114 protein-coding genes and 1 tRNA gene (1 of these 115 running past the window's edge) are annotated in these 115,343 nt (G+C 47.8%); 50 read left to right on the plus strand and 65 right to left on the minus strand.

Annotated elements, in window-relative coordinates; genetic code table 11:
- Nucleotides 1–378: 378 nt before the first annotated feature.
- The 8 genes from Q7J08_RS03275 to Q7J08_RS03310 all read right to left on the minus strand — a co-directional run bounded on the left by Q7J08_RS03275 (nucleotide 379) and on the right by Q7J08_RS03310 (nucleotide 6,673).
- Nucleotides 379–951, minus strand: a complete 573-nt coding sequence (locus Q7J08_RS03275; protein ID WP_370651231.1) for an RPA family protein — start codon at nucleotides 949–951, stop codon at nucleotides 379–381.
- A 29-nt stretch (nucleotides 952–980) separates the two neighbouring features.
- Entirely contained in the window at nucleotides 981–2,582 is a 1,602-nt protein-coding gene (locus tag Q7J08_RS03280) for a hypothetical protein (RefSeq protein WP_304910263.1), read from the minus strand.
- 143 nt (nucleotides 2,583–2,725) lie between these two features.
- Nucleotides 2,726–3,196, minus strand: a complete 471-nt coding sequence (locus tag Q7J08_RS03285; protein ID WP_304910264.1) for a GNAT family N-acetyltransferase — start codon at nucleotides 3,194–3,196, stop codon at nucleotides 2,726–2,728.
- 102 nt (nucleotides 3,197–3,298) lie between these two features.
- Entirely contained in the window at nucleotides 3,299–4,126 is an 828-nt protein-coding gene (gene nadC, locus Q7J08_RS03290; protein ID WP_304910265.1) for a carboxylating nicotinate-nucleotide diphosphorylase, read from the minus strand.
- Nucleotides 4,127–5,029: a quinolinate synthase NadA gene (gene nadA / locus Q7J08_RS03295; protein ID WP_304910266.1), complete on the minus strand. Its 903-nt coding sequence runs from the start codon at nucleotides 5,027–5,029 to the stop codon at nucleotides 4,127–4,129.
- Nucleotides 5,026–5,784 carry an aspartate dehydrogenase gene (nadX, locus tag Q7J08_RS03300; RefSeq protein WP_304910267.1) on the minus strand — a complete coding sequence of 253 codons (759 nt, stop codon included), beginning with the start codon at nucleotides 5,782–5,784 and terminating at the stop codon, nucleotides 5,026–5,028. Before nadX ends, nadA begins: the two co-directional genes overlap by 4 nt.
- 74 nt (nucleotides 5,785–5,858) lie before the next feature.
- A complete protein-coding gene (locus Q7J08_RS03305; protein WP_304910268.1) occupies nucleotides 5,859–6,062 on the minus strand; it encodes a helix-turn-helix transcriptional regulator in 204 nt (67 codons plus the stop codon).
- A gap of 2 nt (nucleotides 6,063–6,064) precedes the next feature.
- A complete protein-coding gene (locus tag Q7J08_RS03310; RefSeq protein WP_304910269.1) occupies nucleotides 6,065–6,673 on the minus strand; it encodes a DUF2975 domain-containing protein in 609 nt (202 codons plus the stop codon).
- A gap of 98 nt (nucleotides 6,674–6,771) precedes the next feature.
- On the opposite strand from Q7J08_RS03310, the gene Q7J08_RS03315 reads away from it, so the two are divergent.
- The 4 genes from Q7J08_RS03315 to Q7J08_RS03330 all read left to right on the plus strand — a co-directional run bounded on the left by Q7J08_RS03315 (nucleotide 6,772) and on the right by Q7J08_RS03330 (nucleotide 11,275).
- Nucleotides 6,772–7,716, plus strand: a complete 945-nt coding sequence (locus Q7J08_RS03315; RefSeq protein WP_304910270.1) for an ROK family protein — start codon at nucleotides 6,772–6,774, stop codon at nucleotides 7,714–7,716.
- A 103-nt stretch (nucleotides 7,717–7,819) separates the two neighbouring features.
- A complete protein-coding gene (locus Q7J08_RS03320; RefSeq protein ID WP_304910271.1) occupies nucleotides 7,820–9,793 on the plus strand; it encodes an Nramp family divalent metal transporter in 1,974 nt (657 codons plus the stop codon).
- On the plus strand, nucleotides 9,794–11,032 hold the full coding sequence (locus tag Q7J08_RS03325) for an ABC transporter substrate-binding protein (RefSeq protein WP_304910272.1): 1,239 nt from the start codon (nucleotides 9,794–9,796) through the stop codon (nucleotides 11,030–11,032).
- A 57-nt stretch (nucleotides 11,033–11,089) separates the two neighbouring features.
- On the plus strand, nucleotides 11,090–11,275 hold the full coding sequence (locus Q7J08_RS03330; protein ID WP_011834035.1) for a DUF1858 domain-containing protein: 186 nt from the start codon (nucleotides 11,090–11,092) through the stop codon (nucleotides 11,273–11,275).
- Here the strand turns inward: Q7J08_RS03330 and Q7J08_RS03335 are convergent.
- A complete protein-coding gene (locus Q7J08_RS03335; RefSeq protein WP_304910273.1) occupies nucleotides 11,272–12,195 on the minus strand; it encodes a cysteine-rich small domain-containing protein in 924 nt (307 codons plus the stop codon). The genes Q7J08_RS03330 and Q7J08_RS03335 overlap by 4 nt on opposite strands.
- 2 nt (nucleotides 12,196–12,197) lie before the next feature.
- Nucleotides 12,198–13,625, minus strand: a complete 1,428-nt coding sequence (locus tag Q7J08_RS03340) for a dihydropteroate synthase (protein WP_304910274.1) — start codon at nucleotides 13,623–13,625, stop codon at nucleotides 12,198–12,200.
- A 47-nt stretch (nucleotides 13,626–13,672) separates the two neighbouring features.
- Here Q7J08_RS03340 and Q7J08_RS03345 point away from each other — a divergent pair, with 47 nt between their 5' ends.
- Entirely contained in the window at nucleotides 13,673–14,371 is a 699-nt protein-coding gene (locus Q7J08_RS03345; protein WP_304910275.1) for a PHP domain-containing protein, read from the plus strand.
- Entirely contained in the window at nucleotides 14,368–15,219 is an 852-nt protein-coding gene (gene truA / locus Q7J08_RS03350; RefSeq protein ID WP_304910276.1) for a tRNA pseudouridine(38-40) synthase TruA, read from the plus strand. Before Q7J08_RS03345 ends, truA begins: the two co-directional genes overlap by 4 nt.
- A 4-nt stretch (nucleotides 15,220–15,223) precedes the next feature.
- Here truA and Q7J08_RS03355 read toward each other — a convergent pair whose 3' ends face one another.
- Nucleotides 15,224–15,814 (minus strand): flavodoxin family protein, encoded by a 591-nt coding sequence (locus Q7J08_RS03355; protein ID WP_304910277.1) that lies wholly within the window; start codon nucleotides 15,812–15,814, stop codon nucleotides 15,224–15,226.
- Nucleotides 15,811–16,398 carry a flavodoxin family protein gene (locus Q7J08_RS03360; protein WP_304910278.1) on the minus strand — a complete coding sequence of 196 codons (588 nt, stop codon included), beginning with the start codon at nucleotides 16,396–16,398 and terminating at the stop codon, nucleotides 15,811–15,813. The genes Q7J08_RS03355 and Q7J08_RS03360 overlap by 4 nt, the downstream gene beginning before the upstream one ends.
- Before the next feature lie 84 nt (nucleotides 16,399–16,482).
- Here Q7J08_RS03360 and Q7J08_RS03365 point away from each other — a divergent pair, with 84 nt between their 5' ends.
- The gene (locus Q7J08_RS03365; RefSeq protein ID WP_304910279.1) at nucleotides 16,483–17,559 is read left to right on the plus strand and encodes a DMT family transporter; all 1,077 of its coding nucleotides are present in this window, start codon (nucleotides 16,483–16,485) and stop codon (nucleotides 17,557–17,559) included.
- 204 nt (nucleotides 17,560–17,763) lie between these two features.
- Here the strand turns inward: Q7J08_RS03365 and Q7J08_RS03370 are convergent, their stop codons facing one another.
- Nucleotides 17,764–18,255, minus strand: a complete 492-nt coding sequence (locus Q7J08_RS03370) for an NUDIX hydrolase (protein WP_304910280.1) — start codon at nucleotides 18,253–18,255, stop codon at nucleotides 17,764–17,766.
- A 131-nt stretch (nucleotides 18,256–18,386) separates the two neighbouring features.
- Nucleotides 18,387–19,154 carry a rhomboid family intramembrane serine protease gene (locus Q7J08_RS03375; RefSeq protein ID WP_304910281.1) on the minus strand — a complete coding sequence of 256 codons (768 nt, stop codon included), beginning with the start codon at nucleotides 19,152–19,154 and terminating at the stop codon, nucleotides 18,387–18,389.
- A 99-nt stretch (nucleotides 19,155–19,253) separates the two neighbouring features.
- Here Q7J08_RS03375 and Q7J08_RS03380 point away from each other — a divergent pair, with 99 nt between their 5' ends.
- From Q7J08_RS03380 to Q7J08_RS03390, 3 genes are read left to right on the plus strand one after another with little or no spacing between them, the layout of a single operon-like run.
- The gene (locus tag Q7J08_RS03380) at nucleotides 19,254–19,703 is read left to right on the plus strand and encodes a SufBD protein (RefSeq protein ID WP_304910282.1); all 450 of its coding nucleotides are present in this window, start codon (nucleotides 19,254–19,256) and stop codon (nucleotides 19,701–19,703) included.
- A 40-nt stretch (nucleotides 19,704–19,743) separates the two neighbouring features.
- A complete protein-coding gene (locus tag Q7J08_RS03385; protein WP_304910283.1) occupies nucleotides 19,744–20,292 on the plus strand; it encodes a hypothetical protein in 549 nt (182 codons plus the stop codon).
- 25 nt (nucleotides 20,293–20,317) lie between these two features.
- Complete coding sequence (locus Q7J08_RS03390; RefSeq protein WP_304910284.1) at nucleotides 20,318–20,467, plus strand: hypothetical protein; 150 nt, start codon at nucleotides 20,318–20,320, stop codon at nucleotides 20,465–20,467.
- 226 nt (nucleotides 20,468–20,693) lie between these two features.
- Here the strand turns inward: Q7J08_RS03390 and Q7J08_RS03395 are convergent, their stop codons facing one another.
- A complete protein-coding gene (locus tag Q7J08_RS03395; protein WP_304910285.1) occupies nucleotides 20,694–21,875 on the minus strand; it encodes a pentapeptide repeat-containing protein in 1,182 nt (393 codons plus the stop codon).
- Nucleotides 21,876–22,132: 257 nt separating this feature from the next.
- Nucleotides 22,133–23,950 carry a hypothetical protein gene (locus Q7J08_RS03400; RefSeq protein WP_304910286.1) on the minus strand — a complete coding sequence of 606 codons (1,818 nt, stop codon included), beginning with the start codon at nucleotides 23,948–23,950 and terminating at the stop codon, nucleotides 22,133–22,135.
- Between the two features lie 120 nt (nucleotides 23,951–24,070).
- Between Q7J08_RS03400 and Q7J08_RS03405 the strand changes: the two genes are divergently transcribed.
- From Q7J08_RS03405 to Q7J08_RS03425, 5 genes are all read left to right on the plus strand, one after another.
- A complete protein-coding gene (locus tag Q7J08_RS03405; RefSeq protein ID WP_304910287.1) occupies nucleotides 24,071–24,460 on the plus strand; it encodes a zinc ribbon domain-containing protein in 390 nt (129 codons plus the stop codon).
- Between the two features lie 82 nt (nucleotides 24,461–24,542).
- Nucleotides 24,543–25,157 carry a hypothetical protein gene (locus tag Q7J08_RS03410; protein ID WP_304910288.1) on the plus strand — a complete coding sequence of 205 codons (615 nt, stop codon included), beginning with the start codon at nucleotides 24,543–24,545 and terminating at the stop codon, nucleotides 25,155–25,157.
- 301 nt (nucleotides 25,158–25,458) lie between these two features.
- Nucleotides 25,459–25,540, plus strand: a tRNA-Leu gene (locus Q7J08_RS03415).
- Nucleotides 25,541–25,753: 213 nt separating this feature from the next.
- Nucleotides 25,754–26,188: a MarR family winged helix-turn-helix transcriptional regulator gene (locus tag Q7J08_RS03420; protein ID WP_304910289.1), complete on the plus strand. Its 435-nt coding sequence runs from the start codon at nucleotides 25,754–25,756 to the stop codon at nucleotides 26,186–26,188.
- Nucleotides 26,189–26,199: 11 nt separating this feature from the next.
- Complete coding sequence (locus tag Q7J08_RS03425; protein ID WP_304910290.1) at nucleotides 26,200–27,399, plus strand: MFS transporter; 1,200 nt, start codon at nucleotides 26,200–26,202, stop codon at nucleotides 27,397–27,399.
- Between the two features lie 118 nt (nucleotides 27,400–27,517).
- Here Q7J08_RS03425 and Q7J08_RS03430 read toward each other — a convergent pair whose 3' ends face one another.
- Nucleotides 27,518–28,036 carry a heme-binding protein gene (locus Q7J08_RS03430; protein WP_304910291.1) on the minus strand — a complete coding sequence of 173 codons (519 nt, stop codon included), beginning with the start codon at nucleotides 28,034–28,036 and terminating at the stop codon, nucleotides 27,518–27,520.
- 215 nt (nucleotides 28,037–28,251) lie between these two features.
- Between Q7J08_RS03430 and Q7J08_RS03435 the strand changes: the two genes are divergently transcribed.
- Both Q7J08_RS03435 and Q7J08_RS03440 read left to right on the plus strand, forming a co-directional pair.
- Nucleotides 28,252–29,277 carry a hypothetical protein gene (locus tag Q7J08_RS03435; protein WP_304910292.1) on the plus strand — a complete coding sequence of 342 codons (1,026 nt, stop codon included), beginning with the start codon at nucleotides 28,252–28,254 and terminating at the stop codon, nucleotides 29,275–29,277.
- Between the two features lie 168 nt (nucleotides 29,278–29,445).
- Nucleotides 29,446–30,216 carry a class I SAM-dependent methyltransferase gene (locus Q7J08_RS03440; protein ID WP_304910293.1) on the plus strand — a complete coding sequence of 257 codons (771 nt, stop codon included), beginning with the start codon at nucleotides 29,446–29,448 and terminating at the stop codon, nucleotides 30,214–30,216.
- Nucleotides 30,217–30,370: 154 nt separating this feature from the next.
- Here Q7J08_RS03440 and Q7J08_RS03445 read toward each other — a convergent pair whose 3' ends face one another.
- The 3 genes from Q7J08_RS03445 to Q7J08_RS03455 all read right to left on the minus strand — a co-directional run bounded on the left by Q7J08_RS03445 (nucleotide 30,371) and on the right by Q7J08_RS03455 (nucleotide 33,099).
- Nucleotides 30,371–30,727 (minus strand): cupin domain-containing protein, encoded by a 357-nt coding sequence (locus Q7J08_RS03445; protein WP_304910294.1) that lies wholly within the window; start codon nucleotides 30,725–30,727, stop codon nucleotides 30,371–30,373.
- Between the two features lie 63 nt (nucleotides 30,728–30,790).
- Complete coding sequence (locus Q7J08_RS03450) at nucleotides 30,791–31,501, minus strand: isoprenylcysteine carboxylmethyltransferase family protein (protein WP_304910295.1); 711 nt, start codon at nucleotides 31,499–31,501, stop codon at nucleotides 30,791–30,793.
- A complete protein-coding gene (locus tag Q7J08_RS03455) occupies nucleotides 31,498–33,099 on the minus strand; it encodes an amidohydrolase (protein WP_304910296.1) in 1,602 nt (533 codons plus the stop codon). Before Q7J08_RS03455 ends, Q7J08_RS03450 begins: the two co-directional genes overlap by 4 nt.
- A gap of 213 nt (nucleotides 33,100–33,312) precedes the next feature.
- Here Q7J08_RS03455 and Q7J08_RS03460 point away from each other — a divergent pair, with 213 nt between their 5' ends.
- On the plus strand, nucleotides 33,313–33,942 hold the full coding sequence (locus tag Q7J08_RS03460) for a TetR/AcrR family transcriptional regulator (RefSeq protein ID WP_304910297.1): 630 nt from the start codon (nucleotides 33,313–33,315) through the stop codon (nucleotides 33,940–33,942).
- A 34-nt stretch (nucleotides 33,943–33,976) separates the two neighbouring features.
- Here Q7J08_RS03460 and Q7J08_RS03465 read toward each other — a convergent pair whose 3' ends face one another.
- Nucleotides 33,977–34,927, minus strand: a complete 951-nt coding sequence (locus tag Q7J08_RS03465) for a class I SAM-dependent methyltransferase (protein ID WP_304910298.1) — start codon at nucleotides 34,925–34,927, stop codon at nucleotides 33,977–33,979.
- A gap of 64 nt (nucleotides 34,928–34,991) precedes the next feature.
- Between Q7J08_RS03465 and Q7J08_RS03470 the strand changes: the two genes are divergently transcribed.
- Nucleotides 34,992–35,198, plus strand: coding sequence for a hypothetical protein (locus Q7J08_RS03470; RefSeq protein WP_304910299.1), 207 nt, complete (start codon nucleotides 34,992–34,994; stop codon nucleotides 35,196–35,198).
- A gap of 136 nt (nucleotides 35,199–35,334) precedes the next feature.
- On the opposite strand, the gene Q7J08_RS03475 is transcribed toward Q7J08_RS03470, so the two are convergent.
- From Q7J08_RS03475 to Q7J08_RS03530, 12 genes are all read right to left on the minus strand, one after another.
- Nucleotides 35,335–36,270 (minus strand): adenylate/guanylate cyclase domain-containing protein, encoded by a 936-nt coding sequence (locus Q7J08_RS03475; RefSeq protein ID WP_304910300.1) that lies wholly within the window; start codon nucleotides 36,268–36,270, stop codon nucleotides 35,335–35,337.
- A 561-nt stretch (nucleotides 36,271–36,831) separates the two neighbouring features.
- Nucleotides 36,832–40,257: a DNA polymerase II large subunit gene (locus Q7J08_RS03480; protein WP_304910301.1), complete on the minus strand. Its 3,426-nt coding sequence runs from the start codon at nucleotides 40,255–40,257 to the stop codon at nucleotides 36,832–36,834.
- A gap of 3 nt (nucleotides 40,258–40,260) precedes the next feature.
- Complete coding sequence (locus Q7J08_RS03485; protein ID WP_304910302.1) at nucleotides 40,261–40,737, minus strand: HEAT repeat domain-containing protein; 477 nt, start codon at nucleotides 40,735–40,737, stop codon at nucleotides 40,261–40,263.
- Nucleotides 40,738–41,670 carry a mechanosensitive ion channel family protein gene (locus Q7J08_RS03490; protein ID WP_304910303.1) on the minus strand — a complete coding sequence of 311 codons (933 nt, stop codon included), beginning with the start codon at nucleotides 41,668–41,670 and terminating at the stop codon, nucleotides 40,738–40,740.
- 1 nt (nucleotide 41,671) lies between these two features.
- Complete coding sequence (locus tag Q7J08_RS03495; protein ID WP_304910304.1) at nucleotides 41,672–42,499, minus strand: DUF432 domain-containing protein; 828 nt, start codon at nucleotides 42,497–42,499, stop codon at nucleotides 41,672–41,674.
- A 122-nt stretch (nucleotides 42,500–42,621) separates the two neighbouring features.
- Nucleotides 42,622–43,659: an SPFH domain-containing protein gene (locus Q7J08_RS03500; RefSeq protein WP_304910305.1), complete on the minus strand. Its 1,038-nt coding sequence runs from the start codon at nucleotides 43,657–43,659 to the stop codon at nucleotides 42,622–42,624.
- Between the two features lie 3 nt (nucleotides 43,660–43,662).
- On the minus strand, nucleotides 43,663–44,127 hold the full coding sequence (locus Q7J08_RS03505) for an NfeD family protein (protein WP_304910306.1): 465 nt from the start codon (nucleotides 44,125–44,127) through the stop codon (nucleotides 43,663–43,665).
- A 131-nt stretch (nucleotides 44,128–44,258) separates the two neighbouring features.
- The gene (locus Q7J08_RS03510; protein ID WP_304910307.1) at nucleotides 44,259–45,170 is read right to left on the minus strand and encodes a DUF3089 domain-containing protein; all 912 of its coding nucleotides are present in this window, start codon (nucleotides 45,168–45,170) and stop codon (nucleotides 44,259–44,261) included.
- 117 nt (nucleotides 45,171–45,287) lie between these two features.
- Nucleotides 45,288–46,235, minus strand: coding sequence for a DUF3089 domain-containing protein (locus Q7J08_RS03515; RefSeq protein WP_304910308.1), 948 nt, complete (start codon nucleotides 46,233–46,235; stop codon nucleotides 45,288–45,290).
- A 101-nt stretch (nucleotides 46,236–46,336) separates the two neighbouring features.
- Complete coding sequence (locus Q7J08_RS03520; RefSeq protein ID WP_304910309.1) at nucleotides 46,337–47,371, minus strand: DUF3089 domain-containing protein; 1,035 nt, start codon at nucleotides 47,369–47,371, stop codon at nucleotides 46,337–46,339.
- Between the two features lie 98 nt (nucleotides 47,372–47,469).
- Nucleotides 47,470–48,984: a hypothetical protein gene (locus Q7J08_RS03525; RefSeq protein WP_304910310.1), complete on the minus strand. Its 1,515-nt coding sequence runs from the start codon at nucleotides 48,982–48,984 to the stop codon at nucleotides 47,470–47,472.
- Nucleotide 48,985: 1 nt separating this feature from the next.
- Nucleotides 48,986–51,052 (minus strand): RND family transporter, encoded by a 2,067-nt coding sequence (locus Q7J08_RS03530; RefSeq protein WP_304910311.1) that lies wholly within the window; start codon nucleotides 51,050–51,052, stop codon nucleotides 48,986–48,988.
- A gap of 167 nt (nucleotides 51,053–51,219) precedes the next feature.
- Between Q7J08_RS03530 and Q7J08_RS03535 the strand changes: the two genes are divergently transcribed.
- On the plus strand, nucleotides 51,220–51,915 hold the full coding sequence (locus tag Q7J08_RS03535) for a TetR/AcrR family transcriptional regulator C-terminal domain-containing protein (RefSeq protein WP_304910312.1): 696 nt from the start codon (nucleotides 51,220–51,222) through the stop codon (nucleotides 51,913–51,915).
- A 123-nt stretch (nucleotides 51,916–52,038) separates the two neighbouring features.
- Here Q7J08_RS03535 and thiC read toward each other — a convergent pair whose 3' ends face one another.
- Nucleotides 52,039–53,322, minus strand: coding sequence for a phosphomethylpyrimidine synthase ThiC (gene thiC, locus Q7J08_RS03540; RefSeq protein ID WP_304910313.1), 1,284 nt, complete (start codon nucleotides 53,320–53,322; stop codon nucleotides 52,039–52,041).
- A gap of 256 nt (nucleotides 53,323–53,578) precedes the next feature.
- Entirely contained in the window at nucleotides 53,579–54,544 is a 966-nt protein-coding gene (locus Q7J08_RS03545) for a DMT family transporter (protein ID WP_304910314.1), read from the minus strand.
- 114 nt (nucleotides 54,545–54,658) lie between these two features.
- On the opposite strand from Q7J08_RS03545, the gene Q7J08_RS03550 reads away from it, so the two are divergent.
- Nucleotides 54,659–55,366 (plus strand): cyclopropane-fatty-acyl-phospholipid synthase family protein, encoded by a 708-nt coding sequence (locus Q7J08_RS03550; protein ID WP_304910315.1) that lies wholly within the window; start codon nucleotides 54,659–54,661, stop codon nucleotides 55,364–55,366.
- Here Q7J08_RS03550 and Q7J08_RS03555 read toward each other — a convergent pair.
- Together Q7J08_RS03555 and Q7J08_RS03560 are read right to left on the minus strand one after the other, a co-directional pair.
- Nucleotides 55,363–56,307: a magnesium transporter CorA family protein gene (locus Q7J08_RS03555; protein ID WP_304910316.1), complete on the minus strand. Its 945-nt coding sequence runs from the start codon at nucleotides 56,305–56,307 to the stop codon at nucleotides 55,363–55,365. The genes Q7J08_RS03550 and Q7J08_RS03555 overlap by 4 nt on opposite strands.
- Before the next feature lie 277 nt (nucleotides 56,308–56,584).
- A complete protein-coding gene (locus Q7J08_RS03560; protein WP_304910317.1) occupies nucleotides 56,585–56,779 on the minus strand; it encodes a DnaJ domain-containing protein in 195 nt (64 codons plus the stop codon).
- A gap of 121 nt (nucleotides 56,780–56,900) precedes the next feature.
- Here Q7J08_RS03560 and putP point away from each other — a divergent pair, with 121 nt between their 5' ends.
- The 4 genes from putP to Q7J08_RS03580 all read left to right on the plus strand — a co-directional run bounded on the left by putP (nucleotide 56,901) and on the right by Q7J08_RS03580 (nucleotide 61,156).
- Nucleotides 56,901–58,397, plus strand: a complete 1,497-nt coding sequence (gene putP, locus Q7J08_RS03565; protein WP_304910318.1) for a sodium/proline symporter PutP — start codon at nucleotides 56,901–56,903, stop codon at nucleotides 58,395–58,397.
- A gap of 95 nt (nucleotides 58,398–58,492) precedes the next feature.
- On the plus strand, nucleotides 58,493–59,521 hold the full coding sequence (locus tag Q7J08_RS03570; protein WP_304910614.1) for a type II glyceraldehyde-3-phosphate dehydrogenase: 1,029 nt from the start codon (nucleotides 58,493–58,495) through the stop codon (nucleotides 59,519–59,521).
- Nucleotides 59,522–59,528: 7 nt separating this feature from the next.
- Nucleotides 59,529–60,689 (plus strand): histidine phosphatase family protein, encoded by a 1,161-nt coding sequence (locus Q7J08_RS03575; RefSeq protein WP_304910319.1) that lies wholly within the window; start codon nucleotides 59,529–59,531, stop codon nucleotides 60,687–60,689.
- Nucleotides 60,686–61,156 carry a VOC family protein gene (locus Q7J08_RS03580; RefSeq protein ID WP_304910320.1) on the plus strand — a complete coding sequence of 157 codons (471 nt, stop codon included), beginning with the start codon at nucleotides 60,686–60,688 and terminating at the stop codon, nucleotides 61,154–61,156. The genes Q7J08_RS03575 and Q7J08_RS03580 overlap by 4 nt, the downstream gene beginning before the upstream one ends.
- 53 nt (nucleotides 61,157–61,209) lie before the next feature.
- Here Q7J08_RS03580 and Q7J08_RS03585 read toward each other — a convergent pair whose 3' ends face one another.
- From Q7J08_RS03585 to Q7J08_RS03650, 14 genes are all read right to left on the minus strand, one after another.
- Nucleotides 61,210–61,845: a hypothetical protein gene (locus Q7J08_RS03585; protein ID WP_304910321.1), complete on the minus strand. Its 636-nt coding sequence runs from the start codon at nucleotides 61,843–61,845 to the stop codon at nucleotides 61,210–61,212.
- A gap of 114 nt (nucleotides 61,846–61,959) precedes the next feature.
- Nucleotides 61,960–62,106 carry a hypothetical protein gene (locus Q7J08_RS03590; protein WP_304910322.1) on the minus strand — a complete coding sequence of 49 codons (147 nt, stop codon included), beginning with the start codon at nucleotides 62,104–62,106 and terminating at the stop codon, nucleotides 61,960–61,962.
- Nucleotides 62,107–62,348: 242 nt separating this feature from the next.
- A complete protein-coding gene (locus tag Q7J08_RS03595) occupies nucleotides 62,349–62,813 on the minus strand; it encodes a hypothetical protein (RefSeq protein ID WP_304910323.1) in 465 nt (154 codons plus the stop codon).
- Complete coding sequence (locus Q7J08_RS03600) at nucleotides 62,803–63,450, minus strand: hypothetical protein (RefSeq protein WP_304910324.1); 648 nt, start codon at nucleotides 63,448–63,450, stop codon at nucleotides 62,803–62,805. Before Q7J08_RS03600 ends, Q7J08_RS03595 begins: the two co-directional genes overlap by 11 nt.
- A complete protein-coding gene (locus Q7J08_RS03605; protein ID WP_304910325.1) occupies nucleotides 63,447–64,151 on the minus strand; it encodes a hypothetical protein in 705 nt (234 codons plus the stop codon). Before Q7J08_RS03605 ends, Q7J08_RS03600 begins: the two co-directional genes overlap by 4 nt.
- A 183-nt stretch (nucleotides 64,152–64,334) precedes the next feature.
- Nucleotides 64,335–64,925 carry a hypothetical protein gene (locus tag Q7J08_RS03610; RefSeq protein ID WP_304910326.1) on the minus strand — a complete coding sequence of 197 codons (591 nt, stop codon included), beginning with the start codon at nucleotides 64,923–64,925 and terminating at the stop codon, nucleotides 64,335–64,337.
- A 69-nt stretch (nucleotides 64,926–64,994) separates the two neighbouring features.
- Nucleotides 64,995–65,420 carry a hypothetical protein gene (locus Q7J08_RS03615; RefSeq protein ID WP_304910327.1) on the minus strand — a complete coding sequence of 142 codons (426 nt, stop codon included), beginning with the start codon at nucleotides 65,418–65,420 and terminating at the stop codon, nucleotides 64,995–64,997.
- The gene (locus Q7J08_RS03620; protein ID WP_304910328.1) at nucleotides 65,417–66,121 is read right to left on the minus strand and encodes a hypothetical protein; all 705 of its coding nucleotides are present in this window, start codon (nucleotides 66,119–66,121) and stop codon (nucleotides 65,417–65,419) included. The genes Q7J08_RS03615 and Q7J08_RS03620 overlap by 4 nt, the downstream gene beginning before the upstream one ends.
- Before the next feature lie 392 nt (nucleotides 66,122–66,513).
- Entirely contained in the window at nucleotides 66,514–66,996 is a 483-nt protein-coding gene (locus tag Q7J08_RS03625) for a hypothetical protein (RefSeq protein ID WP_304910329.1), read from the minus strand.
- Between the two features lie 107 nt (nucleotides 66,997–67,103).
- Nucleotides 67,104–67,559, minus strand: a complete 456-nt coding sequence (locus tag Q7J08_RS03630; protein ID WP_304910330.1) for a hypothetical protein — start codon at nucleotides 67,557–67,559, stop codon at nucleotides 67,104–67,106.
- A 267-nt stretch (nucleotides 67,560–67,826) separates the two neighbouring features.
- The gene (locus Q7J08_RS03635; RefSeq protein WP_304910331.1) at nucleotides 67,827–68,225 is read right to left on the minus strand and encodes a hypothetical protein; all 399 of its coding nucleotides are present in this window, start codon (nucleotides 68,223–68,225) and stop codon (nucleotides 67,827–67,829) included.
- 185 nt (nucleotides 68,226–68,410) lie between these two features.
- Entirely contained in the window at nucleotides 68,411–68,986 is a 576-nt protein-coding gene (locus Q7J08_RS03640; protein ID WP_304910332.1) for a hypothetical protein, read from the minus strand.
- A gap of 262 nt (nucleotides 68,987–69,248) precedes the next feature.
- Nucleotides 69,249–69,956: a hypothetical protein gene (locus Q7J08_RS03645; RefSeq protein ID WP_304910333.1), complete on the minus strand. Its 708-nt coding sequence runs from the start codon at nucleotides 69,954–69,956 to the stop codon at nucleotides 69,249–69,251.
- A 15-nt stretch (nucleotides 69,957–69,971) separates the two neighbouring features.
- Nucleotides 69,972–71,312 (minus strand): hypothetical protein, encoded by a 1,341-nt coding sequence (locus Q7J08_RS03650; RefSeq protein WP_304910334.1) that lies wholly within the window; start codon nucleotides 71,310–71,312, stop codon nucleotides 69,972–69,974.
- Between the two features lie 239 nt (nucleotides 71,313–71,551).
- Here Q7J08_RS03650 and Q7J08_RS03655 point away from each other — a divergent pair, with 239 nt between their 5' ends.
- The 16 genes from Q7J08_RS03655 (at nucleotide 71,552) to Q7J08_RS03730 (ending at nucleotide 89,753) form a co-directional block, all read left to right on the plus strand.
- The gene (locus Q7J08_RS03655) at nucleotides 71,552–71,998 is read left to right on the plus strand and encodes a hypothetical protein (RefSeq protein ID WP_304910335.1); all 447 of its coding nucleotides are present in this window, start codon (nucleotides 71,552–71,554) and stop codon (nucleotides 71,996–71,998) included.
- Nucleotides 71,999–72,026: 28 nt separating this feature from the next.
- Nucleotides 72,027–72,848, plus strand: coding sequence for a hypothetical protein (locus Q7J08_RS03660; protein WP_304910336.1), 822 nt, complete (start codon nucleotides 72,027–72,029; stop codon nucleotides 72,846–72,848).
- A gap of 89 nt (nucleotides 72,849–72,937) precedes the next feature.
- On the plus strand, nucleotides 72,938–73,792 hold the full coding sequence (locus Q7J08_RS03665; protein WP_304910337.1) for a hypothetical protein: 855 nt from the start codon (nucleotides 72,938–72,940) through the stop codon (nucleotides 73,790–73,792).
- A gap of 362 nt (nucleotides 73,793–74,154) precedes the next feature.
- Nucleotides 74,155–75,108, plus strand: coding sequence for a tyrosine--tRNA ligase (locus tag Q7J08_RS03670; protein WP_304910338.1), 954 nt, complete (start codon nucleotides 74,155–74,157; stop codon nucleotides 75,106–75,108).
- Between the two features lie 12 nt (nucleotides 75,109–75,120).
- A complete protein-coding gene (locus Q7J08_RS03675) occupies nucleotides 75,121–76,026 on the plus strand; it encodes an aminoglycoside phosphotransferase family protein (protein ID WP_304910339.1) in 906 nt (301 codons plus the stop codon).
- A 37-nt stretch (nucleotides 76,027–76,063) separates the two neighbouring features.
- On the plus strand, nucleotides 76,064–76,762 hold the full coding sequence (locus Q7J08_RS03680; RefSeq protein WP_304910340.1) for a flavodoxin family protein: 699 nt from the start codon (nucleotides 76,064–76,066) through the stop codon (nucleotides 76,760–76,762).
- Nucleotide 76,763: 1 nt separating this feature from the next.
- Nucleotides 76,764–77,567 carry an MBL fold metallo-hydrolase gene (locus Q7J08_RS03685; protein WP_304910341.1) on the plus strand — a complete coding sequence of 268 codons (804 nt, stop codon included), beginning with the start codon at nucleotides 76,764–76,766 and terminating at the stop codon, nucleotides 77,565–77,567.
- A 112-nt stretch (nucleotides 77,568–77,679) separates the two neighbouring features.
- Nucleotides 77,680–78,780: a DNA adenine methylase gene (locus tag Q7J08_RS03690; protein ID WP_304910342.1), complete on the plus strand. Its 1,101-nt coding sequence runs from the start codon at nucleotides 77,680–77,682 to the stop codon at nucleotides 78,778–78,780.
- A 3-nt stretch (nucleotides 78,781–78,783) separates the two neighbouring features.
- Nucleotides 78,784–81,282, plus strand: a complete 2,499-nt coding sequence (locus Q7J08_RS03695) for a hypothetical protein (protein ID WP_304910343.1) — start codon at nucleotides 78,784–78,786, stop codon at nucleotides 81,280–81,282.
- Entirely contained in the window at nucleotides 81,230–82,342 is a 1,113-nt protein-coding gene (locus Q7J08_RS03700; RefSeq protein ID WP_304910344.1) for a hypothetical protein, read from the plus strand. The genes Q7J08_RS03695 and Q7J08_RS03700 overlap by 53 nt, the downstream gene beginning before the upstream one ends.
- A gap of 1,072 nt (nucleotides 82,343–83,414) precedes the next feature.
- Nucleotides 83,415–84,281 (plus strand): serine protein kinase RIO, encoded by an 867-nt coding sequence (locus tag Q7J08_RS03705; protein WP_304910345.1) that lies wholly within the window; start codon nucleotides 83,415–83,417, stop codon nucleotides 84,279–84,281.
- A 3-nt stretch (nucleotides 84,282–84,284) separates the two neighbouring features.
- Nucleotides 84,285–84,827, plus strand: coding sequence for a KH domain-containing protein (locus tag Q7J08_RS03710; protein WP_304910346.1), 543 nt, complete (start codon nucleotides 84,285–84,287; stop codon nucleotides 84,825–84,827).
- A gap of 92 nt (nucleotides 84,828–84,919) precedes the next feature.
- Nucleotides 84,920–87,088: an ATP-dependent DNA helicase gene (locus Q7J08_RS03715; RefSeq protein ID WP_304910347.1), complete on the plus strand. Its 2,169-nt coding sequence runs from the start codon at nucleotides 84,920–84,922 to the stop codon at nucleotides 87,086–87,088.
- Nucleotides 87,089–87,090: 2 nt separating this feature from the next.
- Entirely contained in the window at nucleotides 87,091–87,585 is a 495-nt protein-coding gene (cgi121, locus tag Q7J08_RS03720; RefSeq protein ID WP_304910348.1) for a KEOPS complex subunit Cgi121, read from the plus strand.
- A gap of 51 nt (nucleotides 87,586–87,636) precedes the next feature.
- On the plus strand, nucleotides 87,637–88,689 hold the full coding sequence (locus Q7J08_RS03725; protein WP_304910349.1) for a hypothetical protein: 1,053 nt from the start codon (nucleotides 87,637–87,639) through the stop codon (nucleotides 88,687–88,689).
- Nucleotides 88,690–88,733: 44 nt separating this feature from the next.
- Entirely contained in the window at nucleotides 88,734–89,753 is a 1,020-nt protein-coding gene (locus Q7J08_RS03730) for a hypothetical protein (RefSeq protein ID WP_304910350.1), read from the plus strand.
- On the opposite strand, the gene Q7J08_RS03735 is transcribed toward Q7J08_RS03730, so the two are convergent.
- Together Q7J08_RS03735 and Q7J08_RS03740 are read right to left on the minus strand one after the other, a co-directional pair.
- Complete coding sequence (locus tag Q7J08_RS03735) at nucleotides 89,729–90,244, minus strand: GNAT family N-acetyltransferase (RefSeq protein WP_304910351.1); 516 nt, start codon at nucleotides 90,242–90,244, stop codon at nucleotides 89,729–89,731. The genes Q7J08_RS03730 and Q7J08_RS03735 overlap by 25 nt on opposite strands.
- Entirely contained in the window at nucleotides 90,231–90,719 is a 489-nt protein-coding gene (locus Q7J08_RS03740; protein WP_304910352.1) for a molybdenum cofactor biosynthesis protein B, read from the minus strand. The genes Q7J08_RS03735 and Q7J08_RS03740 overlap by 14 nt, the downstream gene beginning before the upstream one ends.
- Before the next feature lie 622 nt (nucleotides 90,720–91,341).
- Between Q7J08_RS03740 and Q7J08_RS03745 the strand changes: the two genes are divergently transcribed.
- From Q7J08_RS03745 to Q7J08_RS03765, 5 genes are all read left to right on the plus strand, one after another.
- Nucleotides 91,342–92,619: an ORC1-type DNA replication protein gene (locus tag Q7J08_RS03745; protein WP_304910353.1), complete on the plus strand. Its 1,278-nt coding sequence runs from the start codon at nucleotides 91,342–91,344 to the stop codon at nucleotides 92,617–92,619.
- A gap of 2 nt (nucleotides 92,620–92,621) precedes the next feature.
- The gene (locus Q7J08_RS03750; RefSeq protein ID WP_304910354.1) at nucleotides 92,622–93,113 is read left to right on the plus strand and encodes an Lrp/AsnC family transcriptional regulator; all 492 of its coding nucleotides are present in this window, start codon (nucleotides 92,622–92,624) and stop codon (nucleotides 93,111–93,113) included.
- 12 nt (nucleotides 93,114–93,125) lie between these two features.
- The gene (locus Q7J08_RS03755; protein WP_304910355.1) at nucleotides 93,126–94,289 is read left to right on the plus strand and encodes an aminotransferase class I/II-fold pyridoxal phosphate-dependent enzyme; all 1,164 of its coding nucleotides are present in this window, start codon (nucleotides 93,126–93,128) and stop codon (nucleotides 94,287–94,289) included.
- Nucleotides 94,290–94,346: 57 nt separating this feature from the next.
- Nucleotides 94,347–95,762: a DNA-directed DNA polymerase II small subunit gene (locus tag Q7J08_RS03760; RefSeq protein WP_304910356.1), complete on the plus strand. Its 1,416-nt coding sequence runs from the start codon at nucleotides 94,347–94,349 to the stop codon at nucleotides 95,760–95,762.
- Between the two features lie 111 nt (nucleotides 95,763–95,873).
- Nucleotides 95,874–97,958: a sodium-translocating pyrophosphatase gene (locus Q7J08_RS03765; protein ID WP_304910357.1), complete on the plus strand. Its 2,085-nt coding sequence runs from the start codon at nucleotides 95,874–95,876 to the stop codon at nucleotides 97,956–97,958.
- A gap of 539 nt (nucleotides 97,959–98,497) precedes the next feature.
- Here Q7J08_RS03765 and Q7J08_RS03770 read toward each other — a convergent pair.
- On the minus strand, nucleotides 98,498–98,827 hold the full coding sequence (locus Q7J08_RS03770) for a cupin domain-containing protein (protein ID WP_304910358.1): 330 nt from the start codon (nucleotides 98,825–98,827) through the stop codon (nucleotides 98,498–98,500).
- A gap of 188 nt (nucleotides 98,828–99,015) precedes the next feature.
- On the opposite strand from Q7J08_RS03770, the gene Q7J08_RS03775 reads away from it, so the two are divergent.
- Nucleotides 99,016–99,486, plus strand: coding sequence for a DUF3795 domain-containing protein (locus Q7J08_RS03775; RefSeq protein WP_304910359.1), 471 nt, complete (start codon nucleotides 99,016–99,018; stop codon nucleotides 99,484–99,486).
- Between the two features lie 206 nt (nucleotides 99,487–99,692).
- Here Q7J08_RS03775 and rimI read toward each other — a convergent pair whose 3' ends face one another.
- Entirely contained in the window at nucleotides 99,693–100,175 is a 483-nt protein-coding gene (gene rimI, locus Q7J08_RS03780; RefSeq protein ID WP_304910360.1) for a ribosomal protein S18-alanine N-acetyltransferase, read from the minus strand.
- 39 nt (nucleotides 100,176–100,214) lie between these two features.
- Between rimI and Q7J08_RS03785 the strand changes: the two genes are divergently transcribed.
- The 3 genes from Q7J08_RS03785 (at nucleotide 100,215) to Q7J08_RS03795 (ending at nucleotide 104,153) form a co-directional block, all read left to right on the plus strand.
- Nucleotides 100,215–101,468 carry a DUF1015 domain-containing protein gene (locus Q7J08_RS03785; protein WP_304910361.1) on the plus strand — a complete coding sequence of 418 codons (1,254 nt, stop codon included), beginning with the start codon at nucleotides 100,215–100,217 and terminating at the stop codon, nucleotides 101,466–101,468.
- A 228-nt stretch (nucleotides 101,469–101,696) separates the two neighbouring features.
- Nucleotides 101,697–102,881, plus strand: a complete 1,185-nt coding sequence (locus Q7J08_RS03790; protein WP_304910362.1) for an ABC transporter substrate-binding protein — start codon at nucleotides 101,697–101,699, stop codon at nucleotides 102,879–102,881.
- A gap of 102 nt (nucleotides 102,882–102,983) precedes the next feature.
- Nucleotides 102,984–104,153, plus strand: coding sequence for an FAD-dependent oxidoreductase (locus Q7J08_RS03795; RefSeq protein ID WP_304910363.1), 1,170 nt, complete (start codon nucleotides 102,984–102,986; stop codon nucleotides 104,151–104,153).
- 14 nt (nucleotides 104,154–104,167) lie between these two features.
- Here Q7J08_RS03795 and Q7J08_RS03800 read toward each other — a convergent pair whose 3' ends face one another.
- The 10 genes from Q7J08_RS03800 to Q7J08_RS03845 all read right to left on the minus strand — a co-directional run.
- A complete protein-coding gene (locus tag Q7J08_RS03800) occupies nucleotides 104,168–104,977 on the minus strand; it encodes a MerR family transcriptional regulator (RefSeq protein WP_304910364.1) in 810 nt (269 codons plus the stop codon).
- A 112-nt stretch (nucleotides 104,978–105,089) separates the two neighbouring features.
- Nucleotides 105,090–105,899 (minus strand): hypothetical protein, encoded by an 810-nt coding sequence (locus tag Q7J08_RS03805; protein WP_304910365.1) that lies wholly within the window; start codon nucleotides 105,897–105,899, stop codon nucleotides 105,090–105,092.
- Nucleotides 105,900–106,023: 124 nt separating this feature from the next.
- Nucleotides 106,024–106,896 (minus strand): coenzyme F420 hydrogenase subunit beta, encoded by an 873-nt coding sequence (frhB, locus tag Q7J08_RS03810; RefSeq protein ID WP_304910366.1) that lies wholly within the window; start codon nucleotides 106,894–106,896, stop codon nucleotides 106,024–106,026.
- A 19-nt stretch (nucleotides 106,897–106,915) separates the two neighbouring features.
- Entirely contained in the window at nucleotides 106,916–107,680 is a 765-nt protein-coding gene (frhG, locus tag Q7J08_RS03815) for a coenzyme F420 hydrogenase subunit gamma (RefSeq protein ID WP_304910615.1), read from the minus strand.
- 150 nt (nucleotides 107,681–107,830) lie between these two features.
- A complete protein-coding gene (gene frhD / locus Q7J08_RS03820) occupies nucleotides 107,831–108,313 on the minus strand; it encodes a coenzyme F420-reducing hydrogenase, FrhD protein (protein WP_304910367.1) in 483 nt (160 codons plus the stop codon).
- A gap of 9 nt (nucleotides 108,314–108,322) precedes the next feature.
- Entirely contained in the window at nucleotides 108,323–109,690 is a 1,368-nt protein-coding gene (gene frhA, locus Q7J08_RS03825) for a coenzyme F420 hydrogenase subunit alpha (RefSeq protein ID WP_304910368.1), read from the minus strand.
- Between the two features lie 427 nt (nucleotides 109,691–110,117).
- Entirely contained in the window at nucleotides 110,118–111,143 is a 1,026-nt protein-coding gene (locus Q7J08_RS03830; protein WP_304910369.1) for a LarC family nickel insertion protein, read from the minus strand.
- Nucleotides 111,140–112,984, minus strand: a complete 1,845-nt coding sequence (locus Q7J08_RS03835; protein ID WP_304910370.1) for a hypothetical protein — start codon at nucleotides 112,982–112,984, stop codon at nucleotides 111,140–111,142. The genes Q7J08_RS03830 and Q7J08_RS03835 overlap by 4 nt, the downstream gene beginning before the upstream one ends.
- A gap of 156 nt (nucleotides 112,985–113,140) precedes the next feature.
- On the minus strand, nucleotides 113,141–114,076 hold the full coding sequence (gene mptA, locus Q7J08_RS03840; RefSeq protein WP_304910371.1) for a GTP cyclohydrolase MptA: 936 nt from the start codon (nucleotides 114,074–114,076) through the stop codon (nucleotides 113,141–113,143).
- A 475-nt stretch (nucleotides 114,077–114,551) separates the two neighbouring features.
- A protein-coding gene (locus tag Q7J08_RS03845; protein ID WP_304910372.1) for an ATP-dependent DNA helicase RecQ crosses the window boundary here: on the minus strand, nucleotides 114,552–115,343 show its 3' portion. 693 nt of this gene lie beyond the right edge of the window; only the last 792 of its 1,485 coding nucleotides appear in the window; the start codon falls outside the window, past its right edge; the stop codon is at nucleotides 114,552–114,554.

Here is a 115,343-nt window from a genome sequence, read left to right on the forward strand (position 1 = left end):
TCAATGAATGTCCGCATCGCCACAATACCAACGTCAGGACCAACAATCACTCCGGCCTTACCCGGATGATTCGCGTTTTGTCCTCCACTTAAACAGCTCTACTATATCAGCATCAGATGCTTATATAGTCTTCGAACCGAACTCCCGGGAGCCAGGAACAGGGTGCCTAGCCCCTTGGAGATCAAATCCAAGAGCCTTGCGAGGTAACATAGTTACCCCCAATCACTTATAAACCCACCGAAACACAGAGGAAACACACCCAGAGAAAACCAGGAGATTTCCAACGCAGATCGGTTGGCTTGTGAGGTAATAATGTTAGGGATTCCGGCATATAAAGACGCCGGAATGACATCCTGAAAAATAAATTTTTGAATGGGTTTACAGCTGCATGATGCGTGAAAGGGCATCAGAAACCATCTTTTTCCAGTGATCAGGAGATAAATGATAGGTCTCACGCGCGAGCAGGATATCCGCAGACGGAGATTCCGACGAAAGCGCATCCACTCTATCAAGGGTTGAACGCGCTGCATCCTGGATCCAGAGATCGCGGGTCTCCTGATTCACCACAAGAATCGACTCCGCACGCACAGAGATCAGGGTTTTGCCATCAGGTGTCGTGTAGGCATTCGGTTTACCGACAACTACCACGAACGACGGATTCGCCGTATCGATCTTCGCAAGCTGATGCATCGCCTCAGGCTGATAGGAACTTGCGTTGATATAGAATATCCCAGTCGGATCGGAAACCCGCGCACGGTACAGAATATTCTGGTCGCCGACCTTATCCTTCTGCGTTATTGTCCCGGCGATCAGGACCCGGTTACACCGCTCGCCCGTCGGCAGCAGAAGATACACCGGACTCTTTTCATCCTCAGTATCTTTAATGGTCTTTGAAGCTTCGCGCAGTTCAGCAGCAAACACGCGTTTTGCCGGCTCACGTTCATAGGACATAAATTGTCCATTTGGCACAGTATTTATACTCATATTCCGTCACCTCCGGCAGAAGCCCCCGCACGATTCATAAGTTCGGCAGTAACCTTTGGATCAAGACGGATAAACTCCGCAGACTTCACGAGAATCCTGCCGTCGAACTCGTTACCCAAACATTTCACATATCTTCCGCACAGCCGTTCGGTAAGAACTGCCTGGATCTCCTCCAGACCAAGAGGACTGTTCGAAGCCATCTCAATCGCCTGATCCATGGTCATCCCGGAAAGTGCCTCGGTGACCTCACGGTTCATAAGAACATTATATGCCCGCTGACCATTATCCACAACTCCCTTGATCCGAAGATCATAATTGAAGGAGTTCTGGATCTCGTGGACCGGACAGAAATTCTGCCGGGAAAGAACGCGGTTACATCCCTCGACCGGACAGCGCCGAACCAAACCTGACCCTTTTGAGACCTGGACAATGGTCCCAGACACCTCATCCAGACGCTTCCCGACCGCGATATCCGCATCAGGCTCATCCGCGGAATACGTCGCCGGATTCAGACTGATCGAAAGACGGCCGTTGAACTCATCCACTTTCGCGTTCGTGATCTCATAAACACGCCCGAGTTCCAGACGTTCCTTGGAATCATCCTGCCACAAAACGAATTTGATCCTTCCGGTCTCATCGCCGACAAGACCACTCTGCATCATCCGTTCGCTCTTGGACTCCCACTCCTCAACGAATTTGACGCGAAGAGAGGCATAACCTACTTTCAGGTCACGGATCGAAGATACCGGCAGAGGCTCCTTTGGGGCTGAACTGCCCGAAGATACCGAAACTGAAATCTCGGCATCCTCATCCTGGATCCAGACAGCCGAGTTCAGAGTCAGGGAAAGCCGCCCGTTGTATTCATCCACACTCGCGTAAAAAATATTGTATACTGCGCCTGGAACCAGCTTCTCCTTCTCAGGATCCTGCCACAAAACAAACTTTGTCCGCCCGGATTCATCAGCAACAAGGCCGCTCTGCATCATCCGATCACTGCGCAACTCCCACTCTTCGATGAACTTCACGTGAACACAGGAAACGACGCCGGGCTTCAGATCGCTCAGCTTCGTCGGCTCGGACGGGACCAAACACCGATCATCCTTGATCTCGGTGACATGGGACCCTGAGTGAAGTTTCAGATTGGGAACCCCTTTGAACGAATCGACGACCGCCGACTCGATCCGATACCATTTCTCAAGTTCAAGCTTCGGCAGTTCTGATGCCTTGGAAAAAACGACAAATCGTACGGCTCCGGTACTGTCCGCAAAGATCCCGCTCTGTGCGATCGACGGAGAATTAGGCGTCTGAAGGGAAACGACTTTGACCTCGACCGTGACCCAGTCGTTTGGCTGGATATCGGCAATATGTACGAGGTCACCTGTCGAAGAACCTGCCGCGGGCTTTGCCTCTTCAGGGATCTTGTGCTGTTTATACTGATCAGAGAGTACTTTCCGCTCCGCTTCGAACGGAACCACACCAAACTCGTTGATGTAGAGGTTAAGCTTCTCTGAAATGCTTTGCTTGTCCGGCGAAACTCCTTTGGACACTAAGTTCTGGGAGATTCTGTCGGTAATCTGCTGGATCTGCTGTGCGTCCATTTTGATCTCCAAGTAAGAATATGACGCATACCCTATATATGCTTTGACCGCGCGGTGCGACAATGCCTCGGAATTTGGCTAAAACACCGCTCCCATTGAATGAGAGCGGTACAAAAATTGTGCAAAAAACTGAGGATGAGGATCTAGATTATGTCGTTTCGCCGTTCCATGGCGATCGTATTCTGCCAGCTGCCGAATTTGTCTTTCGCAATCCTTTCACGGTAACCAATTTCTCTAAAACCGCACTTGGTATGAAGATTGAGACTTGCAGTATTTATTGAGAAAATGTTCACATACAAACACCAATACCCTTTTTCTTCACTTTCCCGGCAGAGATGATCCAGCAGTTTTGTGCCAAGACCCTGCCCGCGAAATGCTTTATCAAAATAAATGCTGACTTCCACAACACCTTTGTAAGCTTCCCGGGCAGAAGTCGGGCTAACGGCACACCATCCAACGACCGTATCGTCCGCAAGCAGAACATAACGGCAGTCTTTCAGATGTGACGCGTCCCACTCTTCAAAGGTCGGACATACCGTAGCAAATGTCGAGATCCCTTCCAAAAGTCCCTGCGTATAGATCTGGCTGACCCGCGTCCAGTCATCCTCTTTCATATCTCTAATAGTAAAATGCATTTTTACACCTCAGCGACACAAACTGAAACAGAATAGAGCCGGCAAAAAAGAGCAATAGCTACTTTCGTCTCAACCTGCATTTTACATATCTACCTCTAAACTTACATCAGCGCAGCGAACAGAGTGCGTCAGTGCCCCCATACTGATCACATCAATATCAAGACCGGCGTATCGGTCAACGGTCTCGGGCGTGATGCCGCCTGATATCTCCAAGGACACTTCCCCGCGAAGACCTGCAGCCTCAAGCGCGGCGATAGCCTCACGGATAAGTTCCGGGGTCATGTTGTCGAACATGATGATATCGGCGCCGGTCTCTGCCGCAAGAAGAGCGTCTTCCAGAGACTCGACCTCGCACTCCACCTTCTTATCAGAATACGCCTGGCATTTCCGCACCGCCTCATCGACCGGCATAAACGCCCGATGGGTATCCTTGATCAGGAACTGATTAAAAAGCGTGTGTCTGTGGGGCAGAGCACCGCCGGCAATTAATGCTTTTTTATCAAAATAACGGAGTCCGGGGGCGGTCTTCCTCGTTCCGGCGACCCGAACGTGATCATTGACGACCGAGACAAGCCGGGAGGCCTTTGCCGCGGCGGACGCAATGCCGCTCATCCGACCGAGAAGATTCAGACAGGTCCGCTCTAAGGAGAGGATGGCGTGGACCGATCCTCTGAGCGCGATGATCTTCTCACCCGGGTGGGCAGTCGAACCGTCCTTTACCAGAACATCGGCAAGAACACCGGCATTCTTAAACAGCCATTCGCACTCTTCAGCCCCTGACACGACCATCTCTTCCCTTGCTTCGATACGTGCAGAAATGACCTTGTCTTCCAAAAGAGCAAGGGTCGTGATGTCGCCTGCAGAAACATCCTCGGCAACAAATGCAAGAAGCTGATCGGTCGGGAGCATTTATGCCGATGCCTCGATCATCCGCTCGATCGCAAGACGTGCACGCTCTGCGATGTAATCCGGCACCTGGATCGGGACAACGCCGTCCCTAAGCGTAATGTAGAGATCCTCTTCGGTGATCAGCTTCATGTTTGAACAGACTGCCGTGTCGATGCCGTGGAATATGGTATCCGGATACTTTTTCTGGAGAGGGTGGATGATACCCTTCTCTGTAAGGATCACCCACTCCTTCTTTTCGCCGCATCTCCGGATCATATACCCGGTCGAGCCGACAAGATCAGATGCGAGCTGGACCTCGGGGGAACACTCGGGGTGACTGATTATTGTCGCGTTTGGATACTCGCGTCTTGCAGCCTCAACATCCCGGAGGGTAAACTGGTGATGGGTCGGGCAGCCGCCGTTCAATGGAACTGGGATGATCGTTTTTTCCGGGACAAGCCGCTGGGTATATGCTGCAAGATTTGCGTCCGGACCAAACAGGATCGTGTCTTCTTTGAGTGAGCGAACAACATCCGCGGCATTTGCGGACGTGCAGGTGATATCGCACTCTGCTTTCGTCGCCGCGTTCGAGTTCACGTACACAACGAACGGGGAGCCGGGGTGAGCCGCTTTTGCTGCACGGACCGATGACGGAGTGAGCTGATCGGCAAGCGGGCAGCCTCCGTCCGGTCTTGGGATCAGGACGGTCTTTTCCGGGGAGAGGATCTTTGCCGTCTCGGCCATGAAATAGACACCGCAGACAACAAGTGTCGACTCCTTTGCGTCCTTCGCCTTCCTGGCGAGTTCGAGCGAATCACCGGTGATGTCTGCAAGGTCCTGGATCTCAGGCGGCTGATAATTGTGTGCAAGGATCAGGGCGCCTTTTTCAGCGGCAAGTCTCCTGATCTCCTTTTCATAGTTCATGCACCGATCACCAACGGATTGTCAAGATTTTTCAGGAGCGTCAGGATCGAAAGAGCTGCAAGATAACTGGTTGCCGGATTATCCGGGGACGGGACGTTTCTGACTCTGATATATGCCTCGCCAAACTCTCCTTCGAAGAAGATCTCATGCATATTCCGATCCTCTTTTGGATCCATCCATAACTCGACATCCACATCTCTTCCGCAGGCAAGAGAAAGAGACTCGGCAACATTCGTGTTTTTCGGGTACTGATGAACACAGTCGTAGGCTTTTCCAGAGAAGATGCAGGTTTTTTCCTCCGCTTCACGGGACAGGGATTTCGGATTTTTCGTTGTGCGGAGAACGAATTTATCGATACCTGATATCTGACCGACACGGATGTTGTCCAATCCCATGATAGCCCCGGACGGGATGTGGATCTTTTTCTTCATTTCGCGGGCAGTCTGGATGAGTTCTTCACGGAAAGAAATGTCTGCAAGTGCCCCTACGCTCATGATAACAAGATCTTTTCCTGCGAGAAGAATGCTCTGTGCATGGGACGTGGCCGCCGCAACAGATGCCGCCTCGACGACGATATCTGTGGACTCTTTAAGGAATGCCGAAAAATCAGAGTAAGGAGTTGCCCCGAACTCTCTGCCGAATGCCTCTGCACGTTCAAAAACCACATCATATACTGCAGTGATTTTGAAGTTCTCCTGACTCTTTGCGATCACGTGACCGATATTTCCGCACCCTAAAAGCCCGACGGTAATCATAATTGGTACAGAGTTTCGGATTATAGATAGTTAAGGATTGTGCCGTCTGCACGGGATCGGGAAAAAAGAGGGGGTCATTTTTGATATTCCAGGATGTCTCCTGGCTGACAATCGAGGACCCGGCAGATAGCGTCGAGCGTCGAAAACCGGATAGCGGCGATCTTGCCGGTTTTGATTTTGGAAAGATTGACATTGGTGATGCCGACCTTTTCCGCAAGTTCACCAAGAGACATCTTCCGGTCCGCCATCACGCGGTCAAGTCTGAGAATGATCGGCATGATCAGAGGGTTTCATCCGCCTGTTCCTGAAGATTCAGCCCATATTCAAAGATGTGGGCAAGGGAATACACCACAAATGCAAGGACCAGACCTTCGATGCTGAAAGTAAACATATCCAGAGAGAAGCCGAGTATCGCACCCCCGATCAACTCGATAAGAGCAGGAACGACGGAAATAACGGCTATCAAAACCGCAATGGTCTTCAGATGGTTGGTATTCTCTTCGGTAAACGGAAGGAGCGTCTTTCGGATGCCGGAAAATATCTTCCCGGCGACGATAAGGATCGCCATAATAAGTCCCATATACGCAAAGGATACGATCGAAAACAATGCGATGATACCCGGGATCATGCCGACAGTTAAGCCAGTTTCGCCGCCAGCGGTCAATACGGTCACATCTTCGGAAGTAAGCACGTCGGTAAACAACTCCGAACCGGCCAGTCCGTAAATAACTGCGGCGCCTCCAAGAAGAAGAACCATGCAGGCAATAATTATCCATCCAAGGATACGGGCGATCTTCAATACTATATCTGCAACACGTGCACTATGTTCGATTTTTATCTGAGTAGCATTCATCAAGCTTATCACACCCACATATTTGTTGTATTCCATTAATAAATTATCGTTTATCGATAATATTTAATTGAGTGAAAATAACACAGCCGATTAAGGAATACTTGATTTACAAGAAGAGCAAATCTAGCCATAAGATGGATGATCATACGTATGTTGCCGCGGTCGATCTTGGAGCTACACATCTCCGTGCGGGGATCGTTGACAAAGAGGGGGCGATCGAGGCATTTTCCCAAAACGAGGTCAAAGACCTCTCAAGCGCGGCGGATATACGGATCCTGATATCAAAAATGATCCTTGATCTGAGCCGGGGTACCGGGATCACGCCGAAAGCGATCGGGATCAGTACCGCGGGGCCCGTCGATCTGAAGACCGGTTCGGTCGTCTGTTCACCCAATATGAAATGTGAACGGATCTTCCTTTCCGGACCGCTCCAGGAAAAGTTCGGCATTCCGGTCCGTATGATGACCGACTGTAAAGCGGGCGTCCTTGGAGAATATTATTTCGGCGGGGCAAAGGACGCGGCAACGCTCGTGTATCTGACCTTTTCCACCGGGATCGGCGCAGGAGTTCTGGACCGGGGCAGGCTCTTATGCGGTTCGAATGGAAATGCCTCGGAAGCCGGTCACCTTCTCGTGGATACGACCTGGAATCTTCCCTGCGGCTGCGGAGGGGTCGGGCACTGGGAGGCATACGCGAGCGGAACCGGGATCCCGAACTTTTTCCGGGTCTGGAGTGAGGATCGTATCGACTGTGATCCCAAACCTTCGATGAATGCCGGGCAGATCCTGTACGCAGCGGAACATGGAAGTCCGCTCTTCTGTTCCTTTGCAGAAGAGCTCGCAAAAATAAACGGACGGGGACTTTCTTCGGTCGTTGCGGCCTACAATCCTGATTTGATCGTGCTTGACGGCCCCGTTGTCAGAAACTATCCGGCGCTGATAGCCAAAAAAATGACCGAATGTATGGATCACTACCTGACGATGCCGGAGATCCGCATCTCCGCTCTTGAGGGAAAAGCCCCCCTGCTCGGTGCCTCGGTCTCTGCATTCAAAGCTGCCAGAGTTGAGAAAAATCGATAAGATTTTTTGTGAAAAAGAGAAAGACCGGCATTCTTCGTCCGTCTACGTCATCAGTTAACTCCAAGAATATATAAACTCAGACCGGCAAAATTAGATAGAATCAATGAGAGACACCGTATTTACCCGCTTTCGAAGATGGTTTCAAAACAACTTTGTCTTCTTCGGACCAGGTCTTCTTCTCGCAATAACCGCGGCCGGTGAGGCAGGGGTAACTGAGGCAATCGAAATCGGCGCACACTACGGTCCGGCGCTGATCTGGGTAGTTATCATCACCCTCGTCTTCAAATACGCATTCACCAATGGAATCGCCCGATATACTCTCGCGACGAACCAGACGATCTTTGACGCACTCAATCGTCTGCCAGGTCCGAAAAACTGGGGTTCCTATCTGATCATCGGCTCCTATCTCATGGAGATGTTTGCAATCGGCGCGATGCTCGTCTTTTCCGCAACATTTCTGGACTATCTTCTTCCCGGGATCTACTCGGTCTTTCTCATAGCAGTTTTCCTCCTTATATTAACGCTCGCCGTCATTCGGACGAGTTCATACGAGATCCTCGAACCGGTCATGGCAGTGCTGATAAGCATACTTGCAGGCGTTGTTCTCATCTCCCTTTCTCAGTTCCCGCTCTCCTTCAACCTTCTTCTGGACGGACTGGTCCCTTCGATCCCCGCAGGTTCCGAGATGGCGATCCTCGCAATTCTCGGAGTGGTCGGGTCCGGACTGAACCTGATGCTCTATTCGGTCTGGCTTTCACAGAAAACAAAGATCCACTCGGAAAATAAAGAGGAGTGCACACTCCAAAACGAGTCTTTTTTCAGAAAATACATCCGCAGTGTGAATTTTGACGTGCTGACCGGGTTCTTCTTTGTCGCAGTCATCACGATCGGTTTCATGTTCCTCGGGTATGCGGGATATGCCGTATCTTTCATGCCGCACGGGGCGGAGATCACGCTTGATACGCTGATCACCCAGATCCTCTATATTTTCAGCTCGATACCCTACGGACCGTATCTTTTCCTGATGTTCGTCGCGATCATCTTTTTCGGGGCGGTCGTCGTCGGTATGGACGCCCGTGCCCGCGCTCTCGCAAAAGTAGTTCGCCACCTTGGAGAAGACAAGGGGATGAAACTGCCAAGCGAGTATAATCTTTATCAGATCGTTCTCCTCGTATTCACCGGTGTGATCATCCTTGCTATGGTGATCGCGGATCCGATGACAGTCATTCGTCAGATCGCGGCACTTTCAGCGATCCTTTTTGGTATCTTCGGATTCATCGTCATTTATCTGGACAGCAGACTGCCGAAGTATGCAAAAGGATCCAGAATCTGGACTGCCATAATGATGCTCGGGAGCGGGCTTTCGATCTATGTAGCTTTACTGATAGAATCCTCGTTCCTCGTAAACGGCATCCCACTGATCGAACGAATGCTCGTGATCGTAGTGATACTCTTCGTCTTCACAAAGACGGATATGTTTAAGAAACTCGTCAGCGGAACGGCGACTCTTGCAGATAAGGCCTGGACGGTCGCGTTAGGCGGCGGTCTTTCCATTTACGGCGTTTTTAGGGGGATCGATGTCAACGGTCTTATCTTCAACTTCAGCGCGATCGGACCGATCGTCGCCGGACTTCTGGGAGGTCCGGTCGTCGGCGGACTTGCCGGACTTATCGGATGCATCTACCGTCTGGCCCAGGGCGGACCGACAGCTGTTGGATGTTCACTTGCCATTCTCGCGGCCGGACTTATCGCAGGATTTGCCGTCCGCTGGTGGCAGGGAAGGATCACCATCTTCAAAGCAACCGTATTGACCGTCATCATCGAATGGATACACCTGCTCATCATCGTTCCGGGATGCGGACTCCTTTTGGGTACACAGACCGTTGACGAGATCATAGCGATCATTGCGAGCACGTTCCTCCCGATCACGATCGTCAATACCCTTGGCGTGGCATTGTTCGCCTACTTCGCGAAAGACCATATCGTTTTCGCCGCAGGGACAGGCAAACTGTTCGGCAGAAAGAAACCGGAGACCGGGGATGGACCCGAAGAAGAGGAAATAAAGGAGGAGAAGTAAATGTCCGGTCATCATGAAAAACCGCCGCAGACAAAAGCATCGAAGTACATCACCCTCGGGATCATCATCCTGACGATCCTCATGTTTATCCTCGCGTTCCACCCATTTGGGACGATCATCGACAGTGATTTCCCGGAAGATGAAGTGATTGTCGCGGTTTCACTGCCGTTTGAAGGAGAGATGACGGAGTTCGGCGTCGAGTATATGCGGGGGATCGAACTCGCAGTCGAGGATATCAATGATGAGGGCGGTATCCGGGGCGTTCCCGTACGGGCCGTGTATTTTGACAACAAAGGAAACGTCACACTCGCAAAAGCGCAGTTCAAGGAGATCCGGGACCTCGGGATCCCGGTGGTGATCGGCGGAGTCTCGAGCACGGTCACACTTGCCATGGCGCCGTACGCAGAGTCATATGAGATCGTTCTCATCTCTCCCTCCGCAACATCCGCGAGTCTCTCGGCGTACGGCAATTATGTCTATAGAACGGTCTCCTCCGACATTTATCTTGGAGCCGGCATGGCGAAAATCATCGGCGGGAGAAACGAAACGCAGAATGTGATGCTGATCAGCCTCGACACCAGTTACGGAAAGAGTCTCAGATATGCATTCCTCAAGGAGGCAAATGCGTCGTATCCGGATATGCATATCGTCTCCGACATATCGGTCCCCGACTCGGATACGGTGAACATAACGGAGATCATCACCGCAATGAAGGACACACATCCGCAGTCCGTTCTTCTGATCGTGAACCCGAGTCAGGGTGTAGAGATCATGAAAGCGGCGGAAAAGGAGGGCCTCTCCCCTGCATGGTTCGCTTCCGACACGTTGACCAACCGTCAGGTCCCTCTGGAAGTCGGTGCATACGCCGATGGTCTGATCGGATTTTCCCAGGCGAGAAGGATCTCCGATCCCTCATACGAGGAGCATTATATTGAGACATTCGGAGAAGAACTGATGGTCCGTGACTCGATCTACGGGTATGAGACGATGATCGTGGTGTCCCAGGCAATAGAAAACAGCGGATATACGGCAGACGGAATCAGGGAAGGCCTTGACCTGATCCGTCACGTAGGACTCACTGGAACCATCGTCTTCGATGAAAAAGGGGATGCATACCCTTCGTATGATGTGATGCGGCTCGAAAACGGCGAGTGGGTCGATCTTCCATGGAAAGAGGTGCTCACCTTCGAAAAGAAAGCCGCGGCGATCTCATCGGCCCACAGCACCTCCTCCCATTGATCTTTTTTTGATACCTTCTTCGTAAATATCAAGTAGTAATCCCGCCAACATAGTACCATGGCAATCACACTTGATTCAACTATCGCCGACCTTCTCCGCGAGAAACCTGAGTCTGCAGCAACCCTCCAGAGTTTTGGCATGGGCTGTCTCGGCTGCGCGATCGCAAACAATGAGACCATTCGCGAGGCTGCAATGGTCCACGGCATCCCATTAGAAGAGCTCGCAAAAAAGCTTGGACTCTAAATATTTTTCTTTTTTACTGATTTCAGTTCGAGGACGCCTGCCTCCGGATTTGCGAGAAGATGGTTTGCCACCCGCGGTTCGTGTACAAGACGGCAGTCCATGCAGCTCCATATCTCTCCGTGCGGCGTATCGATCATCTGACCGAGATCCGTGTCCATGCAGGGATAGAGCGGGCAGTAGCAAAAACTGCATTGCTGTTCGGCATAATTATGACACGGATAATACGGACAGTCCTCCGGGATCCATTCGTTCCAGTGGTCGCCCCCATATCGGCTGTAAATGAAAAATGACGGCCGGTGCCGTTTCACGATCGCAGGATTCCCCCGCGACCATCCGCGGGTCACGCCCCAGGTAGAGAGAAGATAGTTATCGAACCTGACCAGAGCTTCGGTCAAGGCATGAGATACGGCTTTTGAGATCCGCATCCCGGTCTCGGTAAGGGGTCCCGCAAACGTCTCCGGGATCCCGTCCGTCTTTTCACAAGCCACAACTACGGCGTCCGTGGACAGAGCACTGCCGGGAAGTTTTCTCGCCGCGATCACCTGCATCTTCGCTTCGGTGACCGTCATCATGGCACCGAGAAGTGCGGCATCGGTCAGAGGACGTTCGCAGGTGACGATGATATTGATCGTCCGATTCCGGTCTGAAACGGCGGCGGTCACGAAAACGGTAACGTAGTCATAGCGGGCGATGCAGAGATTCGTGATCGGCAGAGCGGTAAGAAGACCGAAATACGGCTCTAAAAAACCATTCCGCATCGACATGCTGTTTATGTAAAGAGCGGCATCATCCGAAAACTGCCGCGGGACGGAGATGTTCAGGATCGATCTGACATCCGAAAGACCTCCGTCGACACCGTTACTTGCCGCCCTAAAGTCCCCGCGGACGATCAGGGTATCTTTTCTCAGATAATACCGCATGGTCAGAACTTCCCGTCCTGCTCAAAGCTCCTGCCAAACTGCAGGGCAAGCTCCGCTTTATACAGCTCTTTACCCAGATAGCCCGCATGATCCAGAAGCGAGACCCCGTCTTCTGCGAGGATCGCGGAGAACACCTCATACCAGGATGTCCCGCGGATCGCCTTTCCATCTCTGACGGCGACGATGTATCCGTTTTCGATCCCGATCCGGAAGTTTCCTTTCGGATCATAGACGAGGGATTCCGAAGGAACCCCGGCATCCCGGATATCTTCGTACAGCAGAGGAGGTTCCCGACGGAACCGTTTTTCTTTGAGGATCAAAAGATCAAGCCCGACATCTTTTGGATACGGCCGGCCTTTCGACAAGGCCATCATCTCGACCGCACGCCGCATCTCGGCAGTTGCTCCATGCGTTTTGTCCGAGTGTTCGGAGATCAAAAGACACGCAGTCCCCGTTTCGGCCGCGACCGACGCGAGCACAGCACATATCCCCGGACTGTCCGCGTCCATCATCTCCACGACATTCACGCAGCCAAGTACCTTGGGACACATGGTCTTTGGCAAATATGCCGCAAGAGACCGGGTCATCCCCGAAAGCGGCGGCTGAAGAAGCGGGTCCGCAAGGATCCGGAAAAGGCCTGCCTCCATAGCAGCCAGGATCGTTTCTTCGAGCGATGCGTTGTCCCGCGGGATCAAAACCACCGCGGCTCCGGCCTCCAGGATCTTATCTGCGAGCAGAGGGATCGTTTCCTTTGTGAGAGAAAGGATCAGATCCGCACGGAAAAGCGACGCCTCGATCAGTTCGGGATCCAGCGTATCGATCGAGAGAGGGATCTCCAGATCCCCCACACTCGAAAAACACCTGACCACATCATCCTCGGTCGCATCGAACCCGAACCCGAGATCCACGATATCCGCGCCGTTCTCTTTTGCACGGATCACCGCGTCCCGAAGGAAGGGATGCCGGTGAGCATCCATAATCTCATGGATCACCTTGATCCGTGAGGATCCGCCGATCTTTACTCCCCGGATGGTCAAAAACGAGTCGGCCTCCCACTCCATAAGAACCAGATTCTGCCGGGCGGCCGCTGCCTTTTCTGCGAGAAGCATATCATCGGCCGGCATATCAGCGGAAAGCCTGCCGGCGGATATCAGCGGGACGCATATCCCCATGTCCGCCGCGTGGCGCGTTCCTTTACGAACGGGAACGCCCGTCCTCTTTTCTGTATCCTGAAAAGACGCCGTACACATCCCGGAAACGACCACAAGATCTGAGGGATGCGTGTGAATCAGCTTTTCTAACGACCCCGGCGTTAAAAATGACGCGATTTCGCCTGTTTCGACGATCTCACAGGTAAACTCTGTTACCTTGGATAATGCCAGACTGAGGGAGGATGCACTCTGGCGTCCTGTGGGAAAGAGAACATGCATTGTATGTTATCCTTATGTTTTTGTACTTACATAGTAATTACCTTAAGATGGTTCTGATAACGTGCGATCTGCATATCCACTCAAGCGCGTCGGCTGACGGGAAGTGTCCCGTCGCAGAGGTCATAGCGAAAGCGAAGGAACGCGGACTGGATGCGATCTCGATAACAGACCATGACACGACCGAAGGCGCAAAGCAGGCGCTCGCCATAAAAAATCCCGGGATCCTGATCATCCCGGGGATCGAGGTCTCGACCAAACAGGGACATGTCCTCGTTCTCGGCACGACCGAGATGTTCGAGCCGGGAAAAGACGCCCTCGAGACAATCCGGGAGGCAAAAGCACAAGGCTGCCTCACGATCATTCCCCACCCCTATCACAGATGGCGGCACGCGGTTGGTCTCCATTCGCCGAAAGCCCTGCGGGAAGCCGACGCGATCGAAGTGTTCAACAGTAGATACTATCTCGGGCTCGCAAACATCAGGGCGGCCAAATTCGCCAAAAAATACCATATACCGATGACCGCCGGGTCCGACGCCCACACCTGTCAGTTCGTCGGATACGGGATCAATATCATCGACGCAGAAGAACGGACAGTCCCTTCGATCCTTGAGGCGATCAGAAACGGAAAGCTCGAGAGCCGGTGTAAAAAGACCCCGATCAGGACCTACACATCCCAGTCGTTTCATAATGTCGTCCGAAAGGCGAGACGGCAGACCTCCCGGCTCAAACCGCGGCGGATGAGATGAAGCTCGCGTTCCTTGCGGGATACCGGGGACAGAACTTCGCCGGATCCCAGTACCAGCCGGATAAACGGACCGTGGAAGGGGAGTTTGTCGCCGGCGGGATCGAGCTCGGGCTGTTTGCCGATGCGAAGGAAGCGCATTTCCGGACCGCAGGACGGACCGATAAAGGTGTGAGTGCGAGAAAACAGCTGTTCTCGATCACGACCGATAAACCCGAACTCGCGGTCGAGGCACTGAACTTTCATCTGCCGGACGATATCTGGTGTATCGGCGCAGCCGAAGTCGACGACGAATTCTATCCCCGGTATGCCGCAAGGGAGCGGAGCTACCGGTATTATTTTCCCTACCCTGCGGATGTTTCCCGAATGCAGGACGCGGCTTCGCGGCTTGTCGGAACGCACAACTTCAGCGGGTTTGCAAAAATGGAGGCGGGCAGGGATCCGGTCAGGACCGTGACCCGCGCCGAGGTCTTCGAAGGAGCGGACGGCTGCCCGGTCTTCGAAGTTGCCGCGAAGAGTTTTCTCTGGAACATGGTCCGGGGCATGGCAGGCGCTTTGCAGACCGTCGGCCTCGGCCTTGCGGAGCCGGAAATCATCGACGACCTGCTCACCTCCCAAAAGGACCGGGTCCATCCGGCACCCGCCGAAGGACTCATCTTCTGGGATGTCGTCTGCGATCTTTCCTTCACGCCGATGCGGCAGAAACGCGAAGTAAAGCGATCGCTCGCCCGGGAAGCGGTCTGTGCCCGGGCAGATATGCATACCGCCGAAGCTCTTCTTGAGGACGAACCGGACGCGTTCTGGAAGAAAAAAGTGATACGGGGATATTCGACATTAATCAAAAAAACGTGAAGGGTCAGGCATTCATCTTCATCACGATCTCTTTTCCCCGCTTTTTTGCCTCGACCACACTCTCCGGCCAGCCCTGCACCCCGCCGTGCTTATCCATGCCCGGAAACAGCACATTATCCGCATAGGAAAAACCCGAATCATTGAAAAACGCCCTGACCACCGGAAACGCGGAATCAAAAATATACGGAAGATTCTGCCCCGACGTCCCGAGAAACACACCCTTGTGTTTTTTCAGATGGGCGGCGTCAAAGACGAGGGTCTTTCGAATGAACTTCTGCGCCCACAAAAACTGACCGCGGTCGATAAAGGATTTCATCTCGGCCGTCACCGTCATCGAATAGATCGGAGACGCCAGAACCAGAATATCCGACTCCAGCATCTGGTCGAACACCGGCGTTAACGCGTCTTTGATGACGCAGACACCGTTTTTATGGCAGGCATTACATCCTTTGCAGTTTTTGTGTTCGATCTCCACGAGACGGATGGTCGTTACGTCTGCACCGGCTTCTTTTGCCCCTGCGACGAAGGCATTCAGCACCGTCTCGGTGTTCCCCCCCTTCCTCGGGCTTCCGTTGATGACGAGCATGGTCGTCATTCTTTCACCATCAGTGCCGCCATCGCGTCCCCGGCTTCTTTTGCCCGGGCGATCACCTCGGGGTTTTTCCGGAAATCACTGATCTTGTCGAGACCCGGGAGAAGGAGGTACCGGATCCGTGAAACCGGGATTTGGGACACATCGAAGAGGAACTGAGCGACCGGAACGGTGTGGTCGAAGATCCCTTCACGGTTCTGTCCGGAAGCCGAGATGAACATCCCGAACTTTTTTCCTTCGGGTTTTGGAAGGTCGTGGAGGACATACTTTCTCGACCAGAAAACCTGACAGCGGTCGATGAGGATTTTTCCCTGACCACAGACAGACATGGAATAGACGGGGGATGCGAAGATGAGAAGGTCGCAAGCCCGGATCTTTTCGCCGAGTTCAACAAAATCGTCTACATGGATGCATACGCCGGCTTTTTCGCATTTACCGCAGCCTTTGCAGGGATTGATATTGAGGTCGTTTAAGACGACCTTTTCGACAGACATCTCGGAAAACGATTCGAGCACCTTGTCGAGGGCGGATTCAGTATTGCCGTGACGACGCGGTGAAGTTGTGATGGCAAGGACGGATAAGGGCATTTATTCAGTATATTACCCCGAATACAGATAAATCCAGTGATGGGGAAAGGGAAGTATGAAAAACCTCATCACCATCCGGGACCAATGGAAAGTATGCATGTTTCGGCAGGGAGACTGGCGATCGGATTTGCGGTTCTGGCGGCTGTTTTGTACGGGATCAGCTCTCCTGTGGCGAAGATCCTGCTCGAAACGACGTCCCCCGAGCTGATGGCGGCCCTGTTGTATCTGGGGGCGGGTATCGGGATGTTTGCGGTGAATCTCGTGACCCATCGGCGGAACCGGGAGCGAAAGGAGGCGCCGCTTTCGCGAAAAGATCTGCCGTTCGTGATTGGGATGATCGTGCTGGATATTGCGGCGCCGATCCTTTTGATGCTGGGTCTTTCGCTGACGACTGCCGCAAATGCCTCGCTTTTGAATAATTTTGAGATCGTGACGACGGCGCTTGTCGCCCTCTTGATATTTCGGGAGACGATCGACCGGCGTTTGTGGATCGCGATCGTGTTGATCGTGGCGGGGAGTGTTCTTTTAACAGTGAACGATGCGGGCAGTTTTTCGTTTTCGGCGGGGTCGATCCTCGTGATCCTCGCGTGTGTGTGCTGGGGTGTGGAGAACAACTGTACGCGGATGCTTTCGCTGAAGAATCCGATGCAGATCGTTGTTGTCAAAGGGTTCGGGGCAGGGTTCGGGGCTTTGCTGATCGCGTTTCTGGCGTCCGGGATGCAGACGGATCTCCCTAGTGTGGTCGCGGCGCTTGTTCTCGGATTTTTTGCGTACGGTCTTTCGATCTATCTGTATGTGCTTGCCCAGCGGCAGCTTGGAGCGGCGAGGACGAGTGCGTTTTATGCGGTGGCGCCGTTTATCGGGGCAGGTATTTCGTTCGTGGTGTTCCGGACGCCGCTTACCCCGCTGTTTGTTTTAGCGGCGGGGATCATGGTCGTTGGAGCGTATTTTGCGGCGACGGGAGGCCATGTGCATTTCCATATCCATGAGTCGGTGAGGCATGATCACCGGCACGGGCATGATGACGGTCATCATACGCATGTCCATGATCCTCCGGTCGAGGGAGAACATAGTCATGAACATCTGCATGAACGTCTGGAACACGATCATCCGCACGGAGCGGATATGCATCACGTTCACGTGCATGAAGAGAAGAAGTGAGAGAATGGTGATTCTACCATCGCGTCATGTCCCTGCATATTCCTTTTGTTGATGCAAGAAACATCCTCGGATTTCAAAAAAAAATGGTTCGAATTTGAGACGAATTAAATGGACTTTTCGTTTTGATAAATCTCTCGGCTATTCTGTTGAAAAGCCAGTCACTTTAGAAGGCGGGGATATCTGTGCGTCGTGATGCGGAAATAATCATGTTTCCTCCCGATAGACGAAATGCTGTACCCCTCTATCCATTATTCCAAATAACTCTGCTGCATTTGCCGGGTAGATTTTGATACTATTCAGGTTATCTATTGGTATCCAATGAAACTCAATATTGAATGGCCGCTCATTCATTTGCTCTATACCTATAAACATTCGGTCAAGCGGTATTTGCGTAGTATCATCAAGCGTTACAAGATAATAATTGCATATTTGATGACATGGCTTTTCACCCCACGGAAAAAATATTTCTGCAACCCATTTAAGTTCGTTTACTGAAATATTAGCACCAATTTCCTCTTTGAACTCGCGAATTAGTGTCTTAGCGTTGGTTTCTCCAAAAGAAACATGTCCGCCGGGAAATGCAAAACCTGTATCATTGGTTGGCTTTTGCAAAAGCACCTTGCCGTTATGAATTAAAATCCCTGCTACACGGTAACTAAATATCCAGTCATCGGTTTTGAACAATATATCACTCATGAATGTTTTCCTTTACCCAAAAATGCAAATATCAGCATTTCTAACTGCCCCTGTGCATTTATCACGAAACACGTCGAGCCTTCGAAGATAAATATCCTTGTATTCCTTAAAGAGAAAAAAAATTGTTCAGGTTACAGCAGAACCGTTATTCCGAGCAGGATAATTGGGAGGAGAAGTACCGCCAGCAGTGCGCTAAGATAGAGATATACGCGTTTTTTCGAATTGGTCGTCAGGGCGGCGCCGATCAGCCATGTGACGATGACCCCGTAGAGAAAACCTATCCGGTGAGCGGTATCCGGGATGACGGGGGATGCGTTTAGTATTTCTGCAAGAGGGAGGAGGAGATATACTACTGCCGAGAAGAGAAGGATCCCAATAAGGAGTCTGATGCTTTCAAAATTTTTCCAGACGGCAAAGGAGATCATGACGCATATCATCCCGAATACGGCACACACCATTCCAGAAAATCCGACTATTTGTACCAGATGAAGGCCCGGCACCAAAAGTAAGGCTGTTGAGCATGAGAAGGGGAGGATGGTTACAAAGAGGAGACATGCGATGAACGGGCAAAGATAAAACCGTTTGTCCAGTTTCGGAAATATGGCTGTGATGAGCATCAGAAAGATGCCGAGAATGAAGAAGATCAGGAGGTTTGTTAACAAATGCATCGGTATCTCATGGCAAAACGGTGCGAGATAGAGTGCCAGGAGGGTGGTGCCGGAGGAAGAGAGGGAGACGGCGTCTATGGGGAGTATGCCGCAGTACAGGAGCGTCCACATGGCGACGAGGACGATTCCAAGAATGAGCCAGTATATCAGGATGAATAGGCGGAATCTCGAGGGCGGGAGGCTGATGTTCCTGTCGTTCAGGTGCTCGGAGAGGGGAGTGGGCCAGGTCATGGGGATATGCAGTTATTATGATGATGACCTGATAAGTTTGACGCAAGGGATAGTCCGGCAGGATAAGTATTATTGCGTTCCCGGGTGATGGAGAATAGTATGGATGCAAAAGAGCTGGAAGAGGATGTCCGGGGATTGTATTCACCGGATACGAAAGCGGCGTATGCAAGTTTTCTGCGGCTGAAGGCGGAGAGCGAGGCGGGCAATGCGGTGTACCGGTTCTGGGACGATTTTGCCGGGATGATTCATAGCGAGAATTCGTATGTCCGGACCCGGGGCCTTTTGCTGATCGCAGAAAACGCGAAATGGGATGCGGATCATAAGCTGGACGGTGTTCTCCCCCGGTATCTGGAGCATGTGTGTGACGAGAAGCCGATCACGGCCCGTCAGTGTATTCAGGCGCTGAAGAGTATCGTTTCGGCAAGGAGGGATCTGGTCCCGGAGATCAGGGAGGCACTGGAGCATGCCGATACGGGGAGGTATAATGCGAATATGCGGCCGCTGATCGAGCGGGATATCGCGGGTGTGCTGAAGATGATGGAGGGGTGAGGGGGACTATTTTAGATGTTAGAGAGTGAAGTAATACAATATGACTGATGGTAACGAGAGTGATTTTGAACCAACTGATGAGAGTATTCTTTATGCACAAGAATTAGTGTCTGAACATTTGAATCGTCAACTTGGATGGACAACAGAATTGGATCAAAAAGCAGCGTCCGTAATTTCAGTAATTGGAATTGTTCTTGCTTTGGAGGTCCCATTAGTAGTATTTCAACAGAATATCTTAACAAATATCGTATTCATCCCAATAATAATTGTAATCTATTTTTTGTTTTTTCTACAATTAAGCTGCTTTAGTCTCACATTGTTGTTCTCATACAAGGGTCATAAAATAAAACCTATACCTACTCCGGATAAAATTTTACTTGTGAAAGAAATACTTGATGGTCATACATTTAAGGATAAACGTTCAGCAGTAATCCAAAATATTGCGGATATGCTAATGGCGTCAAAAGCAATTCTTGATAGTCTTGATAGGAAAGCAATGGATGTTAGTAGAAGTCAACAGTTTTTCCTCATTGGTGGAATATCACTAGCAATCCTGCTTAGTGGTCTCATCCTTGTAGGTATGATTTAATAGAGAAGACATCTATTTTTATATAATGACGAGAGAAGAAAAGGTTGGGAAAAAATCCTTAGAAGAGAGTTCTTTTAGAAAATCAGAGAGAATTCTCAATACACATCTTGAAATGCCCGAAGGAAGAACACAGCCTGTCAAAAAGGCCGGCAGTCTTACAGGCGACAGAAAATAATTGTTGACGTGTCTGGTGGGAAAAACACCACCATTTTACGTATATGTGTTAAGTATTTTTCATCTATTTTCCGGTGTCATTTCTTTATCATAGCATAAGCTTCCATCAAAAATACATCCCAAAAATGCCCTTTGAACACATCACATGATAAATTTGTGTACGGGATATGTACAGACACATGAGAAATCCCTTTTCTGTATGAATTCCCCGTGAAAAAAAGAATATTCTATGGACTCAGATTCTGGAACATAATGCCGAGACGGGTGATGAGAGCTGCAAGAATGAAGTACCCGAGAACGATATGGATGGTCACACAGAGCAAAGCAGGATAATCCAGCACGATGGCCGCGAGATCAGTGATGCTGAACATCATCAGGTTGGTCTGCAGGAAGGCAATGATAAAATCATGTGCATCCAGCACTGTTGTGACGGCACCTGCCAGGATAGGGTGGGTTTGTAACGGCAGGATATACTGATAGATGAGTGCCCAAATCAAATTCCAGCCGAAAAATACAGCAATGACCCGTTTTGTCGAGCTGCCGTAGTTGGAGATCCACCAGAAGAGCCGGACAAAAGCATTGATGATCCTATCGACCCAAGAATGTTTGGTTTCCCAGTTTTTCTTTTCCGGGAATTTTCCGGATGAGAATTTGGAGATGAGTTTGGTCTTGATTTCTGCCATATCCGGGTAGAATTTCGGCATTTTATACCATTGTTCCCAGCGAAGCTGCCGGATGTTTCGTTCGAGCTGTGTTCTGAGTTCCGGTTCGATGCGGGCTGATGAGAGAGATGTTCCAGTGAAATCGGTTTTATCATCTATGGTGTTGCTGAAAAACAGGGTCTCCCCATCAACTATGGCTAGAATGAATTCTGCCCCCTCAAGATGGGCACTATTGAATCGGGCTCCTTCAAGATGGGTACCTATGAAATTGGCTCTATCAAGATGCGCACCCATGAAATTTGCTTTCTCAAGTTGTGCCCTTCTGAAATTTGCTCCTTCAAGATTGGCAAAATAGAAATTGGCTCCATCAAGATGGGCACTATTGAATCGGGCTCCTTCAAGATGGGCAAAATGGAAATCGGCCCCTTCCAGATGTACGCCTGAGAAATTTGCTTTTTTCCGAATTTCATCGGTAAAATCTTCATCTTGAAAATCAGGTTTTACAAAACCAGAACGATTATCAAATAATTTCCCAATATTTTCCGAATCATATCCCTCACTCGGAAAACGCCTCCCCCATTCAGATCTCAGATATGCCTCATACGCCTGATTCCACTCTTCGATTCCGTCATTCTGAGCACACGTAATTAAAAAATCATGGCTCAGTCTATCATACAGTTCTTTATTCCATCCTTCCGATCTTTCATCCACATCCACCATAATATCATAGAGTAGTCCCTCCCTCATGATTATAATACCTCAAAGATGTTCAGGGTGCACATTTTTCTCAAAACCCTGGGAAAATTTTCTAAAACCTAAATATACCCCTAATTACTACAAAATACAGAGTTTCGGAAAAAATCTGCACCCTCACCAAAAACCTTCAAATAAGCCTATTTTTCAAAAAATAACGCAAATCATACCAAAATAAGGGTGCACGTAGATTTTTGAAACCTGCACCCTCAGCACAAATAAAAAACAAGGGTGCAGGTCCGACGTGCACCCTACTTTTTCAGAACACAGCTGAAAAACCGTGTTCCACGAACCGTTTTCTCCTCAAACCCGTACACCCGCATCCCCTTAAACAGCCCCCTCTTCTCCTTCTCCGACAGACCCTGCCGGAAATTCACCTGAGAATACTCATCATACCCTGGCATCTGGATCTTTGCAAGGCCCACCGGGATATCATGCCGGGCACACCACGCAATATACGCCTCCTCCAGCTCCAGGCGGGACACCTTCCCCGTCTCCGACCTCTCCACGCACTCCTCGATGAATGCCGACACCTCGAAGCCTGCCAGAAGCTCGTTCTGCGTCGCCGCACAAAACGCCGGCACCGGCAAAAGCCCCTCATTGATATACGCAATCAGCTCATCCACCACCATCGAAAAGATCGCATCCCCCTCGGCAAGCAAAGACTCCCGGATATCACGCACCCGCTCATCCCCCGCAAACAGATGCGGGAACGGGATCGTAAAGATCCGGCGCAGAAGGGCAAAATCCAGAACCTTATCGAACCGGGGCAGCTCATTCGTTACCCCGACAGGCGTACAGACGATCTTCTGCGGGCGGGACTTCTCATACATATCCCGGAACCGACTCGTCACCGCGTCCCCAGTAAGAGCTTTCACCGTGTCCGCACTGATCCGCCCGCCCCGGGACTCCTCATCGCTCGCCTCCGAAATCAGCATCGCACGCTTCGAAAGCGACCGGTAAATACCCGACGCCGGACGGTCCTCGAACCCTGCATACAGCTCCCGGACCGACGCCTCCGACATCTCCGACCCGAAAATATCCCGCAGCACATCGATCGTCGTCGACTTCCCGTTACTCCCCTTTCCCCACAGGAAAAGGATGATCTGCTCCGGATTCGCCGGATACAGCAGATAGCCCAGCAGGCGCAGAAAACACCGCCCGAGCTCCATCATCCGAAGCGTCCGCTCATCTTCGGTCAGATCGCTCGTATTGTCCGTGAACACCGCTTTCAGGTGGTCGATGAACGCCTGCGAGCGAAGCCCCGGCGTATAGGTCCGATCGAGATAGATCAGCGGATACTTCTCGCGGATCGAATCGCACGCCCAGATCGGGATGATTTCGCCGGTTTTACAGTCGATTGCGCCGTTCTTAAAGGTGATATACCGGTCGTCGGACGCTTCGGCGAGATTCACCTGCATCGAAGAGCCTTCGATCATCTTCCGGAGAGCGACCTGTTTTGTGTGGTTCTTGCTCAGATTCACGTGATTCTGGAGCTGAGTGACAAGATTCCGCATCTCAGGCGTGTTTTCGATCTCTGCACGGCGCTTCCAGTAGTTTAGCTCCTCTTCGGTGCTTTTCCCAACGAGCCGGAGGACCTGCCCGATCTTTTCTTTGGCAGGTTCCCAGTGGTTGTCGATCCAGGCAAACCATTCACCCCGGGTCGCGTCATATCTGAGATAGCGGGCGGCTTCTTTTTCGAACCGGACGGCGTTTCCTTCGTCGTTGAGCGAGTTGAGCAGAGCTTCGGGCGTCGGGAGCTGCCCGCGGGTCATGGTCTTTCTCTCCCAGGGCGGGGCAAAAGACGGATCAAAGAACCGGAGAAGATACGCTTTTTCGGGTCCTTCGGGTTCGGTGTCGATGATGTGTTCTTTGACGGCGCGACGAAGATCGGCGCTGGTATCACTGGTGGTGAGGATGTCTTTGAGCTGGCCGTTTTTGTAGAGGTTGATCCGGTAGGACTCGACGTCGAGACCGATCGGGGCTCCGCTGGGCGAAAGAGGTTCTGTGATCGTTTCTTTGAGTTCGGCGGTGTAGCCCGCCGGAAGCGGAATGGGTAGTTCGTTCAAGGCCGTTACTTCCCTCCGTTGTTTTTTAGGGGTTGATATATCTTTGATATCATTTTATACAAATAAGTTTGGATAGCAGAGTATTTATAGATATACGTAGAATAGGTATGTAGAGTAATTATGGCTGAAGAAAAGAATGATGATCAGATCCTGATTCGGCTCCCGAAGAACCTGAAGATGCAGCTGGAAACAGCGGCACGCGTGGAAGGGACGACGGTTCAGGATTGGGTGCGAAAAGCGATGGTGAATCGGATCAGTCTGCTGAATGTGTGCCCGGTTTGCGGTACGGTGAATTCCGGGACGGCGAAGTTCTGTAATGAGTGCGGGGCGAGTCTGAAGGATAGTAAGAGGGCGATGTATTTCGAGTGGATGAAGGATCTGCTGAAGGAGGCGTTGGAGGAGGGCAGGGATCTTGACGCGGTTCTGGCGTATCTGGAGGATCCGGCAGGGGAGCAGGCGAAGCTCGAGAAGAAGGGGAAGACGATCGTGCGGACTGAAGTGAAAAAATAATCTTTTTTTTTAAGATATCTTTATCGTAAAAGACGTGAATGATTCATTCATTATCATGTGTAGAGATTCATTAACGCCAAATATGCGAAAAGAGGTCGAAGAGATTGTAGCTGCAAAATTAAAAGAGCGAGAAAATGATAGATCTAATCAATCAACTGATTCTCTGAACGTACTTGCAGACAAGACAAAAGAACAGAAGATTGAGGGGAATGATTCTTCAATTACCGAATTATTACAAGAGATTCTAAACGAAACAAAAAAACAGACTAAATTACTTTCAGAAAATAAATATTCATCAAATATTCTGGAAAAAATAATTTTTGTATTTGCAGGATTGTCACTCATCTCTGCCTTAGCTTCGATAAATATAGCTTCCTTGGAATTAAACGATAGTGGAAATCCAACGGGATTGGGTATTTTTTATTTGACTCTTATCTTTATTTTCATAGGAATTATTATTATTTGGGCAGAAATGATCAAGACTTGTCTCAAAAAAATAGGAGATAAGCATCAAACCCTTAGGAAAATTTTTGAGGCAGTATTAATGATTGGGATCTCTCTTATTTCAGTAATTATTACTATAAATGTTCTAATCATCCTGCCTCTATTAGGGATATTTATGTTAATAATTACTATAATCATGATAGGGATAACTATTTGTCACATTATTAGAGATAATTTTACAACAATAAAGTAAATTTGTGAATTTAACCCTAATTTTTCTATGAAGTTCCAGCTAAAATATATTAATATAGGACTTCTGAGATATGCTCTCGATCAAAAAGCTGACGTACGAGTAAGATTTATTTTGATTTCATGTACGGCATTCGTGTGGATACAAGAAATAAAACAAACCGCGAATCGGCGCGAATCCCGCCCAACACTTCAAAAATCAAATACCATCAAGAAAGAGTGACATCAGTCTTCTCAAGGATGAACAGACTCCCGGAAGACGACAACTTCATTAGAAACCATATCCAATATGTAAAAGTATTTTCGCGAGGGTATCCAAGTGGCCAACGGAGACTGACTCAAGATCTGTTCTTAAGTAGTTCGCGGGTTCGAATCCCTCCCCTCGCATCTGATTTAGGGGTAATAGTTATCTGGAAAATTTTGAATCCCCTACGTGTGATATCACACAGTTCTGAAAAATTACTTGCACAATAACGTACTCTTTTCCAAACACACTTGGTTGTATCAAAAACTTTATGATGATTGCGCCCGCAACTATATTGTTGCGGGCGCAACATTATAGATCCAACAAAGAAAAGCTAAGGATTGGAAATCATTATAATGAGCAATAAGGGATTCATTGGAAAATTCGTTTCATTTCTCTACAGGTATAATCAGATCTACCTTGACAAAGAATTGAAATCTTACAATATTGGACCCGGACAGTTTTACCTTTTAATGCCACTTTTTCAAAAAGATGGAGTAAATCAGGAATCACTTGGTCAGTCCATTAATCTGGATAGAGCGAACGTCACAAGAGCCGTACAAAAACTCGTTAAGGAAGGCTATGTTTATCGACAGAGAGACGAAAAAGACAAACGATCCTATAGAGTGTTTCTAACCGAAAAAGGGAAAGCGATAGAACCCGGTCTCAAAAAGATAGCATTAGAATGGGAGAATATTCTCTTATCTAATTTTGATCCTGATCAAAGACAAACTATTGTGAATTCTTTCGAGGATATGATCAAAAACGTATCCCGGACAATGGAAAAATAGTCGGAGAGATCATGGAATTCAAAAATATTCACATACTCATGCTCTGTCTCGTTGCATTTTTTGCAATGGCTGGAGGGGCTCTTCTGGCACCCGTATTACCGGAGATGGTGGGGCCCTTGGAGACCCCCGCACAGAATATAGCACTGATTATGTCTGTGTTTACGTTCTCAACAGCGGTCTTCACCCTCATCATAGGACATTTTATTGACCGTGTAAATCGTAAGAGGATACTGGTCCCAAGCCTTATACTCTATGGAATAACGGGACTGGTGAGTTTTTTTGTAGCGGATTTCCCGTTACTCCTTATCCTAAGGTTTGTACAGGGGATTGGCGTGGCGGGGATGACATCCATGGCCATGCTGGTCATAGGAGATGTCTACACCGGCCTTGATCGTGTGAGGGCCATGAGTAAGATCAGCATATCATTTGCCTTTGGATCAGTATTTGCCCCAGTGATCGGGGGCGGCCTTGCTATGCTGGGATGGAACTATGCATTCCTGTTTTATACACTTTCCCTGCCATTTGCGATTGTGATAATCACATTACTCCCTGAGACAAAAGTCCAGATAGAAACCGGCGATCAGAAGGGGATACTTGAAGCACTCAAATGTCTTAGGAGTGTGCCAATCATCTACACAATATTCATGGGGTTCTCAATCTTTTTCATGTTGTTTGCCATGATGACGTACGTTCCCTTCATGCTCAAGAGTTCATTCGGCTATGCGTCAGGGGCATCAGGACTTATGCTCGCCATTCCGGGAATCACATGCATGCTGCTTGCATCCCGTGTGGGGCCCCTTGCCGGCAAGTATTCCTTGCTCATGGTGATTGTTGGGGGTTTTGCCTGTGTCGGCCTGTCGATGATATGCATGCCGGTTTTGCATTCCGTTGCCGGAGTGGTTCTTGCATTATTACTGTTCGGAGCAGGTCTTATTCTTGCCCAAACGGCCATTGATGTGCAGATTATTGATATTTCCCCACCCGAATCAAGAGGAGGAGTGATCTCAATTCACAACTGCATGAAATACGTTGGTCAGAGTGCTTCTCCTGTTGTACTTGGTATCCTCCTCGTGTATTTCGGCCTGAACGCAGTTTTTATAGCTGCAGGTGTCTTCGGGTTGCTTATCGCCCTGACAACGTACCTGATGAAAAAACGGTTTGGTGGTTCAAGCAATCCTCAGGTTAAAGATACGAAAGCACAAACTCTATAGATATCTCCAAATTTTTTTGCGATTTTTCGAACATTCGTATCTGAAGATTAAGGACAGAGGTGTTAAGAGTAATCTCCTTCCTGAGTATGGAGGCACAGATTATAGAGCGTGAAAAACTTCACCGCTTAATCTCCACCCCCACCTCGTTATGCCGCAGGAATCCGGGCATCCATGGAGGATTATACCGCATCAAAAACACCTCTCCCGCCGCCTCGATCCCCGCATCCTTGAGCCCTTTTCGGAGCCATGCCTCCTCCTCCCTCACATCCTTCTCATGGGTTTTTCCCTTGAATGTGATAACGGCAACTTCCCGCTCAGGGACCGGAACGATCCGGACCTTCATGTCCAGCGGCTCCGGGATCTCATCCAGGGTTTTTCCCGCAGGCATCACAAACGACATCGTGGTCCCGTCGGAAACGACCGGCGCCGTCATAGGGATCTTTGCCGACGTGATCACCGGAGCAGTCATCGGAATAGTATTTTTCGCGGAATTTTTACCCGTGATATAGGCAAACAGCAGATTGAACCCTGAATCATCCCCTGCACTGTCGACCGTTGCGAGCACAAGTGCGGGATACTTCCGATACTCAATCTCTCCCGCCTTCCCCGTGACCTCATAGGAGATCGTTTCCGTCATGATCCGGGCCCTCCCGGGAAGAGGGAAATCGAAGAGGGGGCATGCGTAATTCCATAGATCGTCATACTATCTTGCTTCGTCACAAAGACGAAATAGGTAACTGATGAGGCAAATCGGCCGCGGATTAAAAAATTCCTTCGAGAAAAAATCCAAAATAATTTTCACCGTTTTTTGTGAAAAAATTTAATTCCTCAAAGAACATTAATGAAAATATTATGAGGAAAGTAGAAGCGGCACTCGCCGTTTTACTCATCATCCTATCACTGACTTCCTGTGCCGCAGCACATGTCCCGCAAATAACCGGAGCAAACGAAGGAATACAAAACGCCGTCCATATCGATGACCCCTACAAATCATGGGCATTCTACGGCACATTCCAAAATGCCGGATCGGTTGCCTACTATCAATTTTCCCTTGAGACCGGAGACCGGCTCTGGTTCTCCGTATTTACCCCGGATATAGGGGCCGCCAATCCCGAGGCGGTCCTCATCGGCCCGGAGATCGAAAACGAGGGAGATATCCCAGCCGGCGTCGTTCTTTTCGATAACGAAGGATACATCGTCATCCCGGGAGAAGCCCCCGACCTTCCCGAGTATGAACCCTTCACCCCTGCCGCAAACTACCAGTGGCTGGAATACGAATACATCGCCGAGTCCTCCGGCACGTATTTTATTGCGATGGTCAACAACGGAACGGGGGCCGGAAATTACGGTCTTGCCCTCGGCTACCGCGAAGAGTTTTCTCTTCCCGAGTGGGTCATGATCCCGATCTCGATCGCGAATATACGCATATGGGAAGGAAACAGTCAGGCATTCGTCATCGGATTCCCTCTCCTGATCGTCGTATTCGGGCTGGTCTATCTCTTTAGAGTAAAAAAAGAGCCGGTGCCCATCAATCCGGAGACGCTCGCCGGATCTGCCGGAGGTCTCCTGTATATCGCCGGATCGGCATTCATGCTTATCCAGGCGATGCTCGCACTCAGTAGAACTGGGTTCGAGGCATCATTCGCCGTAACGGCGGTTTTTATTCTGATCCCGTTCGTTTTGGGATGCCTGGTATTGAGATATTATGTCCGACCCGGGAAAAAGCCGGTGAGATATCGATGGCTGAAACTCCTGATCCTCGGCATTCTCGGACTGGTTGTCTGGGCAGGGTATGTTGTCGGCCCGATCCTCGTGATATGTGCCGGACTAAAAGCCCTGTTCGATGCGAAAAGCAGGGAAAAAAGAAATTCGCGCTGATCCATACCCGACCGTATGGACAGGATCGCCTTTCTCAGAAAATTCTGGTTTTCGGGATCCCTCCCCTCGCATCAGAAAAACAGGGTATAATGCTTATAAAGTCCCGGGTTTAATACAGCTGAACAAGAATTTGATTGACGTTCTAAAGAAATGCAGTAGGGTGATACAATGGACTTGCGTTTAAAGTTTAATGAAGATGAAATGAACTACGATCACGTAAGACCCACATACCCTGATGAATTGTTTGCGGATATAATCAGGTATTCTTCAGTTGATGAGGGAAGTCATTCTTTAGAGATAGGAATTGGCACAGGGCAAGCAACAAAATCTATTCTCCAAACCGGCTGCTTGGTTACTGCGATTGAACTCGGCGATAAATTGAGTGACTTGGTAAAAAAGAAGTTTAGCAAATACGATAATTTCAATGTTATCAATGCCGACTTTATGACGCTGCCTCTTGAATCGGATTCATACGATCTGGTGTATTGTGCAACCGCCTTTCACTGGCTGCCTTTGGAAGAAGGATACGGTAAGGTAAAAGATATTTTAAAACAGGGCGGCACTATAGCATTATTTTGGAATCATCCGTTTCCCAACAGAAAAGACGATATGAGCAATCAAGTAAACAAACGAGTATATGATACATATTGTCCATCCGATAAGGAGATCGTTGAATTTGGTGAAAAAGATTGTGAACGACGCACACGCGAATTAGAACAATTTGGGTTTAAAGATGTCAAAGCAAAATTGTATCATCGGGTCCGCACGCTCACCTCTGATTCTTATATTGCTTTACTAAACACATATTCAGATCATCGAACTTTAGATGTCAAGATAAAAGATGCTTTTGAAGCTGAGATGAAAACGTTAATTGATGAAATCGGGGGTAAAATCAATATATACGATACCATAGACCTATATTTAGCGAGAAAACCATAACTGCACAAAAATGAGCATAAGGAGAAATCGACGGGTTTTGGTCTGTTGCTCTCAAATAGGAATCGTTTATCGCAAAAAATCCCATAATACGTGAAACATTTTCTGAATTATAATTATGATGAACGACGACCGTTATTCAAAAAAAATGGAATGGTCACAGCAGTCTGGTTTTCGTATCCTTCCCTTCACCGGTCGTCAGCTTTTTGATCACCATCACCCGGAACACATCATCACTGTCGTTGATCAGCACATGCGGCACGCATTTCGGGCTTTCGACCAGGAAATTCTCCTCGACCCCCGTCTCTTCGTCGCCGATCACGACGATGCCCTTCCCTTCCAGCACATAAAACAGCACATCCACCGGCGTCATATGCTTTTTCAGCGTCTCGCCCGGCTGCAGGGTAATGACCACCACATCGGTACTTGGTGAGCCGTGGACTTTGCGGACATCCACATTATGCGGGTTCTCCGAGATCGGAGTTTTATCCAGCGTTGTTACGTAGATCGTCATACTATCTTGCTTAGTCAGTGACGGGAAATAGCTTCCTGATGAGGTAGAATTGTTTATCCGAGATCACCAGATCCCCGGGAAAAGCCGATACCGCACTTTCTCTGCATAAGCCTGATACCCGACAAGCTCTCTCTTTAGAGTAGCATCCTCCCGCCTGGTCCGTACGACAAAGAGGATAACCGTGATCACGGCCGGTATAAGTGCCCAGAAAGAGCCAAGCATCAGAGGTTGGGCAAGAACGATCAAAATAAAACCCAGATACCCGGGATGACGAACGAAACGGTAGGGACCGGTGGTCACGGCACGGTGATCCTTCTCATCCTGAATACGGACAACACGGGAAAAAAAGCGGTTTGTCAGCATCGCCCAGGTAAATAGACCGTAGCCGATAAGAAAGAAACAGAGAGCAATCCCTTCCGCGAAGATCGGGACCTGTCCGATCCAGCCGAACCGCAGAGCGAGGCCTGCTATCAGGAGAGGAAGCAGACCAACAAGGTTCATCGCTCTGACCAGACGGGCATCCCAGTCCTTTGCCCCTTTCTGTTTATGCATCCGTTCCAGGATCAGATCCGGGCTGCAAAGGAGGGTAACGAACGCGGTGGCCGCGAACATGACGCCGAGGATGACCCAGGCCATCGGCCAGCTGAACGTACCCGCCGAAACGAACAGGATCACCCCCATGATCAGAACCGGGATCGTTCCGGACAGGATACCCTTCACCCGAAGGATACGCACGGCATTCTTCGAAAGGGGCTCGCTGCCCTGCGGGTTCATACAGTTTTCCCCGTGTTTTCGCGTCTGTACACGATCCGGCCGTCCTTCCATGTCTCATCAACGACCGGGGGATTTTGGGGGTCGAGTTCTCCTGCAAGGATCACGAGATCCGCGACCAATCCGCCTTTCAGCATGCCCCGCTCGTTCTCCTGCCCGCCGGCCCATGCCCCTCCGGCAGTGTACATCCGGAGCCATTCCTCGAACGGAAGGACCTGATCGGGGAAGATGGTTCTGCCGTCACCGGCACTCATGGTCGAACCCATCACCGAACATTTGATCGGATCGCGGGCTTCCATGAATCCTCCGGGATCATCACTGCTCGCCGCAACGACCACGCCCGCACGGGAAAGATCGCCGAACGCGAACCATTTTCCTTCATCGAGAGGAGCACGCTTCATGCCCTCACCCCGGACAAGGAACTGCGGCTGGATCGAGACGCAGGCGTTCATTTTCGCAAGCCGCCCGATCTGGCTGTCGGAAAGGAGGGCCACATGCTCGAATCTGGGCCGAAGCACGAAGCCGGCGGGTGTTTCCTTTGCCGCCTGTTCGTAGGCATCGAGTACGGCGTCGGTCGTGGCGTTCCCGAAAGAATGGACACAGGTCTGGAATCCGTGACGGGCGGCGGCGCATAATGCTTCGGCGAAATCGTCCCGGTATTTTCCGGTTTTGATTATCTGACCGTGCATCTTCATGGCAAATCCAACGGTCTCCGAGGTTGCTCCGTCGGCAAAGAGTTTCACCGGACCGGTCCGGAGTTGCTCATCTCCCGTTCCGGTCACGGGACCGGCGAGACGGGGGCCGAGATCGTTGTCGAGTACGGCGGCGCCGTGCGGCATCATCAGGACAGAGACAGGAAGTCTCCCTTCATCATAGAGCAGACGGTAGGCGGCCTCCGCTGCGGGGGTGACGCCCGGATCGTGGACCGCGGTGATTCCAAACGGCAGAAGTTCGCGGCCCCGTGCCTCAATGAGGTCGGCATGCCGCCGGGTGTCTGCGTTCATGATTTCCCGGAACACCGGGACCTGGGCTTCTTCGATCAGGACACCGGTGGGAACTCCCTCCGGATTACGCTGGATAATCCCGCACCGCGGGTCCGGCGTCGACGAGTCGATGCCGAGGATCTCCAGCGCCCGGCTGTTGACAACGCTTTTGTGAAAGGTCGCCTGAACGAGAACGACCGGACGGTCGGGACAGAACGCATCGAGATCCGCCCGGGTGAATTCCCGGCCCCCGCACTGGGCATCGAACCAGCCGAATCCGACAAGCCAGCCGGTTCCGGGATGCAGTTTTTCGTGTTCGGCGAGGCCTGCAAACAGCGCCTTCTCATCGGTGATGCCGATGAGGTTTGCCCATTCCGGGAAAAAACAGCCGAAGGAGGAGAGGTGGTTATGCGAATCGATGAAGCCCGGCAAAAGGGTCCGACCGTGGAGGTCAATGATTTCGGCACCGGGGTACTGTTGTATGATTTCCGCACTGCCGAGGTCGAGGATCCGGCCGTTTTTGATTACTAATGTCTCTGCATGATCACGGTCGGGATCCATCGTAAGGATCCGACCGCCGGTGAACGCAGTTATTTTTTCGTTCGGTATTGTTGTCATGGTGATCACGGATTGTCTCTCCATTTCAGTTCTTACGGGAATCGACCATGACTATTGATGTGGTCCTCTCCAGCAAACTGCCCGGATATGCTGCACAATCCATTTTACTAATTATACTGTGTACTAATTAAAGTTACTGCACAGTAACTTTAATTCTTGTTGAGTAACGTTATTATAGGACCGGAGCCCATTTTTATGCAAGAGGTAATGGTTATGCCAAAGATGGTGCCGGAGTATCGGGAAGAGGCAAAAAGGAGGATCGTTCAGGCAGGGCTTGAGGCGATGTATGAGAAGGGTTACTGTAAAACCACGATGGATGATATCGCGGGCCGTCTTGATGTGAGTAAACCCGCTCTCTACCGGTATTTTAAAAATAAGGAGGAGCTTGTTATAGAGAGTTCGAAGATCCTTCAGGGACAATACCGCAAAGTCACCAATCAGGATGCACCTGATCGCTGCCCGGTCAGGATGCGGATCGAGACGTTTGATCAGATGATGTCGTCGAATCTGAATGAGCATGCTCTGCTTCTTGAGATCTTCGGGATCACTGTTCGTGAACCGGTTATCCGGGATTTTTCCGTTGAACGGATGAAAAACGGGATCGATGCTCCAGCACGGATGATTGCAGAGCAGCAGAAGGAGGGTCTTGTTTCGTCGGAGATTGATCCGCGTACGCTTGCCATTGCCTGCGTGGCGATGTTCAACGGGATGAGGATAATGATGCTTCTCGGTGTCGAGAGGGAGGAACTTCGTTCCCGGTGGATCGAGATCGTCAGAGCTCTTTTTGGGGTCCAAACAGAGTGCCCCAAGGGTTGTGCCGGATGCGGGATGTGCAGCAGGTAAACAGGCTTAGCAAAAATTATTTTGAAGCCTGTTTTCAAGCAGCGCGATTCTGACCTTCTGGAAAAACCTCTGCAGAGCAGAAGATCAGAAGACCGGTAGCTTTCTTCTCAGGTATTTTTCCGGCGAACAATTTGCTTAGATACGTGCGGTCGATCACTACTTTGACAGCAGAAAATCCAAGATCCGTCAGGAATCGTTCTTCTTCTCCATCCTGAATCCCAAAAAGGAACGGCTCTCCCATATCCGTCACATGCTGCCGGAGACGTCCCGCCACAACCGAGGGGTTGGTGCCGTCGATCATGGACTGTGGAATTGTATCGAAAAGTATGCCGCTGCCCGGAGCCGCATTTTGTCTGATATTTCGCAGTAAGGGTACTACAATTTCCGGAGGCAGGTAGCAGAGGAGGCCTTCCATAATGAACAACGCAGGTTTTGATCCGTCAAACCCGGATTCAATCAGTGATGAAAACATATCTCCTGCAGTAATGTCAAGGGGCAGATACGAAACATGGGACGGAAGTTTGCCGAATATGGTTTGAATAATACGTTTTTTCGTAGTCTGGGTTTCCTCCAGGTCTATTTCAAAGACCTGTGTTTCTTCCATACCCTCAAGTCTGTAGGGACGGGAGTCATACCCGGCACCGATTATGACGAACTGTGAAACGCCGTCGACAATTTTTCCCCTGATGAAATCATCAAAATACCGGACCCTCGTTAAGATGGAATTCCGGTGTCCGGGCAGGATCTGATCGAATTCGGTCCGTTTTTTCTCGAGTTCTTCTGCATTGGAAAGATTATTGAAGTGAGCGATCAGTTCAGGACGGATAAAACGTATTGCCAGGGGATCGTAACATATCCGCTCATCGGCAGGCTTTCCTGCTTCTCCCGCCCTCATGAGAGCTACCCCTTCGGCAGTCATACTTCCCAGACGCCTTTCTTTCATAAGTGAGACATTGTCCTGAATCATCGAATCGTTAACGCTCATCGTAAATCTCCCAAATACTGCATATGATTGCTTATATTTTGCAGATTATCCCATATAGCTACCGATGTGGGCGACGACGGAGGGAGCGGTGAAGCGGGAGCGGGAGAAGGGCAGTATCCAAACGAAAACGGATGCACGAACGCTGGCATATATTATGGTGGCTCTCTATTCGGGTCTGCTGAATTATAAGATGACCGAGATGCCCGAAGAGGAGATCAAAAAGATCTGGCAGGGGGGTGTGCAGCTGATTGTGTCGAAGGGGGGGAAGTAAGGCTTGTTCCCCTTATTTTAAAAAAGTAGCAGTGAATAGTATTGAGAGGAAAATCGGTTTATTGGGGTGGAGAAAGTTTCCCACTAAGGTTATCGAATTCGAATTCCATCCACCTAACTACTTACTATTTTAGATATTATTGGTAACTCAATCGATTTTTATACCTATATACTTGGTATATCCCATCACTATCTTGATCTTTAATGGTCCAATTATCCCCCAAATCAACCTCTTCGCACCCTTCTTGCAATGAGCAGTGAAGGAGCTCAAATATTCTTCTTCCTAATAAGATATCATTGAACCCAGCTTGACCTTGAATTTTAGCCGTCACATTCATTGAACGTCCAATTAAATCGATATTACTCCCGAGATTTTCTTCCCCCATCGTATCAATACGAACAGATCCAATATCCAGACCTATATGGCAACCAATTGTTGGGATGCCTTTTTCTTCAAAAATTGGATTTAGTACTTTTTCTATTACTGCACACATTAATATTGCAGATTGTATTGCATTATCGCATGTTGAAGTAAAATTATCTTCAGCTGGAAAAATACCAATAACACAATCTCCAACATACTTGAACACATATCCCTTACAATTATCAATTGCTCTAGCCATTTGCATTAGGAATATTTTGTTGATTTTGACATTTGTATCAGGATCTACATTGGAACTTAAATTTGTTGAACCTGCCATATCAACATATATTATTACAAAATTTGCATCTTTACCTACAATAGTAGCCAAATATTCCTCAATTGGTTTCATTTTAGGATTGATATTATATTTCTTATCCCATTTGTCCAATAATTCAGATTTAATCTCACGTAAATATTTACATAAATCAGACTCCTTAAGAGGACTATAGTATATCGGAATTTCAGCAGGGAAATTTATCTCATTAAGAGTTGATAAAGGCATTATTATACCAGAAAATTTGTCTTTATATCCATACAAGCTACCACCTTCAAAGACTTCATCATACTTTCTTGGATCTGGCTTCAATACAATCATAATAGTACCATCGGATTGTTTTTCTGAGCCAACCGGATCAATTATCCAATCCATTCGAAATACTTTCCTATCATCTTCTGGTTTTTTGGAGAGAGGAGTCATGTTATTAATGATTTAATGAGCATTTAACAGACTTAATATTACTGACACCAATTATACAAAAACAAAAACATCGTTCGAACCATTAATGAGGCACATCTAAATTTTATAGGACATACGTGGTTTGAGAGAGCTTTACTCCAAATGTGTTAGCTTTGATATGGACACTAGAGATAAATTCCAACCGCGAATCTCCGCTAATCTTCGCGAATCGCATTTTCCTTGCGCCTGCGTGCTCTGCTCCGGCTGATCGCCTACGCAGGAATCGCACGCCGGCTGGAAAAATGCTAAGGAAAAACCGGCGTGCCGGTTTTTCTCTCCGTTAACTTCTCTTTTTGTGTAATCGAAAAACAATGTAACAACAGAAAAACCCGCACGCGGGTTTTTCCTATAGCATTTTTCAAGAGAGGATGCGATTCTGCGCAGGCGATCAGCCGAAGCAGAGCATCCGAACGCAAGGAAAATGCGATTCGCGAAGATTGGCGGAGATTCGCGGTTGTTTTTCTTATAGTACTATCAAAAGAAGTCCGACAGATCCATCTGGGCCTTCTCCTCTTCCCCAAACGTCGAATTGATATTCATCTCCGTCACCTGGATCCGCTGATTCGTATAATCCGACAACACATAATGCTCCGCCATATACTTCGAGATCTCCAGATACTTCGTCACATTCCCCTTATGCATCGTCGCCTTCACCGGCCCCCCGCACTTATTACACTTCCCTGAAACCGGAATACGCCGGTAACTCATCTTACACTTCGGACAACGAAACGACTGCTTCGAAAACGACCGCAGATTACCGATCATATCCGGCATCAAATGACTGTTGATGATTCTTTCTGCAAGATCGTTCGTATCCACCGCCCGGATACGGTCCGCAAGACCCAATTCAGCCTTGATCTTGTCCGCCGTCCCTTTCAGGATCGGATTCGTGTACATCGTATCGATCGGCCCTTCGGAGATATCCGTCGTGTCATGCGTGAAGGAAAAGCCCTCGAACTGACCGGGCGTCTCCACCCGCTTCTCCACGTAATCCACGAACTTTCCAACCTCCTTCGGCGGCCTGTACGTCAGACATGCCGTATATACTTCCAGCGGATACCGGGACATCACATCCACGTTCAGCGTCTCCTTATCCACCTCCTTTGGATTCAGCGTCGTCGTCAAAACGAGCGGGGCATCCATCGTCCCACCGCGGGTGCTCGGCAAAAACGACCGCGAAAAATTCAGCAGACCGTCCATCAGAAGCATCACGCAGTCCTCATCCCCGTCGCAGTTTCGCCTTTTTGCCGCATGATAATACGGATGGGCATATCCCGCCTTCGCCTTCGTGAACCCAACGATCCGGGCGAGAACGCCCGCACTCGTGTGCGGCGCAAGACCCATCACCAGGTGACCCACCAGATCCTCCGGCGTCTCCACATGATAATACGCCTCCTGCCCGTACACCTTCACCAAAAGTTCATCAATATACCGGGCCACCCGGACCAGATACTCCCCGCAGTCCACCGAGACCATGATATCCTGCGGGTGAAGTTCGACAAGCTGGGACGCATCAGCCAGATCGGTGCCGTGCATATCCTTCGTGTAGCCGATCGAACGGAGTTTTTCCACAGAAACCCCGACCTCAGCCGGACGGAAATGCGTCAGCGGCAGATCGATCATATCATACCGGATCGTCCCGTCCCGGAAAACAAACACATTATTCTTCGCTCGAAGCAGACCCTTCTCCAAAGGCTCGACCACCCGTTCACGCGAGATAAGACCGATGACCCCTTTCAGTTCAGGGATCGAAGAGGGCGACATACCAACGTTTGCGAGAGCCGAAGCATACTCCTGCGCCAGACTGATGATACTCTCCCGGGCACAGACAAGATTCGACCCGCACTTCGGGCAGGTTTCCTTTCCCTCTTCCCCGGGCTGATTACAGTGGGGACACCGGTAGACCGCGTCGGTATGCGTGCCGCAGTCCGGACACCGGCTCTTAAACGTGACCGCCCCGCATTTCGGGCACTTCCGCTCCCCGGTCTTGACCTGGATCAGTCCTTCCACCTGACCCGTCGTCACCGAGGTCCCGTGGAAATTTTCATCCGAGTCCGAGTTGCAGATCTTTGCCGCATTGTCGATAGAACGTTTCATGCCGCCCGATTCGCCGATCGGGAAAAGCACATGGACCGGCGGCTTCATTTTTCTGGGAGCCGATTTGCCGGGTCTGCCCATCCTTCCCCCGACACGGGTCCCGGCCTTCGACCGCATCTTCAGACCGGAAAGATACATCGCCATGGATAGACCGTTTGAAAACGGCGGAAGGGTCTTCCAGGTTGGACTTTTTTCGAGGGTATAGGTCAGACCAAGTCCCATGACGAGGGCAAGAGGCGTTCTAAGAACGTAAAAGCCATCTTCCACGGTATGCGGCACGAGCAGCTCTTCCAGAACGGATTTCACCGCGGGATCTTCCGGAATGTACAAAACCCCGTCCCGCATAGAGCCGGTTTCGGCGACTTTGTCCGAAAGGAAAATCAGCTGCTCCTTGGTGCAGTCGTCCCAGAACCAGGTATAATCCGGATGAAGATAAGCGCCTTCGATAACGAAGGAAAGGGCCTCGGCTTCGTTCTTCGGATGCCGGGGGCCTCCCTCCTGGAGCCACCACTCTTCGCAGTAGCTCGGCGGCATGAGGACATGGTTGTTCTCCATGAATTCACCGAACGAGATCAGGATCTCCCCGATGTCGAGGATGTATTCCACCTGATCAAAGTATTTGTTCGCCGCATCAAGCGTGTCGATCCTGAGAAGCTCGCCGCTTTTCAGACGAACGGTCGGGCCTTCGATGTCCGTACACGGAACGACACCGCAGGCTTTGCCCGGCCGCTCGACCTTCATCTGCGTGCCGACTGCAAGATAATCGTCAAGGATATGTAAGGTAGCCGGGTTGAAGCCGCAGGTCGCAAGACCCGTATTTCTGCACCGTCCGAAACGGAATCGGAAGCCGCCTTTCCGCATAGGATACGAAAAGGACGGTCTGCCGGCGAGCATATCCCGCATATACTTGTCCTTCGGATGGACCCCCGGCTCCTCTTCTTCCTCTTGGGCAGGAGTATTTCCGCTGATAAGTTCCTCGAGCCACTCCCAGCCGTCGAGATTCATCTTCGCGACGTTCTTCTGGATCTTCGGGGCTTTCAGACCGATACCTTCGGCGATAACGAGGGCCATTCCTCCGCGAACAACGTTCGTCTCGACCCGTTCCAGATTTCGGTGTCCTGAGATCTCTTCCTTCTCGGTGGGTTCTCCGTCGATGCAGATAGGACAGTTTCTGATGATCAGACGAATATCGTCGTCTTTTGGGAGATACTGCATACTCTGGATATTATTATACTGTTTGATCTCCTCGACGTACCGCTCGATCTCCTCTTCACGGGGTTTGTACCGGTCGATCCCGAGAAGCCGGCGCACATAATCGCCGACGAGAACTGAAAGCGCCTGGGCCGTTCCTCCGGCGGAACGGATGGGGCCTGCATAGTAGATCGAGAGATACTCGGTCCCGTCGTCGTTTCTTCGAACGGCAACTTTGCCGATACCCTCGGTCGGCGCCGCGACCACACCTTCTGTGAGAAGGGCCATGGATGCACGGATCGCATGATCGAGGATATCCTCGCGGGTCGACTCGCCGAACTCCTTCCCGACGAACGCGTCACCGATCTTGAGGGCGGCCTCTTCTCTGGACATCCGGTCCTCAAGATACCGGATCTTTTCGGCGACCCCTTTGTAGCCGAGCAAAGCTTCCACTCGTCCGGCGAGATCACTTGCGATCGGGATCTCCACATACGGCCGGGGATCGACGCCGACACGTTTCGCCGCATTGGCAATTTCCATCGCCCGGTCGAGTCCGGCGATAAGGCCGTCGAGATACGCCCGGTACTCACTCGAGGTTACCAGTTCTGCCATAGATCAGTAATCATAGATCTGGAATTTTGCAAGCGTCAGGGCGGCACAGAGTTTAACGGTGCCGTCGGAACTTTTGGCAGCTTCCATGAGAGATGGGAGCGAAGGCTCGCCGATCTTTTCAAGGGCGGCGGCCGCCATGCCGCGGGTGGTCGGGTTATTCGAAGAGAACAAACCAATAAGCGTCGGGACGGCCTCTTCGCCGAAAGCGGCAAAGACGGCGCCGTAATACTTCTGGGTCGCCATTTCCGTCTCCTCTTTCGACGCAGCGACGAGGAAGGGCATCACTGAGGGGCCGATCCGGATCAGCGCACGACCGAGATACCAGCGGTGATTCATCGTTCCGGTCTTTAGTGCCGCAATGATTGCTGGGATGATCGTGTCCGGATCACTTTTTCCAAGAGCCGCCAATTCCGAAACGGCCTCGTGACGCTGATTCAGATCTTCAGCAGAGAGCCGGGCGAATACTTCTGCAGAATCCATTTATTTGATCACCTTGATTGCGTTTTCCGGGGATGCCTCGCTTTTTCCAAGAACTTCCTGCGCTGAGAAGCCGGTACCCTTTGCCACCTTAGCGGGTTTTGGCGCATCCTCGCCGTACCAGAGGGTCAACTGCGGGAACGGAATGTCGATGCCGGCTTTCCGGAGAGCCTGGAACAATTTCCACAGCATATCGGTCCTCACATCCCACCAGAATCCTGACGGACACCAGATACGGACCTTAAGATTTATACTGTTGTTTCCGAGTTCGTCCACGTACACTGAGGGTCCCGGATTTTTCAGAGCATACGGATGCTTCTCGATAACCTCTTTGATGACTTTGATGGCTTTATCCGCATCATCCGTGTATCTGATCCCGATATTGTAATCGAACCTTCGTGCTATGTGGGCCACATAGTTCGTGATATCAGAGGAGAACATCGACGCATTCGGGATGCGAACGTAGATCCCTTCGTAGGTACGGATCGTCGTGGAAAGAAGACCGATGTCTTCAACATAGCCTTCGATCCCGTTCACACTGATATTGTCCCCGATACCCACCGGCCGCTCGAACATCAGCAGAACGCCGGCAACAAAGTTGGAGAGCGTGTTTTGGGAAGCAAAACCTATTGCGATGGCGACGATACCTCCGGCGACCATCAAACCGGAGAAGTCTATATGCAGGAACGGACTTGCCGCAACGATACCGACAAAATACGTTCCCCATCGAACGAGCTTTGCCAGAAACGTGCTGTTGTTGATCTCAACTTTGCCGGCAAGGACCCGCATAACAACAACCGAAATAACTTTCGCTATAACATATGTCGCGACAAGGATGATGACCGCAGCGAGAAGATTTCCATAGGTGATCGCACCAAAGAAGGTGGTATCAAGGAATGAATTGCCGACAAGGATCTCGGTGGTGTTGTCTGCCATTTCAGATCAGCCCCATATCCATAGTAAAGGACGTATCGTTGAGCATACCGGTCACATTAAAAAATGGTGTGAGTTTGCGGTTTTTAAAGAGCCGGTTTGACGGGGTCATTTCCGGACGGATGGGGGAATCGATCCCAGTCACAACTGCCACATCCGGACTGATGATCTTCATTTCGGCTGAAGCGGCAACGAAATTTTCATCAAAGTAGAGGTAGAGACCTTTCTGGAAAATGACGACTCTCCCAACGGTCGCCCATTCATCCGATCTGTTTTCGATCTCAAGTTTCAGGAGACCCGTCTCGTAATTTTTCATTGACGGCGGATAATAATACACCTTGCTTTCATTGAATCGGGTGATGACTCCGCGGTTCGCCCCGCCGTAGAGGGAGTATTTGGGGTATACATAGGAGACGATATCGAGGATATCTGCCGGACCTTCTTTCGACTCAAGAAAAACACCGATCTCGATCGGCATCGTCACAAAGACGACGCATTTTCCTGACGGCTCGACCCTGATCGGATCGAATTTGATCTCCATGAAGTCGGTGAGGTTGTCGGGAAGGTTGAGCGGTTCGACCGGATGGATGAGCACTTTTGCGCCGTTCGCGCAGACATTGATCTCGGTTTTCCAGTCTCCAAGCGCCCGGTTATAATGATACATCCCGTTTTGGAGGTCAAAGGAAAGCGTGAGACCTTCGAAGTTGACCGCGTAGTCGATCGGGAATTTGCCGTACCCAAACTGCACTATATCGGTCTCGTTTCCGTGTTCGTAGGTAACGGTCTCGTTTCCTTTCTTTCGACCACTGGAATGAAGTATTTTCAATGCCATGTTCATGCCCCTCGAATCTTTAGTACTATTGGTCGTACCGGGGTAAGTTAGTTTTCATTAGCGGACCATTCGCTTGCATCCTATTCAATGAAGTGCGGAATGATCAAAAAAAAGGGGGAAGATCAGTCGACGATATCTTCCGGTGTCTTTGCAAGCTGGCTTGCATTTTTCACCGCTTCTACGGCCTTTGCGATCTCCTCTTTGTCCGGGAGGTCGCCTAAGATACTGTCATCCAGAACAATATCGGAGATTGAATCCGCTTCTGCGAGGTCTTCTCCGCCAAGGAACTTTGCACCCTGTTTTACCAGGTTCGTAAGTTCGAACGGGAAGATGATCTTCGTTGCCTGACCGTCTGCCATCTTCTGCATGGTGTTTAAGGAAAGGACTGTGATAGAACGTTTATCGAGCGTACGGGATCCAAGAGAGATGATCCGCAGACCCTGGGCTTCTCCCTGGGCTTCGAGGATCCGGCTCTGACGGGTACCTTCTGCACGAAGGATCTTACTCTGACGTTCACCCTCGGACTCAAGGATCATACTCTGTCTGAGACCTTCGGCTTTGAGAATTGCGGCACGCTTTTCTCCGTCTGCACGAAGGATTGCGGCACGCCGTTCTCTTTCTGCAGAGGTCTGTTCTGTCATTGCCTGCTTGACGGCGCCGATCGGGTTGACTTCTTTGATCTCGACACGTTCGATCTTGACACCCCACTGATCGGTTTCCTTATCAAGGATATCCCGAAGCTTGCGGTTGATCATATCACGGTTGTAGAGGACCTCATCGAGTTCCATATCACCGATAATGCCACGAAGACTCGTCTGAGCAAGGGCCACGGTTGCCTGACGGTAGTTGGCTACTTCAAAGTAGGCACGTTCCGGGTCCATGACACGGACATAAATGATCGCATCCACGTCGGTCGGAGAGTTATCTTTGGTGATGACTTCCTGGGACGGGACGTCGATGACCTGGGTCCTGAGATCAAGTTTGTACACTGTGGTGATGAACGGAACGACCCATTTAAAACCGGGATTGACCTGACCCGTGTAGGTTCCAAGACGGACGGCAAGTCCTTTCTGATACGGCTGAACGATGACAACACCTTTTGCAAATATGAAAAGGATGATGACAACTAAGATTATTGCAAGTAAAGTTAATGCATCCATAAATTAGACCTTTTTTACTGTGAGGTGAACCCCGCTTGCTGCGGTCACCTCGATTTTTGTTCCGGGGGGGATGGTCCCGTCAGTACATTTTGCACTCCATACGACGCCGTCGATCTCAACTTTGCCGGATATAGAATCGGGAACGATTTCCACAGTAACATAACCGGGTTTTCCAATAATCGAGTCCTGCCCTGAGGTAGTGGGTTTCTGATCGGGAGAGAGTTTTTTGTACAAAAAGACCGTGACGACTGCTGCTAAAATCGCGGCCAGGACGGTAAGTGTGATTCCTAAGGGGGAGGAAAGGAACTCTAACCCGAAGAAGAAGTCCATGACTCCGAGAAAGATCATGGCGGTTCCGGGAACTGCCATGAAAAATCCCGGCGAGCTGGCTTCAATAAGAAGAAGTGCGGCTCCGATAGCAATTAAAACCCAAGGTAGAACTGTAGGGCTGAGGAGTAATTCAAACATATCTGATATACTACTTATAGGCGAGGGGCGTTAAATAGTTGCTCTCGGGAAAAGGAATCCAGTTAACCTGATTTTTCTGTAAAAAAACGATTTCTCAAAAAAAAAAGATCCGCAGGTTTTACTGACCCGCTTTATTTGTTCTGGAAATATGCGCTGATCCTGTCGCCGACATTCTGCTGAAGGTTTCTGTACCAGAATGCATAGTCGTACCTATGATAGACGTCTTTTGGGAAATACGGTCGGAGCCCCAGATCCTCATCTGCCGGGATCGTGGCCGTAAGTGCTCCGGTTTTTATATCGATTCTCGCATCGCAGTAGTGGATGACTTCACGCAGGAACTCTCCCGTTTCAAAATTGTAGAACCGTGCGCCGAGATTCTCCGTGGCGGGGGCGTAGGTCGTATCGGTCTTCCAGTTCAAAGGATTGATGCATTTCGCCCCTTCCATAAGAACGAAGCTGCCGACTGCTGACGGAGACTGGGTATTGTAGGTGATCACAACGCCGGTATCATACGCACCCTCGGCGGTGGAGAGCCCGGCTTTGGAAAGATCGTCATCCGTCACGGTATAGCCGATAAGATACGCAGCAATCAGACGACTGCGAAGAGCTTCGTCGCCGCCGAACCGGTTTTTGATAAGTTCGATAAGCGTCATCGTTCCCTGACTGTGTCCGGCAAGGATGAACGGCCGGCCGCCGCTGAAGTGCTCGAGGTAATACTCGAATGCGTCCTGAATGTCCTGGGCCCCCTGTTTGAACGCTTTCGTGTCGGAGATGAGGTGATCGTCAACCTCCATCTTGACCCTCGCTGTCATCTGTCGGTAATAGGGAGCAAAGACGTTCCCATGCGGCTCATACACGCTTGCCTCGGTTGCGGAAAAAGCCCGGGCAAGTGCCCTGTCCCCTTCATCCGCGATGGGCATAGACCCGGATTCATGGCTGCTTACCGTCGGATACACGTAAAATATATCCACCGGTTTCGAGATTTTCGGGAGATACAACCAGTTCTGCGGATCGGAATAATCGATGCCTGCGTTTTCAGACATAATGAAGACCTTACAGATAATTCAGTCTCCTCGGTAAATAATGTATTTGCGAAACCGCAAAATTCATCAGCGTATCTTCGGCCAGGTAAAAATAGGGCGGGTAAAGAAGACCCGCTTTTAAGTTTTCAAAAGATACGCGTTGATCCTGTCGCCGACATTCTGCTGAAGGTTTCTGTACCAGAATGCATAGTCAAACATGTGATAAACATCCTTCGGGAAATACGGTCCGACATCCAGATCTTCTCCTTTCGGGATGTTTGTCATGAGTGCTCCGGTCTTCATATCGATTCTCGCATCGCAGTAATTTATGACTTCACGCAAGAATTCGCCTGTTTCAAAATCGTAGAACCGTGCACCGAGATTTTCCGAGGCTGGGGCGTAGGTCGAATCGGTCATCCAGTTCAAAGGATTGATGCAGTGTGCCCCTTCCATAATCATGAAATTTTCCTTCGCGGTCGGAGCCTGGGTATTATAGGTTATCACAACACCGGTATCAAACGCACCAATTGCCGCGGTCAGACCTGCTTTTTTAAGATCAGCATCGGTCACGGTATAGCCGATAAGATATGCGGCGATCATGCGGCTGCGAAGTTTTTCGTCGTTCCCAAACCGACTCTTGATCAATTCGATAAGGACCATCGTTCCCTGACTGTGAGCAGCAAGGATGAAAGGTCGGCCGTCATTGAAGTTGTTGAGGTAATACTCAAAGGCATCCCGAACATCGAGAGCACCCTGCTTGAACGCTCCTGTATCGGTAATGAGCATGTCGTCATCCTCCATCTTGACCCTCGTGGTCATCTGTCGGTAATATGGAGTAAATACGTTCCCATATGGTTCATACACACTCGCTTCCGTCGCAGAAAAGCCTTGGGCAAGTGTCCTGTCCCCTTCATCCGAGATGGGCATCGAACCGGTTTCATTGCTGCTTACCGTTGGATAAACATAAAAGATATCGACCTCTTTCGAAATTTCCGGGCGATATAACCAGTTGTAAGGATCCGAGTAATCGACACCGGGTTCTTTGGGTATAGGTGACTCGTTGTTCTGACGGGACGCGAAAACCATACACATAATACATTTTTCTCATTAAATAATGTATTTGTTAAACCGGGAAAGACCCGGCCGGCTCGTTCACGAAAAAAAGATGCGGTATTGAGAAAACGCGTTTATGTTTTCTGCAAATATGCGTTGATCCTGTCACCGACATTCTGCTGAAGATTTCTGTACCAGAATGCATAGTCATACCGGTGATAGACTCCCTCAGGATAAGCTCCGATATCCAGATCTTCTCCTTCAGGGATCGTTGTCATAAGTGCCCCGGTTTCAGGATTGATTCTCGCATCCGAGTAACCAACAACTTCACGCAGGAACTCGCCGGTCGAATCGTTGTAAAACCGTGCGCCAAGATTTTCCGAGGCGGGAGCATAGGTTGAATCGGTCTTCCAGTTCAAAGGATTGATGCAGTGTGCACCTTCCATGAGCATAGGTCCGCCGACTGAAGTTGGAGACTGGGTATTGTAGGTGATCACAACGCCGGTATCATTCGCACCAACTGCCGCGGTGAGTCCTGCTTTGGCAAGATCGTCATCCGTTACCGTATAGCCGATAAGATACGCGGCGACCATGCGGCTACGAAGTTCTTCGTCGTCACCGAATTTATTCTTGATCAGTTCAATAAGAGCCATCGTTCCCTGACTGTGTCCCGCAATGATGAACGGCCGGCCGTTATTGAGATTAGTGATGTAATACTCGAATGCATCCTCGACATCAACTGCTCCCTGTTTGAATTCCGGAGTATCGGTCGCGAGCATTCCGTCTTCCATCTTGACGTTCGTCGTCATCTGCCGGTAATACGGAGCAAAGACGTTTCCGTACGGCTCATACACACTTGCCTGAGCAGCAAAAATACCCTGGGCAAGGGCCCGGTCCCCTTCATCGGAGATGGACATCGAACCGGTCTCATTGCTGCTTACTGTTGGATACACATAAAAGATGTCGACCTCTTTCGATACGTTTGGAAGAGATAACCAGTTGTAAGAATCAGCGTAATCGACCGCCGGGATCTGCGGGGTCTCGGGGTTCTGACCGGATGTATCAGTGCTGATGCAGCCTGAAGCGAAGATAAATCCGGCACATAGAAGGAGGAGGAAACTGATGAAAAACCATGGTCTTTTACCATTTCCTGACTTAATCAAGGCCATAAACCTAATTTAGGCTCACTATTAAAAAATGTATTGATTTGATCGGAATTCTGAGCCGGCGCCTGTTTTTATGATTGAAGAGCGATCGGAAAGGAAAATTATGCGAGTCCAAAGAGCCGCAGAACTCTCTGCATAAGGTTCAGGTCTTCTTCTGTCTCGTCATCCGGGACTTCCGATTCGGTTTTCTCAATTGCAGGTGTGTGCATCACAAACTGGACCGAGCTCACCTGGGTGTTTTTTTCTGAAACGAAGGAGTGTGTGCTCCCGGTCCCGCCCCGTAAGGGGTCGAGCACTTCATTGATCTTATCAGTGAGTTTCGTGTCAAGCCCGGTAGTATTGTCACGCAGTTCCCCGGTTCCATCAGTCAGATTGACCATGGCTACTTTGAGTTCGTTCGTGCCGGAGTTCAATTCCGAAAGACCGAATGATAATGACGAGGCTCCATTGGCGAGAGTGATCGCCCCGGATGAAAGGAGGGTGGCGTTCGTCGAGGCATAGCCTACCCCTGTTGTGTACGTCACCAGACCAGTGTAGAAGGTTTGATACGCAGTCAGTTGGCTGAGAAGCTGCGTGAGCTGCCCGGTCGGGTCGCCGGTCGAGTTGATGACCGCAGTGAGAACGTCGGCGTAATTATCTTTTGTTAACGTTGGAATACCTGATCCGGAAAGCTGGGCGTTTGCCGATGCGAGCAGGCCGCTAAAGATCTGATCGGCACCTCCGGTCAGAGCGGCATTTTGCCCGGCAAGTGAGGCGAGACCCGATGATAATGCATTTGTCCCGGAAGCAAGAGTTGCTGCTCCTGACTGGATCCTGTATCCCCCGACAGACGCGTTACCCACGCCCCGTGAGAGATTGTTCACGCCGTCGCGAAGCTCCCATGCCCCGTCGTCAAGTTTTACAATCCCGTCACTCAGTTCCGTAAGATCGTCTTCCATTTCAGTTGTGTCCACGTCAACGTTGAGTGAAAGACGGATACCATTCAGTGATATCGCATCCATCTCGAAGTCGACCACGGATGAAGTAATGACGACATCTGCTCCCTTATCCGGGAGGATGGTGTAGGAGAGTTGCTTGTCGCTCCCGACATTTGCCATAGTTGCGCCGGATGCGGAAATATTTCTGCATTTGTTCGCATCCATGGTCACCGTCATCATAAGAGCATACTTTTCATAGAAGTCCTCTGTGTCTGACGGATCTTTGGTGATGACGATATGCATCTCGAGATTGCCGCTTTTGCCTGCAATATCTTCGGCAGAATAGGGAACACCATCCATGTAGTAGGTGATCCTGACATCCCACGGGATGGGGGCGGCGCCAAGATCCCCTTCATAGTAGAGTTTTCCGGGAGTCGTATCGATCGTTATCTCGTCCCCGTTAACGTTGATCTGGTCAGTCGTGACCATGTTCCTGACAGAGTAATACGAACCATAATCGGTGATCCGTCCTCCTGTCTGCATATCGAAGATGTTTACCGCATACACGTGGCTGACCGATCCGTCACCGTTGAGATTGACGTAGATGACTTCTTCTTTTTGTGTTCCGGCCGCTGCGGCCGGGACGATGAATAATGTGATTATTATCAGGGTTATGAGAATTTTTACCGATGATTTCATGTTATACTCCTGTTTTGTCAGGCACAAACTGCATGTTCAGAGATGTTTTCTGGATAATCTTATCGAAGATCATGAAGAGAGCCGGCAGCACGAACAAGACTGCAATGATCGAGAGAATAGATCCTCTGCCAACGAGCATGCCCACTTCGCTTAAGAGAGCATTCGAGGAGAAGACCCACAATGCAAGACCGGCGATCAGGAGAATGCATGCGGAGACGAGAATCGAGACCGCCGCTTTTGATATGGTCATCTCGACAGCCTCGTGTTTGGGATGGATCCTTCTGAACTCGACGTACCTGCTGGTAAACATTATCGCATAATCGACGGTGATGCCGAGCTGGAGGGAGCTTATAACAAGATACGAGATGTAGAACATCTGTTCTCCCTGGAAGTAGGGTAGTGCACAGTTGATCCAGATCGCCGATTTGATGACGAGAACGAGGATCAATGGGAGGGAGAAGGAACGGAATGCGATCAGAATGACGATGCAGATCGCAATGATGCCGACCGCTTCGATTTTCAGATTATCCTCTTCGATAAAGGATTTCATGTCGTATGCATTGGCGATTTCGCCTGCCAGATACCATTCTCCGGGATAATGGGCTTCGCCGATTTCCCGGATCTTTTCTATTGCTGCGAAGGATTCGGGATCTTCGAGAGAGGTATCTACGGTGATGATCATCCTACTGTAGTTGTCGGATTCCAGTTTGGAAAGTGTGCTCCCTGGTACAAACTCCTGGGGGATTTCGGCACCGACCGTGCCCACATAGGAGATCACCGATACGACATTGGGTATCGCCTCGATTTCATTAAGGACGGCCTGTTCTTCTGCGAGATTCCCCTTATGGACCATGAGGACAAGGGAGGAGGCCCCACCGAATGTATCTGTTATCGCGATGGCATCCTGCCCGATCGGTGTGCGTTCATCGGAGAAGAGATCGAAGTAAACATAATCGTTGTTTTCGATAGCAAGGACCGAAGGTATCACGATCAGGGAGAAGATGATCAGGGCAGGGAAGCTTAATTTGACGATGACCTTTGCAAGTTTTTTCAGATCTGGAACGAACGAGCGGTGCTGGGTCTTCTCAATAAGTCTGCTACAGACGAGAGTGAGAGCCGGCAGAAGCGTGAAAACGCAGATAAGACTGATGACGATTCCTTTCGTCAGAACAAGACCGAGATCCGGACCTATCCGGATTCTCATCAGGATAAGCGCTGCAAAACCGATCAGCGTGGCAATACCGCACGCAGTGACGGAGCCAATTGATTTGACGAGGGCATGCTTCATCGCATCGCAGACCGGAAGTCCTTCTTTCCGGATCTCGGTGAATCGGTACAGAACGAATATTCCATAATCCAAGGCTATAGCAAGCTGCAGAATGGCCGCCACCCCCTGAGTGATGAACGATACTTCTCCAAATATGATATTGGTTCCCATGTTGATGACGATGGCAATACCAATAGTGAACATCAGGAGAAACGGTTCAAACCATGAACCGGTGGTCAGGAACAGAACTGCGAGGATGAAAGGTATCGCAATCAGGAAGATTTTTGCCACGTCACTTGCAAGTGTCCCTTTCGAGAATGTCGAAGAGACGGAAAGTCCCGACATGGCCGCATCTTCACCTGCAAGTTCTGCAAGTTCATTGACGGCGGAAGTGGCTTTTTCATTGTCGAGAGTTATGCTGAAAAGTGCGGTGTTGTTTTTATAATACGCTTCAACGGTATCTTTGTCGAGGGTTTCAAATGGTACGTCGAGTGAGACGGCATCATCAAGCCAGGTTACTTCTTCAACACCGTCAACGGCAGAAAATTGTTTTTTCAGTTCAAGTGCTTCCGGTATCGTGACGTCCGGCACCATAATACGTGCATTGGGTACTCCCTCGGTGAACTCCTCGTTCATAACATTGAGAGCGATGGTGGAGGGAGCTTCATCGGGGAGATAATCAATGATGTTATAGTTTACGGAAACCTGCGGTATCAGAATAAGGCAAAGAACGGCGATCAAGAGGGTTATGATTATGACCTGCTTTCTTTTCTGCAGGATGGTTCCGGAGATGTCTATCATAGTTTGGGGGGAACCGGGTAGCCGGTTGTCTGAATATGTCTCCCTGAATTTGTGATAAACATCTTGAATTTTGGACAGATTAGGACAGGTGTCTAGGCAAGTAATATTTTAATCTATCCTATTGTGGAAAAATATATGGCAATCAAACCATACAAGTATATATACATATGTCAAATGATGCGGCTTTCCAGAGTAATATGACCAAAAAAATGCTGGCGGCATCTTTGAAAAAACTGATGAGACAAAAGCCTCTGCATAAGATCACCGTTCAGGAAATCGTGGAAGGATGCGGAATCCACCGCCAGACATTTTATTATCATTTTAGGGATGTGTATGCTCTGGTACAGTGGATGTATGAAGAAGAAATGGATAGTTTGCTGGTACAGGGTGATACTGCATCTTGCTGGCAGGATAAGATTCTGCAGCTTTTCAATTATATCTCGGAAAATCATGAGGTGTGTTTGTGTACGCTGAATTCCCTCAGCCGTGCAACACTGAAGGAGTTATTTAAGGAGGATTTAGAGGGAGCCGTTCGTGAGATTATTTTGATGTATGGAGAAAATATGTGGGATTCGATGAGAGACGATCGGGAGAATATGTTGATGGATGGAGATAATATTTCGAATTTAAAGAGATATAGAGAATATTTGACGCATTTTTATACTATGGCTTTTGCCGGCATGGTTGAAAACTGGATATTAGGGGAGATGAATATGACACCGGAGATGATCGTCGAATATATGGAACGGCTGATTGCGGATCAGCTTAACGGGGCAAGAATGAGATTTGACTTGATAAAAGATGAAAAACCGGAAATAAAGAAACCGAAATCACAATTTGAGAATGGGTCTTCCGCAACCTGATCGCCCAGTCCTTCAGGAAAAACCATTGTGCTCCCGGACCCTTTTGCAAGGCCTAGTCGTTTTCTGTTTTGCTGCAACATGCAGCCATCCAAAAAGAGAACAACACTGATGTAAAAAAGAGGGTTAAGAGGTGAAATTAAATGTCTTCTGCACGATCTTGATCGCACAGAAATCGCCGCACATCGTGCATGCGTCGGAATCTGCCGGCATGCGGGAATTTCTGATACAGCGTGCCCTCTCCGGATTGATGGAGACGGCATACTGGCGTTCCCAGTCAAGATCCCGGCGTGCGTGTCCCATCTCAAGGTCCGCTTCACGGGTCTTTGGGAGTTTCACCATATCGCCGACATGGGCGGCAATACGTGAACTCATGACTCCCTCATAAACCTCTTCGGGGGTCGGAAGAGCAAGATGCTCGGCCGGGGTCACATAACAGATGAAATCTGCACCGGCGGCAGACGAGACGGAGGCACCGATCGCAGCAACGCGGTCGTCATATCCCGGAGCAATGTCCGTTACAAGCGGACCGAGCATATAGAACGGTTTGTTGTTCGTAACACGCTTTTCGAGCTGGACGTTCGTTTTGATCTCATCGAGCGGGATGTGGCCCGGACCTTCCATGATACACTGAACACCCGCATCATGTGCCTGGTCGGCAAGCTCGGCGTTGATCAAAAGTTCCTGGATGGCGGCACGATCCGTGGCGTCGTGACAGGCGCCTGCCCGCATACCGTTTCCAAAAGAAAGCGTGACCTCGTGCTCTTTTAAGATCTCGACAAGGTAGTCGAACCTGCGGTAGAGAGGGTTTTCCATCTCATTGTGCAGCATCCATGCCGTCATGAATGCCCCTCCACGGGAAACAAGACCGCCGTGTCTACCCTGATTTTTCAGTCTTTTCACAGTCTCGTAATTGATCCCTGTGTGGATCGCCATAAAATTCGTACCGAGTTTTGCCTGCTGCTCGGTGATTTTAAAGAGATCGTCCTCATCCATGAAAACGACGCCGCCTTTTTTTCTGGCAGCTTCGATGAATGCCTGATAGAGCGGGACAGACCCGACGGAAAGATTCGACTGCTCACAAACTCTCCGGCGGATCTCAAGCAGATCTCCCCCTGTCGAAAGCTCCATGAGAGTGTCTGCCCCGGCGAGTTCGGCCTGACGTGCCTTTTCGAGCTCGACATCCACATCCGCAATATCAGATGAGGTCCCAATCGATGCATTCACTTTCGTGCGAAGACCTGAGCCGATACCGCAGAGTTTTACTTTCCGGTAGGCAGTCATCGGAATGACGATATGACCGCCGGCGATCCCCCGACGGATGAAATCCTCGGTCACTCCCTCGGATTTTGCCACGACCTTCATCTCTTCGGTGATGAGGCCTTTCTTTGCATCTTCAATGATGGTCATACTTATACATCAGGAGGCTGGAGATTATAAACTATTTTATTTGTTATAAATAAAAACAAATTTATTTGCTGATTTGACAAGTAAAATACCGTTTTATTGTGTATTATCCCAGATATTTTGGGTGATCAGCAAGTAAAGTTTGGTCCTGAGTATGGTAAACTTGCGGGCAGGGAAACCGATCTTGCGTAATATTCTGAAAAAACAGCAGAGATGAGAAGGTCCCAAAAAAAGTGAGATAAGATATTTTCTGTATGATCTACTTTTCAAGACCGCTGGTAATCTTTCGTTCAAGGATGTACGGGAGAGCGATACCCATGACGATGATAATAACACCGACCCAGCGAAGCGCGGCGACCGGCTCGAGAATGATCACAGCGGCTGCAAGTACCTCGACCGGAAGTTCAGCTGAGTTCAGAATGGTTGCCATACCGGTACTGACTTTCGGGGCTCCGACTGCAAGGAAGAAGATCGGAATTGCGATACCGAAGAGACCGAGCGGGATACTGTAGGCCAATGCATTCACATTTGTGATTCCTTCAATGACTGCGGCTCCTCCATAGATCGTGCCGACGAAAAGCAGAACAAAGGCCATACCGGCGGTAGCGATAAAGAAACTGCGGTTCATTGGTGCAAGTTCCGGGCTGACCCTTCCGCTCAGGTAAACGAACAGAGCGTAGAAGAATGCCGCAAGGAGACCGAGCGCGATTCCAGCCGGATTCATCTCTGCAAGTGAAAGACCTGAACCAATGATACCGCCTGCAAGGATAGTTCCGACGACGATAACGACACAGGCAATGACCTGATTTCTCGACGGAAGTTTTCTTCTGGTAACTGCCTCGATAACCACACCGATCCAGGAATACTGGAAGAGTAAAACAACTGCAAGAGAGATCGGCAGGTACCCAAGTGAAAGGAAGTAACATACCGTTACGAGAGCCATCACGATACCGGTGATGATGAGAGTTACAACACGCTTCCAGAGCGGCAGAGTGCTTGGTGCATGTTTTGGCTGCTTTCTCTGATAGACAAACCAGATGAGAACCACAAGTACGAAAAGGATGATCCATCCGTAGACGAACTTACCGACTAAAATGACCGGTATGCCAAAACCGTTTATTACAGCGAGCGTTACGATGGTTGAGAGAATTGCATACGAACAGGATGCTAAAAGCACCAGAATCGAGCAAAAGACAACCGAGCTTGATAATTTTTTAAGATCCACAGAGTACTCCTGTCACTAAAATAGGCTGAAGAATCTATAATAAATTATGTATTTCTTGAAATAAGTACAAATTACTTTAGCAGTTAGCAAGAACATCTGTGCAATATTGCTTTAATGGAGAACAACCATTATTGTGTCATGGACGAGGACGAGATCGGAATGCTGACCCAGGGAAATATGAATATTATGAATCCTGTTTCTGAAAAGAAGCTGATCCTTGCCGGGAAGTATGCGAACCTCAAGCCAGGAATGTCGGTGCTGGATGTTGGATGCGGGAACGGAACGCTGCTGAGTCTCTGGCACAAGGAGTTCGGGATTTCTGGATGCGGCATTGAGCTGCAGAAAGAGTCGGCTTCCCGCGCAAAAGAACTGCTCCGGGGAACCGGCATCTCGGTGATCGAAGGAGATGCCGCTAAATGTATCCCGGAAGGACCGTACGACGCGGTCTGTGCCTTTGGCACATCATTTATTTTTGGCGGAGCGGAAAAGACACTCGAGTATCTTGCCGGGTTTGTAAAAGAAGGAGGCAGCCTTGTAATTGGAGACCGGTTCTGGAAAAAGGAGTCCGTCCCGCCTGATTTCGCGAGAGAGTGGAGAGATGTCCCGACATCCTTAGAACTGGTTTCAACAGCACGATATCTGGGGCTCACGCTTACCGGTATGCTAAGTGCCTCGGATGAGGAATGGGACCAGTACGAATCTGCAGTCTGGCAAAATGCAGTCTCTGAAAATTTATATGATTACCTTGAGCAGATCCAGGATGAATACCTTACCTATGGGCGGGAATATATGGCCTGGGGCTGCTTTGTCTTCCGGGGTTAGAGGATCCTTTTTTTCAGCATCACAAAAATCAGGAGCGTCGATAAGCCAAGTGAACCTAACACGATGGAGAGGAAAGCAAGCGGATAATCGTTCAAAGGGATATTGACATTCATACCGAAAAATCCTGCGACGACCATAGGGATGGCCATGATTGCCGCAAAACAGGTGAAGAGTTTCATGATCCAGTTTACATTGTTGTTGATTATCGAAGCAAACGCCCCCATCGTACTGGAAATGGTTTCGGAATAGGTCTGTGCCATATCCAGAGCCTGATGGTTTTCGATGATGACATCCTCAAGAAGATCGCGGTCTTCTTCCGTCAGAGTTCCCGTTGCGGATTGCGACTTGGAGAGTTTTTCCAGTACGGATTCATTTCCTTTCAGTGAGTTGATGATATATACAAGGGATTTCGAGAGGGTGAGCATATGAAAAAGCTCCTCGTTTTTTGTGGATTTTCTAAGAGTCTTTTCTATTTCATTGGTGCGTTTGTCGATAAGTTTGAGATTTTGTACAAATAAACCGGCATTTTTGTAAAGAAACAGCAGGATAAAACCCGGATGGTTTTCCGTGGAAAAATTCTTGATTTTTCCCTGGGCAAAAAGATCGAGGATCGGATTTTTCCGCAGGGAAACGCTGATGATAACCCCGGACCGGAGAATAAAACCTGCCGGGATCGTCATATATGACTCTATATCATCTTCTGTTACCACATAGGGAGTATCGATAAGGATGATAGAGGTACCTTCATCAAACTCTACACGAGGACGTTCCTCCTCATCCAGAAGGACCGTAAGCTCGGATTTTTCGATCGAGAGCCTGTCGCAGACAAACGAGACCTCACCATCAGTCGGCTGGATCATACGTACCCAGCAGCCTTTACTGATAGTCTCCTGCAAAACAGGGATCTTTGCCTCGTTGACCGAAGAGTAGATTTGAATCATGATTCCTTACTGATTCATAAGGGAGATAAACATGATAATGATTCCTGAAAATAGGAAGGGTGGGCTCATGAAGGACCAAACCGTTAAGGGTACTGTCAGAGTGAACCATCCTTAGGGTGTGTTTACAATAATTACATACAACGCGGGACTATATATACCCCTAACCGCGCGGTGCGATAATGCCTCGGGGATTCGCAAAAACACCGCTCTCACTCAGAGAGATAGGCTCCCATTTTTTCAGTTTTTCCGGTATTTATGCGACCCGGACCGGACAAGATCAGTCTGAAAACATCCGCTGAAGAAACTCGAACGCGGCGATGACTTCGGTGTATTCTCTTCGCATTCTCGGATTTGTATCCGGATGATATTTGTCGCGAAGATTCCGGAATGCAAGAGAGGTTGTGGAAAAATCCGCATCGATCGGGAGTCCGAGGATCCCATATGCCCGTTCCTTTGTCATTTCTTCGATCATTACATCTACTCTGTTGATTCAGATTACATAAATATTATGGGAACTCAACTAATATCTTGCATTTAATGAGATTTTCTTAACCCTTGGTGTGGAGGGAAAATCCAACGTAGGAGTGTATCTTGTGGTAGACTGGAATTTAATTGGAATCATTGCCGCATTTATTATATATTTCGGCATTATGATCTACATAGGCTTCTTCTATATGAAGAAGAACAAGACCGTTAGCGACTTCATTCTTGGAGGCAGAGGCCTTCACCGCTGGGTTACGGCGCTTTCGGCCGAAGCATCGGATATGAGCGGCTGGCTGCTTCTGGGTCTGCCGGGTCTTGCCTATGTATCGGGTCTTTCTTCAGCAGGATGGACCGCGATCGGCCTCGCAATCGGTACGTATCTGAACTGGAAACTCGTGGCAAAACGTCTGAGAGTTTACACCCACAAAGCAAAAGATTCGCTCACTCTTCCCGAGTTTTTTGTAAACAGATTCGGCGACAAAAAAGCATATCTTTCTGCGCTCTCTTCGGTTTTTATTATCATCTTCTTTGTTGTATACACCGCTGCACAGTTCGTTGCAGGGGGAAAACTCTTCAACTCCATCTTTGGCGTGGACTACACATGGGCAATGCTCATTTGTGCAGCGATCGTCGTGTGCTATACATTCACCGGAGGATTTAGAGCAGTATGTCTGACGGATTCCATTCAGGGAATGCTGATGATCTTCGCACTGGTCCTTGTCCCGATTTTCGCACTGTTTATGTTATTCGGTTCAGGTACTGAGGCAGTCGCAGCAATGAACCCTGACATGCTTTCACTCTTCAAAGATCCATCGACCGGAGAATTCATCTCAGTCTTTGTTATCGTATCAGGTCTTGCCTGGGCATTCGGCTACTTTGGTCAGCCGCATATCCTGCCAAGATTCATGGCGATCGAAAAACCCGAGGAGATCCCGCAGGCACGAAAGTTCGCTATGGTCTGGGTCATTATCTCCTTGTGTGCCGCGATCTTCATCGGTCTCTTAGGTCAGATCTTCTTCAGTACACCCCTCGCAAGCCCCGAGACGGTGTTCATCGAGATGAGTAAAGCGACCCTCGTCAGTTTCCTTGCAGGAATTGTCTACTGCGGTATCCTTGGTGCGATCATGAGTACCGCCTCAAGTCAGATGCTTGTGGCAGCCTCGGCAATTTCCCAGGATCTGTACAAGACGTTCTTTAACAAGAAAGCATCACAGAAATCCTTGATCTGGATATCCCGCATAACCGTTCTTATCGTTGCATTGTTTGCGATCAGTCTCTCGCTTGATATGACAAGCTCAGTCTTTGGTATCGTTTCCTTTGCCTGGGCAGGTTTTGGAGCAACATTCGGCTCAGTTATCCTAGTCGGACTGTTCTGGAAGAGAATGAACTGGCAGGGAGCTCTTGCTGGTATACTTGCAGGAGGAGTCACCGCATTCCTCTGGTATATGTTACTTGCAGCTTCCACAGGGATCTATGAGATGATCCCGGGCGTGCTCGTGAGTCTTTTAGCCATCTATGTAGTTACAAAGATCACTGCACCCCCCACAAAAGAAGTCGCCGATGTCTTTGACGCGTATGTAGAAGAGATCGGTGATGTGAAGACCTAATCTCTCTTTTTTTAATTTAGCTTTTCTGAGTACTCTTTTCTGCATACCCGGAGCATACAATTTTATCATTCATGAAAGAGAAGCATACTATAACTATGATCAAGGTCGCAGTCAATGGATATGGAACGATCGGAAAACGCGTCGCCGACGCAGTTTCCTGTCAGCCCGATATGGAAATAATCGGTGTTTCCAAAACCAAACCCGGAGCAGAAGCATACGTTGCCAAGGAGAGAGGATACCCCCTCTACATCGCAGATATCAGCAAAAAAGATGCATTCGCGAAAGCAGGAATACAGGTCGCCGGCTCGGTCGAGGATATGATCCAGAAAGCCGACGTCGTGGTCGATGCAACACCAGGAGGGATCGGTGCAGGAAACAAAGCCCTCTACGAAAAGTACCAGAAGAAAGCCGTCTGGGAAGGGGGAGAGGAGCATGAACTCGCCGGATTTTCCTTCAACTCTTCCTGCAATTATGATCAGGCGATCGGCAGACAGTATGCACGGGTCGTTTCCTGTAATACCACCGGTCTTTGCCGGATCATCAAACTCATCGACTCGGTCTTTGGTGTGAAGAAAGTCCGGGCGACCATGGTTCGCCGGGGAGGAGATCCCGGAGATATCAAACGCGGACCGATCGATGCGATCGTCCTGAATCCGGTCACCATCCCGTCCCATCACGGTCCCGATGTACAGAGCATTCTGCCCGATATCAATATCATAACCTCCGCAATGATCGTGCCAACGACCCTCATGCATATGCATTTCATCAATATGGAGCTGAAAAACCCGGCGACCAAAGAGCAGGTCATCGAGCTGATCAAAGCCCACTCCCGTCTCGGTCTTATCGAGAAGAGTATGGGTATCACGAGCACGGCAGAACTCAAGGAGTTTACCTCCGATCTGCTCCGCCCAAGGGGAGACCTTTGGGAGAACGGTATCTTTGCCGAGTCGCTCTCGGTTCTTGATGAAGGGACCGACCTCTATCTCTTCCAGGCGATCCATCAGGAAGCGGATGTCGTTGTGGAAACCGTTGACTGTATCCGGGCAATGGCTGGAAACGTTAAGACGGCGATGGAATCGATCGCGATCACGAACAAAGCAGTTGGTCTGACTGCTATCCGCTAACTTTTTCATGGATCTGCCAATACCCAGTCCGGACGGGACCTATCACGAATTTTGCGGCATCCCTATCTATGAAAAGCGGTTCAAAACCGTCGGACCGTTCAGGTTCCCGGGTCTTGCTGCCGTAGTTGATGATTCGGGGGCTTACCACATCGATTTTTCCGGAAACCCGATTTATGAAGAACGGTATCCCTGGGTCGGGGATTATGCCGACGACTGTGCTGTGGTCAAAACGGTCGGGGATGAGTATTTCCACATCAACGAAGAGGGAAAACGGATCGGACACAACAACTATCTCTATGCAGAGGAGTTTTCCGAAGGAACGGCGGTGATTTACCGGAAAAATTACGGAGCCACGCACATCACGACCGGGGGGGAGATGGTGTACGGGGACTGGTATTTCGATGCCCGGAGTTTCAAAAACGGCGAGGCACTCGTCCGAGACGAAGACGGCTGGCTCGTTATCGACAAGACCGGGCAGGAGATCCGGCGGACCGACCCCCCGGATGAGGAGTATCCCGTTTCCGGCATCGTCAGATTTATCGGAACAGAAAGCCCGATCCCCACCATTCTAAAGATGACCGAGTGGGACGCTGCGGTCGTTCTCGTCAGGCATGCCGAGCGGGAACCGTTCACTAAGGGAGAGCCGGGTTCCCAGAAAAAACTCACGACCCGGGGCGAACGTGCCGCCATGACCTTTGGCGAAAAACTTGGAGGTCGGCCGGTCAAAGCGTACGCAAGCCCGATGTTCCGGTGCATGCATACTGCCGAACTGATCCTTGCAGGAACGGGAGAGACGGACAATGTCTGTGGAAATACGTGTTTGGGTGATCCGGGGGCATACGTTTTTGATGACGATCTGACCCGCGGCTTGTATGTGAAAAATCCGACCAAGACGATCACTCTTGAGTATATCAACACCGGCACGCTGCTCGGCCATTATCCAATCAAGGAAGGAACGGAAAGGCTTCTCGCCTTCCTAAAAAGTACAGCATTTCAGGACGGGATCTCGGTCTGCGTGACCCATGATGTGTTTCTGGCAGCATTTGTTTCGACCCTGACCGGCTATGATTTCGCGGACGACTGGGTCGGATTCCTGGACGGCTGTATTTTATTTAGGAAAAAAGAAACATGGTACCTCTGGTGGAGAGGTAAGGAGACAAAATTATGAAGTTTATTTGCCCATTAATCGTCGTTGATGATATCGAAGCATCAAAGAAGTTTTATACCGGGATCCTTGGTCAGGAGATAACCATGGATTTCGGCGCAAACGTCACGTTTGCCGAATCGTTCGCCATTCAGTCGAAGAGTTCCTGGACAGGGTTTATCGAGAAACCTGATTCCGAGATCCGGTATCAGGGAAATGATGCCGAACTCTACTTCGAGGAGGAGGAGTTCGACGCATTTGTGGAACGCCTTAAGACGTATGAGGTGAAGTACGTCCATCAGGTGATCGAACATGCCTGGGGTCAGAGGGTCGTCAGATTCTATGATCCGGATATGCACATCATCGAGGTCGGCGAGAGTATGGTGACCGTCTGCCGCAGGTTCCGTGGACAGGATATGACCGTTGAGGAGATCGCGAAAAGAACGATGTTCCCTGAAGAGGTCGTGGAGATGTTCCTGGAAGAGGAATAACTCCCGGGATTATAGGACGTGCCGTAGATTCGATGTCCTTTTGGATGAAGGATCTACTGCCCCTCATCTCTATTTTTTAATGACGCGAGCGTCAGAATTCCGGCTATCACGCCAATCACTGCCCATATGCCAAAGCCGATGAGTAATGTCCAGGTCGAATAATACCATATGTCATTTATCAGATGAAGTGAGGTATCATACTGCTGAACGCTGCGATAGACCCAGAAGTACACATATGTCATTCCTAAACCGGCAATGCCAAGACAGATACCTGATGTTTTTGCAGAAACTGCCTTTTTCGAAGATGCCCCTCTAAGCATAAATGCCGCCGGACAGTAGAGAGGCGTTAGAATCAGTGAGATGAAGAAGAGATTTAAGGAAAATATGCGCAGAGCTTCTCCAAATGATCGTGGATTTCCGATGAACATCAAGCATACAGATATACCGAGAATGAGAACAACTGCCGTTATTATCAGTATGCAGGGAAGTTTTTGCAGCGTGTGCATCCGCAGACCTTGTATAGCCCCGGCAAACGGGATGAGGAGAAGGGAGACCGCAAATACCGCAAGGAGAGATGTGCCGAAAAGGAATACCGGAGCAAGGCTGCCCGAAATTGCAGGATAATAATATTGCGTGAATAAAATATACAAGAGCCATACTGATACCGGCAAAAAATAGATGAGTGCCATGAAAATAGCACTCCATTGGGTGTGTTGGGTTTGGTCAGTCATGGTTCCCGCCGGGCAGTATAACGTTGATTGTTGATTTCAGGAGGGTTTTCCCCATCGAAATGCCGGACAAAATCACGACATGATCTGGGCAACGAGAAGAACGACACCGGAGGCAATCACACTCAGGATAAATAAAATACACACGGCAGATACAACGCCTAATACAACACCTAATGCTATTTTCGTAACATCTTTGGAAAACTCTTTATCAATCATCATGATGTGTTCTCGTACATTTCATTATAGGCCGGTTTTTACACCACCATAACTATACCTTCTTCCTCATCTCTTATCAATACATTGAGCATAGATTCCAATGTTGAGTATATCTGTTGAACAGGCCCGTGAATAGTGCGGGAAAAAGAAAACAGGTCAACATCTATACGTAACAAATAATTAGGGGGATGATGATAGAGTCAAGGCGTCTATTTTCCACTCGATCCATTGAAGAGCTAAAAAAGTTATGAATACGGGATGCCTGCCTGATAATACTCTCCTTCCCAGTAGAGAATTCTGTGAATGCAGTATTTTTCCCGGATCTCATCGATTCGTTGTCGAGTCAGAACCTGGACACTATTCAATACAGGGTTATCTGTTCCAGGGTCCGATTTTTTTATACTGGTATCCCTCGTAAGAAACAACTCCTTTATCTCAGGATATTTTTCGAAATCATCATCAGTAATATTCAATATCGCATATCCGGATTCGTTCCATACGTGGTTGATCGGTTTTTCAGGATATGATGAATAGGTTAATATCATTGACTTACTGTCCAAGATCCCGGTGGATTCCACCATAAGAGGGGCAAAAAGTATGAACAGTAAGAAAATGAGAACTACCAATAATATATACCCATATTTTTTCGCGTGATTTGGGTCTTTGTTCATTGCATTATCCTCCTTCCCTTCAAAACGTCTACGTGTCATCTTTTTTACATCCGAAAACAAGCTGCAGTCCGCCGGCGATCCCTAGAATAACCCAGACCGCAAAGACCGTGTTTATAAGAACCGTTGAGATCCACCACGGAACTGTTTGTACGGCTCCTTCGATCACGACATCATTTGCATCTCCCAAAACCGACAGAATGACATAACAGACGAGAAGTACAAAACCCCAAACGGAAAATGTATACGAGATCCGTTTCATCATTGTTCCGCAGGCAAAGTCTGCCGATACCTTCTGAATCACAGATGTCATCATCGGCGAGGCAATCAGTATGAGGTACATCAGTGTCAGCCAAACAGGCATCCTAAGTAAAACAGTGAGCTGTGAACCCCCTCCGGCCATAACGGATATGAGCCCTAATCCGATCTCGCCGATCAACAATAATGCAGTAAATACTGCGAGAAATTCAAAGCGGGATTTGACTGCTCCATCACTATTTCTGTAGCAGAGGATCGTTCCAATGAAAAGCACTACCGTCAATACGAAAAGACCTGCAGAGAGTATGGATTCGATACCTATATTTGAAAAATTCCAGGCAATAAACGCTCCAAAGATAAATATCGGTAAAAAATAGATCGGGAAGAGGAGTTTTATGTTTGGGCTCTGTGTCAGGTTCATTTTTCATCACATCCGTTACGCATGCATACATCATTTTCAGATTTTCGACACAGCCAAATCATACAGGCTCCGACCGCGAGACCGAAAACGACCCAGATAATGGCGAGGCTCAACATAAATACCGGGGATATATACCAGGGATAAGCAGGAGGCATGCCAACGACAACAACATCATATGCATCTCCTGATATTCCATAAAACATAGCATAGATCAGATAGAAGAAGCTGAATACGGCAAAACTTTTCGAAACTCGCGACAGGATCGTCTGCGGTTTTTGTCCTTCGCAAAATTTCGGGACAACAAGGGAGAAGAGGGGGGCAAGGATCAGGACGAAATAGAGAGGTGTGACCCACATCGATGTTCGCAGAAAATTCGTCAGCATTGCCGGAGAAGTGATGGTTCCGTCGATGATATTTGTGAGGCCCATTCCGATGTTGATGACGAGCAAAAGAGCAAGAGCAATGAAAAGGACCGTGACCCATGTCGTGTTTTCCCTGCCGAGCGTTTTCCTATACGTTAGCACCCCAATCAGGGCTGCGATCGGCAGAAGAAACATCAGACTTGCAAACAGTCCGTCGGTGACGGTGTTTGGCAAAGATATATTCAATGAGAAATCTGCCGATAAAATGCATAGCGGCACTAGATAGATGAGTGCCATGCAGATGACACTTCGTTGGGTGTTTTTGGTTTGTTCAGTCATGATCAGGCAAGGAGTGTGACATTATGATTGTGGAGATGGTTTCTATGATCTATAATTACACCTTTTCCCTCATCTATTATCAATACATTGAGCATAGATTCCAATGCTGAGTGTATCCTTCGGGATCGTGAGAAAAATAGTGATACAATAGAGGGAGGGGATCACATCCGCATATTGCTGTATTCAAATATCAGGTCTGTTTGGATCAGCGGCTGAATACAACTGACAGACACGTGCCCGTCCCCACCCGCTCGTCGTCTCCAGCCAGACCACCGTGTGCGTAACAGTATTCACTGCAGAGGGATCTACCTGGAGAATAAGAGTTGCATCTGCCGTTTCACCGTCCTTCACGTAGATCGGCTCACCTTCGAGGGTGAGCGACATCCCTTCCGGCAAAGGAGACATAGGAAATGTTCTATTGAGCGTAACAATAATATCCTCTCCGGATGCTTTGATTTCTATGGCAATTCTTCCCTCAACACCCGGTTCTGCAACGTAAATGGGAATCTGATTTGACCGGTCATCCCGTCTCTGAACGCTTACAAAACCTGTTGCATTGTCCAGATCAAAGTACCAGTCGATTGCATGAGTATATGACGATGTGTTAGGGGGTGAAGGGGGTGATGAAAAAAATCCTGTATCAAATATACCCGGCATGAAGGCAGGCAGGCTATTATTTTCTGAGTAGTGATCCGGTAAGATGCAGCCGGCACTAAGGGTCAACAGTAGTATGCATATGCATGCAGCAAGAATTTTTATACGCAATTTCATCATTTGAACCTCACATAAGTAAACACTGATTTGTCTCATACTCAACTTGATTCGTCAAAGAATCAACAAAAGTTATGAATACGGGATGCCTGCCTGATAATACTCTCCTTCCCAGTAGAGAATTCTGTGAATACAGTATTTTTCCCGGATCTCATCGATTCGTTGTCGAGTCAGAACCTGGACACTATTCAATACAGGGTTATCTGTTCTAGGGTCCGATTTTTTTATACTGGTATCCCTGGTAAGAAACAACTCCTTTATCTCAGGATATTTTTCGAAATCCTCATCAGTAATATTCAATATCGCATATCCGGATTCGTTCCATACGTGGTTGATCGGTTTTTCAGGATATGATGAATAGGTTAATATCATTGACTTACTGTCCAAGATACCGGTGGATTCTATCAGGATAGGCACGACAAATACGAGCGGCAGCAGAATAAGAACAGCCAATAGTATTATCCAAAATTTTCCCACGTGATTTGGGTCTTTGTTCATTTTTCATCACATTCGTTACACATGCATACATCATTTTCAGATTTTCGACATAGCCAAATCATACAGGCTCCAACCGCGAGACCGAAAACGACCCAGATTATGCTAAGGCTCAACATAAACACCTGGGATATATACCAAGGATAAGCGGGAGGCATGCCGGGGACAACAACATCGTATGCATCTCCTGCTATTCCACGAAACATAGCATAGATCAGATAGAAGATGCTGAATACAGCAAATCCTTTCGAGACTCCCGACAGGATCTTCTGCGGTTTTCGTGCTTCGCAAAATTTCGGGACAACAAGAGAGAAGAGAGGCGCAAGGATCAGGACGAAATAGAGGACGGTGACCCACATCGGCATTCGCAGGAAATGTGTCAGCATCGCCTGAGAAGTGAAGGCTCCGCCAATGATATTTGTGATGCCCATTCCGATGTTGATGACGAGCAAAAGAACAAGGGCAATTATAAGGACCGCGAACCCTGTCGTTTTCTCCTTACCGACAATTTTCTTATAGGTAATCGCCCCGATGAGGGCTACAATCGGCAGAAGAAACATCATACTCGAAAACAGTCCGTCGGTCACGGTTCTTGGCAATAATAGATTCAATGAGAAATCTGCTGAAGAAATGCATAGCGGCAGTAGATAGATGAGTGCCATGCAGATGACACTTCGTTGGGTGTTTTTGGTTTGTTCAGTCATGTATCAGGCAAGGTGTATGAAATCTAATTACAATCGTGCAGATGGTTCCTATGATCTACAATTACACCTTCACCCTCATCTCTTATCAATACATTGAGCATAGAATCCAATGCATAGTGTATCCGTCGAAATCGTGAGACAAATAGTGATAAAATAGAGGAGAGGGAGAAATTTGTCAGAAAGTAATTTTCGATTCGTTCTTTCATATCTCAGAACTTTTTATTTTCTGACCCAGCTTCTCCCATCTCAATTCCATTATCTTCAGATTTCATGTACACCCGGATCCTAAAAAATCCTACTGCGAGACCAAACATAATCTAGATAACGGTGAATATCGACATCATATCAATACTTATGATAATCTAAGTTCGGTAAGTGAAACTCAGAAATGATTATGAATTCACCATTAAGAGTCTATAATATTCACCATTCCAATACAAAACTTTATTATCGGCATATTGGGATTTAATTTCATCGTACATCTTTCCAGTACCTATCGGTACCGAGTCCATACCTGCCCGACTGATAAAGGTCATTTTCTCAAGAGCTTCGGATTTATTGATGCTGTAATTTATGTTGAGGAAGAGTTCCTTTAATGGCGGATATTTTTTGAAGTCTTCTTCAGTTATGGTAATTACTTCACCACTCCAGTTTTTCCATGAAAATGTGCTGCCGGGAGGATCATTTGGATATGAGGAATACCCTAAATTTATCTGATGTCCGCCAAATGCATCCGTATAAAATGCATCAATCTCTCCAACTATAGATGAGATTAGTATCGGCGATAGAAGGACCGCCGACACAAAAAATATGATGCATATAATCACAATACCGAGGTTTGGTCTTTTTTTGTTCTCTGTAGTTTTATCTGCCATCGGTCTCAGTCCTGAACGTTCTTTGTAATATGAGAAAATTTAAGGTAATTCTAACTTGCATTGGGTGTAAGTTTGTTCAAACAAGGGCTGTCGATGACAGTCACCCGCTATTTTTTGCGTATAGTTGAAAGATATCCGTATATTGCGGTACTTTTCATGAAAGCAAGCAGTATCAGGAGACCGAAACATAGACCACAGATATAGGCAACTGCCGTAAATCCGATCTTTGCAGAAGGCACATACACGACGATCAGCCATGTAAAGAGAAGTATTATTCCTGTAAGGATCCCGATGATCACCCATTTTACTCTCCCGGCATTTTTATCCGAAACCGGCAGTACAACAACGCGGGCCTGTTTTGGAGGAGGATACTTTTTATCCACCCATTGCGTTACAACAGCAATAATACCTCCAATAATCAGGCCTGCAAAATACATCGGGAGAACCACCGACATACTGACCCCATTATGCATATCATACGTTCTGAGCAGAATCGTTGGAATAATTGAGAATAATACCAGTGTTATTAAACACGAGATGACTCCTATGCGGTTATTGGTCATGGTGAATTGCCTCTCAGGAGTGATCTACAGCACAATCGGAGTATCAATTGTACCTATTCTCACAATTACTATCCTGGGTACCTGAATTTGAGAGATTGTGTAATATACCTTCAACGACATGAGAATTACTCTCTCGCTCATCTCTTATCAATACATTGAGCATAGATTCCAATGCCGGGAGTATCCCTTGGAATCGTGAGAATTAGTCCGGACATACAGAGGTTTCAGTTCAGAGCGGCTTTCAAGCAAAAATGGGTGTATGCATCCCTACTCAATAGGTATCGCCGCAGTGTAATACTCCCCCTCCCAGTAGAAAATTTTGTGATATAAGAATTCACGAAGTTCATTGCATCTCTGTCTAGTTTTTACAGGAACTTTATGAGACCAGGTCTCTACTTCATCTGGATTTGACAGATTAATGCTTGTGTTTCTCGTGAGCAGCAGCTCTTTTAACTCAGGATACTTTTGGAAAACCTCTTCTGTTGGAACAAATATCTTCCACTCAGAGTGATCATCATCAGGTTCTGATGAATAGAATAGGTATACATAGCTCCCTTCTCCAAGACCCAGCGCAAAAAATATAATGGCATAGCCGATGCTCAATCCAATGATCAGAATAAGAATGCCAAAAATAATTTTTTTAGATTTTGTAGATTTTCCGTCCATTATGTATACCTAACTTTAAGAGATTTTATACGTGGTTTACGTTCAACAACACTAAAATTATCTTATCTCCCTCATCTATTATCAATACATTGAGCATAGATTCCAATGCTGAGTGTATCCTTCGAGATCGTAAGAAAAATAGTGATAAAATAAAGGGAGGAGTCTCACATCCGCATATTGTATATTCAAATATCCGGTCTGTTTGGATCAGCAGCTGAATACAACTGACATACACGTGCCCGCCCCCATCCATCATTCGTCTCCAGCCAGACCACCGTGTGCGTAGCAGTATTCACTGCCGAGGGATCTACCCGGAGAATAAGCGTTGCATCCGCCGTTTCACCGTCCTTCACGTGGATCGGCTCACCTTCGAGGGTGAGCGACATCCCTTCCGACAAAGGAACTGTTCTATTGAGAGTAACAATAATATCCTCCCGGGATGCCGTGATTAGTATGGCAATTCTTCCCTCAACACCCGGTTCTGCAACGTAAATGGGAATCTGATTTGACCGGTCATCACGTCGCTGTACACTTACAAAACCTGTTGCATTATCCAGATCAAAGTACCAGTCGAGAGCAGGAGTGCTATATGACACGACTTCGGGGGGTGATATCAAAAATCCAAAATCAAACATACCCGGCATGAAATCAGGCAGGCTATTATTTTCTGAGTGGTGCTCCGGTAAGATGCAGCCGGCACTAATGATCAACAGAAGTATGCATATGCATGCAGCAAGAATTTTTATACGCAATTTCATCATTTGAACCTCTTTAGACGATTTCCTTCCCGAATCTACGTAAGCAGTGTCAGAGGGGACTTCTCTTTTGGATAATCGTACAGATTGGAACCCACTCCACAACTATACCTTCTCCCTCATCTCTTATCAATACATTGAGCCTAGAATTCAATGCAGAATGTATCCTTTGAGATCGTGAGACAAAGAATGATAAAATAGAGGGAGGGGATCACATCCGCATATTGTAATCTTCAAATATCCGGTCTGTTTGGATTCTGTATTGTGTTCATTTTTCATCACATTCGTTACACATGCATACATCATTTTCAGATTTTCGACACAGCCAAATCATACAGGCTCCAACCGCGAGACCGAAAACGACCCAGATAATGGCGAGGCTCAACATAAACATAGGGGATATATACCAGGGATAAGCAGGAGGCATTCCGGGGACAACAACATCGTATGCATCTCCTGATATGCCGCTAAACGTAGAATAGATCAGATAGAAGATGCCGAATAACGCAAACCCTTTCGAGACTCCCGACAGGATCTTCTGCGGTTTTCGTGCTTCGCAGAGTCTTGGGACAACAAGGGAGAAGAGGGGGGCAAGGATCAGGAAGAAGTAGAGGGCGGTGACCAAAACCGGCATTCGCAGGAAATTCGTCAGCATTGACTGAGAAGAAGTGAATGCTCCGTCGATGATATTTGTGATGCCCATTCCGATGTTGATGACGAGCAAAAGAACAAGGGCAATTATAAGGACCGTGAACCATGTCGTGTTTTCTCTGCCGAGCGTTTTCTTATACATTATCACCCCGATAAGGACTGCGAGCGGCAGAATAAAAAATAGAGACGCAAACAGACCATCGGTGACGGCATTTGGCAAAGATATACTCCATGAGAAATATGCCGAAAAAACGCATAGCGGCAGTAGATAGATGAGTGCCATGCAGATGACGCTTGCTTTTGTGTTTTTGGTATGTTCAGTCATGACTATAGATGTATTTTACGTGTACAAACTTACACTGGTTTTATTATTTCTAATTATCTGTGCATTATTATGTGTTGCATCCCCATTATAAGATGGTGAGGAAAACTCGAGTAAGCTAAATGGATACCCATAATATTCACTTAGCATAACAGTATTTCTTACATTAAGCAACCACCATGTGTATGTTTGTTCATGTACTGCTCCAAAACAATGTCCAATTTCATGAATGATACTGTAAGTCCTTGAATAATCGTTTCCATTATAAACAGGGCCACTCCAATCAATAACCATTTGAGACCAGGCATATCTGGTATCATATCCCCATGATAATCCTTGAGCAACATTCCATTCTCCAGTAATATCATATCCACCAAGATAAATACACAAATCAACATCTAAAAAATCTAACGTCGAGAGCGGATAATAATATGCCAAAGTCTCTAAAGGATATGTAGTAATTGAAGAATTAGCACTTAACTGAAATCTATGAGTTGCATCATAAAGTGGTACTAAAACAACTTTTACATCATCTCTACCATAACTGGTGACTGAGTTTGCTGTTGCAATGTAACTTTGAGCGGTTGTTACCCAGCTACTAGAGTAAAAAGCGTTGTCTGTTACAACAAGTACATCAACATAAACCGTGTCATATGGTCCCTTTGAGTTTGATCCAGCTGGTTTTACGATTTTTTCATATAAGGGGGGCGTTTGAATCTGATCTTTGACTCCGCAGAATTCGATCGGTTCATCCGGCTGAAGCATATCATACTCTGAATATACGATATGCAATGGCATACCAGTTGTTCGGCTGTTTTCACTTGCCTGAATTGCAGAGATGGTGATGTATTCACCAGGATAGCTTATAAATCCACAAAGAATATTATCCATATCTGCGGTCAAAACAACATGCGAGTCATCAATGCCTGAAATCACGCCCTCATAGGAATCAATACCATCATCAATGTTTTCAAAATTCATTCTTTTAAGGAGAAGAAGATAGTCTTTTCCGTATAATGTGATTGGAAGTGTGATTTCAGCCTGACGGTCGGGAATGGGGTTGTTGAAACAAATCACATCATAGATTTCTGAATCTTTTGCTATCTCGCCTGATGCTTTTTTGGCATCAGATGAGGCTATGACACTCTCTGGAATCTTCAAAGAATCGTAATCTATTGATGATTCAGATTTTTCTGTAATCATTTTCATATCATAAATCGTTGTTTTACCAGGGATGGTAAAAATTGGTACGTTATCACTGTCTGCAGTTTCTGCACTTACTGGAAAAATAAGCATTACTGCAACTATGAACAGAAGAAGAAGTGATAAAATTTCAATACGTCGTTTAGTAAAATTCATTTTAACCTCGTTAGAGGGATTCCTCATCGCAGATACGTAAGCAACACCAGGGGAAAACCCTCTTTTTGATAATCTTGCGGATTGAAACTCAATCCACAACTATCCCTTCTTTTTCATCTATTATCAATACATTGAGCATAGATTCCAATTCATGTATTCAAGAGTTAAAGGGAATGAGGCAGAATTGGAATCTATGCTCAATGTATTTATAACACAGAAACAACAGAACATACCAACGTATGAAGATACGGATTCTTTTGATCGGCATGCTCCTTTTGACCGCATGCTGTGTAATGCCTGCGGGTGCAGCTGATTTTTCTGATAATGCCGCAAAGTATACGATAACTCCCTGGTACAAGTTTACCGATGGTAGTAAGGCTCTGCCGCTTTACGATACTATTACCCAAGGAGAATGGAAGAGCCACACATATTTCCTTCCTGCCGGTAAAACAAGAATTGAGATTGCTCTATCATGGGGGAATACACAAAATACTCTCAGTATGAAGATAGAAAAACCGGATGGATCTTTCTATGGACCATTTTACGATTCATTTGATGGAATAACTAATGGGGTGATTCCCCTTACTATAAACGGAAATATCGCAGCAGGCCAATGGACTATATCTATTAATGGGGCATCGGTGAGCGGTACTCAGCCATATACTTTGCAATTCAATGCCGTTTAGATACAAAATCCACATTTTCCTATGTATTGTGATCCTCTGCGTACTTGCAGGTGTATGCGGACCTGTGAGCGCCTTTGACTTCTATTACACCTATCCCGGCGAAGATGACTTGGTAATAGCCCCGGCAGATTATGAGATAGTTCCTATTGATGACGGAATCGAGGGAGTAACAATTACCGGATGGCTGAACCTTGTTTACTGGAAAACCGTGCTTCCCATCTACATCGGCTCATACTTTGATTTCTTTGAACCAACGCCTCTTGGAAACATGACCAGCACAATACTGGTTCCGCTTCTGTCTACGATCTTTGGTGTCTGCGGTACCTTCGCCGTCTTCTGCCGCCGCAGATCTCCCGAAAAAAATCCGAAATCAACACCTGCAAAAATCCTTGCTTACATTCGGCAGCACAAATTCTGCTCGCAAAAACAGATCGTTGACGGGGTGGAGAGTTCCCGGGGATCCGTTGCCTATCAGCTTCACCGGCTCCAAAACGAGCAGAAGATATTTGCAGCCGAGATAAACGGGAGAACGTATTATTCGGCACACCCCATCGATCAGGAATCCTTAGAACCGGTCGTATACGGCATTCTGGAAAATGAAACAACGAAATCTATTTTCAAAACATTATATCATCATCCAAACCTGACACGTCACGAGATAGCCGGGATTATCGGCAAATCCCCGGACACCGTATATTTTCATTTGAAAAAATTCGACGACCGATTACTGACCGAGGTAAAAGAAGAGGGGATCAATTATTATTCGCTTAGCCCGGATGCCAGGGATGTGTATTTCAGGATGGAGCCTGAAGGGTTGGGCGGCGGTGAACGCATTGTGATGGAAACGTGAGCACTGTTAATCCTATCACGAGCGGTCTCTGGAGATTTGATGTCAACAGGGAAATATCAGTGGAACACAATCATTCAGTTTATCAATAAATGCACGACAATAATCCAAAAGACCGGATACTCTTAATTTTTTTAGTCATATCTGCATGTTTACTCCTTGTATCAAATGTTGGAGCCGCTTTAGCTGCTAGTCCTCTTGTTCCCGGGTCTGATGACATGGTTATTGCCCCGGCAGATTATGAAATAGTCCCGATTGATGACGGCACAGAAATTATTGAGAATACTCCTCTGTTAAGTTTCATGTTGTGGAAAACGGAGGTATTATCCTTCATTGATTCTCTCTGGAGAGAGACGCCGTATCGCGATATTGTGCGAGGCGGAGTAATACCTTTCACAGCAGCTGTTTTAGGGTTCTCGATTTTCATCGTCTTCAGCCGCCGGAAATTTCCCGAGAAAAACCCGGAATCAACGCCGGCAAAAATCCTCACCTACATTCGGCAGCACAAATTCTGCTCGCAAAAACAGATCGTTGACGGGGTGGGAAGTTCCCGGGGATCCGTTACCTATCAGCTTCACCGGCTCCAAAACGAACAGAAGATATTTGCAGCCGAGATAAACGGGAGAACGTATTATTCGGCACACCCAATCGATCAGGAATCCTTAGAACCGGTCGTATACGGCATTCTGGAAAATGAAACAACCAGATCGATTTTCAAAACATTATATCATCATCCAAACCTGACACGTCACGAGATCGCCGGGATCATCGGCAAATCCCCGGACACCGTGTATTTTCATCTGAAAAAATTCGACGGCCGATTACTTACCGAGGTGAAAGAAGGAGGGAACTCGTACTACTCGCTTAGCCCGGATGCCAGGGATGTGTATTTCAGGATGGGGCCTGAAGAGTTGGGCAGCGGTGAACGCATTGTGATGGAAACATGATCATACGCTTTTTCACCGGCATCCCTGACGAGAGCAGGGATATACTGCGGCAGTAAATGTTTTTGCTGCCGATTTTTTCGTTTATGTGGATAACTAACAAAATTTTTGTAGTTAACGCCGCATTTATGCCATACTAACCATAATAATCTAGTATGAAATACGCACCCTCAGTGCTGGATAAGATCGTGGCAGGGCTGGTCGTCCTGATCATCACGATCGCCGTGTCCGGTTCAAAGTTCGGAAGATGAAAATCCTCCAAGTAAACACCTCTCCTTTTTTTACCTGTCTACATGTTAGACAGTGTCCCGGTCCACACTCTCTCACACATCCTTTATGGTATTTCACGGACAACATATCGGGATATGGACGCATACGAACTCGTCACCCGAAATACGGCTGAGATCGTCACCGAAGACGAACTCAGAGCTTTGTTGAACAAACCAACAAAACGGGTCTATACCGGTTATGAACCAAGCGGCGAGATTCACCTCGGTCACCTGGTGACCATCAATAAACTGATGGATATGAAAGCAGCAGGGTTTGACGTCGTGGTATTGATCGCAAACCTGCACGCCTATCTGAACAGAAAAGGAACCTTCGAACAGATCAAAGAGCTTTCCGACTACAACAAAGCCTGCATCGAGGCGGTCGGTCTCAAAGGTGCGGAGTTTGTTCTCGGAACTGATGTCCAGCTCACGCCGAAGTATCAGACCGAAGTGCTGACCCTCTGTCAGCAGATCACCCTGAACCGTGCCACCCGCAGTATGGACGAGGTCGGCCGTGCGATGGACAACCCGATGGTTTCCCAGATGGTCTACCCGGTCATGCAGGTCGTCGACATCCCGACCCTCAACGTCGATGCAGCGGTCGGAGGGATCGACCAGAGAAAGATCCACATGCTCGCCCGCGAACACCTCCCGACCCTCGGATACAAACCCCCGGTATGTATCCACACGCCGATCGTAAACGGTCTCGACGGTGAGAAGATGTCCTCCTCGAAAGGAAATGTGATCTCGGTCGCAGACTCCCCCGAAGATATCAAAAAGAAGATGAAGAAGGCATTCTGCCCGCCGGAGACGGAAGGAAACCCGATCCTGCAGATCTTCCAGTACAACGTCTTCCCGAGGATCGATACGGTCGCGATCCGCCGCCCGGAAAAATTCGGCGGGGATCTGGAGTTCCACAGCTATGCAGAACTCGAGACGGCGTATGCCGGCGGAAAGGTCCACCCGATGGATCTGAAAGCTGCATGCGGCGATTCCCTGGCTGAGTTACTCGCGGATGCCTACGCATACGTTCAGAGCTATAAAAACTAATTTTCCTTTTTTATGCCGATTGAGATACCCGACTATACGTTCACAGAAATAACGCCGATCCTCAAAGGCTGGTCCGACGATACAAAATATCGTGTCAGAACAGACGACGGCCGGGAACTTTTGCTTCGTTTGTCTGCCGCAGACAAATACGACCGAAAAAAAGAGGAGTTCGAGGCTCTCAAAACGATAGAATCGAAAGGGATTCCTGCATCAAAACCTGTGGAATTCGGAAGATGCAGCGATACTACATCGTACATGCTTCTTACCTGGACAGAGGGAAAAGCGGCAGATGAAATTCTGCCTCTTCTTTCAAAAGAGGAGCAGTATAATATAGGGATAAAGACCGGGATTTTGCAGAAACGGCTGAATTCAATTCCGGCACCTGAGGATATGAAACCCTGGGATCTGCGGTTTGGAAAAAAACTCGACTGGAAATGCGAGCGGTATCTTGAATGCGGCATCCGTTTCGAGCATGACGATCGGATGCTTGCCTTCATCGAAGAGCACAGACATCTGATACAAAACCGGCCGCAGTCTTTTCAGCACGGGGATTTTCACTGCGGAAATATCATCATCGATGAGGAGGGGGACCCTTGTATAATCGATTTCAACCGGATCGACTACGGCGATCCCTGGGAAGAGTTCAACCGGATCGTGTGGTGTGCAAAGAAAAGCAGCTATTTTGCGGCAGGACGGATCGACGGATATTTTGACGGATCCGTCCCGCAGGAATTCTGGGATCTGCTTCTGTTATACATAAGCAGCAATACGCTTTCCTCGATCCCCTGGTCGATACCTTTTGGCCAAAAAGAGGTAGAAACAGCAGTAGAAATGGCAAAAGAGGTCCTTCTCTGGTATGATGATATGAAAACTTCCGTTCCCCTCTGGTATGTGGAGGCAAAAAAGGGACGGGAGTAAACTAGAATATTCCTGAAGTTATATACTCCATCATCTCATGAAAATCACCGTCATCTACGGAACGAGCCGTACGGAAAAATCCAGTACGTATAACATCGCCAAACAGTTCCTGGCTGAACTCGCAGACGGCGATCAAGTCACCGAATTCCATTTGCCGAAGGACATGCCGGCATTCTGCACCGGATGCTTCAACTGTTTTTCCGACACCACAACATGTCCTCACTACAAATATATCCAGCCAATTGAGGAGGCAATGCAGAATGCGGATCTGATCATTATCACTGCTCCCGTGTATGTGTTCCATGTGCCCGGCCAGGTCAAGGCACTCTTAGACCACTTCGGTTGTCGGTGGATGGGACACAAGCCAAACCCGCAGATGTTTCGCAAACAGGCACTTGTTATTATAACGGCCGCAAGAGCCGGTATGCGGAGTGCAGGAAAGGATGTTCAGGATTCCTTTGACTGGTGGGGAGTCGGGCGGACCTACAGTTTCAAAAATGCGGTCCTGGCGGGAGACTGGACAGAGGTCACCGACAAGAGCAGAGCGGCGTTTGCACAAGAAGTCAAGAAGACAGCCCGAAAAATTCGAAGACAGCAGGGAGCCGGCCCCCGGCTCAAAGTCAGGATGCTCTTCTATCTGATGAGATTCGTGCAGAAAAAATACCGCTTTATTGAATCTGATGCAGCGTACTGGGAAGAAAACGGCTGGTTTGACGGGAAAAACCCTGGTAGCTGACATGAAACTCACGGTACTCGTCGACAATAACACCTTCATCGATAAATATTTTTACGGAGAGCCGGGGCTTTCCTTCTATATCGAAGATGGAACGGAGAAGATCCTGCTCGATACGGGCTACTCCAATCTCTTCATCAGGAATGCAAAAAAACTCGGGATCGATCTTTCGGCCCTTACAAAGGTCGTGATCTCGCACGGACACGACGACCACACCGGCGGCCTGCCGCATCTGCTGGAACATTTCGACACTTCGTCGTTTGAAGTGATCACCCATCCGGATACCTTTGCCGAGAAACGCCGGGGCGATCTGCTGACGGGATCTCCCGTCTCCGAAGAGACGATGCGGGAAAAAACCCGTCTGCATCTCTCGAAGGATCCGATCAAAATCAGCGATCATATAACGTTCCTTGGGCAGATCCCTATCACCCAGGAATTCGAACAGAGACCGGAGATGGATACGCGAAAAACGCCGGAGGGATACGTCCCGGACTTTATCTTAGAGGATTCGGCTCTTGTCTTTGAAACGGATGCCGGCATCTATATTATTACGGGCTGTTCGCATGCCGGGATATGTAATATCTGTGCGTATGCAAAAGAGCTGTTCAAGAAACCGATCCTCGGGATCATCGGCGGCTGGCATATGAAAAAGATGGATGAGCGTGCGGAGAAGACGATCCGATTTATGAAAAACGAGGGGATCTCTGAGATGTATCCCTGCCACTGTACCTCGTTTGCGGTAAAAGCAGCGGTCCATCAGGTGATCCCGGTCCATGAAGTGGGTGTCGGGCTGAAGATCGAGTGGTGAGCCGATCCATTCCCTCTTTTTTCTGGGGGCACATCCCACGTGCACCCTAATTTTTCATAATGGAGAGGCATGATTTAATATCTTGAAGATAGGTTATATTAATGAGAGGAATATGAATCTGAAAGAATTTGATGATATAAAATATAATAATAAATATAAAAATTCTCTTAATTCTTTATCACCATATATAGGGAGACTTCGTTATGAGTGTGCAGGTTATTTAATTGATCAATATGCACAACCCGATGAATTAATATTTGATCCTTTTTGTGGTAGTGGAACAGTATTACTTGAAGGTTGGGCTAAAGGTTACAATGTAATGGGCAATGACCTTAATTATTATGCTTATGTACTAACTATGGGTAAATTATATCCATATCATACAGAAATAGAAGCATGTGTAGCGCTTGATAAATATAATAATCGAATAACCAAAAAAGCAAGTGAAATAAATTTGGATGTTATTCCTGAATGGGTACAATCATTTTACCACCCTCAAACACTTCGGGAAATAATTGCCTGGACGTATTATCTCAGACAACATAAGGAATGGTTCCTGCTAGCTTGTCTCATGGGTATTTTGCATCACCAACGTCCGGGATTTTTGTCATATCCCTCAAGTCACGGGGTACCTTATTTACGTACAAAAAAATACCCTCGGGAAAATTACCCGGAAATGTATTCATATAGGAATGTTTACGAAAAACTCAACGCAAAGGTAAAACGTAGTTATAAATTTGTACCTAATTTGGATTTTTCAAAAGAGCGCATTGTTTATAACAAAAATTCTGCATCAATGAAGATTAAGCAAGACAGAATTGGCACAATAATTACAAGTCCTCCATATATGAAATCACTAACATACGCACGTGATAATCGCTTGAGATTGTGGTTTTTAGGGAAAGACGATTGGAATTCGTTAGATCAAAAAATATCTCCACAAGGGAATGAATTTATCTTAATGATGAAGCAATGTATCAAAAAATGGTCTGAACATCAAATTTCTGGTGATACCTGCGTAGTTGTTCTTGGAGATATAAATATTCAATATAAAAATCAAAAAATGCCGCTGGCTGAAATGTTAACGGAAATTTCCTCAAAAAAATATCGTTTGGTTGAAGCATTTTATGATTCTATGCCCGAAGCAAAGAAACAGATTAAAGGTAAAGATTTAGTAAAAAGAGAGATAATTACTGTCTTAGAGAGATTGTGAAAAATGGATTCTGATATTTTCATTGGTATTAATATAAATGGATATATAATTCAAGAGGAAATTGGCAAAGGATGTATTGGTAATGTCTTTAGAGGAGAGAAGGAAAATTATGGAAGTCGTGCAATTAAATTTGTTCCAAATGAAATGGTGTTAAAAAAACCAACATGGCAACAGGAAATCATTAAAGTTATTAAACTGGAACAAACAGAGGGGGTGGTACGTTATCATGATCATGGATTTATAGAGATCTCTGGAAAAAACTATCTCTATATGATATGGGACTGTATTAATGGTGAAAGTCTCGCCAATATTATAAACAATAAAAAAGTCACAATACAGATGTTGGTTGATATTATTGATCGAACATTAGCAGTTTTTTATGCATGCAAAATGGTGGGAATTCAACACTCTGACTTTCATTCTGGAAATATTATAATTGAAAATCCAGACCCATTATCAATTAATCCAAATCAGCGTAGGGTATTTATAACAGATTTTGGATATGGCACTTTCTCACCCCATGTTGTTTCCGAAGAAATAATGGATGATTATAAAGGTTTTGCACATATTATTCAAGAATGTCTCGCATCAATTGACATGCATTCTCTTGAGCAGGAGGATAAAAATAAATATCGGGTACTTAAAAATGAATTCCCAAAATTATTACTTGAAAATAATATAACAGAGGGTGAGTATGTAAAAAATCCACATGAACTTCGGAACGCATTGTATGTATTATTTAATAAAGATAAATCCTCTCAAATAATGGATAAAAATGTTGGGGATTATTTGGTCGCAGAATACATGGGGGAGCGTTATGATGAGTGGCAAGCATTATTTGTTCCAAAATTTTTAGCAACAAATGAATTATTTGATAAAAATATTTGTGTTTTAACAGGTCTTCGAGGATGCGGAAAAACAACTATCTTTATGAGAGTGAGTGATGATTTAAAAAGGAAATTAGGTAATGCAGGCATTCCCGGGGAAGATGGATTTATAGGGTTGTATTTGAATGCAAGGACAATTGGAGAGGCTTTTCCTTGGCTACCATTAGATAAGCAAGATGTGGCACGTAAACAAGTCATCAATTATTTCAATCTAAAGTGGACCATTCAAATTCTCCAATGGTTACGATGCGAGGTAGAGATATATAATGATTTAAATTGTTCATGGGTAAGTTCATTCTTTACTAAGTATCTGAAAGATTGTTATTTTACTAGTACATCTAATGAAGGAATTATAAATACAGCTATTTCAGGATGTGAGAGAGAGTTATTAAAATGTAAACTGGGTGCCGCATATATGCCTGAGATAAAATGGGCATTTTCTGATTATGATTATTTAGAGATATTAACTAAATTAATCAACAATAAGTGTGTTTTTTCCCAAAAAAAAGATTTCTTCCTTTTCCTCGATGATTACTCATCACCAATGATTAATGAGTGTACTCAAAAAATACTTAACCCGATTATTTTCAGGCGTACATCAACAGTTTTCTTTAAGATATCCACAGAAAGTGTTGAAACTTTTTTCCCCTATGGACTAAATAATAAAACTCTTGAAGAAAATAATGATTATAAACTGATCGATCTTAGCATAAAATCGATAACGGAAGAGGGTGATACTAAAAATGAAGATATTATTTATTCGATTTTTGAACGTAGAATTAATAGAAGTGATCTCTTTGCCAAATGTAATACTAATTTAAATGAGTTATTAGGGAATATCCGTATTGCAGGTAATACTCGAGCAAGTAAAATAAAGAAAAATGAAGCAAATACATATTATGGGACAGGAGTTTTTTATGATATATGGTCAAGTGATATCAGGCAGTTAATTAAAATATTCTCACAAATGGTATCAGAAGAAACTCAAAATGGCGATATTTTAAAAAGGATTGCGGATGTGCGTTCTCACAGCAGTACCTCTAATAATCCTATAATACAGAAAACTAATCAGGATAATGTGTTTCGCAAGGCAGGTGGAATGTATCTTAATGTATTGAAAACGGCAACAAATTCCTGTGATAAAGCCATCATTTACGATAAACCTGATCCAGAAACATATGGTGAACATCTATTCAATATTTCATCCGCGTGCCAGAGAATGTTCTATTATGATTTGAAAAACAAAACTTCAAAAAATGGGGATCGAAATCCGCCCAAACAAGCTAGAAGAATAGAAATATCTGATGGATCAATAATTGGAAAACTAGACCCAATTGCTGAATGTTATTATAGAGGTCTTATCAGATATGGTGTCTTTGTTGAAGATCCACGCGGAAAAAGTGTCCGAAGTTCAGTTGCAACAAGAATATATTTACGTAGTTTATTTGTACCATATTTTAACATTACTTTTTCTAAAAGGGATAGTATAACTCTAGGTTGGGAAGATTTTAAAGAGTTACTTCTTACACCAGATGATTTTGCAAAAAAATATACGAAATTGAATGATGAAAGCCAGAAAGAATTATTTGGAAATGAGAATGATTGGGACGAATAAAATGGGACGATTACCAGTTATTGAAGAAGCTTCTAATATAGATAGAAATTCCAACTCAAAAATATTATTAATTATTTCAGAAGGGTTTGAATCACGATCATTATCTTGGATTACCTCACAACCAAAGAGCAGCAGTCTATTTAATGAAGCATGGGTTTGTAAATATGACCCCAGTAAAAAATCCAAATATCTAGCTATGATACAGGAAGTCTCGTGTAGGACCAATGATGTACACACGATTGAGTTTAACCGATTCAGTCCCACTATTTTTGAACAAGAATTAAATGGCCGCATGTCTCAAATAAATCGTTTTGATGAAATTATAATTGATATCACTGTGATGTCAAAGATTCTCATTATGATACTATTGTGTTCACTTAAAATATATAATAAAAAACTCACAATTATTTATTCAGAACCCATAACTTGGAGTCCATCTCTAGAAAAATACAATGAGGAAATCTCTAAACGTAATATTTGTGATAATGGCAGCATTCTCACTTATTTTGGTCTTTCATCAGTAGGAGTATATGACATTGTCAAAACACCAAAACTATCTAGTATTGTTATGCAAAATAGTCCATCTATTTTGATTGCATTTTTATCGTTTAATGAACAACTCCTTACAGTTTTACTAAATAATACAAACCCCGAATCCATATTCCTTATTAACACTATAAATGAGAGAGAAACTTGGAGAGAAGAAGCAACTATTGAGATTCATAAAAATATTATTAACACATCTCCCCTATATGAAGGTGTTCAGAATTACAAATTAACAGATTACATCGGTGTTTTTGAGAATATTGCAAAAATTTATCAAGAGAATTATTATTCTAATCGGATAATAATTTCTCCAACAGGATGTAAACTCCATGCAGTTGCTTGTGCACTTATGAAAAATTGTTGCTCAGATATTCACGTGGAATATCCAATACCTAATAGTTATATTTTTGAGGGTTATTCAAGTGATGAAATCTATAAAATACATCAGATTGTATTCGATTCATATATGGACGATATGAGATCTATAGCAGAAGAATATCATTTGAATGGCTAAAATAGTAAAATTTCAATTTTTCTGCAATTGCCTTTGAAAATCATAGAATAGTTCCTCCCTCGTGATTATAATACCTCAAAAATACTCCGGGAACACCGGGTACGCTGAATTCGTGTATCGGAGAGGTGTGGATGGATGAGATATCCCACTCCTTTTTAGAAAAACCGGCACGCCGGTTTTTCCCTAGCATTTTTCCAGACGGCGTGCGATTCCTGCGCAGGCGATCAGCCGGAGCAGAGCACGACGACGCAAGAAAAATGCGATTCGCGGAGATTCGCGATTATTCGCGGTGGAATATTTAATGTGTCCACATATGACCAACTCCTTGCCGATATAGATCAAAAACCCAAAATACATTTGGACACATTTTTTTCAAAACCCTGGGAAAAATTTTAAAAACCTAATTCTAAGCTTATATAGAGCTTATTTCATTTCTACCATACTAAAAACAGAGTTTTGGAAAAAATGTGTCCAAACTGGGAAAACCCCTATATACAGCTCTTTTTTTCAAAAAACCAGAATTACAAAGATTTTTCGTGGACACGTGCAGTTTTCGAAACGTGTCCAAAACATCCCAAAAAAATGAGTTGGACAGGTATGAAAAATACAACGTGTCCAAAATCAACACCCACTTTTCATGGTGAGTGGACCTGATCAACTCCTTCTTAACAGAGTCCCATCCGGGGGCACATTTTTCTCAAAACCCTGGAAAAAATTTCAAACACCTGAATCTAAGCTCATATTGAGGTTATTTCTTATTCCTCATACAAAAAATAGAGTTTTGGGAAAAATGTGCCCCCACATCAAAAACTCAGCAAATATAGCTTTTTTCCAAATAAAACCCGCAAATCAACCGGATTTTGGGGGCACGTAGATTTTCCAGATGTGCCCCCAACTCAAACAAAAATATCTGGGGGCACATACCACGTGCCCCCGATTTTTCACCATTGTTCAAAAACCGTACTCAGTGAACGGAGTTCTCCGGAGACACATCCCCCTCCCCAAAATCTAATACCCTATAAATGAAACATATACCAGAACAGCACAGCTGAAACTTACATCAACCCCTATCATGTCCCCCGAAAAAAACCGCAAACCTAAAACTTGCTCACCGCCACGATCCGCATCTTCAGCAGATCACCACCAGGACCAGGACGGCAGGATCGAATACCTCGACCGTAAACTCTCCGAACTCGGCATCAGACTCAAAGACGCCGACTCAAGAAAAGTCACCGGCGAAGTCTTTGACGAAGTCACTCTTTTAGCGCTCTACAAACTCGTAAAGAAAAATATCATCACATCCATGGGAGGATCCATATCCACCGGCAAGGAAGCCAACGTATTCCTTGCAGGAAAAACCGACGATGCAGGGGAAGAGATCTCTGCCGCCGTCAAAATCTATCGGATCAGAACAGGGAACTTCACCACGATGAGTGATTACATCATCGGTGATCCCCGGTTCTCCGGCATTCGCCGGACCCACAAAGACATCATCTTTGCCTGGACGAAAAAAGAGTACAGCAACCTATCGCGAACGAGGGAAGCCGGCATCCCCTGCCCGACCCCGTATGCGTTCGACAGAAACATCCTCGTCATGGAATTTCTCGGGACCGGGAACATCCCCTATCCCCAGATGCGTCTCCGCCTCCCGGGAACTCCCGAAGAAGGCTACGAGGAGACCATCGGACTCATCCGCGATCTCTATCAGAAAGCCCGTCTTGTTCACGGCGATCTGTCCGAGTACAACATCCTCACCGGACCTGACGGACTCATCTTAATTGATATGGCACAGGCTGTGATCCCCGAACACCCCCGGGCCTACAATTTCCTTTTCAGGGACATCAAAAACATCAACAGATTTTTTGGCACCAAATGTAAAACAACCGACGAACACGAACTCTTCAGAGACATCGTCGGAGAAGAATTTTTCGAGATATAAATCATGACACAAGAAGTAAAGATCCCCAACGACAGAATCGGCGCAATCATCGGAAAAGGCGGCGAGACCAGAAAATTTCTGGAAAAAATGCTCCACGTGACCCTCGAGGTCGACAGCCAATCCGGTCTTATTGAGATCATAAACAAAGAGGATTCCCTCTCAGAGATCCGTGCGATGGAAGTCATCAAAGCGATCGGACGAGGATTCTCACCCGAGCGGGCAAAGAAACTGCTCGATGACGACGACATGATCCTGACCCTGATCGATATTTCAGATATCGCCGACACCCCCCAGAAACTTGCAAGGATCAGAGGAAGGATCATCGGCCGTGAAGGAAAAGCACGGGAACAGATCGAAAACATGACCGGGGCCCTCGTTTCCGTATACGGGAAAACCGTCGGCATCATCGGCATGCCGGATCAGATGAACGATGCCCACACCGCGGTAACCATGCTCATAAACGGCTCGGATCACAGCACCGTCTTTAACTTCCTGGATCGCAAAAAGAAGGAAGCAAAGCTGGACGTTCTGAACTATTATTACTAAGGCGTACTAAAGTAACAATCATTAAATATCATGAGTGATTCTGCAGAGTTCCACTGGAAACAAAGGGGTCTAAATAAATCCGGACTCGTTTCATGAAAATAAACGAGATGCCGATCCCAAATCACCTGCGCGAGGCGTATCTGAAAAATGGGATCGAGGAACTCTATCCTCCCCAGGCCGAGTGTGTAAATGCGGGTTTATTCGACCGGAAAAATATTTTAGCCGCCATTCCTACGGCTTCCGGAAAAACTCTCATCGCAGAGATGGCGATGCAGAAGGAAATTGCAGAGGGAGGAAAGTGTCTCTACATAGTCCCTCTCAAAGCCCTTGCTTCGGAAAAATACGAAGATTTCAGCGGCAAATCTGTGAAGGTCGGGATCGCGACCGGGGACCCGGACCAGCGCGACGAGTACCTTGGCCGGTACGACATCATCGTAGCAACATCTGAGAAGACCGATTCGCTGATCAGGAACAAAGCCGGGTGGCTGAAAAACATCACTCTTCTCGTCGTTGACGAGATCCACCTGATCGGCGACGATTCCCGGGGCGGGACCCTGGAGATGGTGATCGCGCAGCTGAGGTTCCAGAACCCGGAGATGCAGATCATCGGCCTGTCCGCCACGATGGGAAATCCGGAAAGCCTTGCAAAATGGCTGGATGCCGCCCTCATCACGAGCGAATGGCGACCGGTCGATCTCCGGGAGGGAGTCTATTATAACGGAGCGATCCATTTCCACGGAGCGGAACGGCTGCTCGAGACCCCGAAAAAGGATGACGATCTCAATCTCCTTCTGGATACGATAAATGAAGGCGGGCAGTGTCTCGTGTTCGTCTCATCACGGCGTTCTGCCGAGGCATACGCCAAACGGGCGGCGATAACGCTGAAAAGATCCTCGCCCGCGCTCGATGAACTTTCAAAACGCATCGCCAAAGCCGACACGACCGCGTCCGGAAAAAATCTCGCCCTTGCGGTAAAATCCGGAGCGGCGTTCCACCACGCAGGCCTCCCACGTGAAGCGAGAGGGGCCGTCGAAGAAGGATTTAGAAACGGAGACATCCTCTGCATCTCATCGACCCCGACGCTTGCCGCAGGACTGAACCTGCCTGCACGGCGGGTGATCATCCGGGATTATCAGAGGTATGAACGGGGAGTCGGCATGAACCCTATCCCGGTCCTCGAATACCGTCAGATGGCGGGACGGGCCGGCAGACCGCGACTCGATCCGTACGGCGAGGCAGTCCTCATCGCCAAAGAAAAACATGACGTTGACCGGCTGTTCGAAGAGTTCATCGATGCCCCGGCAGAGGATATTTCTTCCCAGTGTCAGAAAGAGAACGAACTCAGAAGCCATCTCCTCGCACTCATCACCTCGGGTTTTGCACAGACCGGGGATGAGGTCAAAGGATTCATGGAAAAATCCTTTTATGCAAGCCAGAAGTCCGTTCACCGGCGTCTCGATAAAAACATCGAGAAGACGCTTGCATATCTGGAAAAGTCCGGGATGGTCGAGAAGGAGGGAGATGCGATCCACGGGACCCTCTTTGGAGCGCTGACGTCCCGGCTCTATCTCGATCCCGAATCCGCCATGATGATCAAAGACGGCCTTGCCGGGAAAAAGTTCACGGCTTTTGGGATGCTGCATCTTCTCTGCATGACCCCGGATATGTTCAGATTCTATCTGAAAGCCTCGGACGAGAAGTTCGTGGATAAGATCCTCAAGGAGAGAGGGGATGAACTCCTGCTCGAAGATATCTCCGAGGAGTTCTTTGCGGCGATCAAGACGGCGCTCGTTGCCGAGGAGTGGATCTCCGAGATCGGCGAGGACTCCATCTGCGAGCGGTTCGGCGTAGGCGCCGGCGATATCCATGCAGTGGTCGAAAACCTCAGATGGCTCATGCATGCGGCAGGCAGGATCTGTCATGAGTTCGCCTCCGGCTGTGATAACGAGATGCGGGATCTCGAACTCAGAGTTAGCCACGGAGTGAAAGAGGAGCTCCTCCCCTTGATCTCGCTCAAAGGCATCGGACGTGTTCGAGCCCGGAGACTCTTCGACCGGGGAATCACGAGCCCGGAGGGGCTCATGGCCGCAGAAGAGCATGAGGTCGTCTCGATCCTCGGAGCGACCATCGCGAAAAACGTTCTTGAACAAGCCGGCCGCAAATCAGCGAAAAAGATCCGGCCTGATACAGAAAGAGAAGAGACCGAAGAGATGCAGACCGAGAAAAAACCGCAGGCAACCCTGTTTGATTTTGGAGAGTGAACATGACGATGAAGATTTTTTCAGGAAAACTGGATGTTGAAAATGTTGCAGACACGCTGAAAAAGATAAACAGTATCGGCAAAGAGACTGGATCGGTGATCGTTCTTTTCGACGCAGCAAAGATCGCCGGAAAACCCCACATTGAGTCGGCTGTGATGCATGCGAAGAGGTCCTTTTCCGAAGGAAAAAATATCGCCCGTACCCTTTCGATGGAGATCCTGGTGTATGCTTCAGGGCAGAGACAGTGTTCTCTTGCACCGAGATTCGGACTGCAGAAAGGACAAAACCAGGTCTATGTTCTGATCCTTGACGGCGATGTCGAGAGAGCGGAAGAAGAGATCCGGGGACTCATCGAAGAATCAAATGAAGTGACGGCAACGAGAGAGACCCTCAAAAAGGAGTTTGACATCTCCGAAGAGGAGATCGGCGTTGTCGGCGAGGACCGGATCGGCGAACTTGTAATAGAACGTGTCGCGATGCTCGATGCATGGCGATAAACTTCCAAACGAAACGATTAACTCGGAATACGGTGTATTTCCATACAACCGATGAAAATACCGCGTATACTCCTTTTTTCTTTTCTCATTCTTCTGATACTTGCGGCAGGCATCGGTCTTGCCGTTGATCAAACCAGGTATCCGGAGATCCCGGTGAATCAGTCCGACACCTCGACGACCGTCGTTCATATAGAATTTCCCTTCATGGATGATGTCGTGGTGGGTGATATCACCCTCCGGCTCGCTCCCTACAACGGCGCAAAAATGGAGGGAGTGAAAGCAACACCGCTGTTCGGGTGTTCGCCGGAGAGATATTACTCCGCGATCGCCTATGACCCGGCACTGGATCAGATGTACAAAAAACTTTTCGGAATCTTCGATGCCTATGCAAAAGAGCATGCGCTGACAAGCGATGAGTACATCGAACTGCTGACAACCTATGTGCAGAACATTCCCTACAAAACATCCGGGGGAGAGATCAAATTCCCGATCGAGACAGTGATCGACGACTGGGGGGATTGTGACGACAAAAGTATTCTTCTCGCAGGTCTCCTTGACAAAAAGGGGTATGATGCCGGTGTGTTTCTCTTCAAGAAAGACAATCATATGGCAGCAGGCGTGAAAGGAGGATCTCAAACAGACTATGAAAACAGCGGATACAGTATCATCGAAACGACGAGATATGCATACATCGGAGAGATCCCTGAACTCCTGCACCAGGGATCCGATCACGGTGATTACTCGTTTTACCGGATCGGAAACGGAACAGAGGTCTATACAGCATCCTGGCAGGTCAGCACGATCCTGAACGTACGGGATACGGCATATGCAGCCCTGGAAATTCTGTATCAGGGGTTGAGCAGTCTGAGTGCGACGATAGAGGAGGAGAAGGCGAAACTCGCAAACCCGGAGTATGCATCGAATACGACGCTTCGCTCCGAGTATGATCTCCATCTAGATGAGTACGACGAGGGGATCAAAGCAGGAAATAAAATCCGTGCGACGCTGCATATGATCAATTCAGAACCCTACAACAGGGAAAAAGTGTATCAGACGATTCAGTCCATGAGAGAGGATCCGGGACCGGGAAAAGTTAACATATAAACAGAAACGATTAAAGCAAAACAGGGTCAATTTCCCTAGAACAGATGAGAATACTGAATAAAATACTCTTTTCCATCCTTATCCTTTGTATGATAAGTTCATCAGCTGTAAGTCTGACGGGTATCCAGAATGTCAGTCCAACGATTCCGGTGGACAAGGCCAACACCTCGACAACTGTTGTGCAAATCGAATTTCCTTTCAGAGAGAACGTGGTTAAGGGGGAGATCACCCTGAATCTTGCTCCGTACAACGGGGCAAAACAGGAGGGATCGAAATCGACACCGCTGTTTGGGTACTCGGCAGAGGAGTATTACTCTGCGATCGTGAATGACCCGGCACAGGATGAGATGTATGCAAAACTTCTCGGGGTTTTTGACGGGTATGCAAAGGACCATGATCTTACAAGCGATGAGTACGTCGAACTGCTGACGACCTATGTGCAGAACATTCCCTATAAAACGGTTGGGGCAGAGGTAAATTTCCCGATCGAGACCGTGATCGAAAATAAGGGAGATTGTGATGATAAAAGTGTTCTTCTGACAGGTCTCCTCGCAAAATCCGGCTATGCGGCAGGAGTCGTGGTTTTCAGTGAAGAAAACCATATGATGGCCGCAATCAAAGATGAGGCGACCGGAAATGTGATCAGCGAGTATATTTTGATCGAAACGACCAGGTACGCCTATATCGGTGAGAACTCCGCCGTTATCAGAAGCAGAAACAGGACACGCGTCAGAGAAGAGTCGGTCATTCTTGTTGGAGGAGGGACGGCCGCTTATACGGTGTCCTGGCAGGTCGACACGATCCTGGAGCAGCGGGATCAGATCGTTCTTACGATCGACTCGCTGAGTCAGGAGATGAGAGTGTTGAAAAATGAGATAATGAATCAGGAGACCCAGCTCAGCCAGGCATATGATCCGGTGGTATATGAAAAATATGAGACAAACCTCACAAGCTATAACGAGTACATGGCAACCTGTTATGCATACATCGATGAACTGGAGATAATCAACACCGGATCCTACAGCAGGGAGGAAACCTATCAGATGGTTGCTTCCATGATGTGATCGTCCATGACATATCCTTCCCCGATTTCTGTCACGACGTCACGGACTTTGATGAATCCCAGATGTTCATACACGGCGATGGAGGTGTGATTTCCTTTGTTCACCGTCAGCCGGATTTTTGTGAGTCCTTCTTTTCTGCAGATCTCTTTGAGAACTGCAACTGTTTGCGAGGTAAAATGCCTGCCGCGGTAGGATTTTTCCACATAGATCTTTGAAAGAAAGAGCGATTTTTCCATCGGCTGTGAAAGGATGGCTGTATATCCAACAGAAATACCATCGCACTTCATCAGATAATACCTGTATCCCTGCCGGATCTGCTCGGTGATCGCAGGAGCCGACTGGAATTTTTCTATCATATAGGAAACCTGTGCGGAGCCGATCAGCGAGGTGTAGTGTTCAGTCCAGATGGTTTCTGCAAGCTCGGCAACTTCCTGAATCTGCTCAGCGGTTTGAACTGGTGTAAGCAACAGGGGTGGGTCACTGATTTGCATGGGTCAGAATATGGACGATTTCCGGGATGATGATCTCTTCAGCTGCCAGTTTGACCGCTTTGGGGGAACCTGGGATGCAGAAGATCGCACGGCCGTTATTGATACCGGCAGCAGCGCGGGAAAGGATAACCGAATTTCCAACCTGGGCATAACTTTTCTGACGGAAGAGTTCGCCGAATCCGTCCATCGTTTTTATGAAGAGTGGGGACACGGCTTCGATCGTGCAATCATCATGTGTAAGACCTGTACCCCCGTTCACGACGATACAGTTGGCAGAACCAAGCGCTCCCATAACAGCTGATCTGATTTCGCCAATGTCATCTTTAACGATTATCAGTGAGATAACAGGGATCCCTGCGTTTTCGAATGTTTCCTGGATGATCTTTCCAGAGAGATCGGTTTTTTCCGTGCGGGTCGTTGAGACAGTGATCACAGCTGCCTTAACTGAAATATCTTCCCGGTGTTCCCTTGACATGAAGGAAATGTATGAGTTCAAAGATAATAGGTTATTCTCCTTCTTAGTCAATAATTTTCATGAGAGAAAAGCAATTGGATTAAATGAGATATTGTGGGTATTTTTTATTGTTTATAGAATATTTACAAAAGAAGTCCCCCACCCCTTTGTTGCGAGTGGAAGTATTATTTTTGTATTGCTGAAAAACACGTTTTTCATTTACGTATTTTTGTAATCATAAGTGATTTCATTTTTATCTATATAAAGATTTTCTTTTGTAAATATGGAAAAAGAAAAATTGAAAAACTAAAAAACAAAAATTAAAAAAAATGTATGAACTAAAAAAACCAGAGAATATATAGACATAAATGAAATTTTGATCTCTCAGAGCCCTAAAGTATATAAAGTATTTAAAGAAAAAGAAAAAAAATACGACCCATCCTCCCCCACCCCAAAAAAATTTCCACTCGCAACAAAGGGGTGGGGGCGTCAATACGGTCGTACATTTGTCGAATTGAAAATCTGCCATCGAAACAACTGGTTATCACAATATCTCCATTGGAAATCCCCCACACCCTCCACTCGCAGTAGTGGTACATTATCAGGAAAAAAAACATAATACTTCTATAAGGAAATAATTACGATGGATGGCGAACCCTACAAATCTACTGGCCTCTTCAAAAAATATATCAGTCCTAATAAAATTTTTCAGAACCGTGAGGTTTTACGACACAGTTACAGTCCAAAAGAACTTCCTCACCGGACAAATCAGATCGATTCCATCGCAGAGATCCTTGCCCCGGCTCTTCAGGGAGCAACTCCCTCGAACATTCTTATCTACGGAAAAACCGGAACAGGTAAGACCGCGACGGTCAAATTCGTCGGGGCTGAGCTCGAAAATGAGAGTTCGGAGTTTTCACCATGCAGACTTGTCCATCTCAACTGCGAAACCATCGATACCCAGTACCGGGTCCTTGCCCAGATTGCGAATCATGTCAGCGGGCATGATCTGAAAGCAAGTGATCGGGTCAAAAACACCATTCCGGCAACCGGATGGCATACCGATCAGGTGTACTCGGAACTCAAAAATGTTCTCGAGCAGGCAGGAGGCCTTCAAATCATCGTTCTGGACGAGATCGACAAACTCGTCAAAAAAAGTGGTGACGATACCCTCTACAATCTAACGCGCATCAATAGTGACCTGTTTTCGTCGCGTGTCTGCATCATCGGCATCTCAAACGACCTCACCTTCAAGGATTTTCTTGATCCGCGTGTTCTTTCCTCCCTCTCGGAAGAAGAGCTGGTTTTCCCACCCTACAACGCAGATCAGCTCCGCGACATCCTTCATCAGCGTGCCGAGATGGCATTCTTCCCGGACGTTGTTTCCGATGAAGTAATCGGCCTTTGCGCAGCACGCGCAGCTCAGGAACACGGCGATGCACGCCGGGCTCTTGATCTGCTTCGTGTGTCCGGTGAACTTGCCGAACGTGAAGGCGCCGAGCAGGTCATGGTAAAGCATGTCAATGGAGCGCAGGAAAATATCGAAACCGATACGATGAGTGAATGCGTCAAAACGCTTCCTGCACAGAGCAAGATCGTATTGTGTTCCATGCTTCTTATGGCCGCTTCCGGTCAGAAAGTATTCACGAGCGGTTCGGTCATCAATGTGTACCGTGAAGTCGCCGCAGAACTTGACACCGAAGCGTTAAGTCATCGCCGCGTCTCCGATCTTATCAACGAACTCAACATGCTCGGGATCATTACGACCCGTGTTGTTTCCCACGGCAGGCACGGCCGGACGACAGAAATTTATTTTAAGAGTCCGACCAATGAGATACGTACTGTGATCATGAATGATTCACGGTTTCAGGAATGCAGCATTCTGCACCCTCTAGTAAAAAGTCGTGAAAAAGGTGAGTAAACATGGATGAAAAAGACACCATAATCCTAAAGGAACTCCGAAAGAACAGCAGGATCTCTGAAAGCGATCTTGCTGTCATGCTGGAGTTGACCGAGAGCGATGTGACTAAAAGGATTACCAGTCTCATGCAGGCAGGTATTCTCCGCCGGTGTACGGCAGTCATCGATTACTCGGCATTAGGTGTCGATGACATTTCGGTCATTCTCTCTCTCAAAGTGACTCCGGAAAAAGGTCTGGGATATGATGGTATTGCAGAGAAACTTGCTCATTTCCCTCAGGTCGAGAGTATCAGACTCCTTACCGGCAGTTACGATTTTCAGGTCACCATAACCGGACAGTCAATGGCTGAGATATCCCGGTTCGTTGCCGAACAGATCGCGTCGATCGATGGTATTAGGGAAACGATGACCCAAATCGTGATGCGGACGTATAAGGAACAGGGAGTGGAGATGGCCCGTCCGGGAATCCGTGACAGGCAGCTGATTTCGTTCTAAGCTGGGTCTATCATGCGAAATTTTGTATCAAAAATAGCTGCTGAGATCCCTCCTTCAGGTATCAGAAAGTTTTTCGATCTCGTCCTCACGATGGATAACGATAAGGTTATCAGTCTGGGTGTCGGGGAACCGGACTTTGATACCCCTTGGAATGTATCCAAAGCTGCTATCACATCTATAGAGAAAGGCATGACCATGTACACCTCGAATCGTGGTCTGCCTGATCTCTGTTCAGCTCTTTCCAAAGATCTGGAAAAAAGATATAATACCCCCTACTCCCCAAACGAGATCATCGTAACGACCGGTGTATCGGAAGGTTTCGATATTGCCGTAAGGGCGGTAGTGAATCCCGGCGATGAGGTCATCGTTGTTGATCCCTGTTTTGTCTCATACAAATCCGAAGTACTGATGGCGGGAGGAAAACCCGTCTCTCTTCCCTGCGATGCGAAGGACCAGTTCAAAGTCACCCCTGATGCGCTGATGGAGAAGATCACGCCGAACAGCAAAACACTGATCATCAACTTCCCGAACAATCCTACCGGAGGTGTAATGGGCAGAGACGATCTGAAAGCGATCGCCGATATCATCATCGATCATGATCTTCTGCTGATCTCGGATGAGGTCTATTCGGAATTGACCTATGAAGGCTCTCATGTATCAGCAGCATCGATCGACGGTCTTTGGGACCGGACGATCACGCTGAATGGTTTTTCCAAGGCATATGCGATGACGGGATGGAGGCTTGGGTATCTTTGTGCACCGAAGGAGATCTGTGATGCCGCACTCAAGATCCACCAGTATGTGATGATGTCGGCACCGACTGCCTCCCAGTTTGCTGCGATCGAAGCACTCAAAAACGCCGAGGATTCAAAGAATGAGATGGTTGCCGAGTACAGGATCAGAAGAAACCTGTTCGTGAAAGGTCTCAATGATATCGGTCTCCCCTGTCATCTTCCCAAAGGAGCGTTTTATGCGTTCCCCTCGATTGAAGGTACCGGGCTTTCCGACGAAGAGTTTGCTGAACGCCTCCTGACAGAGCAGCAGGTCGCCGTCGTTCCGGGCAGTGCATTCGGCGAAAGCGGTGTTGGTCACATCCGTACCTGTTACGCGGTGGATCGTACAAAACTTACCGAGGCTGTGCGCAGAATCGGGGTCTTTGTCGAATCACTTTCGTGAACTATAATAACCCCTTTATTTCGAGTGGAAAGTTAATTTAACCCGCATCATTTTTTTATGGATAAACGCGAGATCGTCACTAGGTTTGCCGATGCCGGATTTCTGGTAAACCACCAGGTTGTCAATTATATCAGTGAATGCGGAGGATCGGGCGTTATCGAAGGGATCATCGCTTCCCTCCCACAGGGAATAACGGTCGTCACGCCAAAGGAGGTGCCTGCAATGATCCCTCTCAGGACCGACAAACTCAATGTCGGCGTCAGCAGGACCCCCGAGATCCTTTTTGGGCGGGCAGGAAGTTCGGTCCCCCTCCCGGATCCGGAATCCTCATATGCGATGTTTCGCGACCGGTATGATTCGCTGGCTGCCATGATGCGCGGACGGGTCGGTCCTATCCCGATCGAAGCTCTCGTCAGGACCGGTAATCGGTTTATGGATCAGCAGATCGGTCTCGTGGGTATGGTGACAACGATCTCGACCAGTGCCAAGGGTCATCGGATCGTTGAGGTGGAAGATTCGACCGGTACTATCAAAGTACTTTTCAATAAAAACCGCGATGGATTCGCCGAGGCTGAGGCGATAATTCCGGATGAGGTCATCGGCGTCAAAGGTCAGCTTGCAAAGGACAGTATGGGAAAGACTCAGATGGTTTTTTCCGACACGCTGTATCGGCCGGATATCCCGCTGACGAATACTATTTCTCCGTCAAAAGAACCGGGTAAGGCTGTGTTCATCTCCGATATTCATGTCGGCAGTAATACGTTTCTGCCTGATGCCTGGGAGAAGTTCTCGGCATGGATGCAGACACGCGAAGATATAGGATATATGCTTATTGCCGGGGATGTGGTGGACGGTATTGGTATCTATCCCGATCAGGACAAGGAATTGGATATCAAGACCATTTATGAACAGTATGACCATGTCGGCGAACTTATGGCTGCTTTGCCGGACAGACTGAAAATCGTAATTTCGCCCGGCAACCACGATGCGGTCAGGGGAGCTGAACCCCAGCCGGCTCTTCCTGAAGAGTTTCGCGGGAATTTTCCGGCTAACGTCACCTTCGTTGAAAATCCTGCCCTCGTCAATATCCAGTCGGTCAACGTACTTATGTACCATGGAAGAAGCATTGACGATCTGATCAAGTTCATTCCGGGTGCATCCTATACGAAACCCGGCGAGATCATGGAGGCCATGCTCAAACGCCGGCATCTGGGTCCGATCTACGGGCAGAGGACCCCTCTGCTCTCCACCGATAAAGATGCCCTTGTCATTCGCGACGTGCCGGATATCATTCACACCGGGCATGTCCATATCAGTGATGTCATCTCTTATCGGGGTGTTCTTGGGATAAATGCCGGGACCTGGCAGTCACAGACCTCATTCCAGAAACAGATGAACATCACCCCGACCCCTGCCGAGGCGTTTGTCGTGGATCTTTCTACACTTGCCTATGAGAAATTCTGCTTTCTTTAACTGAATTTACCCCTCTCTCTCTTAGTTCGGGTAAGGGATTAGTATTATTAGCTCCTTCACCCATTAATATAAGGAGAAACCAACCAAATTTTATGGAGGTTTTCTATACCTATGGATTTGATCTATCTCGCTCCAATATGTGCCGTTTTAGGCCTTCTCTTTGCCCTCTACTCCTTCTCTATCGTGAAGAAAGAGCCGGCAGGCGATGAGAAGATGCAGAAGATCGCTGCAGCCATTCACCTTGGCGCAATGGTCTTTCTGAATCGTCAGTATCGTGCAATCGGAGCTTTTGTTATCGTTATTGCAATCATTCTCGCAATCCTCATTTCCCCGTGGGCCGCACTTTGTTATGTCATCGGTGCAACCCTCTCGGCAACTGCAGGATATATCGGAATGCACAGCGCAACAAAAGCAAACGTAAGAACAACCAATGCAGCAAAACGCGGAATCGCAGATGCTGTTAAAGTCTCCTTTGCAAGCGGCTCGGTCATGGGTATGTCCGTAGTCGGACTTGGTCTTCTTGGCCTGTCCATTGTGTTTATCATCCTTGTTATGATCAACGGTGGATTTGACAGTGCTGTTGGTGTCAGCCTTGTTGTTTCCATTCTTGCCTCATTCGGTTTTGGTGCCTCCTCAGTCGCACTCTTTGCCCGTGTCGGCGGCGGTATCTTTACCAAAGCCGCAGATGTCGGAGCCGACCTTGTCGGTAAAGTCGAAGCAGGCATCCCTGAAGATGATCCAAGAAACCCCGCAGTCATTGCAGACAACGTTGGTGACAACGTTGGTGATGTTGCAGGTATGGGTGCCGACCTTTTCGAATCTTATGTTGGTTCGATCATCGCATCCATGGCTCTCGGAGTTGCAGGTGCAGCATTTGCATCCAAGCTCTTTGGCGAAACCATCGCCCCGTTAAACTTAATTCTCCTCCCAATGCTCATTGCAGCATTCGGTATTATTGCCGCAGCATTCGGTACTCTGTGTGTTCGTACAAAGAAGAACGAGAGTTCCGCAATCCACAAGGCATTTAATATCGGTCTTATTGTTGCAATCATCATCTCCATCATCTCAACCTACTGTGTAACAAGTTTCCTTTTATACGGTCAGTTTGGTATGGGATTCATGTTTGCAGCCCCTCTCGGTATGGGTATCTGGTATGCAACCATCTCAGGTCTCTTTGCAGGTTTCTTGATCGGTATTATCACGGAGTATTACACTTCGTTCGATTACAAGCCGACATTAGGCATTGCAAAATCCTGTCAGACCGGTGCAGCCACTAATATCATCAGCGGATTTGCAAAAGGTATGGAGTCGACCTTATGGCCGGTTCTCATCATCTCAGTTGCGATCTTCATTGCTTACGAGTTTGCCGGCATGTACGGTATCGGTATTGCAGCTGTTGGTATGTTATCCACGCTTGGTATCTCACTTGCTGTTGATGCATATGGTCCGGTCGCGGACAATGCAGGCGGTATCGCCGAGATGTCCCACCAGGACCACTCTGTTCGTGAAATCACCGATACACTTGATGCAGTCGGTAACACGACCGCAGCAATCGGTAAAGGATTTGCAATCGGCTCAGCCGCTCTTACAGGTCTCGCCCTTTTCAGCGCCTACGCACTTGCCGTTGGTATTGATACGATTGATATCCTGAACACCAGAGTGTTCATCGGTCTCCTCATCGGTGGTATGCTTCCGTTCCTCTTCTCTGCTCTTACCATGACAGCAGTCGGTGATGCAGCACAGCAGATCGTCGTTGAAGTCCGCCGCCAGTTCAAAGAGATCAAAGGCCTGATGGAAGGTACCGCAGAGCCGGACTACACATCAGCTGTCTCGATCGCTACGAAAGCAGCAATCAGAAAGATGATTCTTCCGGGTCTTCTTGCAATCGTTGCGCCTCTCGCAGTCGGTTTCATCCTCGGTCCGTTAGCTCTTGGCGGTCTCCTTGTTGGAGCCCTTGTTTGCGGTTTCCTCCTTGCAGTCACTATGGCAAATGCCGGTGGATCATGGGACAACGCAAAGAAGTATATCGAACTCGGTAACTTCGGTGGAAAAGGTTCTGACGCTCACAAAGCAGCAGTTGTTGGTGACACTGTTGGTGACCCGTTCAAAGACACATCCGGACCTTCGATCAACATTCTGATCAAACTTATGTCAATGATCTCACTGGTATTCGTACCGGTTCTTCTGTTGATGTAAGACTGGATCAGAAAAATTTCCAACAACTTTTTTTTGGCAGGAAGTTCGTTCTTTTTTCATATGCGCTGACTGAATCCGTATCGGAACTATCAGCTGTTTTGGTTTGATCAGACCTCTCACGGGCGTTATGAAAAACAGGAATTTTGTGCTATAATCTCTATCAACTAAAAACAACGTCTCGTATCATTTTTCTAAGAAGGAAGAAAAGAGTAGGTTATCTATTAACCTCATAAAGAGTATTGGGTGTCGATTGACTGTGGTGTGTCAATTAATCCTGGCGGGTATATGTTTGAAATAATAAAGCTGGTAACAATTGCCTTTTTGTTTTAACGAATTCCGCTCATAAGTATCCTCCAATTTTTTCCGAGAGAGTAAACGTGTTTTTCATCGTCTTTCAATGGTAATGGAACACAATGTTCCACTCTCTCTATTGGGTATTTGGTTTGTATAAATCAGGGCCGGAAATATTTCGTATGTGGGATTTTTGCCGAAAAAAGTTTTGGTGAATGGATGCTTTCCGAAAAATCACGCGGATATTTTCACTCGTGGATCATCACGAGCATCATTTTAAATCGTGACAGGGGATGGACCGCATGCGGGATCTTTGCCGGCATTATCAGCATATCTCCCTCCTTAACAATATGGGATACCCCGCCGATCGGGATCTCCGCCTCTCCTTCAAGAACGATCACGAGAGCATCGTAAGGAGCAGAGTGTTCGGAAAGTCCTTCGCCTTTTTCAAAAGCGAAGGCCGTAACAGTACCTGATTTTTTATTGATGACCATCCGGGAGACGATTGAGCCCTGCTGATAATCGGTGAGACTCTTCAAGGGCAGAGGCGTTCCGATCAGATCTTTGATCTCTTTCATGATTTCTTATCGGTGTCCCAATCATATAAACTCTCCATCCTCAGTTTTATGGTAGATGCCCGACACGCTCTTTGATGTTTGAAGAGGAAAAATCGTTTGAAATGATTACGTGTTTTTGACGAAAAGGTGAAATGCCGGTTGTTGATATAGTTATAGAGTAAGTCAACAAAAATATTGGAAGTGAACGTATGGATAAAAAATACAGCTGTTATTGCGGTCTCTACTGCGAAAATTGCGCCGTCAAAGCGAAAATCACTCCTGCTGCCAAAGTCTTATACAATGAAATGAAAGCAGCCGGATTTGAGGAGATCATCAATATGATCCCCGGGGGTAGCGGTTTCTGGCCATTTTTGAAAGACATGGCCGAAAACGGAACCTGCACCTCATGCCGCGAAGGAGGAGGAAATCCTGGTTGTGCAATAAGGATATGTGCAAAAGAGAAAGGCATAGAAATGTGTGCAGTATGTGAGAGTTATCCTTGTGAGCATTTTGCTGAATTTTTTAAGGGATATCCAATAGTAAAACACGACAACGATCTGTTTCGTGAAAAGGGCCAAGACGCATGGGAAAAGCTTCAGGATGAACGCCTGGCTGACAGTTTTGTCTATCAGGATGAAAAAAGAAATGTTGAGAGCATCAGGGATGTTGATGCTCAGTAAGCTCTTCGCTTTTTGAATCTGGGCTGGGGGATGAACCCATATTTTCTTTCCTTAACGATATTCATATGGCGATCAATCGAACCAGGCGGATACTCCTCGTTGCCGGCCTTGGCACCTTGAACGTTACTCCGCTTTTTGAAGTGAGTCTGCATCATGATACTTTCTTATCCGAGGTCTTCCAACATAAACATATTTTTCAAGGACATTTAGAACCACCGCATCATCACAACGGCGTCCTCCCCATCCTTGTAATACTCCCCAAATAAAATAACATCTTCATACCCGATCTTTTTGTAAAAAGCTCGTGCCTGGGTGTTTCCTACCCGCACCTCCAGACTGCAGCCACAGCATCCCTCCAGAAAAAAATCCCGCTCCAGCTTACGGAGCAGAAGTCTCGCGATACCAAATCCCCGCATATCAGGAGAGATCGCAAGATTACAGATATGACCGTATTTTTCCTGATCGGTCTCTTCAATTGCCCCTGCTGAAAATCCGACTATCCTTCCTTCCGCTTCCGCTACATAAAACGATGTCAGAAAAACCGTCATCATCTCAAGCATTGCCTTATAATCCCAGGGATCAGGGAAGCACAGGAGTTCGATCCGGTATATATCCGGAATATCTTCGGTCGTTGCCTTCCTGATCAGACAGCCGGCGGCGGTCCCGCCCACTCCTCTAAAGGTTACCATTTGCTATTTTTACTATTGGGCGCTAACCAATATAGCATAATGGTTAGCGTATATCCCTTCACCGGTCTTCGCCCCGCTCCGGATGCATATCGAAGCGTGCCGTCCGTCCCATACGATGTAATCAGCGCTGAAGAGGCTGCTGCAGAAATAGCAAAAAATGATCGATCCCTCCTTCGTGTGATCCGACCCGATGCGGAACTCATGGATATCGATCCGCATGACGACCGCGTCTATGAAAGAGCCGCAGAAATGTTTGCAAAGATGAAGGCAGAGGGACTTTTCATTGAAGATGATACGCCTTCGCTCTATATTTATCAGATAACTCTTGGCGGCGAACTGTTCACCGGTCTTGTTTCCTGCGTTTCTGTAGCTGAATACAATGATGATACGATCAAAAAACACGAACTGACCAGGTACGATAAAGAAGAGGACAGGACCCGGCATATCGATTCTGTGTCCGCTCACACCGGTCAGGTATTTTTACTCTACAAGGATTCAGGTCTCATCCATGAGACATTATGCAGAATAGCTGCCGCCCATACACCCGACGGTGAATATATCTCTGCAGGCGGCAATCTCCACCAGATCTTCCGGGTGGCAGACCCTGCTGAAGTCAGCCGGATAACCGGACTTTTTGCGGAGATCTCGAACCTGTACATCGCCGACGGTCATCACCGGGCGAAGTCCTCGGCCAACGTTCTGGAAAGACGGCTCTCTGCAGGTCGTGCGACCCCTGACGCAGAAAAGTTCATGAGCGTCCTCTTTGCGCATGACTCGGTCCGCATCTACGGATATCACCGTCTTGTCCGGGATCTCGCCGGCATGAATGCCGACCAGTTCCTGGGAGATCTCTCTCTCAGATTCACCATCACACCGTTAAAGAAGGTCGATGTATCCAAAAATATCATTCCCGTCAAGAATGACGGATCGATGCACATCATCCATCTGTATCTTGAAAGCCAGTGGTATGAACTGACCCGTCCGGTCGATCCCGCCGCCGATGCGATCTCACGGCTCGATGTTTCAGTACTGCAGGAGCTCGTCCTGGATGATATGCTTGCGATCTTCGATCCCCGCGGCGATCCGCGTATTTCCTTTGTCGGCGGAATTGCTCCTCTTGCAGAAGTCATCAAAGATGTTGACAACGGAGAATACTCTGCGGCGTTCATCATGCAGCCGGTCACTGCACAGCAGGTCATCGATGTGGCCGATGCGGGACTCATCATGCCGCCCAAATCAACATGGTTCGAGCCGAAACTGCTCTCTGGAATGGTCATCCACGAGATCCGCTGATTTTGGGCGGTTCCTCTCCCTATTTTTCCGTCTCATTATAGACAGTGTTTTTCTCACCGTTATGGGTCATGATCGAATGCCGGCAAATCGTTCCATCACATTCGGAAACATATCAGAAAAAAAGCACATTGTGTTAACTATGTTTAATTTACTTAATGTAATATTTCAGTAATTGTTATATACGCTCCAAGACATATTCTTTTATCCATCTGTGAGGTGGAGGTATCTATGAAAAAAATACGAGGAATAATCCTGTTTTTGGTTCTAATTTGTGTTGGAGCCGCTGTTTTTTGCGGTGGCGTTTCAGCTGAAGAGACTAAAACATTTGTTGATGATGTCGGTCGTGAAATTACATTACCGGCAACTATTGACGCTGTATCGCCTTCCGGCCCTCTTGCACAAATTGTGCTCTATTCATTCAATCCTGATCTGTTAGTGAGCATATCCAGCAAGTATTCTGCTGATCAGGAAAAATACATCGATGCACGTGTTCTCGCTTTACCGGTGACCGGTCAGTTCTATGGATCGAAATCCACCATGAATGCCGAAGAGATCATGGAACTCAATAAGAAGCTCCATATCGATGTTGTTCTGGATGTTGGTGAGGCAAAATCGACGATGAAAACGGATCTTGATAACATGCAGGCAACCACGGGTGTTCCTTTTGCGTTTGTTACGCAAAATAAACTCAACGATATCCCCCAGTCCTATCTCACACTCGGGACTCTTCTTGGGAATGAGACACGCGGAAAGGAGCTTTCCACGTATGTTTCGGATCTTCTGAAAGAGTTTGATACCGGAATGGCAAAAGTGGGCACGAATAAAGTCTCCATGATCTATGTCACCGGTGTTGACGGCAACTCAGTTCATCTGATCGGTTCCGGCGAGAATTCGTATCACGGTGAAGTAATCAACTATCTGGCAGACAATCTTGCAGGACCTGCTGTTACGGGCAGCGGATTAGGCGATGAGTATACGATGGAGGATATCCTTTCGATGAATCCGGATTATATCATTGTAGCTTACACCGCTGATCATGCCTATTACAATGATATTCTGAACGGAGAAATGTGGCAGTCACTTTCTGCTGTGAAGAATGGAAATGTTTACGAGGCACCGTATGGTCCCTACAGCTGGATGGGAGGTCCACCCTCAGTTCAGCGGCTCCTTTCAATGATCTGGCTTGGTAATTTGTTCTACCCTGATGTGTTCAATTACAACGTCGAAGACAACGTCAAGGAATTCTACTCATTGTTCTTCAGGTACGATCTTAGCGATTCAGATTATGACCAACTGACGATCTATGCAAAGAACGATTCATCTGCAAATTCTACGCAGACTCCCGTTCCATTAGCAGGAATCCTTGTAGGTCTTTGTGCTGCATCAGTTTTTGCTATTGCAAAAAGACGATAATCAGAATGAAAAATGCCGGTTGTTCCGGCTTATCCCTTTCATTTTTTAAAATCTGTTTTGGCTATACTTACTTAAATCATCAGAGGAAAGAGTAATGCATCAATGCAAAAGTTTGATGTGATTCTTATTGGGATCGGCAAAACCGGGAAAATCCTTGCAAAACAATCTGCGGCGGCAGGGAAATCAGTGGCGGTCATAGAAAAATCCGCTGACATACCTAACGGGACCTCTGTTGATCAGGCAGATATCGTATCACACTTTCTTGTGCACAAATCGGATTTTGTGAAGCTCCATCCCGGCCTCTCCTTTGATGAAAAGGATATTTGGTATAGGAGAGCCATCCAGGAGAAGCGTCGGTTTCAGGCAACGCTCGTAAATAATGATCTTGATGAGCTGGAAAAGCTTGACAATGTTACCGTCTTTCGCGGTTCAGGGTCGGTCATCTTTGAGAATGAAGTCCAGATAAAATCCTCAAAGGAGACATCGGTCATTTCCGGATCCGAGATCGTATTTGCTTCCGTAGATCGATACATGTTTCCCGAGATCAGCGGGATTGATACCTGCCCGATCGTTTATACCCGTGAGATGCTCATGGATCTTGTGGATCTTCCAAAAAGGCTCGTCATTCTTGGCGGGGGCCAGGTCGGGCTTGAAACCGCTTCGATCTATGCGGGATTTGGCTCTACCGTCACTTTCTTAGACGAAGAGATGGTGTTTCTTTCAGAAGAAGATGAGGATATTGCTGCTGAGATCAAAAAAGCTCTTGAAGAACGGGGTGTTACCTTTAAACTCGGCTCTCATGTCGAGAAAATAGTAATGGAAAAGCGATCATCCTTGATCTCTTTGACCTCCGAGGGACAAAAACAGGAGATATCGGCCGATGCGATCCTCATAAGTCCCTGCGTGGATCATGCCGCAAATGACGATCACCGTACGTCCTGCAGTATGTGCATCTCCCCGCCTTTTTCGCGTGTTGGACAAACTGAACGGGAGGCACGGGCGGCCGGATGCAATGTTCTGATCACAACAATTCCTGCAAGCAGCATCTTAATGGCTCAGGTCATCGGTCAGACAACCGGAATGATGAAAACGATCATCGATGCCGATACAAAAAAGATCCTCGGCGCCGGATTATTTTGTGCAGGGTCGGATGAAATCATCATCATCATACAACTGGCAATGGACCGGGATGTCGACTACACGGTTTTGCGTGACCAGGTGTTTCCTCATCCGACCATTGCCGAAGCGTTCAACGAATTATTTTCGGTGTGATAGAGCGAGATTTTTTATTTTTTCATTACCGGGATTTGGATCTCTGAGAGCCAGTCAGCGATGTTTTCCTTGTTCCAGATCCCGTCGATGTAACTCTCTCTCGGGCTTCCTGTTACCGTGTATCCGTTTTCCTCGATCCATTTGAATATGAATGCATATGCCTCACCAAGATTGCTGTAAGATCCTTTGTGCATTACTGATACTGCGGTGATGGCCGGCATTTTTTTGAATTTGATGTCACCCACTTCATTGCCGAATCTCTCAACTGCTTCACAATACTCGACATTTATGTCTTTTTCCCGATATTCCCCATCGAGATACACGACAAAGCAGTAACCCGGCACCGTACATTTGAGGTCAGGGTTTGCTGCCGCACATTCCGCGCCTATTGCCGGAATCTCCGTGAAGTATGCATCATAGTTCGGGATCGTCATTTTTTTCGAGTAGACGATACACTCGGGGATTTCTTTGATGGTTGCCTGATAATTCATAAAATATTCTTCCTCCTTTCCTTGTAAGATAAAATCGATACGGGAGAGCTGGTCGGTTTTTTCCTTAAGTTCCGTTTCAAGTCCGGCTCTTCTTTTTTCGAGAATTCCTGCGGCATCTTCTCCAGAGATTATTTTCTTTATCTCATCGAGTGAGAGACCTGCCTGCTGAAGAGACTGGATGTAGTGAAGCTTTACAAGCTGACCGGTCGTGTAATAACGGTAGCGTGCAAGGTCGACCTTTTCCGGTTCAAGGATCCCGATTTCGTCATAATACCGCAGAGTTTTTACGGTGGTTTTGCTCATCTTCGAGAACTCGCCGATCCTAAACATCATCTCTCCCAAGGTACGATTATATTTGTGTGATAAATTCAGTATCTACTCTCCGGCAGCAGGAGAGTTGCAACTCTTTTACGTTGTTTTTTCCAAAAAGAGGAATTATGAGCATTCACGCATATCCGGGCGGGTGTTCTTCCTTGTGCTTCTCATCATCTTTGCAGCCATAGAACTTTTCATAGAAGGCGGTGAAGTTCTTTTCGCATTTGGTGATGAGTCCTTCGTCAACATTCTCCTTTGGGATATTTTTTGCCAGTTCGGCGGAAAGGATCTCGACCAGCTGGAAGACGGAGTCGGGTGTCATGGTGATTTTGGTTTCGGTCCCGTTGTAGAGCACAAGCTCAAGGTTGAGTATCCAGAGAGGGGTATCACCCTCCCGTTTGAAGGTGTTGACATCGATCATATGCCAGTCTTCGTCCATGGTGCCGGCAGAGAGCGTGTATGCCTGTTGGACACGGTTCCCGTACAGCGATGTTAGATGCTGGATGATCCAGACGGCACTTTTCTGTTTTTCATCTTTGATCGCATAGAGCAGATCTTCGAAGAATGCCGCTGAGTTGACATGACAGGCCGTCATGAGGACCATAGTAGCATTTGCTCCAAGCAGCATCGACATTGCGTTGACGAGTTTCGGGAAGGTTTTCCTGTCGATCGGGTCAACGAGATGATATTCTAAGACTTCCCTGATTGGCTCAAGAATGGTGGGATTTGTTTCGAGAATCTCTGCAAGAGATGCAAGATCAGTAAGGAACTGTTCAGGAACAGGTTTGTGGGTATCGTGCGGCTGTTCTTCAGGCTTAGTGACTATATCTTCTGCAAGGGCTGTTTTCTTTGAAGTTTTTGCCGATTTGGGCTCAGTTGTTTTATCCGGTTTGGGTTTTGCCGTTCGTTTTTTCGGCGCAGGAGAGGAGGTATCGTTCATGATAAAGAGGTACATCTTTTAGAGATGAAAAGATGTTCGTTTGAGATCATCGGATCAAAGAGTAAGGTTCAAAAAAAAGTGTACCCGAGAGGATGGGTACATGTCGTAATCCATTCTACACGGTTTAGATGTAGGGGTTACGGAGTGGTTTGAGAGCCGGGTGCTCCTTGTGCAGCCTGTGCTCAAGGTACTTCTGGTTCTTGGTGATCTTCTCGGTTGCGAGTTTCTCGACGAGTTCAAGACCTGGCTTGACTCCGTCCATTGACTCAGCAATGATCCAGCCTGCTTCGACTGCCTTGTTGAAGGCTGCCTCACCGGCTGCCGAGCGAACGAAGACGGTAGACCATCCATCCGGAGTTCCGACGGAACCGGTTGAGATATCTGCCATGTTTGCGACGTAGTCAAGACAGACGTGACATCCGGGCTGCTCATACTTGTGAGTGACCTTTAAGGGGATCTGTGAGTTTACACCGCGTTCGGTGTAGACAGAGAATTTGCCCTTTCCGATGTCCATCTTGGTGACATTGTCGATCTTGGTTGCACAGTGGTCTTCGACCATCTGGAAGAGTCCCTGGTAGGGGAAGTTCTCCATACAGAAGATACCAAGTGCAAGTGCGATCTTGTCGGGGACGTCACGCATACCGATCGGGTACAGCTGTGCTTTGCGTACTGCCTGGATCTGGCATGGGGTTCCGACGATACCGATCTTGTCAAGACCATAGCTGCGGGTTGCCTCTTTGATCAGTGCAAGGTTCGGTGATACTGAGTATTTCGTTCCACGTGCTGCGAAGAGTTCTTCTACAGTTGTGGCGATCATTGGTTCAGGCTTGTATGGCTCTGATCCTGGTCCTGCGACGATTGCTCCGTCAATAATGCCTGTCTCAAGTGCGTAGGCAAACATTGATGTGACGATTCCTCCGTCCTGGGCCTTTGCGAGAATGTCTTCGCAGCCGGATTTAGCTTTGTAGACTGCCTTGTATTGTCCAAGATATTCCATTTTTTTCGCCTCCGGACCCTCAGGGTTTCATAACCTCTCCAATGAGGTTAGTGATTGCTTCATACTGTCCACAGACTTCGAAGCTGAAGAAGCTTCTCGGGCACTGTGCGTAGCATGCTCCACATTTGATACAGAGGTCACGTTCGACCTGCGGCTTACCATACTGGATCGTGACTGCACGGACCGGGCAAGCTGCTGCGCAGCTGCCGCATCCGCAGCAGAGACCCTGGTTGATGACTTCGGTCATCAGGTCGCAGCCGCATGCTTCGGTTCCTGCTGCTGCAAGGCTCATAAGGGGCGTAAGGTATGCGGTTGCAAGTGCCTTCTGCTCGTCATTTCCTTTGAGTAACAGGAATGCCATAAGACAGACGTTTCTGATCTGTTGTGGTGTCGGTGCACATCCGGGGATGTACACGTCGACCTTGATCAGGTCGCCGATTGGCAGGAAACCCTCATGCTGGGGTTGGTTCTGCTGTCCGCCGCGGCAGAAACGGGTGGTGTTTCCGTAGCAGGCACAGCCTCCGAGAGCTACAACAATTGCTGCATTCTCACGGGTTTCTAAAATCTCTTCCATTGAGCACTCGTCGTTGATACAGACGGAACCCTCGACTAATGCGACATCCATTTTTGGGATGTGGCGCACATCGGCGAGAGTCAGACAGTAGACGAGGTCAGCGTATTTGTCGAGGATTGTAAGTAATCCTTCGTAGTTATCTGCAAGGGACACGAGACATCCGGTACAACCGCTCATGTGTACATGTCCTACAGTAATCTTGTCAGCCACTGGCTTCTCCTCCTTTGGTTTTGTAATAATTGGCTTTTGTTCGACCTTTGCGTCAGCTGGTTTTGCACCAGGCTTTGCGTCCTGTTTTCCCTCGCTGACAGCCTCATTACCGAACAGTAAGCCTTTGAGTTTATCTAATAATCCCATTTTTCAGCTCTCTAATTCCTGTAAGATGACAGTTACAGTTTTGGGAACAGCTCCTTGAACTTCCGGGCTTAATTCGAGGGCAAAGTCCTCTGAGTCCGGAGCAGGAATATACCCGGGCTGGCACCCGATAATAATAATTTCCATTTTTCCTTTCAGTCTGCCGATTGGATCGAGCAGATTTCCGGAATGGGCATCCATGTAACGTTCTTGTCTGCCTTCCGGCAGAAGGTCGGCGGGGATTTTCGTAACATCTCCGGGTTTTCCCCCGAAATCCATACAGTCCACAATGATCAGTTTCTTTGTGACTTCCGGTTCCAGCATCGAAAAGATGAGGTGAGGGCCGCCAAGGCCGACATCCATTGCTTTTACATTGTCGGGAAGTTCGTAGTCAGCTAAAGCTCTGATCACTGCCGGACCAAATCCGTCGTCGCCAAAGAGTTCGTTACCGACACCGGCGATCATTATTTCTGGGAACAGTCCTTCCATGGTATATGCTTACTCAAGGAGCTTCTGTGCAACGAGCTTGTTGTTTTCATCCAGCACAATCATGTGGGTTGCGCAGGAAACACAGGGGTCGTATGCACGGACGATAACTTCTGCAAGTTCCCAGGGTGCGCCGGTAAGTGCACGGCTGCAGGTCGGGAAGTTCCAGGTGGTCGGGACAAGCATGGAGAACCACTCGACTTTGCCGTTCCTTACTTTTGCAAGGTGAACGTCGCAGCCACGTGGTGCTTCATTTGCTGCCCATCCGATTTCGCCGTCTCCCTGTGGGATGACGTCTGCTACGGTGGATCCGCTAGTGTTGAGTGCATCTGCTGCCTCAATCATCTTGTAGACCGAGTCCATGTATTCCATTTCACGAGCGATGTTCAGGCCGATTGCGCCTTTACGGTCGTAGTTCTTGAAGATGGACATACGTGCACGGGGACCGACTTCAACAGGCTGTCCGTCGTACAGTGGTACGCCGGTGCATGCCTGCATCTGCGGCCATGCTTTTGCACCTGCTTTGGTGGTTCCGCCGACTGGGTATGCGGGGTCGTCCATGGTGATCTCTTCTTCACCCATATACCAGTCCCAGGGTCTGACTTCAAGCCAGCGTGCTGGGTCCCAGGTCGGGTGTTCGTCAAGAGAGGAGCTGCCGTACATTGGGTCAGCTGCCATGTAGCCCTGCTGGTGGAAACCGAGGTCTTTTGGAATTGCAACTTCGCGGCCGCACATTTCTGCCCAGTCACGTTTGCCGTAGTTCTCAAAGACTGCGATCATGAATTCCATCTGTGCACGTGCAAGCGGGAGTGCCTGCTTTGCAAGGTCGTAGACCTTTGCTTTTGCACGTGGGGTGATGTTTTTGTACATACCACCAACACGGGGGTTGGACGGGTGTACTGCTTCGCCACCGACGATCTCGCCGATGGTCTGACCGATCATACGAAGGGTCTGGATACGCTTTGCGACAGATCTGACCGGCTCTTCAGGTGTGAAGGGGTTGATCTTTGTGTCGGTTCCTGGGAGGTACATATCCGGAAGAGCCAGGATGTCGTGCAGTGCATGGGAATGCAGTCTGTTTGCAGCCTGGAGGATAATACGCAGGAGGTATGCGTCGTCTGGGATCTCAACACCCATTGATGCTTCCATTGCCTCAGTTGCGGCAAGTGTGTGGGCAATCGGACAGATACCACAAACACGGGAAGCGATCTTTGGGACCTGCTCATAGGTTTTACCAATGGCAAGTTTCTCTACTCCACGAACCGGTGTGATAGAAAGCCAGTCTCCGCGCTCAATGATGCCTTCATCGTTTACTTTTAAAACGAGCTTGGAGTGACCTTCATGTCTTGTGGTCGGGGAAATTTCTACTACTTTCGACAATGTTTTCGCCTCATCCTAAATTATTTAGGTTTTCAAACAGCTATACAGGAATATTACCATTGTCCTTTTGGATTAATGACACGTACAGAAGTACGCTAATCCATGTCTTTATTCCGTGAGTAATTAAGTATTCCCCACACGGTTAATGACAATTCACTAACTGCGCATGTATTTTTACATGTAGTATTACTATTATTAATAAAAGTATGCATAAAATATTATAATTACAATCGCTATGATTATTTACGTCAAGTTCCGGGGAATCCATGGCGTTTCTGCCCCCTATTGAGTGTGCGCTCTCAGTGAGGCTCATTTTTTAGAAAAAAGGAATTAGTTCCTCCCCAATCTATTTTAGGGTGAACGGCTCTCTTTCTGACATAATCAGGAAAATTTCTGATATATTGGTCTGATAACCGCAGCAAAAAATTCAGTCATCCATTATCTTTGGGATCTGCCTTTGTACTTCCGCTGCCACATCTTTAAGGGGGATCTTCAGTTTTTGTGCAGCATTTTTCATATCCTCAAACTCAGGCTTTATAGAAATAATACGGCCGCAGTGTTTTGACACTTTGACCCGCACGGAAAACTCCTCTCCGGAGATCGTAAACGGATAGGATTTCCTACAGCGGTCTGCAACGATCCTCGGTTCTTCCTTTATTCGCACACCAAGAGTTCCCGTTTCCTCCATTAAAATCTCTACATGTTTTTGGTATTGATCAAGAGTCGTGATGACGGATAAGACAAATACCGGCCGGTTCTTTTTGCCAAATCCCTGCGTAACGAATACATCAACCGCCCCGGATGCCAAAAGTTGCTCAACGGTATATCCGATTATCTCTCCTGAGACATCGTCAATATTTGTCTCAAGAATGATGATCCTCTCCTCCGTCAAATCAGAAACCTCGCCCCGAACGACCAAAAGACCATACTCTTTTGCGTATCCCGTCTTCACCGGCGTCATCGAGGGGATCGATCTGCGAAAAACCGCAAGATTTGCTAAGAGAGATGCACCAACAGGTGTTGTCAGTTCCTTATCGGTGAAAGTATCTGAAACAGGTACCCGGTGCAGAGCACAGATCTCCAGAGTTTCAGGCAGGCAGTTTCCAAGAGCGGGCGGAGCCGCATAGATCGGAAACGAAAGAAGCTCCATTGCATCCAACAGTGCGATCGGACACAAAACCTCCGGGAGTACTTGCGTGATGGAAAAATCTCCCTCATGAAACTTCGTGAATGCAGCTTCCAGATCAGAAAAAACTGCATGTGCCTTCTCTTTCGCAGCACTTGACAATCCCAAATCGTTCATCAATATCTCAGGATCGTTTCCCGTGAATCGAGACACAACATCAGCAGTATTTTTGTGCAGATCTTCAAGATCACCAAGATCAGAAAGAGCCGCCGTAAAGGCAGCTCCACTGATACCTCCGATCCGCGGATCAATGAATAACGTTTTCATTCTGGGAATGGTTCTTCCATCTTTGCATAGATCAGCTGGGCAAGTTTTGCAACTTCAGCGGCCTTATCTTTTGCACCGGGGATAGAGCGGGTCAGATATGCCCCGTTTTCTGCCTCTTTTGCCGCCGTTTTTGCGTCCATATCAAAAAGAGCGCCAACTGCCGCCGGTACCGTCACATTAATGATGGTATGACCGATATACTGAAGCTCCTGTGTGAGGATCGCACCGCACTGGAGAGCAATTCCCCAGTCGGGATTGTCTTTGTTTTTACCTTCGAGTGCAAATGCGGGCACTTCTTTTGCACTCAGATTTTCCACATGGTAGGGTTTGCCGTCGATTTTTACGTCATAGGAAACATAGGAATCAAAACCCCAGTAACGCTCGGTGAACTTATCCGTGCGTCTTCCATGCGACCTGAGTTCTGTGAATTTCAGCTCGATAGTATGACCGGTGAATCCGGAAAGGATCGCAGACCCCCTCTTTTCGACATACGCTCTCCGTTCTTCATCCAGAAGTTTTGCTGCGTCGGCCAAAGATTTTCCGCTTTTCATCATATCATAGGTCTTTTCCGCACGGCGGTAGATCGCTCTGTCACGGACTCCTTCGGATGCTAAGATGCAGGTTTTTGTGATCTTTCCCCGTGAAACCTGCTCGGCTTTTCGTGCGATGGTATTCAGACTGCATATGGCAAGTTCCGGATCGATGAACGAGTTCATCTTGTATTCCCTGATAATGTCAGCTGCCGCGAACACGTCGCCGCCGTTCTGCATTAAAAGCCGGAGAGCAGGAACAGTGTCTCCGAGCACGTGACCCAGGGGAGCATTGACAGGTCCTCCGGAAAATCCTGCGCCGATCATCGCTGCTTCTTCAAATCCGGCAAAAATCTCTGAAAATGCCATTGATCCGATCACTGACGGTCCGCCGATATCTTTAAGAATAAGACCAAAGTCTCCTATGAGTGTTGCCACGTCATATTCTTCATGTGTTCCGCGGATATGCAGTTTTTCAGGGAGATTTGCTGCATCACGGGCGCCTTTTCCAGCCATATATGAGGAATCAACGGTTCCGAATTTTCCAAATTCTTCACCTAAACTTGCGTCAGGATGTACGATTTCCATCGTAACCGCTGCCCCGATCAATGCCGGCCAAAGTCCAAGCGGAGTGACTCCGGCTCCGGCCATTGCATTCAGCATGGCCTTTGTTCCGACTTGTGCGGCATTGTAGGCAAGTTCCGGTATGTTGTAGTCTTCGCCAAGTGCGGAGTGACCATAGATCGTTCCGCCTGAGATGAATCCGGGAAGGGTTGATCCGTCGACTCTGGTCAGTTTTTTCTCATCAAGGGCTTTGTAGATCGCCATGTATGCCGGAAATGCCTGGATCCTGTGGGTAGATTTTCCGGTTACCAAAGCAATAGCGCTTGTTCTGGCTCCTCCGGCATGCATTCTGGCCATAGCGCCGAGTTTTCTGTTTCCCAGAGGAACACCCGATCGTGCGGCCGATCCTGCAAAGTAGGCAAGGGATGCAACGATCAAAGCTGCATTTTCAGGAGCTGCTCCTGAATTCATGGCCGCTTTAACGGCTTTTTCAATGACCGTATCCAGAGGGAGCTGTCCCAGAGATGCATCAAGAACGGTCATTTTTTCCGCACAGTTGGTCTGCTTTCCGGAAATCGAGCAGAAGATATCTTCTGTGATCGAGTTGGCGGCAGCATAGACTTGAATTACAAGTGCGCCGTGACCTTTTGTTGCAGCCTCAAGTTTATCGTTGGATAAAGAGTCTGGTTGATAAGTTGCCGCCATGGATGCAGCATACATGATTTTTTGCTTTGTGTCGTTCGTCATGAGATTCCACCTCTGATTTTGTGAGAGTTAGACTTTCAAACCATATATACATTTCACAATAGGTCATAAGTACATAAATTTATCTATGTGGTTGTGGTGAATTTATGTGTGTTGAAGGATGAGCGTGGGTGAATAGGTTCGAAAAAAGTAATTGGATTATATGCTGAGTTCTTCGCGAAGCTCGGCAAGTGTTGCCTTTCTTTCGGCGTAGGCATCATGCTGGTGGATGCTTTCCTCGTTCGTCTGCCGGATCGTGATGTGCGTGTCTCCGGGCAGGTCAACGAACGTGGCAACAACTCTTCGTGCCATCTCACGAACACAGTCTTCGACGAATCTGGCGTTCTTGTGGGCCGCCATCACGACATAGCTTTCATCGCCGCGTTTCAGGAGTTCGTAGATCTTTGCGCTCATCGACTCCTTGAGGACGGTGACGATCTGTTCGAGCGGGACAATAATGTCGCCGTCTGTCTCGACACAGAGAAAACCCCGTCCGCGCTGGTTATGACTTGCCATGGGGATCTCATTGAAGAATGCATCGATCTTATCCTCGGGGATCTCGAGTTTTTCCATCACATGCATCGCATGATCCTTCATGATGTTCTGGGCGCACGGACATGCGGTGATACCGGTGACCTCGGCGCCGACGCTTTTTCTGACTATCGGTTTACCGTTCGTTCTCTCAGCAACTGCGTGTGCATAGACATTGATGACTTCCTGACATGATGTCTTCGAGACCGGTGTCTCCCGGTTCATCATGTAGAAACTTCTCATAAAAACTTCCGTGCGGTCAGCGTATTCATGATGATCGAGAAGTTTTCGTGAAACGATCCCGCATACATCCTCAATACCCTTGACATCACCGCTCGTTGCCTGCTGGAGCACTTCGTCGATCACTTCAAAGTTTCTGGAAAGGTTTGCTCCTTTCAGACTGCTGGGGAGATCAACGAATACATCAAACTCGGATATGAAAATCGCCGGCCGGGTCTTTCCTGGCCTGCCGACCTCGACAAGTTTTCTGACATTTTTCACACCAACACGCGTCAGGCTGATTCTCACATCCGGGGCGGTGGACTGCACATCTGGTAATGACATTATATATCGTGTCCTTTTTTCGTTAAGTGTGCCGTTTTTCATAGAGGCACGTCAACGTGTAACTATGTGTATGGGGATGAGGGTATATAATTTTATACGTATTCGGATTCCAGTTACTCCAAGAAAAATAATGCAAAAATACCCCGCGACTGATGATGATTTTGGTTTTATTTACGAAAAACGCGTCGATGTGCTCGGTTAAGGCTCACAGGTGTGTTCTCAGACACGAAATCTTCGTGACAGGGGTGTCGAGGTCATAATCGGCAACCATCTCGGAATATGCTAAAATTTGGAGATTTTTGGCGGTTTTATGGTGATGAATGGCGGAATTTTGCGACGCGCTCTGATGTTCTGAGTGTTTTTTTCTCAGATGAATCGGCGGCAGAAATCATTCAGGTCGTGTTGAAAATGTGAAAAAGAATGGTATAAAGATGATCGGTACAACGTTTTTTGATGTGTTAATAGAGTCGCCCTCTCATTGAGCAGAGCACAACTTCATCACGGTTTTTCCTTTAAGGCGGAGCTTATCTGCCTGGATCAGTCCGCTGACTTCCAGCTCGACCTCTTCCCTCTCCCGCCCTTTAGCCGCTCCGAAGTACGGATGCGTGTTCAGTTGAAGTCTCACCGTCTTTGCCCGTTCCAGTCCGAGAAGAAACGAGATGAACTCCGGCGTCGTCAGCATCCCGTCAACCGCCTGGACCGCCGAGAGGATCACCTTCGTAAGACTGCCGCCTGATGGTCTGACCGTTTTTTTGGGTTGGTCTCCGCACTTATCGCAATTTCCACATTCATCGATTTCTTCATCAAAGTACGAAAGGAGGAGCCGTCTTCTGCATGACCCGGCCGTGCAGTATGCATACATCTGATCCAGTTTTTCTCTCGCAATTTCCGACTTTTTCGGATCGGTGAACTCCCGTACGAGCATAGTATCGATCTTGCGCCGATCGCCCGCGGAGTAAAACAGCAGGCACTCCCCCGGCCTCCCATCCCTTCCCGCACGGCCGGTCTCCTGGTAATAAGACTCGATGTCTTTTGGCATATGGGAATGGATCACATATCTGACATCCGGCTTATCGATCCCCATGCCGAAAGCGACCGTGGCACAGATAACCCTGATCGAGTTGTTCAGAAATCCCTCCTGGACCCTGCTTCGTTCCGGTGTCGGCAGACCCGCGTGATACGGATTTGCGAGGATATGGACCTTTCGGAGGCGCTCCGCCATCTCTTCGGTACTCGCCCGGGAGAAACAGTAGATGATCCCCGAATC

The sequence above is a fragment of the Methanocorpusculum sp. genome, from assembly GCF_030655665.1.
In the GTDB taxonomy this organism is placed as follows: domain Archaea; phylum Halobacteriota; class Methanomicrobia; order Methanomicrobiales; family Methanocorpusculaceae; genus Methanocorpusculum.

Bases quoted from the DNA above. Each gene is read 5' to 3' on its own strand.
- Q7J08_RS03340 (WP_304910274.1), bottom strand. From the start codon at position 13,625: ATGCATGTTCTCTTTCCCACAGGACGCCAGAGTGCATCCTCCCTCAGT.
- Q7J08_RS03635 (WP_304910331.1), bottom strand. From the start codon at position 68,225: ATGGACGGAAAATCTACAAAATCTAAAAAAATTATTTTTGGCATTCTT.
- Q7J08_RS03460 (WP_304910297.1), top strand. From the start codon at position 33,313: ATGCCAAAGATGGTGCCGGAGTATCGGGAAGAGGCAAAAAGGAGGATC.
- Q7J08_RS03640 (WP_304910332.1), bottom strand. From the start codon at position 68,986: ATGATGAAATTGCGTATAAAAATTCTTGCTGCATGCATATGCATACTT.
- Q7J08_RS03690 (WP_304910342.1), top strand. From the start codon at position 77,680: ATGAATCTGAAAGAATTTGATGATATAAAATATAATAATAAATATAAA.
- Q7J08_RS03755 (WP_304910355.1), top strand. From the start codon at position 93,126: ATGCGAAATTTTGTATCAAAAATAGCTGCTGAGATCCCTCCTTCAGGT.
- Q7J08_RS03765 (WP_304910357.1), top strand. From the start codon at position 95,874: ATGGATTTGATCTATCTCGCTCCAATATGTGCCGTTTTAGGCCTTCTC.
- Q7J08_RS03550 (WP_304910315.1), top strand. From the start codon at position 54,659: ATGGAGAACAACCATTATTGTGTCATGGACGAGGACGAGATCGGAATG.
- Q7J08_RS03745 (WP_304910353.1), top strand. From the start codon at position 91,342: ATGGATGGCGAACCCTACAAATCTACTGGCCTCTTCAAAAAATATATC.
- Q7J08_RS03485 (WP_304910302.1), bottom strand. From the start codon at position 40,737: ATGGATTCTGCAGAAGTATTCGCCCGGCTCTCTGCTGAAGATCTGAAT.
- Q7J08_RS03535 (WP_304910312.1), top strand. From the start codon at position 51,220: ATGTCAAATGATGCGGCTTTCCAGAGTAATATGACCAAAAAAATGCTG.
- Q7J08_RS03305 (WP_304910268.1), bottom strand. From the start codon at position 6,062: ATGCCGATCATTCTCAGACTTGACCGCGTGATGGCGGACCGGAAGATG.
- Q7J08_RS03285 (WP_304910264.1), bottom strand. From the start codon at position 3,196: ATGAAAGAGGATGACTGGACGCGGGTCAGCCAGATCTATACGCAGGGA.
- Q7J08_RS03595 (WP_304910323.1), bottom strand. From the start codon at position 62,813: ATGACACGTAGACGTTTTGAAGGGAAGGAGGATAATGCAATGAACAAA.
- Q7J08_RS03410 (WP_304910288.1), top strand. From the start codon at position 24,543: ATGCGAAAAGAGGTCGAAGAGATTGTAGCTGCAAAATTAAAAGAGCGA.
- Q7J08_RS03590 (WP_304910322.1), bottom strand. From the start codon at position 62,106: ATGATGATTGATAAAGAGTTTTCCAAAGATGTTACGAAAATAGCATTA.
- Q7J08_RS03695 (WP_304910343.1), top strand. From the start codon at position 78,784: ATGGATTCTGATATTTTCATTGGTATTAATATAAATGGATATATAATT.
- Q7J08_RS03575 (WP_304910319.1), top strand. From the start codon at position 59,529: ATGGATCTGCCAATACCCAGTCCGGACGGGACCTATCACGAATTTTGC.
- Q7J08_RS03795 (WP_304910363.1), top strand. From the start codon at position 102,984: ATGCAAAAGTTTGATGTGATTCTTATTGGGATCGGCAAAACCGGGAAA.
- Q7J08_RS03335 (WP_304910273.1), bottom strand. From the start codon at position 12,195: ATGCGGTATTATCTGAGAAAAGATACCCTGATCGTCCGCGGGGACTTT.
- Q7J08_RS03385 (WP_304910283.1), top strand. From the start codon at position 19,744: ATGACTGATGGTAACGAGAGTGATTTTGAACCAACTGATGAGAGTATT.
- Q7J08_RS03320 (WP_304910271.1), top strand. From the start codon at position 7,820: ATGAGAGACACCGTATTTACCCGCTTTCGAAGATGGTTTCAAAACAAC.
- Q7J08_RS03760 (WP_304910356.1), top strand. From the start codon at position 94,347: ATGGATAAACGCGAGATCGTCACTAGGTTTGCCGATGCCGGATTTCTG.
- Q7J08_RS03710 (WP_304910346.1), top strand. From the start codon at position 84,285: ATGACACAAGAAGTAAAGATCCCCAACGACAGAATCGGCGCAATCATC.
- Q7J08_RS03500 (WP_304910305.1), bottom strand. From the start codon at position 43,659: ATGGATGCATTAACTTTACTTGCAATAATCTTAGTTGTCATCATCCTT.
- Q7J08_RS03325 (WP_304910272.1), top strand. From the start codon at position 9,794: ATGTCCGGTCATCATGAAAAACCGCCGCAGACAAAAGCATCGAAGTAC.
- Q7J08_RS03405 (WP_304910287.1), top strand. From the start codon at position 24,071: ATGGCTGAAGAAAAGAATGATGATCAGATCCTGATTCGGCTCCCGAAG.
- Q7J08_RS03670 (WP_304910338.1), top strand. From the start codon at position 74,155: ATGGACGCATACGAACTCGTCACCCGAAATACGGCTGAGATCGTCACC.
- Q7J08_RS03450 (WP_304910295.1), bottom strand. From the start codon at position 31,501: ATGAACCCGCAGGGCAGCGAGCCCCTTTCGAAGAATGCCGTGCGTATC.
- Q7J08_RS03380 (WP_304910282.1), top strand. From the start codon at position 19,254: ATGGATGCAAAAGAGCTGGAAGAGGATGTCCGGGGATTGTATTCACCG.
- Q7J08_RS03480 (WP_304910301.1), bottom strand. From the start codon at position 40,257: ATGGCAGAACTGGTAACCTCGAGTGAGTACCGGGCGTATCTCGACGGC.
- Q7J08_RS03835 (WP_304910370.1), bottom strand. From the start codon at position 112,984: ATGACGAACGACACAAAGCAAAAAATCATGTATGCTGCATCCATGGCG.
- Q7J08_RS03675 (WP_304910339.1), top strand. From the start codon at position 75,121: ATGCCGATTGAGATACCCGACTATACGTTCACAGAAATAACGCCGATC.
- Q7J08_RS03280 (WP_304910263.1), bottom strand. From the start codon at position 2,582: ATGGACGCACAGCAGATCCAGCAGATTACCGACAGAATCTCCCAGAAC.
- Q7J08_RS03475 (WP_304910300.1), bottom strand. From the start codon at position 36,270: ATGGATTGGATAATTGATCCGGTTGGCTCAGAAAAACAATCCGATGGT.
- Q7J08_RS03375 (WP_304910281.1), bottom strand. From the start codon at position 19,154: ATGACCTGGCCCACTCCCCTCTCCGAGCACCTGAACGACAGGAACATC.
- Q7J08_RS03315 (WP_304910270.1), top strand. From the start codon at position 6,772: ATGGATGATCATACGTATGTTGCCGCGGTCGATCTTGGAGCTACACAT.
- Q7J08_RS03520 (WP_304910309.1), bottom strand. From the start codon at position 47,371: ATGGCCTTGATTAAGTCAGGAAATGGTAAAAGACCATGGTTTTTCATC.
- Q7J08_RS03685 (WP_304910341.1), top strand. From the start codon at position 76,764: ATGAAACTCACGGTACTCGTCGACAATAACACCTTCATCGATAAATAT.
- Q7J08_RS03600 (WP_304910324.1), bottom strand. From the start codon at position 63,450: ATGAACCTGACACAGAGCCCAAACATAAAACTCCTCTTCCCGATCTAT.
- Q7J08_RS03345 (WP_304910275.1), top strand. From the start codon at position 13,673: ATGGTTCTGATAACGTGCGATCTGCATATCCACTCAAGCGCGTCGGCT.
- Q7J08_RS03630 (WP_304910330.1), bottom strand. From the start codon at position 67,559: ATGACCAATAACCGCATAGGAGTCATCTCGTGTTTAATAACACTGGTA.
- Q7J08_RS03330 (WP_011834035.1), top strand. From the start codon at position 11,090: ATGGCAATCACACTTGATTCAACTATCGCCGACCTTCTCCGCGAGAAA.
- Q7J08_RS03515 (WP_304910308.1), bottom strand. From the start codon at position 46,235: ATGGTTTTCGCGTCCCGTCAGAACAACGAGTCACCTATACCCAAAGAA.
- Q7J08_RS03440 (WP_304910293.1), top strand. From the start codon at position 29,446: ATGGACTTGCGTTTAAAGTTTAATGAAGATGAAATGAACTACGATCAC.
- Q7J08_RS03395 (WP_304910285.1), bottom strand. From the start codon at position 21,875: ATGAGGGAGGGACTACTCTATGATATTATGGTGGATGTGGATGAAAGA.
- Q7J08_RS03360 (WP_304910278.1), bottom strand. From the start codon at position 16,398: ATGCCCTTATCCGTCCTTGCCATCACAACTTCACCGCGTCGTCACGGC.
- Q7J08_RS03605 (WP_304910325.1), bottom strand. From the start codon at position 64,151: ATGACTGAACAAACCAAAAACACCCAACGAAGTGTCATCTGCATGGCA.
- Q7J08_RS03560 (WP_304910317.1), bottom strand. From the start codon at position 56,779: ATGATCGAAGAAATGACAAAGGAACGGGCATATGGGATCCTCGGACTC.
- Q7J08_RS03705 (WP_304910345.1), top strand. From the start codon at position 83,415: ATGTCCCCCGAAAAAAACCGCAAACCTAAAACTTGCTCACCGCCACGA.
- Q7J08_RS03555 (WP_304910316.1), bottom strand. From the start codon at position 56,307: ATGATTCAAATCTACTCTTCGGTCAACGAGGCAAAGATCCCTGTTTTG.
- frhD (WP_304910367.1), bottom strand. From the start codon at position 108,313: ATGGAAGGACTGTTCCCAGAAATAATGATCGCCGGTGTCGGTAACGAA.
- mptA (WP_304910371.1), bottom strand. From the start codon at position 114,076: ATGTCATTACCAGATGTGCAGTCCACCGCCCCGGATGTGAGAATCAGC.
- rimI (WP_304910360.1), bottom strand. From the start codon at position 100,175: ATGGTAACCTTTAGAGGAGTGGGCGGGACCGCCGCCGGCTGTCTGATC.
- Q7J08_RS03390 (WP_304910284.1), top strand. From the start codon at position 20,318: ATGACGAGAGAAGAAAAGGTTGGGAAAAAATCCTTAGAAGAGAGTTCT.
- Q7J08_RS03750 (WP_304910354.1), top strand. From the start codon at position 92,622: ATGGATGAAAAAGACACCATAATCCTAAAGGAACTCCGAAAGAACAGC.
- Q7J08_RS03365 (WP_304910279.1), top strand. From the start codon at position 16,483: ATGGAAAGTATGCATGTTTCGGCAGGGAGACTGGCGATCGGATTTGCG.
- Q7J08_RS03580 (WP_304910320.1), top strand. From the start codon at position 60,686: ATGAAGTTTATTTGCCCATTAATCGTCGTTGATGATATCGAAGCATCA.
- nadC (WP_304910265.1), bottom strand. From the start codon at position 4,126: ATGCTCCCGACCGATCAGCTTCTTGCATTTGTTGCCGAGGATGTTTCT.
- Q7J08_RS03490 (WP_304910303.1), bottom strand. From the start codon at position 41,670: ATGGCAGACAACACCACCGAGATCCTTGTCGGCAATTCATTCCTTGAT.
- Q7J08_RS03700 (WP_304910344.1), top strand. From the start codon at position 81,230: ATGATGAAAGCCAGAAAGAATTATTTGGAAATGAGAATGATTGGGACG.
- Q7J08_RS03495 (WP_304910304.1), bottom strand. From the start codon at position 42,499: ATGGCATTGAAAATACTTCATTCCAGTGGTCGAAAGAAAGGAAACGAG.
- Q7J08_RS03715 (WP_304910347.1), top strand. From the start codon at position 84,920: ATGAAAATAAACGAGATGCCGATCCCAAATCACCTGCGCGAGGCGTAT.
- Q7J08_RS03530 (WP_304910311.1), bottom strand. From the start codon at position 51,052: ATGATAGACATCTCCGGAACCATCCTGCAGAAAAGAAAGCAGGTCATA.
- Q7J08_RS03785 (WP_304910361.1), top strand. From the start codon at position 100,215: ATGGTTAGCGTATATCCCTTCACCGGTCTTCGCCCCGCTCCGGATGCA.
- Q7J08_RS03650 (WP_304910334.1), bottom strand. From the start codon at position 71,312: ATGAATTTTACTAAACGACGTATTGAAATTTTATCACTTCTTCTTCTG.
- Q7J08_RS03620 (WP_304910328.1), bottom strand. From the start codon at position 66,121: ATGACTGAACAAACCAAAAACACCCAACGAAGTGTCATCTGCATGGCA.
- Q7J08_RS03570 (WP_304910614.1), top strand. From the start codon at position 58,493: ATGATCAAGGTCGCAGTCAATGGATATGGAACGATCGGAAAACGCGTC.
- Q7J08_RS03310 (WP_304910269.1), bottom strand. From the start codon at position 6,673: ATGGAATACAACAAATATGTGGGTGTGATAAGCTTGATGAATGCTACT.
- Q7J08_RS03430 (WP_304910291.1), bottom strand. From the start codon at position 28,036: ATGACGGAAACGATCTCCTATGAGGTCACGGGGAAGGCGGGAGAGATT.
- Q7J08_RS03680 (WP_304910340.1), top strand. From the start codon at position 76,064: ATGAAAATCACCGTCATCTACGGAACGAGCCGTACGGAAAAATCCAGT.
- Q7J08_RS03525 (WP_304910310.1), bottom strand. From the start codon at position 48,984: ATGAAATCATCGGTAAAAATTCTCATAACCCTGATAATAATCACATTA.
- Q7J08_RS03455 (WP_304910296.1), bottom strand. From the start codon at position 33,099: ATGACAACAATACCGAACGAAAAAATAACTGCGTTCACCGGCGGTCGG.
- Q7J08_RS03805 (WP_304910365.1), bottom strand. From the start codon at position 105,899: ATGAACGATACCTCCTCTCCTGCGCCGAAAAAACGAACGGCAAAACCC.
- truA (WP_304910276.1), top strand. From the start codon at position 14,368: ATGAAGCTCGCGTTCCTTGCGGGATACCGGGGACAGAACTTCGCCGGA.
- Q7J08_RS03355 (WP_304910277.1), bottom strand. From the start codon at position 15,814: ATGACGACCATGCTCGTCATCAACGGAAGCCCGAGGAAGGGGGGGAAC.
- Q7J08_RS03275 (WP_370651231.1), bottom strand. From the start codon at position 951: ATGTCCTATGAACGTGAGCCGGCAAAACGCGTGTTTGCTGCTGAACTG.
- Q7J08_RS03470 (WP_304910299.1), top strand. From the start codon at position 34,992: ATGTGGGCGACGACGGAGGGAGCGGTGAAGCGGGAGCGGGAGAAGGGC.
- Q7J08_RS03665 (WP_304910337.1), top strand. From the start codon at position 72,938: ATGCACGACAATAATCCAAAAGACCGGATACTCTTAATTTTTTTAGTC.
- Q7J08_RS03435 (WP_304910292.1), top strand. From the start codon at position 28,252: ATGAGGAAAGTAGAAGCGGCACTCGCCGTTTTACTCATCATCCTATCA.
- Q7J08_RS03465 (WP_304910298.1), bottom strand. From the start codon at position 34,927: ATGAGCGTTAACGATTCGATGATTCAGGACAATGTCTCACTTATGAAA.
- Q7J08_RS03585 (WP_304910321.1), bottom strand. From the start codon at position 61,845: ATGGCACTCATCTATTTTTTGCCGGTATCAGTATGGCTCTTGTATATT.
- Q7J08_RS03770 (WP_304910358.1), bottom strand. From the start codon at position 98,827: ATGAAAGAGATCAAAGATCTGATCGGAACGCCTCTGCCCTTGAAGAGT.
- Q7J08_RS03615 (WP_304910327.1), bottom strand. From the start codon at position 65,420: ATGAACAAAGACCCAAATCACGTGGGAAAATTTTGGATAATACTATTG.
- Q7J08_RS03830 (WP_304910369.1), bottom strand. From the start codon at position 111,143: ATGAAAACGTTATTCATTGATCCGCGGATCGGAGGTATCAGTGGAGCT.
- nadA (WP_304910266.1), bottom strand. From the start codon at position 5,029: ATGAACTATGAAAAGGAGATCAGGAGACTTGCCGCTGAAAAAGGCGCC.
- Q7J08_RS03645 (WP_304910333.1), bottom strand. From the start codon at position 69,956: ATGACTGAACATACCAAAAACACAAAAGCAAGCGTCATCTGCATGGCA.
- Q7J08_RS03610 (WP_304910326.1), bottom strand. From the start codon at position 64,925: ATGATGAAATTGCGTATAAAAATTCTTGCTGCATGCATATGCATACTA.
- thiC (WP_304910313.1), bottom strand. From the start codon at position 53,322: ATGACCATCATTGAAGATGCAAAGAAAGGCCTCATCACCGAAGAGATG.
- Q7J08_RS03730 (WP_304910350.1), top strand. From the start codon at position 88,734: ATGAGAATACTGAATAAAATACTCTTTTCCATCCTTATCCTTTGTATG.
- Q7J08_RS03505 (WP_304910306.1), bottom strand. From the start codon at position 44,127: ATGTTTGAATTACTCCTCAGCCCTACAGTTCTACCTTGGGTTTTAATT.
- Q7J08_RS03425 (WP_304910290.1), top strand. From the start codon at position 26,200: ATGGAATTCAAAAATATTCACATACTCATGCTCTGTCTCGTTGCATTT.
- Q7J08_RS03740 (WP_304910352.1), bottom strand. From the start codon at position 90,719: ATGTCAAGGGAACACCGGGAAGATATTTCAGTTAAGGCAGCTGTGATC.
- Q7J08_RS03800 (WP_304910364.1), bottom strand. From the start codon at position 104,977: ATGATGTTTAGGATCGGCGAGTTCTCGAAGATGAGCAAAACCACCGTA.
- frhB (WP_304910366.1), bottom strand. From the start codon at position 106,896: ATGGAATATCTTGGACAATACAAGGCAGTCTACAAAGCTAAATCCGGC.
- Q7J08_RS03445 (WP_304910294.1), bottom strand. From the start codon at position 30,727: ATGACGATCTACGTAACAACGCTGGATAAAACTCCGATCTCGGAGAAC.
- Q7J08_RS03725 (WP_304910349.1), top strand. From the start codon at position 87,637: ATGAAAATACCGCGTATACTCCTTTTTTCTTTTCTCATTCTTCTGATA.
- Q7J08_RS03370 (WP_304910280.1), bottom strand. From the start codon at position 18,255: ATGAGTGATATATTGTTCAAAACCGATGACTGGATATTTAGTTACCGT.
- Q7J08_RS03790 (WP_304910362.1), top strand. From the start codon at position 101,697: ATGAAAAAAATACGAGGAATAATCCTGTTTTTGGTTCTAATTTGTGTT.
- Q7J08_RS03775 (WP_304910359.1), top strand. From the start codon at position 99,016: ATGGATAAAAAATACAGCTGTTATTGCGGTCTCTACTGCGAAAATTGC.
- Q7J08_RS03655 (WP_304910335.1), top strand. From the start codon at position 71,552: ATGAAGATACGGATTCTTTTGATCGGCATGCTCCTTTTGACCGCATGC.
- Q7J08_RS03510 (WP_304910307.1), bottom strand. From the start codon at position 45,170: ATGTCTGAAAACGCAGGCATCGATTATTCCGATCCGCAGAACTGGTTG.
- Q7J08_RS03625 (WP_304910329.1), bottom strand. From the start codon at position 66,996: ATGGCAGATAAAACTACAGAGAACAAAAAAAGACCAAACCTCGGTATT.
- Q7J08_RS03735 (WP_304910351.1), bottom strand. From the start codon at position 90,244: ATGCAAATCAGTGACCCACCCCTGTTGCTTACACCAGTTCAAACCGCT.
- nadX (WP_304910267.1), bottom strand. From the start codon at position 5,784: ATGATTACCGTCGGGCTTTTAGGGTGCGGAAATATCGGTCACGTGATC.
- cgi121 (WP_304910348.1), top strand. From the start codon at position 87,091: ATGACGATGAAGATTTTTTCAGGAAAACTGGATGTTGAAAATGTTGCA.
- Q7J08_RS03420 (WP_304910289.1), top strand. From the start codon at position 25,754: ATGAGCAATAAGGGATTCATTGGAAAATTCGTTTCATTTCTCTACAGG.